Annotated in this window: 116 protein-coding genes and 2 pseudogenes (2 of these 118 only partly in view); 67 read left to right on the top strand and 51 right to left on the bottom strand. The window is 68.2% G+C overall.

The genetic code is table 11. The features are described 5' to 3' along the window. On the bottom strand, positions 1-981 hold the 5' end (the start) of the coding sequence (locus ACHAA3_RS01735; protein WP_435707206.1) for a CocE/NonD family hydrolase. The gene continues 1,053 nt to the left of window position 1, outside the view; the window shows 981 of its 2,034 coding nt (coding positions 1-981); the start codon lies at positions 979-981; its stop codon lies beyond the left edge, outside the window. Further along, entirely contained in the window at positions 974-2,254 is a 1,281-nt protein-coding gene (locus ACHAA3_RS01730; RefSeq protein ID WP_435707205.1) for an ATP-grasp domain-containing protein, read from the bottom strand. Before ACHAA3_RS01730 ends, ACHAA3_RS01735 begins: the two co-directional genes overlap by 8 nt. Positions 2,255-2,375: 121 nt before the next feature. On the opposite strand from ACHAA3_RS01730, the gene ACHAA3_RS01725 reads away from it, so the two are divergent. The 3 genes from ACHAA3_RS01725 to ACHAA3_RS01715 all read left to right on the top strand — a co-directional run bounded on the left by ACHAA3_RS01725 (position 2,376) and on the right by ACHAA3_RS01715 (position 5,645). Next, positions 2,376-4,721, top strand: a complete 2,346-nt coding sequence (locus ACHAA3_RS01725; protein ID WP_435707204.1) for an acetyl-CoA acetyltransferase — start codon at positions 2,376-2,378, stop codon at positions 4,719-4,721. A 138-nt stretch (positions 4,722-4,859) separates the two neighbouring features. Then, on the top strand, positions 4,860-5,276 hold the full coding sequence (locus tag ACHAA3_RS01720; protein ID WP_435707203.1) for a hypothetical protein: 417 nt from the start codon (positions 4,860-4,862) through the stop codon (positions 5,274-5,276). Positions 5,277-5,351: 75 nt separating this feature from the next. Continuing rightward, a complete protein-coding gene (locus ACHAA3_RS01715; RefSeq protein ID WP_435707569.1) occupies positions 5,352-5,645 on the top strand; it encodes a GNAT family N-acetyltransferase in 294 nt (97 codons plus the stop codon). Here the strand turns inward: ACHAA3_RS01715 and trmB are convergent. After that, positions 5,642-6,340 (bottom strand): tRNA (guanosine(46)-N7)-methyltransferase TrmB, encoded by a 699-nt coding sequence (gene trmB / locus ACHAA3_RS01710; protein WP_435707202.1) that lies wholly within the window; start codon positions 6,338-6,340, stop codon positions 5,642-5,644. The two genes, ACHAA3_RS01715 and trmB, sit on opposite strands and share 4 nt — an antisense overlap. A gap of 170 nt (positions 6,341-6,510) precedes the next feature. Here trmB and ACHAA3_RS01705 point away from each other — a divergent pair, with 170 nt between their 5' ends. After that, entirely contained in the window at positions 6,511-7,350 is an 840-nt protein-coding gene (locus ACHAA3_RS01705) for a Bax inhibitor-1/YccA family protein (RefSeq protein WP_435707201.1), read from the top strand. Positions 7,351-7,420: 70 nt separating this feature from the next. On the opposite strand, the gene ACHAA3_RS01700 is transcribed toward ACHAA3_RS01705, so the two are convergent. Continuing rightward, positions 7,421-8,341, bottom strand: coding sequence for an SGNH/GDSL hydrolase family protein (locus tag ACHAA3_RS01700; RefSeq protein ID WP_435707200.1), 921 nt, complete (start codon positions 8,339-8,341; stop codon positions 7,421-7,423). Positions 8,342-8,373: 32 nt separating this feature from the next. Here ACHAA3_RS01700 and ACHAA3_RS01695 point away from each other — a divergent pair, with 32 nt between their 5' ends. Continuing rightward, positions 8,374-9,084, top strand: a complete 711-nt coding sequence (locus tag ACHAA3_RS01695) for a tyrosine-protein phosphatase (protein ID WP_435707199.1) — start codon at positions 8,374-8,376, stop codon at positions 9,082-9,084. A 21-nt stretch (positions 9,085-9,105) separates the two neighbouring features. Continuing rightward, positions 9,106-9,927: an SDR family NAD(P)-dependent oxidoreductase gene (locus ACHAA3_RS01690; RefSeq protein WP_435707198.1), complete on the top strand. Its 822-nt coding sequence runs from the start codon at positions 9,106-9,108 to the stop codon at positions 9,925-9,927. 3 nt (positions 9,928-9,930) lie between these two features. Here the strand turns inward: ACHAA3_RS01690 and msrA are convergent, their stop codons facing one another. Continuing rightward, positions 9,931-10,560, bottom strand: coding sequence for a peptide-methionine (S)-S-oxide reductase MsrA (gene msrA, locus ACHAA3_RS01685; protein WP_435707197.1), 630 nt, complete (start codon positions 10,558-10,560; stop codon positions 9,931-9,933). 105 nt (positions 10,561-10,665) lie between these two features. On the opposite strand from msrA, the gene ACHAA3_RS01680 reads away from it, so the two are divergent. Both ACHAA3_RS01680 and ilvA read left to right on the top strand, forming a co-directional pair. Continuing rightward, positions 10,666-11,775 carry an AI-2E family transporter gene (locus ACHAA3_RS01680; protein WP_435707196.1) on the top strand — a complete coding sequence of 370 codons (1,110 nt, stop codon included), beginning with the start codon at positions 10,666-10,668 and terminating at the stop codon, positions 11,773-11,775. Next, positions 11,772-12,962 (top strand): threonine ammonia-lyase, encoded by a 1,191-nt coding sequence (gene ilvA / locus ACHAA3_RS01675; protein WP_435707195.1) that lies wholly within the window; start codon positions 11,772-11,774, stop codon positions 12,960-12,962. The genes ACHAA3_RS01680 and ilvA overlap by 4 nt, the downstream gene beginning before the upstream one ends. A 16-nt stretch (positions 12,963-12,978) precedes the next feature. Here ilvA and greA read toward each other — a convergent pair whose 3' ends face one another. Together greA and ACHAA3_RS01665 are read right to left on the bottom strand one after the other, a co-directional pair. After that, positions 12,979-13,482: a transcription elongation factor GreA gene (gene greA, locus ACHAA3_RS01670; protein ID WP_435707194.1), complete on the bottom strand. Its 504-nt coding sequence runs from the start codon at positions 13,480-13,482 to the stop codon at positions 12,979-12,981. A gap of 62 nt (positions 13,483-13,544) precedes the next feature. Then, the gene (locus tag ACHAA3_RS01665; RefSeq protein ID WP_435707193.1) at positions 13,545-13,931 is read right to left on the bottom strand and encodes a DUF4307 domain-containing protein; all 387 of its coding nucleotides are present in this window, start codon (positions 13,929-13,931) and stop codon (positions 13,545-13,547) included. A gap of 117 nt (positions 13,932-14,048) precedes the next feature. On the opposite strand from ACHAA3_RS01665, the gene mca reads away from it, so the two are divergent. Further along, entirely contained in the window at positions 14,049-14,900 is an 852-nt protein-coding gene (gene mca / locus ACHAA3_RS01660; RefSeq protein ID WP_435707568.1) for a mycothiol conjugate amidase Mca, read from the top strand. A gap of 36 nt (positions 14,901-14,936) precedes the next feature. Here mca and ACHAA3_RS01655 read toward each other — a convergent pair whose 3' ends face one another. Further along, positions 14,937-15,737, bottom strand: coding sequence for a DUF1206 domain-containing protein (locus tag ACHAA3_RS01655; RefSeq protein WP_435707192.1), 801 nt, complete (start codon positions 15,735-15,737; stop codon positions 14,937-14,939). A gap of 67 nt (positions 15,738-15,804) precedes the next feature. Between ACHAA3_RS01655 and ACHAA3_RS01650 the strand changes: the two genes are divergently transcribed. Then, positions 15,805-16,005, top strand: a complete 201-nt coding sequence (locus tag ACHAA3_RS01650; RefSeq protein WP_435707191.1) for a hypothetical protein — start codon at positions 15,805-15,807, stop codon at positions 16,003-16,005. Between the two features lie 8 nt (positions 16,006-16,013). On the opposite strand, the gene ACHAA3_RS01645 is transcribed toward ACHAA3_RS01650, so the two are convergent. Then, a complete protein-coding gene (locus tag ACHAA3_RS01645; protein ID WP_435707190.1) occupies positions 16,014-16,631 on the bottom strand; it encodes a TetR/AcrR family transcriptional regulator in 618 nt (205 codons plus the stop codon). Between the two features lie 162 nt (positions 16,632-16,793). Here ACHAA3_RS01645 and ACHAA3_RS01640 point away from each other — a divergent pair, with 162 nt between their 5' ends. From ACHAA3_RS01640 to ACHAA3_RS01625, 4 genes are read left to right on the top strand one after another with little or no spacing between them, the layout of a single operon-like run. Further along, positions 16,794-17,597 (top strand): SDR family NAD(P)-dependent oxidoreductase, encoded by an 804-nt coding sequence (locus tag ACHAA3_RS01640; protein WP_435707189.1) that lies wholly within the window; start codon positions 16,794-16,796, stop codon positions 17,595-17,597. 42 nt (positions 17,598-17,639) lie between these two features. Next, positions 17,640-18,764 (top strand): DUF5938 domain-containing protein, encoded by a 1,125-nt coding sequence (locus tag ACHAA3_RS01635; protein WP_435707188.1) that lies wholly within the window; start codon positions 17,640-17,642, stop codon positions 18,762-18,764. Positions 18,765-18,772: 8 nt separating this feature from the next. Next, positions 18,773-20,221, top strand: coding sequence for a class I adenylate-forming enzyme family protein (locus ACHAA3_RS01630; RefSeq protein ID WP_435707187.1), 1,449 nt, complete (start codon positions 18,773-18,775; stop codon positions 20,219-20,221). A gap of 22 nt (positions 20,222-20,243) precedes the next feature. Continuing rightward, complete coding sequence (locus ACHAA3_RS01625) at positions 20,244-21,131, top strand: enoyl-CoA hydratase-related protein (RefSeq protein WP_435707186.1); 888 nt, start codon at positions 20,244-20,246, stop codon at positions 21,129-21,131. Positions 21,132-21,161: 30 nt separating this feature from the next. Here the strand turns inward: ACHAA3_RS01625 and ACHAA3_RS01620 are convergent, their stop codons facing one another. After that, a complete protein-coding gene (locus ACHAA3_RS01620) occupies positions 21,162-22,106 on the bottom strand; it encodes a GlxA family transcriptional regulator (protein ID WP_435707185.1) in 945 nt (314 codons plus the stop codon). Between the two features lie 114 nt (positions 22,107-22,220). On the opposite strand from ACHAA3_RS01620, the gene ACHAA3_RS01615 reads away from it, so the two are divergent. The 3 genes from ACHAA3_RS01615 (at position 22,221) to ACHAA3_RS01605 (ending at position 26,121) form a co-directional block, all read left to right on the top strand. Further along, on the top strand, positions 22,221-22,853 hold the full coding sequence (locus tag ACHAA3_RS01615; protein ID WP_435707184.1) for an isochorismatase family protein: 633 nt from the start codon (positions 22,221-22,223) through the stop codon (positions 22,851-22,853). Between the two features lie 126 nt (positions 22,854-22,979). Then, on the top strand, positions 22,980-24,062 hold the full coding sequence (locus ACHAA3_RS01610; RefSeq protein WP_435707183.1) for a Fic family protein: 1,083 nt from the start codon (positions 22,980-22,982) through the stop codon (positions 24,060-24,062). 58 nt (positions 24,063-24,120) lie between these two features. Further along, positions 24,121-26,121 carry a thioredoxin domain-containing protein gene (locus ACHAA3_RS01605; RefSeq protein ID WP_435707182.1) on the top strand — a complete coding sequence of 667 codons (2,001 nt, stop codon included), beginning with the start codon at positions 24,121-24,123 and terminating at the stop codon, positions 26,119-26,121. Here the strand turns inward: ACHAA3_RS01605 and trhA are convergent. Next, positions 26,118-26,819: a PAQR family membrane homeostasis protein TrhA gene (gene trhA, locus ACHAA3_RS01600; protein WP_435707181.1), complete on the bottom strand. Its 702-nt coding sequence runs from the start codon at positions 26,817-26,819 to the stop codon at positions 26,118-26,120. The two genes, ACHAA3_RS01605 and trhA, sit on opposite strands and share 4 nt — an antisense overlap. Positions 26,820-26,836: 17 nt before the next feature. Between trhA and ACHAA3_RS01595 the strand changes: the two genes are divergently transcribed. The 7 genes from ACHAA3_RS01595 (at position 26,837) to ACHAA3_RS01565 (ending at position 34,544) form a co-directional block, all read left to right on the top strand. Further along, positions 26,837-27,601, top strand: coding sequence for an isoprenyl transferase (locus ACHAA3_RS01595; RefSeq protein WP_435707180.1), 765 nt, complete (start codon positions 26,837-26,839; stop codon positions 27,599-27,601). Between the two features lie 175 nt (positions 27,602-27,776). Continuing rightward, positions 27,777-29,078 (top strand): PhoH family protein, encoded by a 1,302-nt coding sequence (locus tag ACHAA3_RS01590; protein WP_435707179.1) that lies wholly within the window; start codon positions 27,777-27,779, stop codon positions 29,076-29,078. A 38-nt stretch (positions 29,079-29,116) separates the two neighbouring features. After that, positions 29,117-30,283 carry an extracellular solute-binding protein gene (locus tag ACHAA3_RS01585; RefSeq protein ID WP_435707178.1) on the top strand — a complete coding sequence of 389 codons (1,167 nt, stop codon included), beginning with the start codon at positions 29,117-29,119 and terminating at the stop codon, positions 30,281-30,283. Beyond that, the gene (locus ACHAA3_RS01580; RefSeq protein ID WP_435707177.1) at positions 30,280-31,101 is read left to right on the top strand and encodes a carbohydrate ABC transporter permease; all 822 of its coding nucleotides are present in this window, start codon (positions 30,280-30,282) and stop codon (positions 31,099-31,101) included. Before ACHAA3_RS01585 ends, ACHAA3_RS01580 begins: the two co-directional genes overlap by 4 nt. Next, positions 31,098-32,072 carry a hypothetical protein gene (locus ACHAA3_RS01575; protein WP_435707176.1) on the top strand — a complete coding sequence of 325 codons (975 nt, stop codon included), beginning with the start codon at positions 31,098-31,100 and terminating at the stop codon, positions 32,070-32,072. The genes ACHAA3_RS01580 and ACHAA3_RS01575 overlap by 4 nt, the downstream gene beginning before the upstream one ends. A 1-nt stretch (position 32,073) precedes the next feature. Continuing rightward, a complete protein-coding gene (locus ACHAA3_RS01570) occupies positions 32,074-33,210 on the top strand; it encodes an ABC transporter ATP-binding protein (protein ID WP_435707175.1) in 1,137 nt (378 codons plus the stop codon). Further along, positions 33,207-34,544 carry a DUF2079 domain-containing protein gene (locus ACHAA3_RS01565; RefSeq protein ID WP_435707174.1) on the top strand — a complete coding sequence of 446 codons (1,338 nt, stop codon included), beginning with the start codon at positions 33,207-33,209 and terminating at the stop codon, positions 34,542-34,544. The genes ACHAA3_RS01570 and ACHAA3_RS01565 overlap by 4 nt, the downstream gene beginning before the upstream one ends. A gap of 2 nt (positions 34,545-34,546) precedes the next feature. On the opposite strand, the gene ACHAA3_RS01560 is transcribed toward ACHAA3_RS01565, so the two are convergent. Both ACHAA3_RS01560 and ACHAA3_RS01555 read right to left on the bottom strand, forming a co-directional pair. Next, entirely contained in the window at positions 34,547-35,941 is a 1,395-nt protein-coding gene (locus tag ACHAA3_RS01560) for a class II fumarate hydratase (RefSeq protein ID WP_435707173.1), read from the bottom strand. A 28-nt stretch (positions 35,942-35,969) separates the two neighbouring features. After that, positions 35,970-36,410 carry a DUF1772 domain-containing protein gene (locus ACHAA3_RS01555; RefSeq protein WP_435707172.1) on the bottom strand — a complete coding sequence of 147 codons (441 nt, stop codon included), beginning with the start codon at positions 36,408-36,410 and terminating at the stop codon, positions 35,970-35,972. A 73-nt stretch (positions 36,411-36,483) separates the two neighbouring features. On the opposite strand from ACHAA3_RS01555, the gene ACHAA3_RS01550 reads away from it, so the two are divergent. Further along, positions 36,484-37,398 (top strand): AraC family transcriptional regulator, encoded by a 915-nt coding sequence (locus tag ACHAA3_RS01550; protein WP_435707171.1) that lies wholly within the window; start codon positions 36,484-36,486, stop codon positions 37,396-37,398. Here ACHAA3_RS01550 and ACHAA3_RS01545 read toward each other — a convergent pair. From ACHAA3_RS01545 to ACHAA3_RS01510, 8 genes are read right to left on the bottom strand one after another with little or no spacing between them, the layout of a single operon-like run. Next, positions 37,343-37,996: a hypothetical protein gene (locus ACHAA3_RS01545; protein WP_435707170.1), complete on the bottom strand. Its 654-nt coding sequence runs from the start codon at positions 37,994-37,996 to the stop codon at positions 37,343-37,345. The two genes, ACHAA3_RS01550 and ACHAA3_RS01545, sit on opposite strands and share 56 nt — an antisense overlap. Positions 37,997-38,005: 9 nt before the next feature. Next, positions 38,006-39,040 carry a sulfate/molybdate ABC transporter ATP-binding protein gene (locus ACHAA3_RS01540; RefSeq protein ID WP_435707169.1) on the bottom strand — a complete coding sequence of 345 codons (1,035 nt, stop codon included), beginning with the start codon at positions 39,038-39,040 and terminating at the stop codon, positions 38,006-38,008. Beyond that, positions 39,037-39,810, bottom strand: a complete 774-nt coding sequence (locus ACHAA3_RS01535; protein ID WP_435707168.1) for an ABC transporter permease — start codon at positions 39,808-39,810, stop codon at positions 39,037-39,039. The genes ACHAA3_RS01540 and ACHAA3_RS01535 overlap by 4 nt, the downstream gene beginning before the upstream one ends. A gap of 7 nt (positions 39,811-39,817) precedes the next feature. Further along, positions 39,818-40,585 carry a molybdate ABC transporter substrate-binding protein gene (gene modA / locus ACHAA3_RS01530; protein WP_435707167.1) on the bottom strand — a complete coding sequence of 256 codons (768 nt, stop codon included), beginning with the start codon at positions 40,583-40,585 and terminating at the stop codon, positions 39,818-39,820. Next, entirely contained in the window at positions 40,582-40,983 is a 402-nt protein-coding gene (locus ACHAA3_RS01525) for a TOBE domain-containing protein (protein WP_435707166.1), read from the bottom strand. Before ACHAA3_RS01525 ends, modA begins: the two co-directional genes overlap by 4 nt. Positions 40,984-41,025: 42 nt before the next feature. Beyond that, complete coding sequence (locus ACHAA3_RS01520; protein WP_435707165.1) at positions 41,026-42,174, bottom strand: DUF222 domain-containing protein; 1,149 nt, start codon at positions 42,172-42,174, stop codon at positions 41,026-41,028. A gap of 55 nt (positions 42,175-42,229) precedes the next feature. Next, on the bottom strand, positions 42,230-42,859 hold the full coding sequence (locus ACHAA3_RS01515; protein WP_435707164.1) for an FMN-binding negative transcriptional regulator: 630 nt from the start codon (positions 42,857-42,859) through the stop codon (positions 42,230-42,232). Then, the gene (locus tag ACHAA3_RS01510) at positions 42,856-43,767 is read right to left on the bottom strand and encodes an alpha/beta fold hydrolase (protein ID WP_435707163.1); all 912 of its coding nucleotides are present in this window, start codon (positions 43,765-43,767) and stop codon (positions 42,856-42,858) included. Before ACHAA3_RS01510 ends, ACHAA3_RS01515 begins: the two co-directional genes overlap by 4 nt. A gap of 139 nt (positions 43,768-43,906) precedes the next feature. Here ACHAA3_RS01510 and ACHAA3_RS01505 point away from each other — a divergent pair, with 139 nt between their 5' ends. Further along, positions 43,907-44,578, top strand: coding sequence for a CHRD domain-containing protein (locus tag ACHAA3_RS01505; protein ID WP_435707162.1), 672 nt, complete (start codon positions 43,907-43,909; stop codon positions 44,576-44,578). Positions 44,579-44,582: 4 nt separating this feature from the next. Next, positions 44,583-45,170, top strand: a complete 588-nt coding sequence (locus ACHAA3_RS01500) for a class F sortase (RefSeq protein WP_435707161.1) — start codon at positions 44,583-44,585, stop codon at positions 45,168-45,170. Between the two features lie 17 nt (positions 45,171-45,187). On the opposite strand, the gene glpX is transcribed toward ACHAA3_RS01500, so the two are convergent. After that, positions 45,188-46,204, bottom strand: coding sequence for a class II fructose-bisphosphatase (glpX, locus tag ACHAA3_RS01495; RefSeq protein ID WP_435707160.1), 1,017 nt, complete (start codon positions 46,202-46,204; stop codon positions 45,188-45,190). A gap of 26 nt (positions 46,205-46,230) precedes the next feature. On the opposite strand from glpX, the gene ACHAA3_RS01490 reads away from it, so the two are divergent. Further along, positions 46,231-46,761, top strand: a complete 531-nt coding sequence (locus ACHAA3_RS01490) for a DUF4245 domain-containing protein (RefSeq protein ID WP_435707159.1) — start codon at positions 46,231-46,233, stop codon at positions 46,759-46,761. Here the strand turns inward: ACHAA3_RS01490 and ACHAA3_RS01485 are convergent. Both ACHAA3_RS01485 and xseA read right to left on the bottom strand, forming a co-directional pair. Next, complete coding sequence (locus ACHAA3_RS01485; protein ID WP_435707158.1) at positions 46,737-46,958, bottom strand: exodeoxyribonuclease VII small subunit; 222 nt, start codon at positions 46,956-46,958, stop codon at positions 46,737-46,739. The two genes, ACHAA3_RS01490 and ACHAA3_RS01485, sit on opposite strands and share 25 nt — an antisense overlap. Beyond that, positions 46,951-48,174, bottom strand: a complete 1,224-nt coding sequence (gene xseA, locus ACHAA3_RS01480; protein WP_435707157.1) for an exodeoxyribonuclease VII large subunit — start codon at positions 48,172-48,174, stop codon at positions 46,951-46,953. The genes ACHAA3_RS01485 and xseA overlap by 8 nt, the downstream gene beginning before the upstream one ends. Before the next feature lie 99 nt (positions 48,175-48,273). Between xseA and ACHAA3_RS01475 the strand changes: the two genes are divergently transcribed. Continuing rightward, positions 48,274-49,263: a 4-hydroxy-3-methylbut-2-enyl diphosphate reductase gene (locus ACHAA3_RS01475; protein ID WP_435707156.1), complete on the top strand. Its 990-nt coding sequence runs from the start codon at positions 48,274-48,276 to the stop codon at positions 49,261-49,263. A gap of 12 nt (positions 49,264-49,275) precedes the next feature. Continuing rightward, the gene (locus tag ACHAA3_RS01470) at positions 49,276-51,162 is read left to right on the top strand and encodes a Na+/H+ antiporter (RefSeq protein ID WP_435707155.1); all 1,887 of its coding nucleotides are present in this window, start codon (positions 49,276-49,278) and stop codon (positions 51,160-51,162) included. On the opposite strand, the gene ACHAA3_RS01465 is transcribed toward ACHAA3_RS01470, so the two are convergent. Continuing rightward, positions 51,159-51,575, bottom strand: a complete 417-nt coding sequence (locus ACHAA3_RS01465; RefSeq protein ID WP_435707154.1) for a DUF6542 domain-containing protein — start codon at positions 51,573-51,575, stop codon at positions 51,159-51,161. The two genes, ACHAA3_RS01470 and ACHAA3_RS01465, sit on opposite strands and share 4 nt — an antisense overlap. Positions 51,576-51,604: 29 nt before the next feature. Further along, the gene (locus tag ACHAA3_RS01460; RefSeq protein WP_435707153.1) at positions 51,605-51,931 is read right to left on the bottom strand and encodes an antibiotic biosynthesis monooxygenase family protein; all 327 of its coding nucleotides are present in this window, start codon (positions 51,929-51,931) and stop codon (positions 51,605-51,607) included. Here ACHAA3_RS01460 and ACHAA3_RS01455 point away from each other — a divergent pair. The 6 genes and pseudogenes from ACHAA3_RS01455 to ACHAA3_RS01430 form a co-directional block, all read left to right on the top strand. Next, positions 51,906-52,172, top strand: a pseudogene (locus ACHAA3_RS01455) (GNAT family N-acetyltransferase); the annotation flags it as partial. The gene ACHAA3_RS01460 and the pseudogene ACHAA3_RS01455 sit on opposite strands and share 26 nt — an antisense overlap. A gap of 1 nt (position 52,173) precedes the next feature. Continuing rightward, entirely contained in the window at positions 52,174-52,503 is a 330-nt protein-coding gene (locus ACHAA3_RS01450) for a GNAT family N-acetyltransferase (RefSeq protein WP_435707152.1), read from the top strand. A 46-nt stretch (positions 52,504-52,549) separates the two neighbouring features. Further along, positions 52,550-53,071, top strand: coding sequence for a GNAT family N-acetyltransferase (locus ACHAA3_RS01445; protein WP_435707151.1), 522 nt, complete (start codon positions 52,550-52,552; stop codon positions 53,069-53,071). A gap of 29 nt (positions 53,072-53,100) precedes the next feature. Continuing rightward, complete coding sequence (locus tag ACHAA3_RS01440; RefSeq protein WP_435707150.1) at positions 53,101-53,526, top strand: glutaredoxin family protein; 426 nt, start codon at positions 53,101-53,103, stop codon at positions 53,524-53,526. A gap of 11 nt (positions 53,527-53,537) precedes the next feature. Continuing rightward, a complete protein-coding gene (gene ychF, locus ACHAA3_RS01435) occupies positions 53,538-54,626 on the top strand; it encodes a redox-regulated ATPase YchF (protein ID WP_435707149.1) in 1,089 nt (362 codons plus the stop codon). Positions 54,627-54,837: 211 nt separating this feature from the next. After that, positions 54,838-55,191, top strand: a complete 354-nt coding sequence (locus ACHAA3_RS01430; protein WP_435707148.1) for a hypothetical protein — start codon at positions 54,838-54,840, stop codon at positions 55,189-55,191. A 16-nt stretch (positions 55,192-55,207) separates the two neighbouring features. Here the strand turns inward: ACHAA3_RS01430 and ACHAA3_RS01425 are convergent, their stop codons facing one another. From ACHAA3_RS01425 to ACHAA3_RS01415, 3 genes are read right to left on the bottom strand one after another with little or no spacing between them, the layout of a single operon-like run. Further along, the gene (locus ACHAA3_RS01425; RefSeq protein WP_435707147.1) at positions 55,208-55,750 is read right to left on the bottom strand and encodes a hypothetical protein; all 543 of its coding nucleotides are present in this window, start codon (positions 55,748-55,750) and stop codon (positions 55,208-55,210) included. A 15-nt stretch (positions 55,751-55,765) separates the two neighbouring features. Continuing rightward, entirely contained in the window at positions 55,766-56,407 is a 642-nt protein-coding gene (locus ACHAA3_RS01420; protein ID WP_435707146.1) for an NAD(P)H-dependent oxidoreductase, read from the bottom strand. A 47-nt stretch (positions 56,408-56,454) separates the two neighbouring features. Beyond that, the gene (locus tag ACHAA3_RS01415) at positions 56,455-56,979 is read right to left on the bottom strand and encodes a TetR/AcrR family transcriptional regulator (protein WP_435707145.1); all 525 of its coding nucleotides are present in this window, start codon (positions 56,977-56,979) and stop codon (positions 56,455-56,457) included. Between the two features lie 140 nt (positions 56,980-57,119). Between ACHAA3_RS01415 and ACHAA3_RS01410 the strand changes: the two are divergent. Beyond that, positions 57,120-57,479: pseudogene (locus ACHAA3_RS01410) on the top strand (alpha/beta hydrolase); the annotation flags it as partial. Positions 57,480-57,722: 243 nt separating this feature from the next. Here ACHAA3_RS01410 and ACHAA3_RS01405 read toward each other — a convergent pair. Further along, complete coding sequence (locus tag ACHAA3_RS01405) at positions 57,723-58,334, bottom strand: hypothetical protein (RefSeq protein WP_435707144.1); 612 nt, start codon at positions 58,332-58,334, stop codon at positions 57,723-57,725. Continuing rightward, positions 58,331-59,692: an MFS transporter gene (locus tag ACHAA3_RS01400; RefSeq protein ID WP_435707143.1), complete on the bottom strand. Its 1,362-nt coding sequence runs from the start codon at positions 59,690-59,692 to the stop codon at positions 58,331-58,333. The genes ACHAA3_RS01405 and ACHAA3_RS01400 overlap by 4 nt, the downstream gene beginning before the upstream one ends. Before the next feature lie 31 nt (positions 59,693-59,723). Between ACHAA3_RS01400 and ACHAA3_RS01395 the strand changes: the two genes are divergently transcribed. Next, positions 59,724-62,138: an AAA family ATPase gene (locus ACHAA3_RS01395; protein ID WP_435707142.1), complete on the top strand. Its 2,415-nt coding sequence runs from the start codon at positions 59,724-59,726 to the stop codon at positions 62,136-62,138. Here ACHAA3_RS01395 and ACHAA3_RS01390 read toward each other — a convergent pair. The 6 genes from ACHAA3_RS01390 to ACHAA3_RS01365 all read right to left on the bottom strand — a co-directional run bounded on the left by ACHAA3_RS01390 (position 62,110) and on the right by ACHAA3_RS01365 (position 68,137). Continuing rightward, positions 62,110-62,730: a response regulator gene (locus ACHAA3_RS01390; RefSeq protein WP_435707141.1), complete on the bottom strand. Its 621-nt coding sequence runs from the start codon at positions 62,728-62,730 to the stop codon at positions 62,110-62,112. The genes ACHAA3_RS01395 and ACHAA3_RS01390 overlap by 29 nt on opposite strands. Then, a complete protein-coding gene (locus tag ACHAA3_RS01385) occupies positions 62,727-63,845 on the bottom strand; it encodes a sensor histidine kinase (protein ID WP_435707140.1) in 1,119 nt (372 codons plus the stop codon). The genes ACHAA3_RS01390 and ACHAA3_RS01385 overlap by 4 nt, the downstream gene beginning before the upstream one ends. A gap of 26 nt (positions 63,846-63,871) precedes the next feature. Next, positions 63,872-64,681 carry an ABC transporter permease gene (locus ACHAA3_RS01380; protein WP_435707139.1) on the bottom strand — a complete coding sequence of 270 codons (810 nt, stop codon included), beginning with the start codon at positions 64,679-64,681 and terminating at the stop codon, positions 63,872-63,874. Then, positions 64,678-65,619: an ABC transporter ATP-binding protein gene (locus tag ACHAA3_RS01375; RefSeq protein WP_435707138.1), complete on the bottom strand. Its 942-nt coding sequence runs from the start codon at positions 65,617-65,619 to the stop codon at positions 64,678-64,680. Before ACHAA3_RS01375 ends, ACHAA3_RS01380 begins: the two co-directional genes overlap by 4 nt. A gap of 176 nt (positions 65,620-65,795) precedes the next feature. Continuing rightward, entirely contained in the window at positions 65,796-67,430 is a 1,635-nt protein-coding gene (locus ACHAA3_RS01370) for an acyl-CoA dehydrogenase family protein (protein ID WP_435707137.1), read from the bottom strand. Next, positions 67,427-68,137, bottom strand: a complete 711-nt coding sequence (locus ACHAA3_RS01365; RefSeq protein WP_435707136.1) for a PaaX domain-containing protein, C- domain protein — start codon at positions 68,135-68,137, stop codon at positions 67,427-67,429. The genes ACHAA3_RS01370 and ACHAA3_RS01365 overlap by 4 nt, the downstream gene beginning before the upstream one ends. An 80-nt stretch (positions 68,138-68,217) precedes the next feature. Here ACHAA3_RS01365 and ACHAA3_RS01360 point away from each other — a divergent pair, with 80 nt between their 5' ends. Further along, complete coding sequence (locus ACHAA3_RS01360) at positions 68,218-68,610, top strand: hypothetical protein (RefSeq protein WP_435707135.1); 393 nt, start codon at positions 68,218-68,220, stop codon at positions 68,608-68,610. Between the two features lie 7 nt (positions 68,611-68,617). On the opposite strand, the gene ACHAA3_RS01355 is transcribed toward ACHAA3_RS01360, so the two are convergent. After that, positions 68,618-69,022, bottom strand: a complete 405-nt coding sequence (locus ACHAA3_RS01355; RefSeq protein WP_435707134.1) for a hypothetical protein — start codon at positions 69,020-69,022, stop codon at positions 68,618-68,620. Between the two features lie 3 nt (positions 69,023-69,025). Next, on the bottom strand, positions 69,026-70,282 hold the full coding sequence (locus tag ACHAA3_RS01350; protein WP_435707133.1) for a YibE/F family protein: 1,257 nt from the start codon (positions 70,280-70,282) through the stop codon (positions 69,026-69,028). Between the two features lie 10 nt (positions 70,283-70,292). On the opposite strand from ACHAA3_RS01350, the gene ACHAA3_RS01345 reads away from it, so the two are divergent. Next, a complete protein-coding gene (locus ACHAA3_RS01345; RefSeq protein WP_435707132.1) occupies positions 70,293-71,045 on the top strand; it encodes a phosphotransferase in 753 nt (250 codons plus the stop codon). A 7-nt stretch (positions 71,046-71,052) separates the two neighbouring features. Here the strand turns inward: ACHAA3_RS01345 and ACHAA3_RS01340 are convergent, their stop codons facing one another. The 3 genes from ACHAA3_RS01340 to ACHAA3_RS01330 form a co-directional block, all read right to left on the bottom strand. Continuing rightward, positions 71,053-71,775 (bottom strand): YqjF family protein, encoded by a 723-nt coding sequence (locus tag ACHAA3_RS01340; protein ID WP_435707131.1) that lies wholly within the window; start codon positions 71,773-71,775, stop codon positions 71,053-71,055. 51 nt (positions 71,776-71,826) lie between these two features. Continuing rightward, positions 71,827-73,386, bottom strand: a complete 1,560-nt coding sequence (locus ACHAA3_RS01335) for an ABC-F family ATP-binding cassette domain-containing protein (RefSeq protein WP_435707130.1) — start codon at positions 73,384-73,386, stop codon at positions 71,827-71,829. 107 nt (positions 73,387-73,493) lie between these two features. After that, on the bottom strand, positions 73,494-75,587 hold the full coding sequence (locus tag ACHAA3_RS01330; protein WP_435707129.1) for a prolyl oligopeptidase family serine peptidase: 2,094 nt from the start codon (positions 75,585-75,587) through the stop codon (positions 73,494-73,496). Positions 75,588-75,624: 37 nt separating this feature from the next. Here ACHAA3_RS01330 and ACHAA3_RS01325 point away from each other — a divergent pair, with 37 nt between their 5' ends. From ACHAA3_RS01325 to ACHAA3_RS01310, 4 genes are read left to right on the top strand one after another with little or no spacing between them, the layout of a single operon-like run. After that, positions 75,625-76,227 (top strand): flavodoxin family protein, encoded by a 603-nt coding sequence (locus tag ACHAA3_RS01325; protein WP_435707128.1) that lies wholly within the window; start codon positions 75,625-75,627, stop codon positions 76,225-76,227. 26 nt (positions 76,228-76,253) lie between these two features. Next, positions 76,254-77,159 carry an N-acetyl-1-D-myo-inositol-2-amino-2-deoxy-alpha-D-glucopyranoside deacetylase gene (gene mshB, locus ACHAA3_RS01320; RefSeq protein ID WP_435707127.1) on the top strand — a complete coding sequence of 302 codons (906 nt, stop codon included), beginning with the start codon at positions 76,254-76,256 and terminating at the stop codon, positions 77,157-77,159. Between the two features lie 23 nt (positions 77,160-77,182). Next, complete coding sequence (locus ACHAA3_RS01315) at positions 77,183-77,515, top strand: hypothetical protein (RefSeq protein ID WP_435707126.1); 333 nt, start codon at positions 77,183-77,185, stop codon at positions 77,513-77,515. 31 nt (positions 77,516-77,546) lie between these two features. Then, positions 77,547-79,526, top strand: a complete 1,980-nt coding sequence (locus tag ACHAA3_RS01310; RefSeq protein ID WP_435707125.1) for a VanW family protein — start codon at positions 77,547-77,549, stop codon at positions 79,524-79,526. 116 nt (positions 79,527-79,642) lie between these two features. Here the strand turns inward: ACHAA3_RS01310 and ACHAA3_RS01305 are convergent, their stop codons facing one another. Further along, positions 79,643-80,602 (bottom strand): GNAT family N-acetyltransferase, encoded by a 960-nt coding sequence (locus tag ACHAA3_RS01305; RefSeq protein ID WP_435707124.1) that lies wholly within the window; start codon positions 80,600-80,602, stop codon positions 79,643-79,645. A 93-nt stretch (positions 80,603-80,695) separates the two neighbouring features. Here ACHAA3_RS01305 and fdxA point away from each other — a divergent pair, with 93 nt between their 5' ends. The 4 genes from fdxA to ACHAA3_RS01285 all read left to right on the top strand — a co-directional run bounded on the left by fdxA (position 80,696) and on the right by ACHAA3_RS01285 (position 83,003). Beyond that, a complete protein-coding gene (fdxA, locus tag ACHAA3_RS01300; protein WP_435707123.1) occupies positions 80,696-81,025 on the top strand; it encodes a ferredoxin in 330 nt (109 codons plus the stop codon). 21 nt (positions 81,026-81,046) lie between these two features. Next, positions 81,047-82,138, top strand: coding sequence for a succinyldiaminopimelate transaminase (gene dapC, locus ACHAA3_RS01295; protein WP_435707122.1), 1,092 nt, complete (start codon positions 81,047-81,049; stop codon positions 82,136-82,138). A gap of 99 nt (positions 82,139-82,237) precedes the next feature. Beyond that, positions 82,238-82,675 (top strand): hypothetical protein, encoded by a 438-nt coding sequence (locus ACHAA3_RS01290; protein WP_435707121.1) that lies wholly within the window; start codon positions 82,238-82,240, stop codon positions 82,673-82,675. Continuing rightward, positions 82,668-83,003: a PadR family transcriptional regulator gene (locus ACHAA3_RS01285; protein ID WP_435707120.1), complete on the top strand. Its 336-nt coding sequence runs from the start codon at positions 82,668-82,670 to the stop codon at positions 83,001-83,003. The genes ACHAA3_RS01290 and ACHAA3_RS01285 overlap by 8 nt, the downstream gene beginning before the upstream one ends. A 29-nt stretch (positions 83,004-83,032) precedes the next feature. Here ACHAA3_RS01285 and ACHAA3_RS01280 read toward each other — a convergent pair whose 3' ends face one another. Genes ACHAA3_RS01280 through ACHAA3_RS01270 form a run of 3 tightly spaced genes read right to left on the bottom strand, consistent with a single transcriptional unit; the run spans position 83,033 to position 85,942 of the window. Further along, complete coding sequence (locus tag ACHAA3_RS01280; protein WP_435707119.1) at positions 83,033-83,857, bottom strand: hypothetical protein; 825 nt, start codon at positions 83,855-83,857, stop codon at positions 83,033-83,035. 2 nt (positions 83,858-83,859) lie between these two features. Further along, on the bottom strand, positions 83,860-84,801 hold the full coding sequence (gene dapD, locus ACHAA3_RS01275) for a 2,3,4,5-tetrahydropyridine-2,6-dicarboxylate N-succinyltransferase (RefSeq protein WP_435707118.1): 942 nt from the start codon (positions 84,799-84,801) through the stop codon (positions 83,860-83,862). A gap of 22 nt (positions 84,802-84,823) precedes the next feature. Beyond that, positions 84,824-85,942 (bottom strand): LCP family protein, encoded by a 1,119-nt coding sequence (locus tag ACHAA3_RS01270; protein ID WP_435707117.1) that lies wholly within the window; start codon positions 85,940-85,942, stop codon positions 84,824-84,826. Between the two features lie 138 nt (positions 85,943-86,080). On the opposite strand from ACHAA3_RS01270, the gene ACHAA3_RS01265 reads away from it, so the two are divergent. Both ACHAA3_RS01265 and ACHAA3_RS01260 read left to right on the top strand, forming a co-directional pair. Further along, the gene (locus ACHAA3_RS01265) at positions 86,081-87,496 is read left to right on the top strand and encodes an LCP family protein (RefSeq protein ID WP_435707116.1); all 1,416 of its coding nucleotides are present in this window, start codon (positions 86,081-86,083) and stop codon (positions 87,494-87,496) included. Positions 87,497-87,605: 109 nt separating this feature from the next. Continuing rightward, entirely contained in the window at positions 87,606-89,027 is a 1,422-nt protein-coding gene (locus ACHAA3_RS01260; RefSeq protein WP_435707115.1) for an LCP family protein, read from the top strand. Here the strand turns inward: ACHAA3_RS01260 and ACHAA3_RS01255 are convergent. Continuing rightward, a complete protein-coding gene (locus ACHAA3_RS01255; protein WP_435707114.1) occupies positions 89,011-89,679 on the bottom strand; it encodes a TIGR03089 family protein in 669 nt (222 codons plus the stop codon). The genes ACHAA3_RS01260 and ACHAA3_RS01255 overlap by 17 nt on opposite strands. Positions 89,680-89,774: 95 nt before the next feature. On the opposite strand from ACHAA3_RS01255, the gene ACHAA3_RS01250 reads away from it, so the two are divergent. Genes ACHAA3_RS01250 through ACHAA3_RS01240 form a run of 3 tightly spaced genes read left to right on the top strand, consistent with a single transcriptional unit; the run spans position 89,775 to position 94,316 of the window. Continuing rightward, a complete protein-coding gene (locus ACHAA3_RS01250; protein ID WP_435707113.1) occupies positions 89,775-90,029 on the top strand; it encodes a WhiB family transcriptional regulator in 255 nt (84 codons plus the stop codon). Between the two features lie 31 nt (positions 90,030-90,060). Next, positions 90,061-92,943 carry a glycosyltransferase gene (locus tag ACHAA3_RS01245; RefSeq protein WP_435707112.1) on the top strand — a complete coding sequence of 961 codons (2,883 nt, stop codon included), beginning with the start codon at positions 90,061-90,063 and terminating at the stop codon, positions 92,941-92,943. Then, positions 92,940-94,316, top strand: coding sequence for a DUF5719 family protein (locus ACHAA3_RS01240; protein ID WP_435707111.1), 1,377 nt, complete (start codon positions 92,940-92,942; stop codon positions 94,314-94,316). Before ACHAA3_RS01245 ends, ACHAA3_RS01240 begins: the two co-directional genes overlap by 4 nt. Positions 94,317-94,364: 48 nt before the next feature. On the opposite strand, the gene ACHAA3_RS01235 is transcribed toward ACHAA3_RS01240, so the two are convergent. Then, entirely contained in the window at positions 94,365-94,808 is a 444-nt protein-coding gene (locus ACHAA3_RS01235) for a metallopeptidase family protein (RefSeq protein ID WP_435707110.1), read from the bottom strand. Positions 94,809-94,856: 48 nt separating this feature from the next. Here ACHAA3_RS01235 and ACHAA3_RS01230 point away from each other — a divergent pair, with 48 nt between their 5' ends. From ACHAA3_RS01230 to secA, 12 genes are all read left to right on the top strand, one after another. Further along, entirely contained in the window at positions 94,857-95,189 is a 333-nt protein-coding gene (locus ACHAA3_RS01230) for a DUF3499 domain-containing protein (protein ID WP_435707109.1), read from the top strand. A 7-nt stretch (positions 95,190-95,196) separates the two neighbouring features. Further along, a complete protein-coding gene (locus ACHAA3_RS01225) occupies positions 95,197-96,591 on the top strand; it encodes a phosphomannomutase/phosphoglucomutase (protein WP_435707108.1) in 1,395 nt (464 codons plus the stop codon). Further along, positions 96,588-96,758 (top strand): Trm112 family protein, encoded by a 171-nt coding sequence (locus ACHAA3_RS01220; RefSeq protein WP_435707107.1) that lies wholly within the window; start codon positions 96,588-96,590, stop codon positions 96,756-96,758. Before ACHAA3_RS01225 ends, ACHAA3_RS01220 begins: the two co-directional genes overlap by 4 nt. A 67-nt stretch (positions 96,759-96,825) precedes the next feature. Next, positions 96,826-98,283, top strand: a complete 1,458-nt coding sequence (gene ahcY / locus ACHAA3_RS01215) for an adenosylhomocysteinase (RefSeq protein WP_435707106.1) — start codon at positions 96,826-96,828, stop codon at positions 98,281-98,283. 7 nt (positions 98,284-98,290) lie between these two features. Continuing rightward, positions 98,291-98,980, top strand: a complete 690-nt coding sequence (gene mtrA / locus ACHAA3_RS01210) for an MtrAB system response regulator MtrA (RefSeq protein WP_435707105.1) — start codon at positions 98,291-98,293, stop codon at positions 98,978-98,980. A 24-nt stretch (positions 98,981-99,004) separates the two neighbouring features. Further along, entirely contained in the window at positions 99,005-100,513 is a 1,509-nt protein-coding gene (mtrB, locus tag ACHAA3_RS01205) for an MtrAB system histidine kinase MtrB (protein WP_435707104.1), read from the top strand. Beyond that, positions 100,510-102,252 (top strand): LpqB family beta-propeller domain-containing protein, encoded by a 1,743-nt coding sequence (locus tag ACHAA3_RS01200; RefSeq protein WP_435707103.1) that lies wholly within the window; start codon positions 100,510-100,512, stop codon positions 102,250-102,252. Before mtrB ends, ACHAA3_RS01200 begins: the two co-directional genes overlap by 4 nt. Positions 102,253-102,312: 60 nt before the next feature. Continuing rightward, positions 102,313-103,005: a ComF family protein gene (locus ACHAA3_RS01195; protein ID WP_435707102.1), complete on the top strand. Its 693-nt coding sequence runs from the start codon at positions 102,313-102,315 to the stop codon at positions 103,003-103,005. 96 nt (positions 103,006-103,101) lie between these two features. Next, a complete protein-coding gene (gene hpf, locus ACHAA3_RS01190) occupies positions 103,102-103,740 on the top strand; it encodes a ribosome hibernation-promoting factor, HPF/YfiA family (RefSeq protein WP_435707101.1) in 639 nt (212 codons plus the stop codon). Positions 103,741-103,804: 64 nt separating this feature from the next. Beyond that, positions 103,805-104,467: a response regulator gene (locus ACHAA3_RS01185; RefSeq protein ID WP_435707100.1), complete on the top strand. Its 663-nt coding sequence runs from the start codon at positions 103,805-103,807 to the stop codon at positions 104,465-104,467. Between the two features lie 21 nt (positions 104,468-104,488). Beyond that, positions 104,489-105,697 carry a winged helix-turn-helix domain-containing protein gene (locus ACHAA3_RS01180; RefSeq protein WP_435707099.1) on the top strand — a complete coding sequence of 403 codons (1,209 nt, stop codon included), beginning with the start codon at positions 104,489-104,491 and terminating at the stop codon, positions 105,695-105,697. A 53-nt stretch (positions 105,698-105,750) separates the two neighbouring features. Next, positions 105,751-108,498, top strand: a complete 2,748-nt coding sequence (gene secA, locus ACHAA3_RS01175) for a preprotein translocase subunit SecA (RefSeq protein WP_435707567.1) — start codon at positions 105,751-105,753, stop codon at positions 108,496-108,498. A 12-nt stretch (positions 108,499-108,510) separates the two neighbouring features. Here secA and ACHAA3_RS01170 read toward each other — a convergent pair whose 3' ends face one another. Beyond that, entirely contained in the window at positions 108,511-108,999 is a 489-nt protein-coding gene (locus ACHAA3_RS01170; protein ID WP_435707098.1) for an Rv3235 family protein, read from the bottom strand. After that, entirely contained in the window at positions 108,996-109,637 is a 642-nt protein-coding gene (locus ACHAA3_RS01165) for a LysM peptidoglycan-binding domain-containing protein (RefSeq protein WP_435707097.1), read from the bottom strand. Before ACHAA3_RS01165 ends, ACHAA3_RS01170 begins: the two co-directional genes overlap by 4 nt. A 100-nt stretch (positions 109,638-109,737) precedes the next feature. Between ACHAA3_RS01165 and ACHAA3_RS01160 the strand changes: the two genes are divergently transcribed. After that, positions 109,738-110,238, top strand: coding sequence for a hypothetical protein (locus tag ACHAA3_RS01160; RefSeq protein ID WP_435707096.1), 501 nt, complete (start codon positions 109,738-109,740; stop codon positions 110,236-110,238). A 3-nt stretch (positions 110,239-110,241) separates the two neighbouring features. On the opposite strand, the gene ACHAA3_RS01155 is transcribed toward ACHAA3_RS01160, so the two are convergent. Further along, complete coding sequence (locus ACHAA3_RS01155) at positions 110,242-110,472, bottom strand: helix-turn-helix domain-containing protein (RefSeq protein ID WP_435707095.1); 231 nt, start codon at positions 110,470-110,472, stop codon at positions 110,242-110,244. Positions 110,473-110,581: 109 nt separating this feature from the next. On the opposite strand from ACHAA3_RS01155, the gene ACHAA3_RS01150 reads away from it, so the two are divergent. Then, on the top strand, positions 110,582-110,736 hold the 5' portion of the coding sequence (locus ACHAA3_RS01150) for a hypothetical protein (RefSeq protein ID WP_435707094.1). 505 nt of this gene lie beyond the right edge of the window; only the first 155 of its 660 coding nucleotides appear in the window; the start codon lies at positions 110,582-110,584; its stop codon lies off the right edge, out of view.

Below are 110,736 nucleotides of genomic sequence, written 5' to 3'. Positions count from 1 at the left end.
CGCGGTGAGTGGTGGGACGCTGTCCTGCATCCACACCCGTAGCTTGGGTGCCTGGTCGATGTCGTTGTCGATACCTTTGAGCCAACGGTCCCACCAGCGAACGGCCTCTTGGAGGAAGCCGATCGCGGGCCCGGGCTGGCCGAGGTGCGGATACTTGTGTGACCACGGCCCGATCAGTCCCTGTGATGGTGACTCCAGGTTCTCGATCATGCGGAAGACGGCGTTGGAGTAGCCGTCGGCCCAGCCGCTGACTGCGAGGACCGGGATGTTCACGTCTGCGTAGTCCTCACAGATCGACCCGTGCTCCCAGTAGGCGTCGCGCCGTTGGTGTCGCAGCCACTCGTCCAGCCACAGCCCGCTGCCGTGCAGCCGTTCCATCCACATCTCGCGCCACGTGTCGCCGACCAGCTCGGGGTCGGGCGGGCTCGACGTGTAGGCGAACATCGTCGATGCCCAGGAGAGGTTGTCGCTGAGCAGGCACCCGCCCATGTAGTGGACGTCGTCGGCGTAGCGGTCGTCGGTGGAGCACACCGTGACGATGGCGCCGAGGCCCTTCGGTCGACGCGCTGCCACCTGGAGGGCGTTGAATCCGCCCCAGGAGATGCCCATCATCCCGGTGTTGCCGTCGCACCATGGCTGGGCTGCCAGCCACGCCAGGACGTCCTCGGCATCGCGAAGCTCCTGCTCGAGGTACTCGTCGGTGAGCACCCCTTCGGAGTCGCCGCTGCCGCGCAGGTCGACGCGTACGCACGCGTAGCCGTGTCCGGCTATGTACGGGTGGTGGATCGAGTCACGCTGCGCGGTCAGGTCGCGCTTGCGGTACGGGATGAGCTCGAGGATCGCCGGCACCGCAGCAGCATCGGCGGGCCGCCAGATACGAGCGGCCAGACGGGTTCCGTCGGACACCTCGATCCATACGTGCTCGTCCTCGGTGATCTGGTGCGGAAAGTCCGTCACCGTGTGCATGGCCGAATCAGACATCGAACACCTTTCCGTCGATCTCGTAGCCAAGCATCTCCACGCACCTCCGGTAGATCCGGGTCAGCTCGTCCTCGTCATGTGCTCCCATGAAGATCTGGGCCAGCTCGAAGCTGTAGCTGTCCTGCTGGGACTGGTCGGACAGCCGATCGCCCTTGCCCACCATGGGATGCACCGTCACTCCCGGCAGCTCTTGCTCGATCCGTGCGATGTCGTCGGGGCCCGGACTCCGGGTGACGACACCGTCCCCGAAGGCACGCATGAACCACTTCGCCGCGACGTCGTGCTCGCCCGCCCCGCGCATCGTGCTCGGCTCATGGCCGGTCGCCAGCTCGACCAGCACCTCGTGGTTGGAGACGCCGTCGACGTACTCGAACATCTTGGCGTGTGACTGCGAGTGTCGCGGATTCACCTCGAGCAGCCGCAGCCGGTCGGTGTCGGGGTCCCAGAAGTATTCGATGTTGAAGGTCGTCCACGTCAACCCGATCTGTTCGATCACCTTGACGGAGCTCTCGATGAGCCGTTCGGACACGCTCGCGGGAAGCTGGGCCGGGTACTGATAGCGAAGGAAGCTCGACGTCTCGGGATACACCAGAGAGTCGATGATCCCGTAGACGTGCACGTCTCCTCTAGTGCTGTAGCCCTCCACGGTGATCTGACGACCGCCGACGGCCTCCTCGGCGAGGCAGGCCGTGGCACCGACCTCCGCGATCTCGGCGGGCAGGTCGACCCGGTCCAGGACGAACTCGAACGGCTCGCCGAACTTGCCGATGCCGCCGCGCATCTCATCGAGGGCGGTCTTCAGCTCGACGTCGTCCTCGACCCGGAACGCCAGCTCCGAGGACGCCGACTTCACCGGCTTGACCCACACCGGATAGCTCAGCTCGGGCGGGAGCCCGTCGTCCTTGTCGAGGTCGAGGATGGCAAAGCCGGGGACGTCATCGATCACCTTGCTCTGCTCGACGCGGCTCCAGTACTTGTGCTCACACGTGGCCACGGCCTCCAGGTTCGGACCGTGCAGCCCGAACTGCTGACACAGGATCGGGACCATCGAGCTGACGGGAAAGTCCCAGTACCCCACGACGGCGTCGATCGTGCCATCGAAAGCTTCCAGCGTCGCCTGAGCACGCTCGAGCAGGCCGGCAAGGTCGATCTCATCCGTGCCCACGAGCTCATCCTTCGGCAGAAGCTGGTGGATCGCGTATTCGGCAGGCAGATGGTGAAGAGTCTCGAGATTCAAGTCGTCGAGACCCAGGACGAAGACGTTGGTGGTCATGAGAAGAGAGGTACCCACCACACGCAGATCAACGCGACGCGCAATCCATCGACCAGGCTTCGTGTGCTTCCGGCAGTGTCGATTGGGGCACCGAGATCCTGACAGCGATACTGTCAGCGTCATGACTGAGCTGGACGACCGCACGCCCATCATCGTCGGGGTCGGGCAGGTGGCCGATCCGATCGACGCGCCGGACTACCACCGCTGGTCGCCGGTCGACATCGCCGCGGAGTCCGCACGCCTGGCGCTCGCCGATGCCGGAGTCGACGGCAGCAGCATCGACACGATCGCCGCGATCCGCCAGTTCGAGGTCTCGACGCCGATCTCGTTCCCGCCATTCGGCTGCTCGAGCAACGTGCCGCGCTCGATCGCCCGGCGAATCGGCGCCGACCCGGCTCGCGCAATCGTCGAGATCGTCGGTGGGCAGAGCCCGCAGGCGCTGGTCGCCGAGCTGGGCGAGGAGATGCTCGTCGGTCGTTCGGAGGTGGCGTTGATCGCCGGGGGAGAGGCGATGTCGTCGGTCCGACACCTCGCCGGCGACGGTCAGCCCGACTGGAGCGAGAACCCCGGAGGTCAGCTGGAGGATCGCGGGTTCGGGCTGCGTGGCGTGACGACGTTGACCCAGGTGCGGCACGGACTGATGGACGCGCCGAGCCAGTACGCGCTGCTCGAGCACGCACGTCGCGGGCGCCTCGGCCTGGACCGAACCGCCTGTGCCGCCTCTATGGGCGAGCTCTTCGCCCCGTTCACCCAGGTGGCTGCGGCCATCCCGTTGTCGGCCGCCCCGGTGGCGCGCACCGCCGATGATCTCTCGACTGTCACCGACGAGAATCGCATGGTCGCAGATCCGTATCCACGCGCCCTGGTGGCACGTGACCTGGTCAATCAAGGGGCAGCCGTCCTGCTCATGACAGTTGCCGCCGCCCGCCGGCTCGATGTTCCCGAGCACCGGTGGGTGTATTTGCACGGCCACGCAGACCTGGTCGAGAAGACCCTGCTGGAACGGCCCGACCTCGGCGCCTCGCCCGCCGCTTCGGCCGCGATCGGTCAGGCGCTCGAGCGCGCCGGTGTCGGCATCGAGCAGATCGATGCGATGGACCTGTACAGCTGCTTCCCGATCGCCGTCAGCGCGGTGTGCGATGCGCTCGGCCTCGCCCCCGACGACCCCCGCGGCCTGACGTTGACCGGCGGCCTCCCGTACTTCGGCGGCCCGGGCAACAACTACTCCACGCACGCGATCGCCGAGGCGGTCGAGCGGGCCCGCTCCGGCCAGACCGTGCTGGTGGGTGCAAACGGCGGCATCATGTCGAAGTACTCCGCCGGCGTGTACTCGGCTGCCCCTGCGGCGTGGCCCCACACCTCCAGCCGGCGCGCCCAGGAAGCTCTCGAGACGGTCGAGTCAGTCGCGATCGCCTCTCGCCCCGACGGCTGGGCGACCATCGAGTCATACACCGTCGCCTCGGGGCGCCGTGGGGACGCGGTGGTGATCGTGGGCCGGCTCGAGGCGGAAGGCTCGCGCTTCCTGGCCAACCCGTTCGACGATGACGAGGAGATCCTGGCTCTGTTGACCGGCGATGCCGAGCCGCTCGGCGCTCGAGTGTGGGTCCGCTCGTTCGGCTACGGGAACCGGGTCACTCTCACCCGCGATCGAGCCGAGCAGCTCGCCCCGACACCGACGCTCGGTCTGCGTGACACCTACGAGCACATCGCCGTCCGGCGCGACGGTCGGGTCCTCGAGGTGACGATCAACCGCCCGGAGGTCCGCAACGCCCTGCACATCGACGCGCACCTGGAGATGAACCAGGTCTTCGACACCTTCGAGGCTGATCCCGACCTGTGGGTCGCGATCGTCACGGGGGCGGGCGACAAGGCCTTCTGTGCTGGCAACGATCTCACCGCCACGGCCAGTGGCGGATTCCCGTGGGAACCCGATGGCGGCTTCGGCGGTCTGACGTCACGACGTCTGACCAAGCCGGTGATCGCCGCCGTCAACGGCATCGTGTATGGCGGAGGCTTCGAGATCGCACTCGCGGCCCACCTGGTCGTCGCCGACGAGGAGGCCGCCCGGTTCGCGCTGCCCGAAGTGAAGGTCGGGCTCTTCGCCGCGGCCGGCGGTGTCGTGCGTCTGCCTCGACGCATCCCGCCCGCCATCGCGAACGACCTGGTGCTCACCGGTCGCTCGATGGATGCTGCGGAGGCGTCGCGCCTGGGGCTCGTCAGCCGCCTCGCGCCGGCCGGGGGCACCATGGCGGCTGCCCGCGCACTGGCCGCCGAGATCATCGCGGTCTCGCCGACATCGGTGCGGCTGTCCCTGCAGACCATCGAGGACACGCGTGGCATCGCCGACGAGATCGACGCGGTGCGCCACGACACCGACGCGCTCGATCAGCTGCTGGTCAGCCAGGACACGATGGAGGGAATCCTGGCGTTCGCCGAGAAGCGGCCGCCGCAATGGCGTAATCTCTGATCAGAGACAGTGCGACGCGTTCGAAGGGGAATGATGAACGGACGGGCGAAACGGTGGCACGCGGCCACGAGCATCGTCGCCGTGATGGTCCTCGCAGCGTGTGGAGTGGACCAGCAGGCTCCTGCAGCGGAGGCGTCCGTGGCCCCGGTCTTGGAGCTCTCCCCGGAGTATCTCGACGCCGCCGCGACGTACTCCATGGAGTTTCCGGACGACGTCGAGCTTCCCTCGATCGCTGATCGGCTCCAGGCGATCAATGATCTCGAGGAGGGGCCGACGACGTTCGAGGAGGGCTTCGAAGAGTCCATACTTGCGGTTGTCTGGCGGTGCGGGTGGGAGCGCTCCCTCCTCGAGGCGACGCAGCGCGGTGACAACCTCGCCCGCGACCGAGCCGGGACGCAGTTGTTGGGCTCCGCTGATGAGGTGCTGATCGAGAGGTGGGTCGAGGACCCCGACCGAATCTGGGAGCAAGAGGTCCTTGACCCGGCCCTCGCGGGCGACCTGGAGCCGCTGAAGGCCGATCTGGTCAACAGCTGCGGATACCCGTTCGTACCGTGAGCGTCCGCTTACGGTACGAACGATGATCCTCACGTCTGCGGACCCCTCTGCGGACCCGTCCGTGGCACCTGGGTCATCGCGTGGGACGGCCCCGACATGCTCGGCGCCGTGGCATGGCACGACCGACCCGACCACGTCGAGATCGATCGCGTGATGGTGCACCCGTCGGCTCATCGCCGTGGCGTGGGCACCGCCCTGCTGAAACGAGTCGTGGAGGCGAACGAGGGTCGTGACCTGGTGGTCGACACCGGTCGCGACAACCCGCCTGGCCTCGCGATGTACGCCAAGCAGGGCTTCGTCGCCGAGGGCGACATCGAGGCGGCTCCCGGACTGTGGCTGACCCGTCTGCGCCGGCCAGCGGGCAACTAGATCCGGCGAGCGGCGAAGTCGTGGATCTCGCGATCCACCTTCAGTCCCTTGGTCTCGAACCGAGTGACCGGTCGCCCCTCGAAACGCTCGTAGCGGCTGCCCTCGAAGTCGGTCGATCCGGTCAGGACGCTGTCGATCTGATCGGCGTAGTCGGCCCAGTCGGTCGCCACGCGCCAGGTGCCACCGGTCGGCAGCACCCGGGCAGCCAGCTCGGCGAAGGCGGGGGTGATGAGCCGGCGCTTGTTGTGACGGGTCTTGTGCCACGGATCGGGGAACCAGATGCGCAGCTCGGACAGTGACGCCGGCGCCAGTGCGGTGCTCAGCATCTCCGGAGCGTTGGCCACGGCCAGGCGAATGTTGGTCAGACCGTCGCGTCGGATGTGCAGCAGCGTCTGGGCGACGGCCGGGATGTACACCTCGAAGGCGAGGAAGTCGGTGTCGGGGTGCTCGGCCGCCGCGTGGGCCAGTGACTCGCCGTACCCGCTGCCGATCTCGAGGATCACCGGAGCGGTCCGACCGAACAGCTGCTCGGGGTCGATGCGGTAGTCGGGGTCGACCGAGGTGCTCGGGCCGTTGCGGGGCACGTCGAGGACGTACTCGTCGGCGAGCTGATCCCACGCCTTCTGCTGGCGCTCGCCGAGACGACCACCTCGCCGGGAGAAGGACACGGGCTGGGGGCGATAGGGCGGTTCCACCGAGTCAGCGTAGTCGGAGCGAACCGGATGCCCTCAGGACAGGCCCCGGAGCAGCTCGAAAAGGTTGCACCATCCAACGAGTGAGAACGGGATCGTTTCGATGGCCTGATGCGTTGTATAGAGTGGAGGCAACGACTCCAATCTTTCGGAGCCATCCCACGGAGGGAACCATGAAGAGCAGCAACCCCGTCTTCGCCCGCAGCGCCGAGTTCAACGGCCGCGGCGGTGCGGCAGCCAAGACCGCCAGCGATCCGTCGCAGTGGCAGGTCGACCTCACTGGTGAGGGAAACCCCACCCATACCGCAGCCGGCACGGGCCGCATGACCATCGAGACGGTGGTCGAGAAGACCGCCATCACGCTCGGTGTGCTGGTCGTCGCCGCTGCCGTCACATGGTTCCTGATCGGCGACGTCGCCGCTGACCAGGCCTCGCTCAACCGGGCCATGGCTTTCGCCTTCGGCGGCGCGATGATCGGCTTCGGGCTGGCCATGGTCAACTCCTTCAAGAAGGTCATCAGCCCCGGACTGGTGCTGGCCTACGCTGCCGTCGAGGGCGTCTTCGTCGGTGCCTTCTCCAAGGTGATCTCCACCTACGTCGGTGACCCCACGATCGTCTTCCAGGCTGTGCTGGCCACGATGGTCGCCTTCGGTGGAACCCTGGCCGCGTACAAGTTCTTCAACATCCAGGTCACGGACAAGTTCCGCAAGGTCATGATGATCGCGATGTTCAGCTTCGTGGGCGTCATGCTCGTCAACATGGTGCTGAGCCTCACCGGCGTGCTGGAGTCCGGCGGACTGCGCGGCTTCAACACGCTCGGCCTGGTCGTCTCGGCCATCGCCGTCGTGCTCGCCGTCTTCATGCTGATCCTCGACTTCGACTACGTCGAGAAGGGCATCGCGGCCGGTGCGCCGGAGCGGGAGTCCTGGCGCGCGGCGTTCGGTCTGACCGTCACCTTGGTCTGGCTGTACATCGAGATCCTGCGCATCCTCGCCATCTTGCGTGGCGACTGATCAACTGTTGATCTGAGACGAGCGGCCGGCTTCCTTCGGGAGCCGGCCGCTTGCTCTGTCTGGGGGACAGTCAGCGGCGACGGCGGAGCACGGTGGCCCAGCTGCGACCCTGGCCGGTCTCCTGAACGACCTGGGTGCCAGCGTTCTGGGAGGCCTCGGAGGCTGCCTCGTCCAGCGACATGACGTCGCGCGGCGGGCCGGCGTACGCAGCAGTGCGCTCGTGCTCGCGCCACGAGGCGGCGAGGGCCGGAACCAGCACCGAGACCATGTTGGCGTAGCCGGTCTCTGACGGGTGGAAGCGATCGACGCCGAACATCACGTCCCGTTCGGCCATGAACAGGACTCCCAGCAGTCCGCCGAGCGAGACCGCCCTGCCGCCGGCTTCGACCACCGCCACGGTCTGGCGACGGGCCAGCGTGCGGCTCAGGCTCCGCGCCACGGTGCGTAGCGGCTGCATGATCGGCTGCACGGTGCCAAGATCGGGACAGGTGCCGACCACCACCTCCGTGCCGAGGTCGACGAGGCGCCCGACGGCTCGGCCCAGATGATTCGCCGACGTGCGGGGCGATACCTGGTGGGTCACGTCGTTGGTGCCGATGATGATGACGGCGAGGTCCGGCCTGAAGTCGCCGACCTGATCGATCTGGGCGTTGAGATCCGATGCCTTGGCGCCGACGACGGCGCGGCAGCGGACGTCGATTTGCGCATCGAGCACGTGGGCCAGGCCGATGCCGATCATGGCTGAGGGTGTCGCGTCGGCGCGTTCCATGCCGTATCCGACGGCGGCGCTGTCGCCGAGCACCAGGACCTGGATCGGGGATCCGGGCAGGTCGGCGCCGTAGAGGCCGTCCGGGGACGGCGGACGAGCATCGGTCATACCGATGGCGCGGCGGGCCAGCAGCGCTTCTCCCACCAGGAACCCGTAGAGGCCGGAGAGTGTCACCGTGCTTCCGACCGCTGCCGCCGCGGCGACAGTACGGGGGCGTGGCATGGGTTCATTCTAGGCCGTGGCACTGTGACGCCGTGACCCAGAGGACCCCCAACCTGCGCGACATCGGATCGACTCCCACAGCGGACGGAGGACAGATCCGCTCCGGCGCCGTGTTGCGCAGTGCCCTGCCCTTCGACCACGACGTGGTCGACCACGTCGTGTGGCCGCCAGCGGTCGTGCTCGACCTGCGATCAGAGGCGGAGATCGCCCAGCACCCCACCCTCGCCGCCCCTCCGACGGTCCACCTGCCGCTGCTGGCGTCGCTGCGGCCCGAGAGCCATCTCGACGGCACCCTCGTCACGCTCTACGCCGCCGTGCTCGAGTCGGCGGCCCCGCTGCTGGTCGAGGTGGTGCGCATCGTCGCCGATGCGCGGGGCCCGGTGCTGATCCACTGTGCTGCGGGCAAGGATCGCACCGGCATCTCGGTCGCGCTGCTGATGCGGCTGGTCGGGGTCGAGCGTGATGTCGTGATGGCCGACTACGTGCACACCAACGAGCACATCGACGCGGTCGACGCCCGCCTCCGCGCGTTGAGCGGGAACGAGCGGCGCGACGAGCTGCCGCGCGAGTACTTCCACGTGGTGCCTGCCGCGCTGGACGCCGTGATGGACATCTGGGACGCGGCGCCCGGCGGCACGGTGGGGTGGCTGGAGCGCGAGAGCCGTGACCTGGGTGGAGGAGACGAGGATCTCGTGGAGCGACTGCGGCAACGTCTGTTAATCTCAGATACCGACAGTATCTGAAATCTCTCGAGAGGCACTGACATGACCACCATCGCAGGCAAGGTCGCCGTCGTCACCGGAGCTGGATCAGGCATCGGGCGTGCACTCTCGGTGGAACTGGCTCGTCGTGGAGCACGGTTGGCGATCAGTGATGTCGACACCGTGGGCCTCTCCGAGACCGAAGCGCTCGTGCGAGCTGTCGGCGTCGAGGTCAAGGCCGATCCGCTCGACGTCTCCCAGCGTGAGCTCGTGCTGGCCTACGCCGACGAGGTCGCCGAGCACTTCGGTGTGGTCAACCTCGTGTTCAACAACGCTGGCATCGCCTTCTCCGGCGACATCGAGGCGATGTCGTTCAAGGAGATGGACCGCGTGATCGACGTCGACTACTGGGGTGTCGTCGCCGGCACCAAGGCGTTCCTGCCGCACCTGATCGCCTCGGGCGAGGGGCACGTGGTCAACATCTCCAGCATCTTCGGCCTCTTCAGCGTGCCGACGCAGAGCGCCTACAACTCCGCCAAGTTCGCGGTGCGCGGCTTCACCGAGGCGCTGCGCCAGGAGATGAAGCTGCGCCGACGCCCCGTGCAGGTGACCTGCGTGCACCCCGGCGGCATCAAGACCAACATCGTGAACAACGCCACCGCCGTCGACGGCCTGGACAACACCAGGTTGGCGCAGGACTTCAACGCCAAGCTGGCGCGCACCACGCCCGAGAAGGCTGCCGAGGTGATCCTCAAGGGCGTCGAGAAGAACAAGGCCCGCGTGCTGATCGGCGCCGATGCCATTGCCCTGGACGCGATGGTGCGCCTCATCGGGCCGCGCTACCAGCCGCTGGTCACGTTCTTCACCCGCCGCAACGGCATGTGAGCCTCACGCGTAGGTGACGCCCGTGGCGTGCAGTGGGCAGTAGCCGTACGGGTTCTTGACGAGGTACTGCTGGTGCACGGCCTCGGCGTAGTAGTACTCGTCCAGCGGCAGGATCGACGTGGTGATCTCGCCGTAACCGGCCTGGGTCATCTGCTGCTGGTACGCCTCGCGCGACGACTCGGCCTGGGCCTGCTGCTCCTCGCTCGTGGTCAGGATGACCGAGCGGTAGTTGGAGCCGCGGTCGTTGCCCTGACGCATGCCCTGGGTGGGGTTGTGGTTCTCCCAGAACACCTCGAGCAGCTGCTGGTAGGTGACCATGGACGGGTCGAAGATCAACCGCACGACCTCGGCATGGCCGGTGCGTCCGGTGCAGACCTCGTCGTAGGTGGGGTGCGGTGTGATGCCGCCGGCGTAGCCGACCGTGGTGGACCAGACGCCCGGGACCTCCCAGAACGTCTTCTCCTCACCCCAGAAGCAGCCGAGGCCGAACACGGCGATCTCGAAGCCGTCGGGGCCGTCGGTGACCAGCGGGTTGCCGGTCACCAGGTGGGTGTCGCCGACGTCGAACGGGCGCTCGGCGCGTCCGGACAGGGCGTTGTCGGACGTGGGCAGTTCGGACTTGCGACCAAACATGGTCTTCACCTCTCGTGGGACTGCATTCATCGTCTGTTCGGTTGAACGTCACGCGCCCTCCCGATGTTCCTGCCGACGTGTCATAGGCTCGTGACGGAGGTTCGAGTGAGTGACAAGCGGTACGAGGTCCCGGTGGGCGTGGAGATCGCCACGCAGTGGGCCTGGCGACTGCTGATCATCGGTGCCGCCGGATTCGGGGTCATCTGGCTGCTCGGCTACTTCAGCGAGATCACGATTCCGTTGGCCATCGCGCTGCTCGGCACGGCCCTGACCGTCGGCGCCGTCGACTGGCTGCAGGCCAAGGGTGTGCCTCGGGCGGCGGGAACGTTCGCCGTGGTGCTGACGATGCTCGCCGCGTTCTTCGGGATGCTGGCCCTGGTCGGTCAGCAGCTGTCGACCCAGGTCACCGACCTGCGCGACAACGTGGTCGAGGGAATCTCGCAGGTCCAGGACTGGGCCACCGACGGACCCCTCAACCTCAGCGACAACCAGCTGCAGGGCTACATCGACGAGGTGCGCGAGTTCGTCGCCTCCAGCGACACGGCGGTCCTGGCCCGCGTGACCGAGGTCGGCACGACCCTCACGCACGTGCTGGCAGGGTTCTTCATCGCGTTGTTCGCGGCCTTCTTCTTCCTCTACGACGGCAACCGCATCTGGTCGTGGTTCGTGGCGATCTTCCCGGGGGAGGCGCGCGAGAAGATCGACTCCTCGGGCCGGACCGCGTGGCTGACTCTGACCATGTTCGTGCGAGCCACGGTGATCGTCGCACTCGTCGACGCCGTGGGCATCGCCCTGGCGGCGTGGGCCCTGGGTGTTCCGCTGTCGTTCGCGATCGGGGTCCTGGTGTTCCTGGCAGCCTTCGTGCCCGTCATCGGTGCGTTCGTGTCAGGCCTGGTGGCGGTGCTCGTGGCGCTGGTCGCCCAGGGACCCGTCGTCGCCCTCTTCATGCTGATCGCCGTGGTGGTGGTGCAGCAGGTGGAGGCACACGTTCTGCAGCCGTTCCTGATGGGCCGGTTCGTCTCGGTGCACCCGCTCGCGATCATCCTGGCCATCGCGGCCGGTGTCGCAGTCGCCGGCGTGGTGGGCGCGCTGGTCGCCGTCCCGCTGGCCGCCTGTCTGAACGGCGTCGTGCGGCACCTGGTCGACTCGGCGCAACCTTTCCAGAGTGAACCCGAACCCGAAGTGGAGATCGAGGACGGTGTCGAGGTCGAATGAATCTGAGTGACGTGCGGGCGGCCCGCGAGCTGTTGGACGGAGTCATCGAGTACACGCCGATCGCGCACTCGCGCTGGCTCAGCGAGCGCGCGGGCACCGATGTCGTGCTGAAGGCGGAGAACCTCCAGCGCACCGGATCGTTCAAGATTCGTGGCGCCTACGTGCGGATCGCCCGGCTGACCGAGGTCGAGCGAGCCCGCGGCGTGGTCGCGGCCAGCGCAGGCAATCACGCGCAGGGGGTGGCGCTGGCGGCCTCCATGCTGGGCACCCAGGCCACCATCTTCATGCCGAACGGCGCCGCCCTGCCCAAGGTGGCCGCCACCGAGGGCTACGGCGCCGAGGTGCGGTTCCACGGCAGCGGGGTCACCGAGGCACTCGTCCCGGCGCTGGAGTTCGCCGAGTCGACGGGTGCGGTGCTGATCCACCCGTTCGACCACGAGGACATCGTGGCCGGACAGGGCACCGTCGGCCTGGAGATCCTCGAGCAGGTGCCCGACGTCCGTACGATCCTCGTGCCGCTCGGGGGCGGTGGCCTGACCGCCGGCATCGCGTTGCTCAAGACGGAGCGGCCCGACATCCGCATCGTCGGCGTGCAGGCCGAGGAGGCTGCCGCGTTCCCCGGATCCCTGGCCGGCGGCAAACCGGTCGCCGCGAAGATGCGCCCCACCATGGCCGACGGAATCGCCGTGGCCCAGCCCGGGTCGATCCCGTTCGAGATCGTGGCCGAGCACCTCGACGAGGTCATCACGGTCAGCGAGGAGGCCCTCAGCCGGGCGCTCATCGGCCTGCTCGAGCGGGCCAAGTTCCTCGTCGAGCCTGCCGGGATCGCGGCCGTGGCGGCGCTGCTGGAGCGTCCCGGCGACTTCGAGGGTCCTGTCGTGCCGGTGCTGTCCGGCGGCAATGTCGACGCGTTGCTCCTGCTCGACGTGATCCGCCACGGGCTGGTGGCCGGTGGCCGCTTCATGGCGCTGAAGGTCCGCATCTCGGACCGTCCTGGCGCACTGATGGGACTGCTCAGCGATCTCGCGTCACTGCAGGTCAATGTGCAGAACGTCAATCACGACCGGGCGTCGGACTCGTTGCTGATCAACCAGGTCGACGTCGACGTGCAGTTCGCGACCCGGGGCCCGCAGCACCGCGCCGAGGTGCAGCGCCGTCTGGTCGAGCTGGGCTACGTGCTGGTGTAGCTCAGAAGGGCCCAGCTCAGAAAGGTTTGGCGGCGACGACCTCGACGCTGATGGTGGAGCCGTTGGGGGCGTCGTAGCTGACGGTGTCGCCGACCTTCTTGCCCTGCAGGGCCGCGCCCATGGGGGAGGTGGGGGAGTAGACGTCGATCTCGACGCTGGAGTCGAGGCTCAGCAGCTCGCGCGAACCGAGCAGGAACTGTTCGGTGTCGTCGTCGCCAGCGAAACGGATCGTGACGATCATGCCGGCCTCGACGAGTCCGTCGTCGGCGGGCTTCTCGCCGACCTCAGCCTTGCGCAGCATGGCCTCGAGCTGGTCGATGCGGGCCTTGGTCTTGCCCTGCTCCTCGCGGGCGGCGTGGTAGCCGCCGTTCTCCTTGAGGTCGCCCTCCTCGCGGGCGGAGGCGATCTTGGCGGTGATGTCGTCGAGCACCACGTTCTTGAGGTGATCGAGATCAACCACCAGGCGATCGTAGGCCTCTTGGGTGACCCAGATGGTCTCAGAATCGGTGGGCTGGCTCATGTCGCCTCCTAGACGTAGCGCACCCCGGGAATCTGCCCGGGGTGAACGTCACATCCTACCAGTCAGCGCACCTGCGCACACGTCCTCAGCGTTCCGGTGACAGCGCGTCGCTCCGTCTGGATGTCGATCTCGATGCGCTCGACCTCCTGGGACGAGCTCGCGACGTCGACGGTCTTCTCACCCACGATGGAGTGGTCCAACGCCTGTGCGTAGACGGTGCACCGGACGTCGAGCGGATCGGGGCGAACGACGTCGAGGTTGACGGTGACCAGGTTGTCCGACGCGATGTCGTAGGAGTACACGCGGGCCGAGACGGGGTCCTTCTGGAATCCGACCCAGGCGGCGAAGGCCACGCCGATCGTCACGCCGATCGCAGCGACGGTCGGCCAGAACCAGCTCGGACGGGCGGTGCGGCCGTATCGCTGCTGCAGGTCGGTGGAGTTGCTCACCATTCCAGTGTCTCAGCAGGGTGTCTGAGTCGGGAACACCCGGCGCGCTGTCGCTGTTGCAGCCGAGGGAAGATGATGTGACCCCGAAGGAGAGTTTCCGTGGCCGATCTACGCCTCATGCACGTGCACGCCCACCCCGACGACGAGTCCAGCAAGGGTGCTGCGTCCACGGCCAGGTACGTCGCCGAGGGCGTCGACGTCCACGTGGCCACCTGCACGGGAGGTGAGCGCGGCGACATCTTGAACCCGCAGTTCGAGCACCCCGGCATCACGGACAATCCTGCGCTGATCACCGAGATCAGGCGCGAGGAGATGGACCGGGCCCGCGAGATCCTCGGGATCACCCAGGACTGGCTGGGCTTCGTCGACTCCGGCTGGCCCGATGGCGACCCCAAGCCGCCGCTGCCCGAGGGCTGCTTCGGGTTGATGAACATGCAGGACGCCGCCGAGCCGCTGGTGCGCCTGATCCGCTCGTTCAAGCCGCAGGTGCTGACCACCTACGACGAGAACGGCGGCTACCCGCACCCCGATCACATCAAGTGCCACGAGATCAGCGTGTGGGCGTTCGAGGCCGCAGCCGACCCCGAGGCCTACCCCGACGCCGGTGAGCCGTGGCAGGTCTCGAAGCTCTACTACCACCTGGGGTGGAGCTACAAGCGCATCGAGGCGATCTCGAAGGCCATGGACGAGCACGGACTCGAGAACCCGTACGCCGAGCGGCTCGAGAAGTGGGAGCGCAAGCCCGAGGATGAGGAGCGCCTCACCACGCAGGTCGAGTGCGCCGAGTACTTCCCGGTTCGTGATGCGGCGCTGCTCGCGCACGCGACCCAGATCGATCCCGACGGCTGGTTCTTCAAGGTCCCGCACGAGATCCAGGCGGCCGCGTGGCCCTACGAGGACTACCAGCTGGTGACCTCGCACGTCGAGACGCAGCTGCCCGAGACGGACCTGTTCGCCGGCCTGCGCTGATCTGGGTGCTCGGGCGGGCTCAGTGCTGGGGCGGACTCAGTCGAGGTGGCGCGACCAGGCGAAGCAGTACAGGCCGAAGGTGGCCAGACCTGCTGCGACGAGGCTCAGCAGGTAGGGGCCGAACGGCTGGTCTCGCAACGTCTTGAGCGCGTCATCGAGTCCGCCTGCCTTGTCAGGGTCGAAGGTGATGGCGGCCCAGGCGAAAAGTGCGCCGATGATGCCCAGGGCGATGCCCTTCGCGGCCCACCCGACCGTTCCGATGCGTTCGATGGCCCGGCCCGAGGGCCCGATCGTCGCCCCGGGCGCAAGGTCCTGGGTGAACGAGCTGGTGATGCCGCGCCACACCTGTCGGGCGGCGATCACGAGGATGACGACACTGACGACGCCCACGAGCGTGCGACCGAAGGGGACGCTCATCAGGCGTGCCGTCGCGGCCTCCTCGCTCGACCCGCTGCCTGAGCTGCCGCCCGAACCGATCGCGATGCGTCCGGAGGTGATCGTGAGGGCAAGGTAGATCACGGCCCTGCCGACGGACTGGGCCCGCTTCCGCCACAGCGTGGCCCCCTCATTCCCCCGGTGTCCCCAGATCGCCTCGGTGATCTGCCACACCGCGAGGGCGGCAAGTCCGATCACGGTGATCCACAGGACGACGGCGCCGAAAGGCTGACCGGCCAAGGTCTTCAGTGCTCCGCCGGCGCTGGCGTCCTGCCCGCTACCCGACCAGGCGACCTGCGCGGCGATGACGGCGATCAACAGGTGGACGACGCCGTAGGCCACCAGTCCCACCCGGGCGCCGGCCTGCAAGGTCACGGTGTCGTCGACGTCTGTGGCTTCCATAGGTCCGGATGCTCCCATGCGCGGAGACCACGGCACGGATCCGGCCCGTCACAGGTACGGTGGCAGCATGCTTGAGCAAGTCGTCGTGACCTCCTTCGTGGCCTTCGTGACCGCGGACGTCCCCATCACGCCCGAGAATGTGAAGCCCGGATGGATCGCGCTCGGTGTCGTCGCTGCGATGGGTCTTGGCCTGGTGGTGCTCGTCCGCTCGTTCATCAAGCACTCACGCGTGGCCAATCGGCCCTGGGAGGGCGAAGACTCCGCATGAGCGACCGGTCAGGCGACGAGGAGGCGCAGGAGCCGCTTCCCGTCCCGCGACACCTGGTCGAGCGCGGTGAGGTCACCGGACATGAACGCACCTACTGACTGCTCGAACATGCCGTCGTACGCGGCGTAGGCGAGGGACGGCTCGACCTGCACGGTGGTGTGGGACAGCGCGCCATACCGAGTGACGATCTTCCAGATCATCTCCTGCAGCAGCCCATCGATGTCGCGGATCACCTCGACGAGCTCGTGCTGGAACCTGCTCTGGTTGCGCAGGTCGTACCAGAGTCGGTGCATGGAGGCTTCGTCGCGCAAGGTCTCGGCCATGGCCGTCGAGAATCGATCAGCCAGCTCGTCTGCGGTGACGGACGTGGCGACGATGTCGTCGTAGTGGGTGGCGCAGTCCGTCTTGTACTGACGCACGCACTGTTGCAGCAGATCGTTCTTGTCGGTGAAGTAGTAGTGCAGGACGCCGTGGGAGAACTCGGAGTTGTCGGCGATGTCGCGCAGTCCGGTGTTGGCGTAGCCGCGGTCGGCGAGCGTGACCAGGGCCGCCGACGCCAGCTCTTCGCGGCGGCGCGAGAACTTGTCGACGGACGACTTCTCGGCGCGGTCGTTCGACGTCGTCACCATCAGCTCCTCCCGTCCAGCTGTTCCTGAGTCTAGTCGTCCTGCGCCTGTGCACTGGGAGATCGCATCCTACTGGACAGGCGTCAAGAATTATCTTGACGGTTGTCAAGATCAGTGGTGTGCTGTGACTCAGGTCATATCCACGACGAAGGGAACAGCGACATGGCAACGTGCGATCTGAGTGGCCGCAAGGTCCTCATCACCGGAGGAGCCCGAGGGCTGGGGCTCAAGATGGCCGAGACCGTGGCGGCCCAGGGCGCGGCCGTGGTCGTGGCAGACATCGATGCCGAGGCCGGGCAGGCCAGTGCCGACGCACTCGCCGAGCAGGGACACCAGGCGTCGTTCGTCCACCTCGACGTGACCGACGATGCGTCCTGGGCGGCCGCGGTCCCTGACGCCGTGGCTGCGCTGGGCGGTCTTGACGTGCTGGTCAACAACGCAGGGATCGAGATCACCGATCTGTTCGTCGACCTCGATCCGGCCAATGCCCGCAAGACCTTCGACGTCAACGTGGTCGGCACCATGCTGGGCATCAAGCACGCCTTCTTGACCATGCGTCCCGAGGGCGCCGCTGGAGCCGGCGGCGCGGTCATCAACATCGCGTCCGTCGCCGCGACGATCGCTTTTCCTGGAATCGCCGCCTACTCGGCGTCGAAGTCCGCCATCGATCGACTGACCCGCGTCGCTGCTGCAGAGTCCGGTCGGCTCGGATACGGCGTGCGGGTCAACGCGGTCTGCCCGGGCCTCGTGCCCAACGCGATGGGCGCCCAGCTGGCCAACGACACGGCTGAGCGAGGTCTCTTCGGCTCACCGGACGAGGCCGTCGGTGCCGTGGTCAGCCTGACCCCGTCCGGCCGCCTGGCGACCGAGCAGGACATCGCCAACGGCGTCGCCTTCCTCGCCTCCGAGGACTCGGCCTTCGTCAACGGCGTCGCCCTGTCGGTCGACGGCGGCATGGGCATGTGAACCCCGACCTCTTCCATCCCTTCCACCAGATAAGGAACCCCCATGAGTGAGAAGTCCGTCGTCGTATACGGCGCATCCGGGTACACAGGTCGACTGATCTGCGAGTACCTCCGTGAGTACAACGTCCCGTTCATCGCCGCCGGCCGCGACGAGGAGAAGCTGGTCTCGTCCATGGCCTCCCACGTCCCCGGCATCGAGACGGCCGACTTCGAGGTCGTCCAGGTCGACCACGAGGTCGGCGCGCTGACCGCGCTGTTCTCCGGCGCCTCCGTGGTGCTGAACACCGTCGGACCGTTCAGTCGGTACGGGCCCGAGGTGGTGGAGGCCTGCCTCGCGGCCGGTGTCCACTACACCGACACCACCGGTGAGCAGGACTGGGTCATCACGTGCGACGAGAAGTACGGCGCGGATTTCGCCGCAGCAGGGCTGGTCCTCTCGCCCGGACTCGCACAGATGTACACGACGGGGGAGATCGCGGCCGAGATCGCACTGGAGAAGCCGGGCCTCGACACGCTCGACATCGCGGTCTTCTGGGGAGGCAGCCCCACGGTCGCCTCCACGCAGACCATCTTGTTCAACGCGGCCCTGACCGACGCGCACTATCTCGAGCAGGACGCGTACGTGCCGTTCGATCCCGAGGCAGGTCACTTCCACCTGAATATTCCCGGGCAGCACGAGGTCGCGCTCGCCCTTCCGTGGGGTGGCACGTCGCATCCGGTCTGGTACCGGAAGGATCCACGCGTCGCGAACGTCAAGGCTCTGGGTGGCGTCTTCAACCGCGGCCTGATGCTTGCGGTCCCGCAGATCGTGGCCGGCGCCATCGAAGCGACCGAAGGCATGGGAGTCGAGGAGAAGTACGCCGCCCTGGCAGCCACCGCCTCCCAGGTCATGAGCGAGATGCCTCCGCGCGAGAACCCGCGGGTCAACAAGTCGATGGACTCCGTCCACGCATCGGGCCCGCTCGGTCGTGCTCATGTCGTCATCCACGGCAAGGAGAACTACAAGCAGACGGGTCTGTTGCAGGCCTACGCCGCCTACTCCCTGCTGCAGCAGCCGCCCAGGAGGGTCGGTTTCGCGTCGGGCTGCCAGGCCTTCGGTCATCGCGAGCTGCTCGGGCAGCTGATGGGCTTCGGCCTCGTGCAGGCGCCCGTCGTCACGATCGACTGACGCGTCTCATGCACTTCGCTTTCCTGCCCGAGGCACGCTGCACCGCCGATCCGGACGCTGCGGCGATCGCCGATGACACGACGTCGCTGACCAACGCCGACCTCGCGGACCGCGTGAGGTCGGCCGCTGGCGCCCTCGTCGATCGCGGGGTCGGTCCTGGTGACGTCGTGGCGGTCCAGTTGAAGAACCGGGTCGAGCTGATCGTGGTCCTCTTCGCCACCTGGCGGATCGGGGCCACGGTCAATCCACTCAATCCCGTGCTCACCGGGGCCGAAGCGCGTCACCAGGTCCTCGATGCCCGGTCAGTGGTCCTGATCACCGAGGACGGCACCGGTCCGGTCGCCGACCTGTCGACCCTCGCAGTGTCGAGCCTCGAGTCGTCCACGGAGCTGCCGATGGCTGAAGCGCGTCCCGGCGACCTGGCGATGCTGATCTACACCAGTGGAACCACGGGGCGGCCCAAGGGCGTGATGCTCACGCACGCCAATCTCGATGCGATGACGGGAAGCTTCATCGAGTGGTTCGACATCACCTCGGCGGACCACAGCCTGCTGGTGCTTCCGCTGTTCCATGCCAACGGCATCGTCCTGGGCACTCTCACTCCGCTACGAGCGGGCGGTCAGGTCACGATCGTGGGCACGTTCTCGCGCGACAGGTTCTTCGCCGACGTCGAGCGAGTACGGCCCACCTACTTCTCGGCGGTGCCGGCCATCTACGCGATGCTCAGCTCCCTGCCGGACGACGTCGTTCCCGACACCTCGTCCCTGCGATTCGCCGTCTGCGGTGCCGCGCCAATGCCGGCCCAGCTCATCGACCGGTTCGAGCAGCGGTTCGGTCTCACGCTGGTCGAGGGGTACGGATTGTCCGAGACGACGTGCGCGTCGACGATCAATCCGCTGCGCGGTGTTCGCAAGCCCGGAACGGTGGGCCTGCCCCTCCCCGGTCAGCAGGTCGGCGTGATCGACCCGGACGGTGAGCTGCTCGCTGCCGGCGAGGTGGGCGAGGTGGTCATCTCCGGCCCGACCGTGATGACCGGTTATCTCGGTCAGCCCGAGGAGACGGCGAGGACCATCGTCGATGGGTGGCTTCGAACCGGTGATGTCGGCCGATTCGATGCCGATGGGTATCTCGTCCTGGTCGATCGGGTGAAGGACATGATCATCCGGGGCGGCGAGAACATCTACCCCAAGGAGATCGAGTCGGTGCTGTATCAGCAGGCCGACGTCCTCGAGGCCGCCGTGGTCGGCGAACCCGACGACGTGCTCGGCGAGGTGCCGATCGCCTTCGTCGCCCGCCGCCCGGGCGGGACGGTCGACGAGGCCACCCTGCTCGAGCACTGCCGCGAACAGCTCAGCAGGTTCAAGCTGCCCACCCGGATCACGCTGCTCGATGCGCTGCCCAAGAACGCCGTCGGCAAGATCGACAAGCCAGCTCTTCGACGTCTCACGGAGTCCTGACGGTCCGCACTAGGCTGAGTCGATGAGCGAAAGTCTGCGGCTGGCCAATCTCGACTACGACGTCGAGGACCACATCGCGCTGGTCCGGTTCAACCGGCCGGACCAGCGCAACACGTTCAGCAAGCAGATGGCCGTCGACATCGACGCGGCGATGTCTGCCGCCGACGTCGACGACGCGGTACGTGTCGTTGTCTTCGCGGGCAGCGGCGGACACTTCTGTGCCGGTGCGGACCTCGAGGCCGCGATGTCGGGCCAGCTCGGCGCGGGCGACACCTTCGACGATCTCGCCGGCGACATCACCGGCGTGGAACGAGACTCCGGCGGGTTCGCGGCCTTGTCCATTGCGCAGTCGCGCAAGCCGGTCATCGGCGCCATCGAGGGATCGGCAGTCGGCATCGGGGCCACGCTGACGCTGCCCATGGACGTCCGCGTGGTGGGGGAGTCGACCCGGTACGGATTCGTGTTCAACCGTCGTGCCCTGGTGCCCGAGGCGGCCTCGTCGTGGTTTCTGCCGCGGGTCGTCTCGCCGGGCAAGGCCATGGAGTGGGTGCTCACCGGCCGTCTGATCGGCTCGGCCGAGGCGTTGTCCGCCGGGCTGGCCAATCACGTCGTCGCCGATGACGAGGTCGTCACCACGGCGCTCGGCATTGCGCGCGAAATCGCCGATCGCACCTCGCCGGTCTCGGCCTCGCTGGCTCGCCAGATGATCTGGCACGGGCTCGAGGCCTCGTCACCGTGGCAGGCCCACGCCGCGGAATCGCGGGCGCTGGCCGAACGCTTCGCCAGCGCCGACCTGGCCGAGGGCATCTCCTCGTTCTTCGACAAGCGCGATCCCGCGTTCCCGATGACGGTGCCGTCCGATCTTCCCGACGTGGTGGATCGTCCGGCCCAGCGGCCCGCGGATCTGTAGGGACTGATCCGCGGCGGCTGCGACTGGTCCTCAGTCCATCGCGAATCTGCGGCGGTAGGACGTCGGGGTGGTGCCGTAGGCGTCGGCGAACCGTTGGCGGAACGTGACGACGCTGCCGAAGCCGCTGCGGGTGGCGATGGAGTCGATCGACAGGGTCGAGCGTTCGAGCAGTCGGCGGGACTCGTCGAGGCGCCGGGTCGTCAACCACCTCGCAGGGCTCGAGCCGGTGAACTCGGTGAAGCGGCGGGTGAAGTTCCGTCTGCTCATTCGGGCGTGCGTGGCCATCGCGTCGACGGTGATGCGCTGGTCGAGGCGGCCGAGGGCCCAGTCGATCGTGTCGCCGAGCTGTCCGACGCCGTCCGGCTCGGGCACGGGACGGGAGATGTACTGCGCCTGCCCGCCCTCTCGGTGCGGCGCGACCACGAGGTGTCGGGCCAGCGTCGAAGCGGCCTCAGAACCAAGCTCGCGCCGGACGATGTGCAGGCAGGCATCGATCGCCGACGCAGTCCCGGCCGATGTCAGCACGTCGCCGTGGTCGATGTAGATCGCGTCGGCGTTGACCACCACCGCGGGATGGCTGGTCGCCATCTGCTCGGCAGCGCTCCAGTGGGTGACGACGGTTCGCCCGTCGAGCAGGCCCGAGCCAGCCAGGGGAAAGGCGCCCAGGCACAGACCTGCCAGGCCGGCACCTCGACCGGCGGCTTCATGGATCGCCGTCGACACCTCGGGGTCGGCAGGGCGCAGGTCGGAATGCCACGAGGGGAAGACCAGCAGATCGGCCTCGAGGGCGGCGTCCGGACCGCGGAGGTGGTCGAGCGTCATTCCCTCCGCCGTCGTCACCTGCGGCTGGGTGCTCCACACCGCCGTCGTCCAGGAGGTGTCGAGGCCGAGCTGGCGCACCTCGGTGAACACCGTCGTCGGGACGGACAGGTGAAACAGGCTCATCTGGTCGAAGGCGTGGATCGCGATCTTCATGGTCTGCTCCGTTCAGGCTTGGCCCGAATCCATCGGAAGTCGGCATCTGTGCCACTCACGCTACCGCGAAGACGCGACGAGACTGGAGTTCAACCCCGAATCAAGGAGCTCACCGTGACCGCCAAGCGTGCACTCATCGTCATCGACGTCCAGAACGAGTACTTCGACGGCATCCTGCAGGTCCAGTACCCGTCCCGTGAGGAGTCCCTCGCCAACATCACCCGCGCCATGGATGTCGCCGTCGAGCTCGACATGCCGGTCGTCGTGCTGCAGCACGAGCTGCCCGAAGGTGCGCCGGTGTTCGCGGTCAACTCGCCCAGCTGGACGCTGCACCCGGAGATCGAGAGCCGCCTGAAGCCGGAGTTCAAGCGGGCGTCGAAGGTCTGCGGCAGCGCCTTCACCGGCGAGGGAGTTCCCGAGTTCCTCGCGGAGCACGGGGTCGAGACCGTCTCGATCGTCGGCTACATGACGAACAACTGCGACATCGCCACGGCCGCGGACGCCGAGGTCCGCGGGTACGGCGCGGAGGTCCTGTCCGACGCGTCCGGAGCCATCCACCTGGCGAACGAGGCTGGCAGCGTGTCGGCCGAGCAGCTGCACAAGACGCTGATGGTGCTGCTGAACTCGAACTTCGCCGCCGTCGCCACCACCGATGCGTGGATCGAGGCCGCCCGCTCGGGCGCCGAGCTGCCGAAGAGCGATCTGGGCACCTCCGCGACACAGGGCCGCGCCGAGTTCGACGCCTGAGTCACCTCACGATTGGGTGCGGGCCGTGCTGGCAGACATGTCGAGGGACGTGACACATCCCGACGACGTGTTAAGTTTACTGGGAATACTTAACGCGTAGTTCGGATGAGTCGAAAGAGTTGACACATGTCCTGGAGCCCCGAGATCCCTTTCAATGAGCTACCGCCGCTGCCGCCGGCGGGTCTCGATCTTGAACCCAAGGCAGTACTCAAAGCGACAATCGAGGCGCGAACCGCCTTGGCAACACTGGCCCAAGCGGGTCAGCTCCTGCCCAATCCCAACATCTTGATTCATGCTGTCCCGCTGCTTGAAGCGCAGGCCAGTTCGGAGATCGAGAACATCGTCACGACCGCCGATGAACTGTTCAAGCACGTTGATTCAGGAGGGGGAGACCACGCCACCAAGGAGGCCCTGCGCTATCGGACCGCGCTGTTCGCCGGCGTCGATTCGGTCAGAAGTCGGCCGTTGACTGGAGCGACAGCAGCTCGAATCTGTTCCGAATTGCAGGGCCGGGACATGTCTGTCCGCGCGGTACCAGGCACTCGCATCGCGAACCCCAGCACGCGAGAGATCGTGTACGCGCCGCCCGAGGGTCCTGACCACATTCGAGAGAAACTCTCGGCGTGGGAGCGTTTCATCCATGCCGACGACGATCTCGATCCGCTGGTGCGCATGGCCGTGGCTCACTACCAGTTCGAGGCAATCCACCCATTCCATGATGGCAATGGGCGTACCGGCCGCGTCATCAACATCTTGATGCTGATCGACGCTGGTCTGCTGAACGAGCCCATCCTGTACCTCTCACGCGCGATAATTGCCCGGAAGAACGACTACTACCGACTCCTGCGTGCGGTGACGGCTGAAGGCGCATGGATCGAGTGGATTCTCTACATGCTTGATGTAGTCCGGGAGTCTGCAACGTCAACAACACGCAAGATTGCAGCGATCCGCATGTGCCAGGAGGACATTGCCGAGCGAGCGCGTGCGGCCACCACGGGTGGACGCGACGCCCAGTTCCTGGCTGTCCTCTTTGAGCAGCCCTACAGCCGAATTAGCGCTGTTTCTGATCGCTGCGGTGTTTCTCGGCAGACGGCCTCGTCGTGGCTGCATGCCTTGGTCGAAGCAGGGCTCCTCAGTGACGTCAAGGTTGGCAGAGAACTTCTCTTCGTCAATCACGAGTTCTTGGATGTGCTGACCCGACCGGAGTGAGCTTCGTGAATCATTCGTTCAAAGGTGACACACGAGTCACTCGTTAGGAGTCATGGGAATGGCCAATCGTCTCGCCCACGCCACCAGCCCGTACCTGCTGCAGCACGCCGAGAACCCTGTCGACTGGTACGAGTGGGGTCCCGAGGCGCTTGACCTGGCGACGTCGCTGGATCGCCCGATCCTGCTGAGCGTCGGTTACGCGGCCTGCCACTGGTGCCACGTGATGGCGCACGAGTCCTTCGAGGACGCCGACACCGCGGCCTACATGAACGAGCACTTCGTCAACATCAAGGTCGATCGCGAGGAGCGCCCCGACGTCGATGCGGTGTACATGCGCGCCACGCAGGCCATGACCGGTCAGGGCGGCTGGCCCATGACCTGCGTGCTGACGCCGACCGGGGAACCGTTCTTCGCCGGCACCTACTTCCCGCCCGAGCCGACGCAGGGCCGACCTGCCTTCACGCAGATCCTGCAGGCGCTCTCCGAGGCGTGGACCGACAAGCGTGAGGAGGTGCTGGAGGTCGGTCAGAACGTCCTGGGGCACCTGTCCGAATCGATCGACGTCGGGGGAGCGCCCCTGAGCGCCGAGGACCTGGACGGTGCTGCGGCCAAGCTCGCGTCGTCCTACGACGAGGACGCCGGTGGCTTCGGCACGAGCCCGAAGTTTCCGCCGTCGATGGTGCTGGAGTTCGCGCTGCGTCACGCCGATCGGACCGGCGGCTCGCTCGATCAGGTCGCCGGCACCTGCGAGGTGATGGCCCGTGGCGGCATGTACGACCAGCTGTCCGGCGGCTTCGCCCGGTACTCGGTCGACCGGTTCTGGCAGGTGCCGCACTTCGAGAAGATGCTCTACGACAACGCCCAGCTGCTGCGGGTCTACCTGCACTGGTGGCGACAGATCGGTCCGGAGGGGGACGGCTCGGCGCTGGCCGAGCGCATTGTCCGCGAGACCGCGCAGTTCCTGCTCGACGAGCTGCGCACGCCCGAGGGCGGCTTCGCGTCGGCCCTCGATGCGGACAGTGCTGACCAGGCGGGTGCAGTGCACGAGGGCACCTTCTACGTCTGGAACCCGCACCAGCTGATGCAGGTGCTCGGCACGGCCGACGCCGCCTGGGCCGTGCAGCTGCTGGGCGTCACTGGCCCCGGCACCTTCGAGCGCGGGTTCTCGACCCTGCAGCTGCGTGAGGACCCCTCCGATCCTGAGCGCTGGGCTGACGTCCGCAGCAAGCTGCTGGCGGCTCGAGCCACGCGCACCCGCCCGGCTCGCGACGACAAGGTGGTCGCCTCGTGGAACGGTCTGGCGATCTCGGCCCTGTGCGAGGCCGGAGTGCTGTTGGACGACCCCGCGTTCACTCGCGCCGCACTCGAGGCGGCCGAGCTGCTGGTGCGCGTGCACGGCACCGACAGCGCGGCCTTCGCCCGCACCTCCCGCGACGGCGCCGCTGGCAACAACCTGGCGGTGCTGGAGGACCTGGGCGCGGTCGCCGAGTCGTTCGTCGCGGTGCTGGGCGCGACGGGGGACCCAGTCTGGTTGGAGAGAGCGCGGGTGCTGCTGGATCGGGCCCTCGATCAGTTCACGGACGACGATGGTCGCTTCTTCGACACCGCGGCCGACGCCGAGCCGCTGATCGTGCGGCCACGCGATGAGTCCGACAACGCCTACCCGTCAGGCACCTCGGCCATCGTGCACGCCCTGATCGCCTTCGCCGCAGTCACCGGTGAACACCGGTACCGCGACGCCGCCGAGTCAGCCGTGGCAGCGACCGCGCTGCTGGCCACCGAGGTTCCACGCTTTGCCGGGTGGACCCTGGCAGCGGCCGAAGCGCTGCTGGCCGGCCCCCGGCAGGTCGCTGTCGTCGGATCGGCTGAGGATCGGGGCGACCTGCATCGCGCTGCGCTACGCCTGACCTCACCGGGCACGATCGTCGTGGCAGGCGATCCGGGACTGGACGTCCCACTGTTCGCCGATCGCACGCTGGTCGACGGCAGGACTGCTGCCTACGTGTGCGAGAACTTCGTGTGTCGATTGCCGGTCACCGACGTGACGCAGCTGCGCTAGGACTGCTGGTAGGCCAGCAGGCTGACGCCGATGTAGTGCACGATGAACGCCGCGATCGTGAAGCTGTGGAACACCTCGTGGAACCCGAACCAGGTGGGCGACGGGTTGGGCCACTTGAATCCGTAGACGACCGCGCCGATCGAGTACAGGACGCCGCCGACGATCAGCAGCACCAGCACGGGGGTCGAGGCGTTCTCGGCGAACTCGGGGAAGTACAGCACCGCGGCCCAGCCGAGCAGCAGGTACAGCGGCACGTAGAGCCAGCGCGGTGAGCCGATCCAGAACATCTTGAACGCGACACCGGCCAGGGCCCCTCCCCACACCAGGGACAACATGATGATCGCGTGCGACGTGCTCAGCAGCAGCACCGAGAACGGGGTGTAGGAGCCAGCGATCAGCAAGAAGATGTTGGCGTGGTCGAAGCGTTTCCAGAACGCGCGCATACGGATCGACCACGACCCGGTGTGATAGGTCGCCGACACGCCGAACAACAGCATGGCGCTGACCATGAACACGGCTACGGCGAATCGAACCACGACATCATCGGCGATCACCATCATGACCAGGAAGGCGAAGAACGCCAGGGGGAGCGTGGCGGCGTGGAGCCAACCGCGCAGGTGGGGCTTGATGTCCTCGACGGTGTCGCGCATCCGAGTCCCGACCTCGTCGACCAGGGCCTCGGTATCGGTGTCCGCCATGGGCATACATTAGCCGCATGGGTGTTACCACCGTGCTGTACAGCGCGTACGAGCGACGGCTCGCCAGGTCACTGGACCCGCAGCGGCTGCCGTGTCACGTGGGCGCCATCGTCGACGGGAATCGTCGATGGGCCAAGGATGCGCGTCGCGACCTCGAGTCGGGCTACCAGGCCGGCGCCGCGAAGGTCGATGAATTCCTCGACTGGTGCCACGAGCTCGGTGTCGGCACCGTCACCTTGTGGGTCCTGTCGACCGACAACCTGCAGCGCGATGCCGGCGAGGTGGCCAGCATCATGAACGCGGTGCAGGACATGGTCGATCGGCTCGCAGCCGATGGGCGCTGGCAGATCAATCTGCTGGGCAGCCTCGACCGGCTGCCCGTCGATGGAGCTGCGCGTCTGAAGGCCGCGGCGGACCGCTCGGTGGAGCACGGTGCTGCGATGAAGGTCAACATCTGCGTCGGCTACGGCGGACGGCAGGAGCTCACCGACGCGATGAGATCCTTGCTGCTCGAGCAGGCCGCTGCGGGCCGCACCCTCGAGGAGGTCGCCCAGACCCTGGAGGTCGACCACATCGCCGAGCACCTCTACACCAAGGGCCAGCCCGATCCGGACCTGGTGATCCGCACGTCCGGTGAGCAGCGCCTCTCCGGATTCCTGCTGTGGCAGAGCGTGCACTCGGAGTTCTACTTCTGTGATGCCCTGTGGCCGGCGTTCCGCCGCGTCGACTTCCTGCGCGCCATGCGTTCCTACGCCGCCCGCGACCGCCGCTTCGGCACGTAGCCGACCTGTTCACCTGCGCGTTGCCGCGAGGTCGGGCGTGTCTGCGGGAAGTGGCGTGCATCGAGTCGTACGTTCGACGTGTGTTGATGCTCGCCCCTGACATCGCGCGCCGGGTCCACTTCATCGAGTGACGCGACCGGCGCAGGGAGCGCGTGCGTGTCGCGAGGAGGCAGTCATGACTGCTACGAAGCGCCGCACGTACGTCCTGGACACCAGCGTTCTGCTGGCCGACCCCCACGCGATGACGAAGTTCCACGAGCACGAGATCGTGCTCCCGGTCGTGGTGATCACCGAGCTCGAGGGCAAGCGACACGATCCCGAGCTGGGGTACTTCGCACGCACCGCTCTGCGGTTCCTCGATGACCTACGGGTGCAGCACGGCACGCTCAGCGCGCCGCTTCCCATCGGCAACGAGGGCGGGACGCTGCGCGTCGAGCTCAACCACACCGACTCCTCCTCGCTCCCGTCGGGATTTCGACTCGGCGACAACGACACCCGCATCCTGTCGGTGGCCCGCAACCTCGCCGACGAGGGCTTCGAGGTGACCATCGTGTCCAAGGACCTGCCGATGCGGGTCAAGGCATCCGCCGTGGGCCTGGCAGCCGATGAGTACCGCGCCGAGCTGGTGACCGAGTCCGGCTGGACCGGCATGACCGAGCTCGAGGTCGAGAGCTTCGACCTCGACACTCTGTACGAGACCGGAACGGTCGATCTCGAGGAGGCGCGCGAGCTGCCCTGCCACACCGGACTGGTGCTGCTGTCGGACAAGGGCAGCGGACTCGGGCGGGTCACGGCCGACAAGCAGGTGCAGCTGGTGCGCGGCGATCGGGAGGCCTTCGGCATCCGGGGGCGCTCGGCCGAGCAGCGACTCGCCCTCGACCTGCTGCTCGATCCCGAGGTCGGCATCGTCTCGCTCGGCGGCCGCGCCGGCACCGGCAAGTCGGCCATGGCGCTGTGCGCCGGCCTCGAGGCCACGATGGAGCGCGGCCTGCACAAGAAGGTCGTGATCTTCCGGCCGTTGTACGCCGTGGGCGGCCAGGAGCTCGGCTATCTGCCGGGCAGCGAGTCCGAGAAGATGGGCCCGTGGGGCCAGGCGGTCTACGACACCCTCGGTTCCATGACGTCGCCGGTGGTCATCGAGGAGATCCTGGACCGCGGCATGCTCGAGGTCCTGCCGCTGACCCACATCCGCGGCCGGTCGCTGCACGACTCGTTCGTGATCGTCGACGAGGCGCAGTCGCTGGAGCGCAACGTGCTGCTGACCGTACTGTCGCGCATCGGGGCCAATTCCAAGGTCGTGCTGACCCACGACGTGGCCCAGCGCGACAACCTGCGGGTCGGCCGCCACGACGGTGTGGTGGCCGTCGTGGAGCGACTGAAGGGCCACCCGTTGTTCGCGCACATCACCCTGACCCGTTCGGAGCGCTCGCCGGTCGCAGCCTTGGTCACCGAGATGCTGGAGGACGTCAGCCTCTGAGGCGGGAAGCGTGACACCAGTTGTGGCACAGTTTCCCCGTGAGCGTTGTGGGGAGGGTCCTGGCGCGCGGCACATCGTTCTGCCTCGTGCTGGGCCTTGCCGCGTGCGGTTCCACCGAGGGTTCTGACTCCTCGGTGATCGACTGGTGGGTCGCTCCCGATCGCATCGATGCGGTCGGGCTCGCCGTCGACTGTCAGGCCGTGTCCGGCGGGCCCGACGTGCGCGTGCGCGAGCTCCCCCAGGACATCGACGATCGGCACACCGAGCTGGTGCGTCGCCTCTCTGCTGACAACGGGTCGGTCGATCTGGTCAGCCTGGACACCGAGCTGGTGCCCGAGATAACGCGGGCCGGATTTCTGGCGCCACTGTCCACCGGTCAGCAGCAGAGGTGGGGCGAGGACGTCGCGCCCGGCGTTCTCGCCACCTCGATGTACGACGGCGAGCTCGCGGCCGCGCCGTGGTGGTTCGACCCGCAGCTGTTGTGGTTCCGCGGAGTCGTGGCCGAACGCGCAGGTCTGGACACCGAGGCGCCCATCACCTGGGACGCCTTGCTCGCCGGCGCCGAGCGTCTGGGCGTCACGGTCCAGATCCAGGACGACGACGGGACGGCCACCTCCGCCTGGGTCACGGCGCTGGGCGCGGATCGGACGGCGGCGACGATCATCGAGTCCTACCGCACGAGCGGCCTCAACCCGGGACCCGCCGACGACGCCACCGACCAGTTCGCCACCTCGACCGGCGGCTTCCTGCTCGCCCCCAGCTCGGCCCTGTCCAGCCCCGCACTGCAGCTGCTCGCTCCAGAGCTCGGATACACCGCCTACCCCGTCTCGACCGAGACCGAGTCCCCCGGATCCGGCGTGTCGCTGGCGGTGACGCGCGACTCCGATGCCAAGGCCGACGCCGCGGACCTGATCTCCTGCCTGACCACTCCCGCAGCGCAGCGCGCCCTGGCGGTCGACACCGGCCACGGTGTCCCGCGTCTGAGCGTCTACGACGACGAGACCCTGATCGATGAGTCCCCGACCGCCGAGGTCGTCGCGACGGCGCTGCGGACCGTGCAGCCCGTTCCGGTCGTGCCGTCCTGGAACGCGGTGCGGCGCGCCCTCGACGACACGTGGAGTCCCCTCGCCGGTGTCGACGCAGGAGCCACCCCCGGTGAGTCCCAGCGGGCCGTCGCGGCAGCCACAGATGGAGAGCTGCCGTGAGGGGCTGGAAGTGGCTCGCGCCCGCCGTCCTGGTGCTGGTCGTGGTGACGGCGGTCCCGATCGGCCGGATCGTCTGGACCTCGCTGCACCGGTCGAACCTCACCGCGCCCGATGAGGTCGAGTTCGTCGGCATCGACAATCTGCTCTCGGTCGTGTCCAGTCGGCAGTGGTGGCTGGCCGTGGCCGTCACGCTCGTCGTCGTGACGGCGGTCGTCACGATCCAGGTCGTTCTCGGGTGCATGTTCGCAGCGGCGATCAACCGAGTCACCCGGGTCTGGCCGGTGGCACGAGTGGTCGCGTTGCTGCCGCTGGCCGTGCTCTCGGTGGTCGGCGTCGTCCTGTGGCACGATGCCGCCACGACCGGGTTCGTGTTCCAGTGGTTCGGTGAGCCGAGCCCGCTGGTGGCTGTCACGATCTCGGAGATCTGGCGCGGCACCGGCCTGGTGATCGTGGTGGTCGCCCTCGCGCTGGCTCGGGTGCCCTCGACCCTGATGGCGTCGGCCCTCGCGGACGGCGCCACCGGGCTGCAGCGCTGGCGACGGGTGATCCTCCCCTCGATCGCGCCGGCTCTGGCCGCCATCGTCACGTTCCGCGTCCTGGACACGCTGCGGGTGCTCGACGGGCCCCTGCTGGTCGACCCTCTGCTGGTCGACGATGGGGACACGACGCTGCGGACGGCGCCCGTGCTGATGTGGAACACCCAGTTCAGTGCTTTCGAGCTCGGCCTCGGCGCCGCGATGTCCGTGGTGCTGCTGGTGGTCGCCGTCGCGCTGACGGCGGCGCTCGTTCCTGCCTTCCGGGTCAGGAGGGGACTGTGAACACTCCATCGATCCGCTCGCGCCTCAGCGCCGCAGTGGTGTCCTTCCTGCTCGGTTTCGCGGTGGCCAACTACGGTGTGATCGCCGTGCCCCGCCCCGACCTGTGGCTGTGGCTGACGGTGGCCGTCGTGCTGATGGGCACCGGTGTGGTCGGGGTGCTGGTTGCCGACAGCAGCCGCAAGGTCTCACTGTGGGCCGTGCTCGGCCTCGAGCTGTTCGCAGTGTTCACCGTGGTGCCCCTGATGTGGGTCGTCAGCGTCGCCACGACGCCCGAGGGCAGCGTGCGGACCAGCGTGGTGCCCACCGAGCTCTCCGGAGCCGCATTCGGTGAGGCGAGCTCCGGCGTGATCCTCGAGGCTGCGGGAACGTCGCTCCTGGTGGCGGGCCTGGCGACGGTCATCGCACTCGTCCTGGCCGTTCCTGCTGCGGCCGGACTCGTGCACCACCGGCCGCGTGGCCGCCGCATCGCCTACGGGCTCTTCGCCGCCATGCTCGTCGCACCCACGGTGATTCTGGCGGCGCCCGCCTCGGCGCAGCTGCTGGACTGGAACCTGTCGCAGTCCCGCCTGGCGATGGTCGTGCCGACGCTCGTGCTGTCGGTGCCGCTGGCAGTCTGGCTGATGGTGCGCGTGTTCCGTGCTGCCCCGTGGTCGCTGCGCGCGGCGATGCGCGCCGACGGCGCCGATCGTCGCCAGGTGCTGCGCTGGTTCGCGTGGCCCTACCTGGCGCTGGACCTGCTGCTGGTGGCCGTCGTCGTCTTCTACTGGACCGCCGGCGATCTCGCGCTGGGCGCCGGCATGGCCGCGACCAGCGAGACCCGGCCCCTGCCAGCGACCCTGCTGCTGCTGTCGGGCCGCGGCGAGCTGTCCAGCCAGGTCGTCGCAGCGGCCGGCCTGTGGTGGATGCTGCCTGCGTTCCTTGTCATCATCGTGTTCTCGCGGCGTATCGCCGCACTTCTGGGGAGGCCCTGACATGACCTCGATCGAGCTGCGTGACATCTCGTTCACGCGCGACGGCCGTGCACTGCTGGAGCACATCAGCCTGACGGTGCCCGACGGGCAGACTCTCGCCATCGTCGGTCCCAGTGGAGGCGGCAAGTCGTTGCTGCTGAAGGTGCTGGTCGGTCTGGCCGAGCCCACCGAGGGACAGATCCTGCTCGACGGTGACGACGTGACGGCTGAGTCTCCGCGCCAGCGCGACGTGTCGATGCTGTTCGACGACTTCGCCCTGCACCCCCACCTCGACGTCTACGACAACATCGCGTTCTCCTCGACGCTGCGACGCAAGCACGACAAGGCGGAGCTGGGGGCTCGCGTCGAGGAGGCGGCGAGCTTCTTCGCGCTCGAGGACGTCATCGGGGCCCACCCGAGCCGCCTCGACGCCGCCCTGCGCCAACGCGTCGCCACCGCGCGCGCGGTCGTGCGTGAGGCGCGTGCCTACCTGCTCGACGAACCGTTCTCGGTGCAGTCCGACCGCATGCGTTCTCACGTGCGTTCGGTGGTGCTGCAGTGGCAAACCGAACGTCTGCGCACCACGGTGTTCACCACGTCGAACGTCGACGAAGCGCTGTCGGCCGCCGATCGGGTCGCCGTCCTGCACCAGGGGTTCATCCACCAGGTCGGAACCCCGCGCGAGCTGTACGAGAAGCCGGCCGACATGTTCGTGGCGGGCTACCTCGGCGCACCCCCGATGAATCTGATCCCCGGCTTCCCCGGCGAGAACGGCATCGAGACCCCCGTGGGCACCTACGCGATCGACGCTGATCTGCAGGCGCGCATCGCGGGGCTCGACGTCGTGATGGTCGGGGTCCGGCCCGAGCACCTGGTCAGCGGCTCGGTCGGCGATGGTTTCGCCATCACCGCCGCGGTCGACGACGTCGAGTGGCGCGGACGCAGCCAGTTCGCGTACCTCGGCTACGAGATCGATCCGGCGGTCCTCGAGGTGCTCGACGAGGTGGAGGACCTCATCGAGTTCGACCTCTTCCAGACCTTCGTGGTGGCCGAACTGCCCTCGGACCAGACCCTGGCCCCGGGCAGCGCCCTGACGATCGGGGCGGCCCGCGAGCATGTTCTCGTGTTCGACCCGGTCTCGGGGGAGAACCTCACGTGAGGAGACTGCAACCCCGCACGGGCCTGACCGTGCTGATCAGCGTGCTGGCCGCGGCGATCTATTCCACGGTCACGCTGGTGCGGTTCTCCACGTTCGTGCCGGTCTCGTTCGACAATGCGATCTTCGAGCAGGCGATCAAGAGCTACGCGCGCCCCGGAGCCCCGATCGTCGACGTCAAGGGCCCCGGTTTCAACATCCTGGGTGACCACTTCTCGCCCATCTACACGGTGATCGCACCCGTCTACCGGTTGTTCCCGTCGGCGCAGACGGTCCTGCTAGCTCAGGTGCTGCTGATCGCGATCTCGGTCGCCGTGATCGCGCATCTGGCCATGCGGGTGCTCGGCACACGGGTGGGGGTCGTCGTGGCCGTGCTCTATGCGCTGTCGTTCGGCCTGCAGTCCGCAGTGGCTGCGGACTTCCACGAGGTGGCGTTCGCCGCGCCCCTGCTGGCTCTGGCCGGCGCCGCCTATGTCGACCGGCGTTGGCGCGCGGTCGTCGCATGGTCGGTGCCGTTGGTCCTCGTCAAGGAGGATCTTGGCCTGACGGTCGCTGTCGTGGGCGTGGTGCTGTACCTCTCGGGGCAGAAGCGGCTCGGGCAGTGGGTCGCCATCGGCGGGCTGGTGGCCACCGCGGTCACCGTGCTGGTGATCATCCCGGCCTTCGCCACGGACGGCTACGCCTACGCCTCGTCGCTCGGCGGCGAGCGGGGTCTGGTCGCGACCCTCACCGACGAACCCGCACGCAAGATCGCCACGGCAGCGGTCACGGTCGCGGTCACGGGATTCGCAGCGCTGTTCTCTCCGTGGGCACTGCTGGCCCTGCCGACCTTCGCGTGGCGGTTCGCCGGCGACAACTCCAGCTACTGGGGCCTGGACTTCCACTACTCACTGGTGCTGATGCCGATCGTGTTCGTGGCCGCCATCGACGCGATGCAGCGCCACGACAACCTGCGCAAGCTGGTGCCGGTGGGAGTCGTGGCGACAGCGATCAGCCTGATCGGATCACCCGTCGCCATGCTGTTCGACCCCGACTTCTACCGCGCCCCGGACCGCGCCGACACTGCTCAGGCCATCGTCGAGGAGATCCCCGCCGGAGCCTCCGTCGAGACCGACATCGGCCTGATGACCCACCTGGTCACCGACCACACCGTCTACTGGGTCGGCTCGATCGATGCCCAGGTCGCACCGGACTACATCGCCTTCGACCTGGCTGGTGGCTTCGGGTCACCATCCAATCCCGAGGCCTACGCCTTCGACACCTACGGCGAGATCTACGAGGTCGTCATCGACCGCGACGGCTACGTGCTGCTGGAGGGGCCGCCAGCAGCCCCCTGATCTCAGGGGTGCGTCATGCTCATGACGTCGAGCGCGCTGTCGAGGTCGGCCTCGGAGATGTCGCCTCGCTCGACGTAGCCCTCGGCGATGACGACCTCGCGGATCGTCTTCTTCTCCTTGATAGAGATCTTGGCGACCTTGGCGGCGTTCTCGTAGCCGATGTGGCGGTTCAGCGGGGTGACGACCGACGGGCTGGACTCGGCCAGCTCGAGGCAGCGCTCCTCGTTGGCCGTGATGCCGTCGATGCAGCGGTCGGCGAGCACGGTGGAGGAGTTGGTGAGCAGACGCATGGACTCGAGGATGTTGCGTCCCATGACGGGCAGCATCACGTTGAGCTCGAACACGCCGGAGGCGCCGGCCGTGGTGATCGTGGCGTCATTGCCGATGACCTGGGCGGCGACCATCAAGGTCGCCTCCGGCAGGACCGGGTTGACCTTGCCCGGCATGATGCTCGAACCCGGCTGCAGGTCGGGCAGGTTGATCTCGCCCAGACCGGTGCGCGGGCCTGAACCCATCCAGCGCAGGTCGTTGCAGATCTTGGTGAGGCTGACGGCGATGGTGCGCAGCTGGCCACTCATCTCGACCAGTCCGTCGCGGGCGCTCTGCGCCTCGAAGTGGTCGACGGCCTCGGTGATCGGCAGGCCGGTGCCCTCGGCGAGCAGCTCGATGACGCGCTGCGGGAAACCGATCGGCGTGTTGATCCCGGTGCCGACGGCGGTGCCGCCGAGGGGCACCTCGGCGGTGCGGGGGAGTGAGGCCTCGATGCGCTCGATGCCACGGCGGACCTGGGTCGCGTAGCCGCCGAACTCCTGGCCGAGGGTCACCGGGGTGGCGTCCATCAGGTGGGTGCGACCGGACTTGACGACCGTCGCGAACTCGGTCGACTTGGCCTCGAGCGACGTGGCGAGGTGGTTCAGCGCGGGAATCAGCTCGTTGCTGGCCGATGCGGTGGCGGCCACGTGGATCGAGGTGGGGAACACGTCGTTCGACGACTGGCTCGCGTTGACGTGGTCGTTGGGGTGCACTTCCTTGCCCAGGGTCTTGGAGGCGATCGTGGCGATGACCTCGTTGGTGTTCATGTTGCTCGAGGTGCCCGAGCCGGTCTGGAAGACGTCGATCGGGAACTGGGCGTCGTGATCGCCGTTGGCCACTTCGGCGGCTGCGGCGACGATGGAGTCGGCGATGTCCTGGTCGAGGATCCCGAGCTCGGCGTTCGCCGTGGCGCAGGCTGACTTGATCTGGGCGAGAGCGCGGATCTGTGCAGGCTCGATCGGGGTGCCGGAGATCGGGAAGTTCTCGACGGCACGCTGTGTCTGGGCCCGCCACAGGGCGTTGGCGGGCACCTTGATCTCGCCCATGGTGTCGTGCTCGATGCGAAATTCGGTGGTGTCAGTCATGTCCTGACTGTATCGGCGCCTCCTGCCCTCACCCGGCGGAGGTCAGCAGCAGGGTGGCACCGAAGGCCACGATGCAGGCCACGGTGCGCATCGCATGCCAGGCCACCCAGCGGGCCTCGAACGGAGATCGGAGGCCGTCGGCAGCGAGGGCATCGTTGAGCGGCACGTTGACCGCCACCGTGATGACGAACGCCGCGACTCCCGCAACGGCGGAGACCACGCCGAGCGGTCCGTGGTGCCAGCGCAGCAGCACGACCGCGAGGAGCGGCGCGCCGAGGAACAGCAGCATGAAGGCCGGGTTGACGATGACCTCGTTGATCCGCCTCATGGTGGCGACGAAGACGTCGTCGGGCAGACGGTGCAGGGCGGGCATCACCGCGACGGCGAAGGCCACGTACAGCCCGGCAAGCAGACCGCTGAGGGCCCGGGCGAGCACGAGTGCGATGTCCTGCGCAGCGATGTCGATCATGTGCTCAGCATCGCGGTCCAATGAGATGATGAGAATGGCTGAAAGGCTCGGCACCATGTGCAAGAGTCTCAGCATGGACGCCATCTCTGCCCTGCTCGACGGCCCCCGTGCCCAAGGCGCCTTCCTGCTGAAGGCGCTGCTCGGCGGCGACTGGTCCTTGAGCGTGGAGGACCATGCTGCCTTGAGCGTCATCGCCGTGGTCCGAGGGCAAGCGATCGTCCGCGGCGCCGACGGTGTTCACGTCGCGTCGACCGGCGATGTCGTGCTGGTGCGTGGACCTGAGCCCTACATCGTGGCAAGCGGGCCTGGCGTCGACGAAGACATCCGCATCCTGCCGGGCCAGGTGTGCGTCGATCCGCAGGGCAGGCTGCTGGCCGAGTCGATGGGTCTTGGTGTCCGTACGTGGGGCAACACGCGCGATCCCGAGGCGACCGTGCTGCTCATCGGGGCCTACGAGCGCGAGACCTCGGTCGGCACGCTGATGCTGGCCGCGCTGCCCCACGTGCTGGTGGTCTCGGGGAGCGACAGTCTGGTGCCGCTTCTGCTCGCCGATGAGCTGGCTCGTGATCTTCCGGGGCAGGAGGCGGTCCTGGATCGACTGCTCGATCTTCTGGTCGTCACGGTCCTGCGGACTCGGCAACCTGCGGCACTGGGCGGGGAGAGACCCGATCGGGTGGTCGAACGAGCGCTCGCGCTGTTGCAGGAGCGCCCAGCAGAGCCGTGGACCGTGGAGTTGCTGTCCCACGCGGTGGGCCTGTCTCGCGCGGCGCTCGCCCGACGCTTCGCGGCGCGGGTCGGGGTCCCGCCGCTGAGGTACTTGACCCGCTGGCGACTCGCGCTGACCGCCGATCTGTTGGTCGGCTCGGACCTGACCCTTGCCGCGATCGCAGCGAGAGTGGGCTACGCCAACGCATTCGCCCTGAGCGCGGCCTTCAAGCGGGAGCACGGACTCTCGCCACGCGACCACCGAGCGGCCCTGACCCGGTGAGAACCCAGTAGTGCTCGTCGCGGCCCTGCAGATCCACCGGGACGGCCGTCACGGTCACCCGCTCGAACGATGCGTCCAGCACGGCCCGCAGCTCGACCGAGTCGGCCATCGACCAGATCGCCAGGTGACCACCTGCGCGCAGGCGAGCGGCGCAGGTCTCGACGAAGGTTGACCGGTAGACGGCCGCGTTGTCCTGGTGGACCAGGAAGCCGGGCCCGTTGTCGACGTCGAGACAGATCGCGTCGAGGCTCGCGAGTGGCTGGGACGCCACCACGTCACGGACATCTCCCACCACGACGTGGGCGCGCGGATCGGCGAGCAGGTCTGCGCCGGGGAGCGTGCCGTCGCGCATCCACTGCACGATCTCGGGGTGCAGCTCGGCCACCCTCACCCGGTCGATGTCAGGCGAGCCGAGCAGCTCGCGCAGCGTGAAGCCCAGCCCGAGTCCGCCGACGAGCACGTCGCGGGATCCGAGGTCGATCACGTGCCGGGCCAGCAGCCGTTCGGAGCTGGTCTCGAGATCGTCCATGACGAACACGCCGTTGACCCGCAGCTCGAGGGCGCCGTCGGATCGACGACGCAGGTGGACCTCGGACACGCATCGAGCCTACGCAGGGTGGATCGAGACCTCGCTGGCCTTGACGACGAGCACGATGTCGCGATCAGGCGCCAGGTCGAGCTCGGCCACTGCTGCCGCCGTCACGTCGGCGCTCAGGCCCCCGGACCGGATCCGCATCTGTGAGCCCAGCGGTTCGATCTGCTCGATCCGGCGCTCGATCACGTTGCGTGGGCTCCCGCCCGGTCGGTGCAGGTGCACGGCCACAGCAGCCGGCGTGAAGACGGCAACCGCATCCTCGCCCTCGGCCATCTCCCCTCGTACGGTGCCTTCAACGACCAGGTCCTCAGAGACGACTGTGCTGCCGCGCAGGGTGCCGCGGACCAGGTTGAGGCCAGCCAGCTCCGCACCGAACGAGCTGCGCGGATGGGTGAAGACATCCTGGGTCGGCCCGACCTCGGCGACCCGACCGCCCTCGATCACCACGACCCGATCGGCCAGCAGCAGGGCGTCGAGCACGTCGTGGGTCACGATGATGGCGGTGCGGTCGACCAGCACTCGACGCAACACCTGGCGCATGGCCGGCACGACGGTGACGTCGAGTGCGGCCATGGGTTCGTCGAGCATCAACAGGCGGGGTTCGGCGGCGAGGGCGCGCGCCACGGCCACGCGTTGCGCCTGCCCACCGGACAGATTGGCCGGGCGTCGATCCGCGAGGCCCTCGGCGCCGACCTGTGCCAACCAGGCGTGCGCGATCTCGTGAGCGGCGCGTCGCGGCGCCCCCGTGCTGCGGGGACCGAAGGCCACGTTCTCGAGCACGCTCAGGTGGGGGAACAGCAGTGGCTCCTGGGCGAGCAGCGCAGTGCGGCGACGGTGTGCCGGGACCCAGGTCGTTGCGTCGTACAGGACGTCGTCGTCCAGGCGCGCCGAACCGGCGTCGGGTCGTGACGTGCCGGCAAGGGCGCTCAGCAGGGAGGACTTGCCTGCGCCGTTGGGGCCGACGATGGCGATGGTCTCGCCGTCGGCGACCTCCACCGAGATGTCGACCTCGCGATCGTCGAAGCGGGCGGACGCGGTCAGGCTCATGCCGCCGCACCCTTGGGGCGCCGAACCAGGCCGATCACGAGGACAGCCACGACCACCAGCACCAGGGAGAGGGCGACGGCGGCATCGGGATCGGACTCGCGCTGCAGGTAGATCTCCAGGGGCAGGGTGCGGGTGGTGCCCTCCAGGCTGCCCGCGAAGGTGATGGTGGCGCCGAACTCGCCCAGTGCACGGGCAAAGGAGAGGATCGCTCCGGACGCGAGGCCTGGCAGCACGAGTGGGAGTGTCACGCGGCGCAGGACCGTGGTGGGTCGGGCGCCCAGCGTGGCGGCCACGACCTCGTAGCGTCGCCCGGCGGTGCGCAACGAGCCCTCCAGGCTGACGACCAGGAAGGGAAGTGCCACGAAGGTCTGCGCGAGCACCACCGCGGCCGTGGAGAAGGCGATGTCGATACCGATGATCTCGAGTCGCTCGCCGAGCAGGCCGCGTCGCCCGAAGGTGTAGAGCAGGGCGATGCCGCCGACGACCGGCGGAAGCACCAAGGGCAACAGAACCAACGAGCGCAGGAGGTTCTGGCCACGAAAGCTGGTGCGAGCCAGCACCATCGCCATCGGCACGCCGAACACCACGCACAGTGCCGTCGACGTGGCGGAGGTGCGCAGGCTCAGCATCAGGGCGGCGCGGGACGAGTCCGACGTGATGAGGTCGAAGAAGTCGGTCCAGTTGACCCGGCTGGCCATCGCCACCAGCGGGAGCACGATCAGGATCGCTCCGATCGCCGCTGGGACGTAGATCCAGCGGGGCAGCGTCACGGCGTGCTCACGGTGCGCCGAAACCAGCGGACTGCAGGATCGCCTGCGACTCGCTGGCCACCACGAAGTCGGTGAATGCCTGGGCCACGTCGGGGTTCTCGCTATTGGTCAGGGGCGCGATCGGGTAGTCGTTGACCACGGAGTCCGACTCGGGAAAAGTGATGCCCCGGACGTCGGCGCCGGCGCCGGTCACGTCGGTGACGTAGACCAGTCCAGCGTCTGCCTCGCCGGTGATGACCTTGTTGAGCACGTCGGTGACCGACTGCTCCTCACTGACCGGGCTGATGTCGATGCCGGCGTTCTCCTCCACCTGGGTGGTGGCGTCACCGCAGGGAACCTCCGGAGCGCACAGCACGACCTTGGTGTCTGCGTCGGCCAGGTCGGCCAGGCTCTCGACGCCAGCGGGGTTGTCCGGCGGGGTGACGATCTGCAGGGTGTTCGTGGCGAAGGTGACTGGCTCCGCGTCGGTGAGGTCGTCGTCGGTCGCCTTGGTCATGTTCTCCGGATTGGCCGAGGCGAAGACGTCGGCCGGAGCACCTTGCCGGATCTGGGCGACCAGGTTGGACGATCCATCGAAGCTGAAGCGCACTGAGACGCCGGGATTCTCGGCCTCGAAGTTCCTGCCGATCTCGGTGAAGCTGTCGGTCAGGGATGCAGCGGCGAACACGGTCAGCGTGACGTCCTGGGGGGCATCGGACCCGGTGTCGTCGCTGCCGCAGGCAGCAGTGACGGCGAGCAGCACTCCGACGGCGCTGGTCGCGATCAGCTTGTTCACGGGTGTGCCTCCAGGGACTCGATGACGACGTTGGTGGACTTGATGACGGCGGCGGCCACGGAGCCGGGTTCCAGGCCGAGCTCGCGGACGGCCTCGCTGCTCATCAGTGACACGACCCGAAAGGGCCCGCACTGCATCTCGACCTGCGCCATCACGGTGTCGGCCGTGACGGCGGTGACGAGGCCGACGAAGCGGTTGCGGGCTGAGGAGTGAGTGCCGGGCATCTCGGGGTCGCCTGCCTGGGCCTTCGCGAACTCGGCCAAGGTGCGGCCCTCGATGGCCATGCGACCTGAGACGTCGGTGGTCGACGTGAGGGTGCCGGCGCTCACCCACCGACGGACGGTGTCGTCGCTGACGCCGAGAAAACGAGCAGCATCAGAGATCCGTACATGCGCCATGAAATCCACTATAGCGGAGCAGATGCGTCTCGCTGAATGATTTCAGGCCGCTTTGATGTACTCGAGGGTGATGTCGGGTGAGGGGAGTTGGACCAGGTGGACCTCGGGTGGGGAGTAGGCGTCGGGTGGCAGGAGGCCATGGCCCTTGATGCCGTGGTGTCTTCGGCATAGGGACCTGAGGTTCGCGCCTGAGGTGGGGCCGCCGGTGTCGAAGGGGGTGTGGTGGTCGAGGTCGCAGCTGGTGGCGGGGGAGCTGCAGCCTTGGATGCGGCAGGTCATGTCGCGCCACTGCGCGGCTTCGCGGAGGGCTGCTGGTGGTTGGTAGCCGAGGTGGGTGACGTCCAGGACGTGGCCGGCGGGGTCGGTGATCAGGCGGGTCCAGATGGTGGTGTCGGGGTTGAGTCCGAAGATCCATGCCGGTGGGATGGGGGCGTCGCCGGTCGTGGTGTGGGCGGGGGTGTCGGTGACTCCGGCGAGGGCTGCGGCTTCGATGATGATGGCGACCTCTGCGTGGATGTCACAGTCGGTGCCGTCGGCGTTGGTGAGCCACGAGGCGACCAGGTCGGCCTTCTTCTGCTCCAGGGTGCGTCCGTCGTCAGGGAGCTCGGCTGCGGCCTTGCCCAGCCGGGTCATGACGGCCTGGCCTGCCAGGGAGGACAGATAGACGCCGAGGTAGCTCATGCCGTGGTGGCCGGTGTCGATGCGGACGTGGCGCTTGGCGCGTTCTGCTTCGGCGGCGTCGATGGTGAGGGGTTCGAGGCGGTCGATGAGCTTGTCGGTCCAGCGCCGCAGCTCCGACGGGGTGTGGGTGGTGGCGTAGTCCACAACCACGGCGTCGAGACGCGCCTTGTTGATGGGGTCGTCCAGCCGGTCGACGGCCACGGCCAGGACCGAGGCCTTCTGGGCGTCGATGACCCCGTCACCGAATGCGGCCCACACGGTGGGCAGGTGCTCGCGCAGCCGGTTGCCCTGTTCGATGATCCGCCAGACCTGCTGCTCACTGATCCGCAGCGTCTGCGCGATCTTCAACGCGACCGCGTTGACGCCCATCCGCCGGTACATCGAGCTGTGATCGCCGCGATCCAGGGCAGCGATCTGCTCATCGCGGAAGGCCAGTACGCCCTGCCACTTCGCGAACTCGGCCTGCGCGCACAACGTCGCCAGAGACGACAGTTCGGGGCGGGTGGTCATGCATCAAGTATATCGAACAGGTGTTCGAACAGCAAGGGTCTGGATCGTCCTTTCTTCAGGGGCGTCCGACCCCTTCGTCGCGGGCACGCTCCATGTCGGCGGCCAGCGCGTCATGCCGGTACGGGCCGTCGGCCCGGAGCCGATCGATCACCTGATGCAGGGAGACGTCGTCCTTGTCCTGGCTCATCTTGACCTTGAGCGTGAAGCGGTCGATCGGGATGCGCAGGCCCACCGTGCCGCGCGCCAGCGGTGCTCCCAGCTGCGGGTCGAGCCAGAGTGGATTGTCGACGTGGCTCTCGAAGTGCGCCACCAGATCGGTCAGGACGTGCAGGTTCTCGTCTGCCTCGAGCACCTGTGGGACGCCGTGCAGGTGTGCAGCAGTGAAGTTCCATGTGGGGGCGGGGCTGGTGCCGGGGACGTACCAGCTGGGCGAGATGTAGCCGTGATGTCCCTGCAGCACCACGAGGACCTCGTGGTCGTGCCCGAATTGGTGTTGGACCTCGTCGGGCCTGCCGACGTGGGTGAGCAGGGCCAGATCACTCGCGTGAGGATCGAGCATGACCGGATAGTGCGATGCGACCATCTGACCCCCCGGCGCGCTGACGATGGTGGCCCACGGGTGCTCGAGCACCAGGCGACGCACGAGGCCCTCGTCTTCGCTGGCGTGCCTCGGGTTGTGCCTCATCGCCGTGAGACCGCGCGGTCGACCGTCTCGACGATCGCCTGGATGAAGGTCGGGTACAACTGTACGGGTAGGTCGTGGCCCATGCCCGCGATCTCCACCAGCTCGGCGTCGGGGATCGCGGCAGCGGTGGCCCGTCCGCCGGACTTGTTGACGAGCGGATCGGCGAGCCCGTGGATCACGGTGGTCGGAAGGTCGAGCTGCTGGAGCTGTTCGGTGCGGTCGTCCTGCGTCAGCACCGCGAGCATGTGGCGGCCGACGCCGCTGGCGATCCAGCCTCGGTCGTAGGTCTCGACGGCGCGGGCGGTGGCCCGGTCGAGATCGGTGGGGAACGACGACGAACCGATGACCGCCTGAGTGCGCAGGGTGCGCGCCACGTACGCATCGCGAGTGCGGCCGGCCGATCCCAGCATCGCGGGGATGGCCTTGGGGTTCTGCCATCCCACGGAGCGCTTGCCGGTGCTCGACATGATCGACGTCAGGGACAGCACGCGGCTGGGGTTGGTGATGGCCATCGTCTGGGCGATCATGCCGCCCTTCGAGACGCCTGCGACGTGGGCAACGGGGATGTCGAGGTGGTCGAGCAGCCCGAAGGCGTCATCGGCCAGATCGGCGAGGCTGTACGGAGCCTCGGCGCCGAGCCCGGCGAACGCCCGGACGATCTCGACCTTGCCGATCCGGTGCTGGCGCAGTTTGGTCGAGCGACCGGTGTCTCGCTGGTCGAAGCGGATCACGAACAGCCCGCGTTCCGCGAGCAGCTCGCAGAAGTCGTCGGGCCACCAGCCCATCGGGCCGCCGAGTCCCATGATCAGCAGGATCGGCGGGTCGCCGGCGTCGCCGAAGGTCTCGTGGCAGATGTCGATGCCGGACGGGAGCGACGCGAACTGTTCGCCGGAGCGGGTGATGGGCATGGCGAGGAGCCTAGCGACTGCACGGCGATCGCGACCTCTCAGCAAAGTCCGGAGCACGATGAGTGAACGCTGGTCGAGGGTGCGGCGTAGACCCTCTTACACGCGCGTCGCGACGACGCCCACCGACGAAGGAGAACCTATGACCTCGCCCCTGATTCGCCGCACCGCCCTCGCCGCCGGAATCGGTCTGGCCGTCCCCATGGCGCTCGCGCTCCCTGCCTCGGCCGAGACCGAGGTCGACCGACCGGACAGCTTCACCAGCGCCTTCACCGTCAATGCGACTGGCGACAACATCATCAACCCCGACGGCGAGTCCGTGCCCGGCAGCGATGGAACCGGCACCTTCAACTACATGATCAACTCCGATGAGGAGATCATCTGCTACGACCTGACCACGACCGGCGTCGAGCCGCCCTACGAGAGCCCGGCCAAGACCGCCACCCACATCCACGAGGCGGTCGCCGGTCAGTCAGGCCCCCCGCGCCTCGCGTTCCCCAACCCCGAGGGCGATGGCGAGGTCCGGACCAGCAGCGGCTGCCTGCAGGGCCCGTTCACCACGGGAGTCGAGGGTGAGGACGGCTCCGACACCGGTGAGGGATTCACACTGTCGATGATCGAGACCAACCCGGCCAACTTCTTCGGCGACACCCACACCGAGGAGTTCGTGCCCGGCGCCGTGCGCGGCCAGCTGACCCCGATGCCGGTCGGCGGCGTCGAGACCGGTCAGGGCGGACTCGCCACGGACGGCAACAGCTCGGCGGCGCTCGGCGCTGGCGTGGCCCTCGCGGCTGCGGCAGCTCTCAGCAGCTGACCGAGTGACTCGACCGATGGCCGTCGCGGCGATCGTCAGCTTGGTGCTGACGGTCGCCGCGTGCGGCGCGGACTCCACATCGCCGCCGGCCGCGCCGGCCCCGACGAGCAGCTCGGCACCGTCACCTGAGTCGAGCGTCGATTCACCTGAACCGTCTGAGCCGACCTCGGTGCAGATCCCGAGCATCGACATCGACGAGCCCATCGAGGGGTTCGGACTCGATGAGAGCTCCCGGCTTCTCGTGCCCGACGATGCCGAGCAGGTCGCCTGGTTCGAAGGCGGAGGCCGCCCCGGAGGTACCGGACCCACGGTCATCTACGGGCACGTCGACTCACGTACGGGACCCGCCGTGTTCTCTCGTCTCGGCGAGCTCACGGTCGGCGACACGATCGACGTCACGGCTGGGGACGGCGTCATCACCTATGAGGTGACCGAGATCGAGACGGTGCCGCAAGATCAGGGAGCGTTCCCGACCGAGAAGATCTTCGGCTCGACGCCCACCGACACGCTGCGCCTCATCACCTGCACGGGCCTGTACGACGATGACGAGGGATACCTCGACAACCTGATCGTGTCGGCCGTTCCTGCCTGAGCCGGCCGCGTGTGTCTCTAGTGCTCGTAGTCCACGGTCGAGTACGCCTGCAGCTTGGCGATCTGGTGCTCGCTGGTGATCTTGCGGATCGTGCCGCTGCGTGAACGCATGACGATCGACTCGGTGATCGCCTGGCCGCCGCGGTAGCGGACTCCCTGCATGAGCTCGCCGTCGGTGATGCCGGTGGCGACGAAGAAGCAGTCGTCAGCGGTCACGAGATCGTCGGTGCCCAGGACGCGGTCCAGGTCGTGGCCGGCGTCGATGGCGCGCTGCTTCTCGTCGTCGTCGACAGGCCACAGGCGCCCTTGGATGACGCCACCGATCGCCTTGATGGCGCACGCGGTGATGATGCCCTCGGGGGTGCCCCCGACGCCGACCAGCAGGTCGACACCGGTGTCGGGGCGGGCCGCTGTGATGCCGCCGGCGACGTCGCCGTCGATGATGAACTTAATGCGGGCTCCGGCTGCGCGGATCTCGTCGACCATCTGCTGGTGGCGGGGTCGATCGAGCACGCAGACGGTGATGTCGCTGTTCTTGCGACCCTTGGCCTTGGCGACGCGGGCGATGTTCTCGGCGATCGGGAGGCGGATGTCGACGGCCTCGGCGGCCTCGGGGCCAGCAATCAGCTTCTCCATGTAGAACACCGCTGAGGGGTCGTACATCGAGCCGCGGGGTGCCACGGCCATCACCGACACGGCGTTGGGCAGGCTCTTGGCCGTCAGGGTGGTGCCGTCGATGGGGTCGACCGCGACATCGCACTCCGGTCCGGTTCCGTCGCCGACCAGCTCTCCGTTGAACAGCATGGGCGCCTCGTCCTTCTCGCCCTCGCCGATGACCACCACGCCGTTCATCTGCACCGTGTTGATCAGGGTGCGCATCGCGTTGACCGCCACCCCGTCGGCGCCGATCTTGTCGCCGCGACCCACCCAGCGGCCAGCGGCCATGGCGCCCGCCTCGGTGACACGCACCAGGTCGAGGGCGAGATTGCGGTCGGGGGCCTGGGCTGCGGGCTGAAGTGGATCCACAGGCCTCATGGTACCGACGACGTACGCTGGAGCACGTGGCATCCTCGCGTGGCAACCCCGACATCGGTGACATCCTGCGCTCGGTCGCAGTGATCGGGGTGATCGTGTTGGGCCTGTTCGGCATCGGCAAGTTCTTCACCGTGACTCCCGAGGATCCGGTCTCCGCAGTCGACTACGAGACGACGCTGCAGCAGGTCCGCACCACGACCGACATCGACGTGCTGGCGCCGGCGACCCTGCCCGACGGGTGGCGAGCCACCTCAGCGCGTTTCGAGCCCGGCTCGGGCGACCGTGACGGCAGCTGGCACCTCGGGGTGATCACCGCCGACGATGAGTACCTCGGACTCGAGCAGAGCTCGCTGTCGGTTCAACGGGCGGCCGAGCGCTGGGCCGAGGACAGCGAGGAGGCCGGGTCCGCGCAGGTGGCCGGTCAGGTCTGGTCCGTGCGCGCAGGGCCCCGAGACCGCACCACCTACGTGGCTAGCGAGGGGGACCGCACCACGCTGGTGACCGGAACCGTGCCGCCCGAAGAGATCGAGACCTACATCTCGTCCCTGTCTGAGTGAGTGCTGTCTGAGCGGTCCAGTCGCGCACGGACGCCGTCGAGCCGCCGCTGGCACATCGCGGCCAGCTCCTCGCCGCGCTCCCACAGGGTGAGCGACTGCTCCAGCGTGGTGCCACCGGTCTCCAGCTTCTGCACCACCGAGATCAGCTCGTCGCGGGCCTGCTCGTAGGGAAGATCGGTCGAGTCGGATTCAGTCATGGGGCGTCTCCTGGACAGACAGGGTGCGGGCGGTGAGGGTGCCGTCGACGACGCGGACAGTGATGTCGGTGTCGGCCGGCACCTGGTCGATGCGGGTCACGACCGACCCGTCGGGCAGCTGAGCCACGGCGTACCCGCGTTCCAGCGTCGCCAGCGGTGACAGGCCGCGCACCCGGGCCAGATGGTGGCCGATCTCGTCGCCGGCCCGATCGATCCGGTGCAGCACCGAACGTCGGGCGCGGGCGCGCTGGTCGTCGACGACGCGCACAGCCTCGTCGACCATGGACGACGGGCGCGCCAGGACAGGACGCGAGCGCAGGGAGTCGAGCTGGCGTTGCTCGCGATCGATGTGGGCGTGGGTGGCCTGCCGCAGCCGGTCGCGGGCCGCGTCGACCCCGGCGAGCTCCTCGGCGACGTCGGGCACCACGTGCTTGGCGGCGTCGGTCGGGGTGGAGGCTCGGTGGTCGGCCACCAGGTCGAGGATGGGGGAGTCCGGCTCGTGACCGATGGCGCTGACCACGGGAGTCCTCGAGGCGAAGACGGCCCGCACCAGTCCTTCGTCGGAGAATGGCAGCAGATCCTGCACCGAGCCACCGCCGCGGGCGACGATGATGACGTCGACCGAGGGGTCGGCGTCGAGCGCAGACAGCGCGTCGATCACGCCGCGAGCCGCCCCCTCGCCCTGCATGAGGGAGTGCCGCACCACGAAGCGCACATCGGGCCAGCGACGGCGGGCGTTCTCCAGCACGTCGCGCTCGGCGGCCGAGTCCTTGCCGGTGATCAGGCCGACCCCGGTGGGCAGGAAGGGCAGGCGCGCCTTGTGGTGGACGGCGAACAGCCCCTCGGCCGCGAGCAGCTGGCGGGTTCGCTCGAGGCGGGCCAGCAGCTCGCCCTCGCCCTGCAAGCGGATCTCGCGCACCTCGAGTGCCAGCGACCCGCGCGGTGCGTAGAAGGAGGGGCGGGCCTGCACGACGACGCGTGCGCCCACCATGATGGGCGCCGGCGAGGCGTCGAGGACTCCCACGTGGCAGGTCGCGTCGATGGAGATGGTGGCGCGCAGGTCGCGCAGCGTGAGGAAGCAGATGCCCGGCCGACGTGTCAGCTGGGCGATCTCCGCCTCGATCCACACTGGGCTCAGTCGATCGATCCAGCTGCCGATGAGTGTGGAGATCTGTCGCAGCGGGGCGGGGGAGTCCGCCGACGTCTGCAGAGCCATGGGGACACCCTAGGCGTGACCGGGGACGGTCAGGAGGGTGCGCGTCATGATCACGGCGCACGGGTCGGTCACCCATCCACCCTCCCGTACGATGGAGGCATGAGTTCTGAGGTGTCGTTGGGCATGCCCCCCGTGGGCGGAACCGTGCTGTTGGCCGATCCCCGGGGCTACTGCGCTGGCGTTGATCGGGCCGTCATCACCGTGGAGAAGGCGCTCGACCTGTACGGCGCACCGGTCTACGTGCGCAAGCAGATCGTGCACAACAAGCACGTGGTCAACAATCTGGCAGCCCGTGGCGCGATCTTCGTCGAGGAGCTCGACGAGGTGCCCCACGGTGCCACCGTCGTGTTCAGTGCCCACGGGGTCTCGCCGATGGTGCACGAGGAAGCCTCCGAGCGTGACCTCAAGACGATCGACGCCACCTGTCCGCTGGTCACCAAGGTGCACCACGAGGCCAAGCGTTTCGCCCGCGAGGGCAAGCACATCTTGCTGATCGGCCACGCCGGTCACGAGGAGGTCGAGGGCACGGCGGGCGAGGCGCCTGAGTCCATCACCCTGGTCGAGCACCCCAATGACGTCGACGCCCTCGAGTTCGCCCCCGATGCCGAGCTGTCGTGGTTGTCGCAGACCACGCTGAGCGTCGACGAGACCATGGAAACGGTGCGGCGTCTGCGCGAGAAGTTCCCGCAGCTGCAGGATCCGCCCAGCGACGACATCTGCTACGCCACACAGAACCGTCAGGTCGCGGTCAAGGAGATCGCCAGGAACGCCGACCTGGTCATCGTGGTCGGTTCGGCCAACTCCTCGAACTCCGTGCGCCTCGTCGAGGTCGCGCTGGAGGCCGGCGCCAAGGCTTCGTACCGCATCGACGACATCACCGAGATCGACGAGGCCTGGCTCGATGGTGTCGAGACCGTGGGCGTCACGTCCGGTGCGTCGGTGCCCGACGATCTCGTGCAAGACGTGCTGGGCTACCTGGCCGAGCACGGCCACCCCGACGCCGACGCCGTGCGTACCGCCGACGAGAGCCTCATCTTTGCTCTCCCGCCCGAGCTGCGTCGTGACATGAAGGCCGCTGGAGTCTCCTGACAAGATGGGCAGGTGAATATTGCCCTGACCATCGTCACGATCGTGGCGATTGCCGTGACGTTCAGTGCATTGTCGGCGCGCTATGCGTTGTCAGCGCCCCTGGTGCTGATCGGTGTCGGGATCTGCGTGTCCTATCTGCCGCTTCTGCCGGACGTGGAGCTGACACCTGAGCTGGTGCTGGTCGGGCTCCTGCCGCCGCTGCTGTACGCCGCGGCGATCCGTACCTCGCTGATCGACTTCCGCACGAACAAGCGGCCGATCGCGCTGCTGAGCATCGGGTTGGTGCTGTTCACCACCGTCGGTGTGGGCCTGCTGGTGTGGGCCATGCTCGACGTGCCGTTGGCGGTCGGATTTGCGCTGGGTGCCGTGGTGGCCCCGCCCGACGCCGTCGCGGCCACCACGATCGCTCGGCGCATCGGCCTGCCGCGCCGGATCGTGACGATCCTCGAGGGCGAGAGTCTCGTCAACGACGCCACCGCCATCGTCACGCTGCGCACCGCGATCGCCGCCATCGCGGGAACCGTGTCGATCTGGGAGATCGGCTCCTCGTTCCTGCTGTCGTCGCTCGGCGGGGTGGCGGTGGGACTGGCGGTCGCCTTCGTGGTGGGTCGGGTGCGCCGCCTGATCACCGACGACATCACCGACGTGGCCGTCTCGCTGCTCACCCCGTGGCTGGCGTATCTGCCCGCCGAGCAGATCCACCTGCCGGGCGTCGAGGGCGAGCCGTCCGGTGTGCTCGCCGTCGTGGTGGCCGGGCTGATCCTGGGCCACAAGTCCCCGCTGATCCAGTCGGGCACGTCGCGACTGTTCGAGAGCACCAACTGGTCGACCATCTCGTTCGTGCTCGAGAACGCGGTGTTCCTGCTCATCGGCATGCAGATCAGCTCGATCGTCGGCGATCTCAGTGACAGCGAGCTCTCGCCCGTGCTCATCGCGTCGACCTGCGCGGCCGTGCTGGTTGCCGTGATCGCGCTGCGCATGATCTGGCTGGTACCGGCCGTCTACCTTCCCCGCCTGGCCCAGTCCGTGCGAGAAAGGGACCCGGTGCCGCCGTGGCAGTCCACCGTCATCATCGGCTGGGCCGGCATGCGTGGCGTGGTGACGCTGGCGGCCGTGTTCCTGCTCCCGCTCGAGACGCCGGAGCGCGAGGTGCTGGTGCTGATCGCCTTCGTCGTGACCGTGGGCACCCTGGTGCTGCAGGGGCTCACGCTGCCGTGGTTGGTGCGCCGGCTCGGTGTGCCCGGGCCCGACCGCCACGAGGACCACCTGCAGGAGGCCGAGGTCTTCCAGTCGGTCACCGATGCGGGCGTGGCCTATCTCGACGATCACGAGGACGTGCAGATCGCCGACAGCGTGCGCCGCCGGCTGCGTGAACGCGCCCACGACCGCAGCAACGCCGTCTGGGAACGTCTCGGTGGCCGCGAGACACCGACCGCCCAGTACTCGCGCACCCGGGCGGCGATGCTCGACCGCGAGCGGGCCGAGCTCGTGCGGATCCGCGATGCCGGTCTGGTCGACCAGTCGGTTCTGGCGCGGATCATGAATGCCCTCGACATCGAGGAGACGATCCTCGATCGAGCAGCCGAGGACGAGACCACGGCCGAGCGCGAGACCGACCTGCGACCCGGCGCCAGCCGCACGGCCGGCTGCGACCACCTGCGCGAGGCGGTGACGATGCCGGACCCGATCACCCCCGAGGGGTGCGAGGAGTGCCTCGCGGCCGAGGATGACTGGCTGCACCTGCGGTTGTGCATGCAGTGCGGTCACGTCGGCTGCTGCGACTCATCGCCGGGCATGCACGCCGGCGCGCACTACCGCGAGACCGGCCACCCGGTCATGCGGTCCTTCGAGCCCGGCGAGGCGTGGCGCTGGTGCTTCGTCGACGAGCTGACCGGTTAGACCTCGGAGCTGAAGCGCCACACGATCACGGCGATCGCCAGGGCGTGCCCGACGGCCAGGTTGAGACCGTGATCGACGACCGAGGCGATGTAGCGGGCGATCAGGCTGGCGTCGTCGGCCATCCCGTCGACGGCGATGGACTCAGGTCGCACGATGCAGATGGCCAACAGACTGACGAGCAGCAGCACCGGCGGGAGGACGACGGCCGGCAGCAGGTCGCGACGATTGATCGCCAGCGGCAGCGTGATGACGATCAGGACGAAGCCGAGCGAGAACGGGAAGCCGATGCGCCCGTCGATCAGATCGAGCACGATGACCGCGGCCATCGCCGCAACGGCGGCGGTGACCGTCCCACGTGCCGTGAGGTCGTGGGACGCCAGTCGTCGTGCCGGCCGGACGGCCGCGCTGTCCATGTCTCGAACCTAGCGCGCCCGAAGGACGATCAGCCGTTCGAACCGCCGGCGATCTCGTAGTTCCAGACCTCGCTGTGGGTCGAGACGGGCTTGGGGGCGTCGCCGCCGGCGCGCTCCACGGCCGAGCGATGGCCCTCGGCGAACGAGGGCGAGTCGACCCAGGTCTGGAACGATTCCTCATCGGCCCAGCGGGTCAGGACGAGCCACTGGGTGCGGTCGTCGACCGGCTTGAGCAGCTCGAAGCCCTCGAAGCCCGGGGCGCCGTCGACGGCGCCAGCGCGGGCAGCGAAGCGGTGGGCGAGCTCGTCGCCGGAACCGGCGGGAACGGTGATGGCGTTGATCTTGATGACAGTCATGGATCGATTCTGTCAGGCTCACCTCATGCGGATCGAGACAGAGCGGCTGGTCCTGCGGTCGTACGAGGCCGACGATGCGCCGCGCGTGCTCGAGATCCTGAGCCACCCCGACGTCTACCCGTGGCTCGATGATCCGCCGCACCGACCGATGGCCGACCTCGCGGCAGCTGAGAGCTGGGTCGAGCGGTCCATCGCACGCGAGGCCGCCGGTGGGTTCGATCTGTTCCTTGCCATTGAGGTGCGTGAGTCCGGACGGGTCGCCGGCACCGTGCTGGTCACCCCCCGCGATTCGCAAGGACGGCACCGATCACGGAGAGCACGAGCTCGGCTGGCACCTGCATCCGGACTCCTGGGGACACGGGTACGCCACCGAAGCTGCACGAGCGATGCTCGACCACGTGTTCGCCGCCGAGCTGCCCGACGTGTGGGTCGGGATGTTCGTCGAGAACACGGCCTCGCGAGCCGTCGCCGAGCGACTGGGGTTGCCGTTCAAGGGGATCCAGCCCGATCCTTGGTACGAGGGCGATAGTCCCCTGTTCCACGTCACGGCGAAGGAGTGGTTGGCGCGATGACCCCGGGTTTCGGCTTCTGGCGGCGACCGTGGGTGCGGGTCGTCGGGTGAGCATCTCGACCAACCGTCTGATGCTGCGCCCGTTCACCGCCGATGACGCTGACGACCTCTTCGCTCTCTTCGGTCGTCCCGAGGTGGCCCGGTGGAGCGGCGCGGGTGTGCCGATGGCGCACCGCGACGAGGCCATCACCCGGATCGAGCGCATGTCCGATCGTGCCGGTGCTCATTCGGCCGCAGGCGTGCTCGCCGTCGTGCCGCAGGGCGAGGAACGCGTCGTCGGCATGGCCATGCTGGTGCCGCTGCCCTCGAGCGCGGGTGTGGATCGACAGGTGCACGAGATCGGCTGGCACCTGCATCCTGACGCCTGGGGACGCGGCTACGCGACCGAGGCGGCCCGAGCGCTGATCGATCGCGCCTGGTCGGCGGACCTCACCGAGCTGCACGCCGTGACCCATCCTGACAACGTCGCGTCACAGGCCGTCTGCCGCCGGCTCGGCATGACCGATCTCGGCGTGACGTCGGACGCCTACGACCTGGAGCTGCGGGCCTTTCGCCTCGATCGGGGCTGACCTCTGGGGCCCCTCGCTACCGTGAAGTCATGCGACGCACCCTTCCCGCCGTGGCCCTCCTGCTCGTGGCGATTGCGGTCGTCGGGTCGTCCCTCGCTTCGGGTGACTACGCGACCGGGGCCGTCGTCGGGACGATCCTGATCGCCGTGGGTCTGTTGGCCTCGCCGCTGCCGTACCCATCCTCGGCCGGGACCGAGGAATGGCGACGCGCGGAGCAGTCCGGCGACCTCGTCGTGATGCACCGGCCGGGGTGTCCGTTCTGCCTGCGCCTGCGGTTCAGCCTGGGTGGTCTGGCCGACCGCGTCACGTGGGTGGACATCTGGGCCGACGATGAAGCGGCGGCTCGCGTACGTGAAGCGACGGGTGGCGATGAGACGGTGCCGACCGTGCTGGTCGGCGGCGAGGCCCACGTCAATCCCGAGCCGGAGTGGGTGCGCGCCCGCCTCGCGTCGTAGGCTGTTCTGCTGTGGCTCTCAGCATCGGAATCGTCGGACTCCCCAACGCGGGCAAGTCGACCCTCTTCAACGCCCTGACCAAGAACAACGTGCTCGCGGCGAACTACCCGTTCGCGACCATCGAGCCGAACGTGGGCGTGGTCGGCGTGCCCGACTCGCGCCTGGCCAAGCTGGCCGAGATCTTCGCTTCGGAGAAGATCCTGCCTGCCACGGTGCAGTTCGTGGACATCGCGGGCATCGTGCGCGGGGCGTCCGAGGGTGAGGGCATGGGCAACAAGTTCCTGTCCCACATCCGTGAGTCCGACGCGATCTGCCAGGTCACCCGTGTGTTCCGCGACGAGGACGTCACGCACGTCGACGGTGACGTGAACCCGGCCAACGACATCGAGACGATCTCCATCGAGATGGCGCTCGCGGACCTGCAGACCATCGACAACGCGATGCCGCGCCTCGACAAGGACTCGCGCAAGGACAAGTCGCTGGTGCCGCTGTTCGAGGAGGCCAAGGAGGCCAAGAACGCGCTCGAGTCCGGTGTCGGCGTGCTGAAGGCCGGGCTCGACCTGGACCTGCTGCGCGAGCTGCACCTGATGACGTCCAAGCGGTTCATCTACGTGTTCAACTGCGACGCCGACGAGTTGAACGACGACGCGCTCAAGCAGCAGATGCGCGATCTCGTCGCCCCGTCTGAGGCGATCTTCCTCGATGCCAAGGGCGAGGCCGAGCTGGTCGAGCTGGGCGACGACGAGGAGGCCGAGGTCATGCGTGCCGAGATGCTCGCCGACATGGGTGTTGACGAGCCCGGCCTCGATGCGCTGGCCCGTGTTGGCTTCGACACCCTCGGCCTGCAGACCTACCTGACCGCCGGGCCCAAGGAGTCGCGCGCCTGGACGATCGACAAGGGCGCCACCGCACCGCAGGCCGCTGGCGTCATCCACACCGACTTCGAGCGCGGCTTCATCAAGGCCGAGATCGTCTCCTTCGACGACCTCGTCGAAGCCGGCTCGATGGCCACGGCCAAGTCCGCCGGCAAGGTGCGCATGGAGGGCAAGGACTACGTCATGGCCGACGGCGACGTGGTGGAGTTCCGCTTCAACGTGTGATGAAGTCTGAGAAAGCAGCGCCGTGATCCGCTGCCCATCAGGTATTCTGGGAGCGGTGGTTCCCACCACTGACAGCACTTCCACGTGAAGACCACGTGAATCATTGCGGAGAGACCCGAGTAGTTCAGGACATGTCCGGATGGGGTGCGGCGCACCGGTGCGCCGACTTCATATCGCCGATGCCAGGCATCGGCTGACGAAAGGACATGACATGTTGCCCAAGGACGAGAAGAGTCTCCAACAGGTGATCGACAAGATCGCGAAGATGGACGAATCGCGGCGGTCGGTCATGGGGCGTGTGCACGACATCGTCCTGACCGCGGCTCCCACCCTGAAGCCCCGGATCTGGTACGGCATGCCCGCCTACGCTGAGTCGGCGAGCACGCCGGCGCTGTTGACGCTGCGCAACGACGAACGCTTGAATCTCGCGATCACCGAGAAGGCTGACTTCCGGGCCGTAGGTGGCGTGGACGGCTCGCTGATGCCTGCTGCGTGGTATTTCGAGGCCGTGGACGAGGATACCGAGAAGCGCATCGCCGAGATCGTTCGTTCGGTGGTCTCGTAAGCGTCATCTGACTCGACTATCCCCGACGACGACCGATCGCGGGCTCGTTGTCGGGGATGGTCGGGGCGCAGTTTGCTCCGCGGTCTCCGAGTGTGTGTCGCGCGTAGCGCTCTGCAAGGGTGCGAATCTGTGATCCACGTTGGTTCGTGCCGAAACGCAGTGGAGTTCGCTTCGACGTCGAGCGAGGTCTACGCGCCTCACGACTTTCTTCGCGAAGCCCCATGGCAATCCCCGCGTCGACGACGAACAGTGCACACATCGCAGCCGCGTGGTCGCGGCGACCGGTTCGCAGGTACGTGCGTGCGAACACGAGGTGGAGAAGGCTTCGGGCTGAGACGGCACACCACCGCCGACGCGACGACCGAGCGGCGATGATCGTGATGCCGAGGCCGAGGTCTGCTGTTCCGAGCGCTCGCCTCTCGGCCACGCTGGTGTCGGCCAGGCCGAGCCATCGCCCGCCTGCCTGTGGTGCGACTGCCAGCAGACCACCGAGCACGGTGGAGGCGGCCCCCACACCATCGGCGGCGGTGGTGAGGGCGGCATCTCCGGTCACACGCATCACCGGACACTACCGTCAGGTTGCCCTCGCCTCACGAGGGATGCGGTCGGGGGAGATGAACTCGGCGCCGATCTCTCTGGCTCGACGGAGTCCCGCGTCGCGCAGGGGAGCGTTGTGGTCTCCCTCGATGTCGTAGATGAGGTGAGTCTCGACGTCATTGATGCCGCAGTAGGCGAAGATGCCGACGTCGATCTGGACGTGCATCGCCTCGTCGTACGCGTACTTGTCGTAGGTGCGCTTCTTCGAGCCACCGATGCCGATCAACGTCGTGGGAATGGTCGGCAGCAGACCGTGCAGGGGCTGCTTGCCCCGATCGTCGACACCCGTGCCGTACTGGTAGGCCCACCCGCCGGTGAAGACGCGCTCGATCCAGCCCTTCATCAGGGCGGGCATCCCCCACCAGTAGACCGGGAAGACGAACGCGAGCCGGTCCGCAGCTTCGACCCGGCGGTGCATCGGTGCGATTCCGGGCGGGATCGGACCGCCCCAGAAGTGTGAGTGGTCTGCTTCGGTGAAGCGTGGATCGAAGCCTTCCTGGTGCAGGTCCAGCACGTCGATCGAATGTCCGGACTGCTGAAAGGGGAGGTGCAGGGACTCCATGACGGCGGCCGGGTACTTGTCGGTGAATGGGTGCGCGAAGACGGTCAGCAGATGCACGTGCGGTTACTCCAATGGTCGTTGCGGTCACGGAAAGCGGGAGGGAGCTACTGGGCCTGGTTCACCAGCGCGCTGGCCGCAGCCTTCGCCGCGTGAATCGCGGCCGTTCCGCGATAGGACGCGGCCGACGTGGCCCCCTCGAACAGGACGAGGACCTGCTCCGCGAGGACGTCGTCATCGTGTCCGGTCTCGTGTGTCACGACTCGGCGGACAAGGTCGTGGAGCTGCTCTCGATACGCGGTGACCGTGGATGAGACTCCGAGAGTCCCCTCGCCGTCCTCGCTCTGAGCGCGCAGGAACAAGCACCCGCGTGCCCCCTCGGTCTGGGTCCAGGCCTCGAGAGTGTCGAAGAGCTCATCGACGGTGTCGACGTCGAACCTGTCGACGAATCGTGCGCGTCGCTCGTCCAGGACGGCGACGACGAGCCCTGACTTGCTGCCGAGATGCTTGTACAGGGTTCGCGTCGACACGCCCGCCGACTCTGTCAGTCGATCGATTCCCGTCCCGGCGAAACCGTGACGATCGAAGACGTGGCCGGCCGCCGAGATGATGCGCGATCTCGTGGTGGTCATGGATTCACGGTACAACGAACGTTGTACCTTGCGCAAATGGCTCTATCCAGACGTCGTACGTCGCCCTGGGGCTGAAACAGCATCGGGCGAACTCAGCCGCGGACGGTCGGTTGCCAGCGATCGCTTCTGCTCTCACGCGGATGCTCGTCTCGTGGACACCGAGCGGCCGCACTGACTGCCCTGATCTCGATCTCGAGTTCTATCCCGCTGCTCCTAGCGTCGTGGGCCCGCGTCCAGCCGTCCTCGTGCTTCCCGGCGGAGGCTTTGGAGAGCACACGAGGCACGACGGCGAGGGATACGCGCGCTGGCTGAGTGGACTCGGCCTCCACGCTGCTGTGCTCAGGTACGCCCTGCGTCCAGACCCTTTCCCTTCGGCCCTGCAGCAGGCGCGCGCCGCCCTCGACCGACTCCGCGCCGACGCAGACGGGCTCGGAATCGACGACACTAGGGTCGGCGTCATCGGCTCCAGCGCGGGCGGTCTGCTGGCCGGACTCCTGGCTACCGGAGCAACCCTGCCGATTGAGCCACAGCTCGAGAACGTCCTGACGCGGACACTGCGCCCACGTTCGTCTGGGCCACCGCTGGAGACCCACCCGGGCTCCCGAATGCGTTGGAGTGGACCCGGGCCCTCGCCGACGGCGTCCCCTATGGCCGCCACGGTCACGAGAACCTTCCCCACACCGCGCAGTGGACCAACGCGTGCGAGGCCTGGCTTCGCGACCTCGGCATCCTCGACGGGTCGTTCAGAACAGGGTCCGCAGGCGTGCGATGAGCGAGTCCTGGACGGCCTGGGTGGCAGCGACCTCCACCTGCTCGTTGATGTCGCTGGTGTTGTCGAGGTTGGCGAGAACGGCACGGACGTCCAGGTCGTCGAGGACGCGGGTGAGAACATCGTCGGTCTTCAGGGCCGCGTCGACGACCGAGTCCGGGATGAGGCGGATGCCCGCCTCGAGCAGCCCGTTGAGGTTCGCTGAGTCGAGTGCCTCGTCGACCAGGTCTGAGGCGCGAGGCAACGACCCGTCCGCATTCATCTGGGCCACGGCCGACAACAGTCCGTCGCGCACAGCGTCGACCTGGGAGTCGGTGACTTCATCAGATTGCGCGATGTCCAGGGTCAGCGCTTCGCGACTGACGCCGAGGGTGCAGGCGGCGTCGTTGATCCCGATGAGGACAAGACGTTCGGTGAGTCCGTCGATGCCGTCGGCCTGCGAGGTGACGGCCCGCTCGGCGCACGGGTCGGCCGGCCGGAGTGGTTCGTACGTCCCTCCGCCGTTCGAGAGCTGCACGCCGATCACCGCACCGACCAGCAGCACGGCTGCCACCGGCATGCCGATCCAGCGGGGGACGGAGCTCATGCCGTCCTCCGGCCACGAGGACGGACCGCCGCAAGCATCGCCAGGAGGGCGAGTCCTGCGCCGATCAGGAACGAGTCGCGGAAGGCGCGGGTGGCTGCACGCTCGAGCTGCTCGTCCAGGTCCCGTTCAAGCTGGTCAGTGGCAGCCTGCTCACCCGGATCGGTGTCGAGCCGCGCGAAAGCCGCACTGAGATCGGGAACCTGACCCTGCTGATCGGCCAGAGCGTCGCCCAGCGCTTGAGCGACGGCGATCTTGCTCTCGGGCAGCAAGGGGGCGTCCAGAACCAGCGAGGTGATCGCCTGCTCGGCGGGCTCCTGCGCCTCCTGCAGGTCGGCGGTGAACACCGGAGTGAGGATCGCGAGACCGACGACGACCCCCACGTGTCGCGCACTGATGGTCCAGGCCGCGTGCCGCACGCGGGGCAGACGCATCTTGATGGCCCGGGCCGTGAGTCGGTCGACCGTCAGGCCCAGCCCCAGACCCACCAGCGCTTGCGGGGCGATGCTCCAGGCCAGATTCGACGACGGCAGAATCGCGAGCCCCACCAGACCTCCCGCGACGAGGAAGCAGCCCACTGCGATCTCCTGGTCGGGCGACGGCCTGAAGAACCGCGCCAGCGGGCGAGCGGCGAAGGCCGCGACCGGAACGACCGACACGGTCATGGCAGCAGCGGCCGGGGACCGGCCCCATCCCTCGACCAGCAGCAGGACCAGCAGGAAGAGCGCAGCGGTGAGCGCCGCCGACACCAGGGCAAGGGTGAGGTTGGCCCGGACGGCTGGTCGGTGCCGATCTGGCTCGCGGGGCGCGGTGACGGTCCGCAGGACGAGCGCAGCGGGCACGGCGAGCAGTGCGAACGGCACCTGCACCACGAAGATGGCCTGCCACGCGATCGCCTGCGTGAGCAGCCCACCGAGCACCGGCCCGCTGGCCGTGCCGACCACTCCGGCCGTGACCCACGCCGTGACTCCTCGACGTTCGCCGTACGCGGCGACCAGCTGCTCCAGGCATCCGACCAGGGCGAGCGCACCGCCGACCGCTTGGAGGCAACGGGCGACGATCAGCACCTCGATCGAGCCCGCGAAGGCGCACCACGCCGAGGCGCCTGCGAACACAGCGATCCCGACAGCACTCAGCACGTGCGTGCTGAACAGGTCGGCGCGGGCACGCGAGAGCATCATCGCCGCGGGGACGGCGCCGAGCCCCAGCACGAGGTTGTAGGCGATCAACACCCACGCGACCTGGGCGATCGAGGCGTCGAAGGTGCCCAGGATGTCGGGCAGCGCGAGCGTGACGATCGCCGAGTCGGCTAGCACCAGGGCCACGGTCACCAGGAGCAGGGGACCCGCAGCGCGACGCATGAGGCCATCTTCTCTCGATAGGCTCAATCGCGTGTCGTCCAGCATCGTCGTGACCGAGGAGTTCGAGCAGGCGCTCGACATCCTCCGCTCCGGCGGCAACCTCTTCCTCACCGGCAAGGCCGGCACCGGCAAGTCGACGCTGATTCGACACTTCATGGACGAGGCGCACGATCGTCGCGTGCTGGTGGCGGCGCCGACCGGGATCGCGGCACTCAACGTCGGCGGGTACACGATCCACCGTCTGTTCAGCCTGCTGCCGACGACCAGCCTCGAGGATGTGCGATCGGGCGCCTACCGCCCGCAGCGATTCTTCAAGACCCTGAAGTCACTGGAGACGCTGATCATCGATGAGGCGTCGATGGTGCGAGCCGATCTCTTCGACAAGATCTCGGCTGGCCTGGAGCGGTTCGGGCCACGCCCAGGCACTCCGTTCGGTGGAGTCCAGATCGTCCTCGTGGGTGACCTGCTGCAGCTGCCACCGGTGGTTCCGACCGGCGAGGCCGAGCACGTCGCGGCACGGTATGGCACTCCGTACTTCTTCTCCGCGGACACCTTCGACCGCGACGACTTCCCGACGGTGGCGCTGACGACGGTGTTCCGCCAGCTCGGCGACCAGCGCCTCACCTCGATCCTCAACGCCGTGCGTGAAGGAGTCCTCCTCGATCACGCCCAGTCAGAGCTCAACGCCTGCACCGATCCCGACTTCGTGCCACCCGACGACGAGTTCTGGCTGACCCTCGCCCCGACCAACACGATCGTCACCTCACGCAACCGCAAGCGCCTCGAGCTCCTGTCGGGTGAGGAGTTCGTGTACCACGCCGAACGGAGGGGTGATCTCGGGCTCTTCGACCCACCCACCGACGAGACGCTGACCTTCAAGGTCGGCGCGCAGATCATGATGCTCAGCAACGACACGATCGACCGCTGGGTCAACGGAACCCTGGGCCGCATCGTCGACATCGCCCGCGCCGACGGCGAGCTGGTCATCACGGTCGAGTTCCGGGACGGCACGACGTCCCAGGTGTGGCCCCACACCTGGGACGCCACGCGGCCCGTGGTCGAGGGCGGCTCACTGCGGCACGAGATCGTCGGGTCCTACACGCAGCTGCCGTTCAAGCTGGCCTGGGCCATCACGATCCACAAGAGCCAGGGCCAGACACTCGATCGCCTGGTCGTCGACCTGAGCGGTGGAGTCTTCGACTTCGGGCAGGTCTACGTGGCGCTCAGCCGGTGCACCTCGATGGACGGACTGGTGCTGACCCGTCCGGTCCTGCCCAAGGACCTGCGCACGGATCGACGCATCGTCCGCTTCCTGCGCGAGTCGACGAGCGAGGGCGACGCCCGACGCTACTGCGCCGTGGGAATCGTGACCGTCGGCGACGAGGGGCGCATGTCGCGACCCAGGCCCGTGGAGATCGCCGCCGCCTTCGACGACGGCACGTCCATCAGCACCGTCGTCAATCCCCAGCGCGACCTCGCCGATGCCCGCGAGGCCTACGGCATCTCGGTCCACGACGTTCTGCTCGCGCCGACCTTGGCCGAGGCGTGGAACATCTTCGGCCCGATCCTCGAGGGGGCGACGCCCGTGGGTGCAGCCACCGATCACACCCTCAGCCTCATCGATTTTGAGCTCAAGCGCCTCGGCCAGGTGCGGGCGCTGCCGCTGGGCATCGACCTCCCCGCAGGCGACCTCCTGCCCGCAGAGCGCGCGGGGTTGGCCGCCGGAACAGCGCTCGAGCGGGCTCGAACGGCGCTGGTCGCGCACGCCCGTCTGGGTGTCGCGGACCGGGGTTCCACGGCGTTCGCCCTGCACGAGGACACCGATGCGGACTCCACCTACCTGCTCACCCGGGATCCCGCAGTGCCAGCCCCCAGCTCGGTCCATCTGCCCGTGCTGTCCGCCTTGCTCGACATCAGCCGCGAGGTCAGTGCGGCCCTGCTCACCGGGTTGAGCGCCGTCGAGGTGCGCGGTCGGATCGTTCCGGTTGCAGAGACGGGAGATCTCGTGAGGGTTCGCGCCGTGACGGCGAACCGGCTGGCGGCGATCGCAGCACGCTCCTCGGGTGTTCCCGCGGAACTGGTGACCCGACTCGGTCAGGTGGGTCTGCTGCTGGGCCTGGACACCGACGGTCTGGTCTCCGCGTTCGCCGGTGCCAGCGTGGGCATCGGCGAGGTGCTGGTGCCCGGCGCCCGGGTGTGCTTCACCGGTACCGCGCGATCCCCGTCGGGCCGGATGGTGGACCGGCCCGAGATGGATGCGATCGCTGCTGAACACGGGCTCGTCCCGGTCAAGAACGTGACCAAGACAAAGTGCGAGGCACTGTTCGTGGCCGAGGTGGGCACCCAGTCGGGCAAGGCGCGCAAGGCCTCCGAGCTGGGCAAGCCCGTGTTCTCGGTCGACGACTTCTTCGCGTGGGTCAGATCCAGCCGTGCTCCCGGGCCTTGAGAGCCGCCTCGTACCGGTTGGACACACCGAGCTTGGCCATCGCCGAGGACAGGTAGTTGCGAGTCGTGCCGACCGACAGGTGGGCCCGCTTGGCGATCTCGTCGACCGATGACCCGTCGGCCGCGAACTCCAGCACGTCGGCCTCGCGCGGCGTGAGCAGAGAGTCACCGGCGCTGATCGCGTCCGCGGCCAGCTCGGGATCGACGTAGCGCCCGCCGGCATGGACCGTGCGGATGACCTCGGCCAGCGTGGCGGCCGACGTCGTCTTGGGCAGGAACCCGCGGACGCCGGCCGTGAGCGCCTTCTTGAGGTACCCGGGACGCCCATGGCTGGTGACGATCAGGGTGCCCGCGCCCGGCGTGAGGGCCAGCAGCTCGGTGGCGGTCTCGATGCCGTCGATGCCGGGCATCTGCAGGTCGATGACGGCCACGGCCTCGGGTTCGCCGGCCTCCGCGCGCTGGCGCCAGAGCGCAAGGAGCTCCTCGCCGGAGTCGACGTGCGCCACGACCTCGAGGTCGGCCTCGAGACCGAGCATCGTGGCCATGGCCGAACGGATCAGTGTCTCGTCGTCAGCCATCAGGACCGCGATCATGTGTTCTCCCAGTGGATCTCGAGGACGAAGCTGCCGTCGGAGGCCGTCGTCTGCAACCGGGCACCACTGGTTGCGAGACGTTCGGCCAGGCCCAGCAGACCGGACCGTTCCCTGACGGGCCCCACGACTCCGTCGTTGCGCAGCGACATCCCGGCCGGTCCGAGAGCGAGCGTGGCAGAGGTGGCCGTCGAGTGCTTGACGATATTGGTGGTTCCCTCGCGCACGACCCACGCCGCGAGCTCGTGGACCTCGAGAGGGACCCGGTCCGGATCCCCCTCGACGATGAGGTCGCACCCCATCGCCGACAACAGCGATCGGGCGCCGGCGACCTCGCTGTCGAGGTCGATGTCGCGGTAGCCGCGGACGAGCTGCCGCATCTCGGCCATCGAGTCGACGGCGAGCTTCTTGACGTCGTCCATCTCCGCCGATGCGCGGTCGCCCGCTCCGGCCCGGGAGAGCGCAGCAGCCAGCTCGCTCTTGACCGCGATCGCCGAGAAGTTGCGGCCCACCACGTCGTGCAGGTCGCGGGCGAAGCGCAGCCGCTCCTCGGCGAGCTGCAGCTCGGCACCGAGATCCTTGGCCTGCTCGAGCTCATCGACGATCCGCACCCCCCACACCGTGAGGAGCGTCGTGGCGACGACGAAAGCACTCAGCACCAGGGCCGTGGCGAAGACCCTCAGCTCGGTGCCTGCCGGGGCTCCGAACGACACGGCGGTGGCTGCGCTGACGGCGACCACGATCCACCAGGTGAAGCGGCTGAACGCGATGAGACTGAGCGTGCCCAGCAGTGCTGCGGCGAGGCCGACCACGCGGGCCTCGTCGACGTCGGACTCGCTGGACGCGATGTTGGCGACGACCGCCGACACGGCCCACAGCGCGGTCAGCACGACGGTGCAGGTCGGGATGGCCCAGTGCCGGAAGCGCAGGTTCGTCCAGGCGGCGAGCTCGGGCTGCGCCTCCAGCGCGACGATCGTGGCGATGCCCGCGATGACGATTCCCACCACCGCCCAGGCGCCGAGGCCGTCGCCCGTGGCCGAGATGGCAGCCACGGCAACGGCGACGGCACCCTGCATGGTCAGCTTGGTGTAGTGGCGGAACTTGGTGGGTCCAGGCATGTCCCGCCACCACGAGGACAGGTGCATCAGCCGCGGTCGTCCCAGCGGAAGTTGCGACGAGTCAGCTCGAGGGCCAGTGCTGTCCACACGACCAGTATCGCGACCGGCTGGCCGATCTCGGCGAACGTCGCCCCGAAGTCGAGCGCTGTCGAGCCGGATGCGGTGGCCAGCTGGCCCGACGTGCCCAGCGACATCAGGTCGGACAGGGCGGCGAAGGGGGTCAGGTCGGCCACCTGCTGGAACCGGTCGGGCAGGATGCCACGGATCGTGGACAGTCCGACGAAGGCGATCGCCATGACCGGCAGCGAGGTGATCTGGGCCGCCTCGGCGTTCTTGGTCAGTGCACTGGTCGCCAGGGCGAGCAGCGAGAAGATCGCGATGCCGGCGATGAGGGCCAGCCCCATCAGGATCGGGTTGACCGGCGCCGGGGAGCCGGCGGCGTAGACGACGGCCGACACGACGATGGTTCCGGTCAGGGTCAGCACCGCTCCGGGGACCATGGGTGCGGCCTGTATCTGCACGTCACTGGCTTCGCCGGTCCTCAGCCGTTTGAGCACGCCCTCGGATCGCCGGGCCGTGATCATCGACAGCACCGAGTAGTACTGCACGAACAGCAGCGCCATCAGCAGGAACATCTCGAATGTCGTGGCCGCGAGGGTGGCCGAGGCGCCCTCGTTCTGCCGGATGACGAAGAACGACAGCAGCGGGATGACGACCGGGAATCCGACCCCCATGACGAGCAGCGTCGTGTTGCGGCGGAACTGCAGGTACTCGGCCTTGGCGAGTGCGGCCAGCGGGCGGTGGCGGCGGGTGGGTGTGGTGGTTGCGGTGCTCATGCGGTGGCTCCGATCGGTGCGGGGGTGGATGCCGGCGGGGCGTCGGTGCTCTCGGCGATGTTGAGGAACACCGACTCCAGGGAGGCAGTGCGGGCGTCGAGGCCGGTCAGCTCGATGGAGTGCGATCGCGCCCAGCCCAACAGCTGGCACAGGTGGTCGGCCAGGTCGTCGGTGCTGACCGTGACGCGCGACCTCGCCTCGACACGCGCACCCTCGAGCACCGGCAGGGTGAGCCCGGGATGATCGAAGGTGATCGTTGCGGGATGGGCGCCGACGATGTCGTGCAGCGTGCCGCTGACGGACACCTCGCCCTGGTGCATGATCGCGATGTGGTCGGCCAGGGCCTCTGCCTCGTCGAGGTAGTGGGTCGTGAGGACCATCGTCACGCCGGATGCCTTGAGGTCGGCGAGCAGCTGCCACGTGGACCGTCGGCTCTCCGGGTCCAGTCCGGTGGTGGGTTCGTCCAGGAACAGCAACCGGGGCTGTCCGAGCAGGGCGGCGGCCAGGTCGACCCGGCGCTTTTCGCCGCCCGACATCGCGCCGACGCGCACGTCCTTTCGATCGGTGAGGTCAACCTGCTCCAGGACGGCCTCCACGGTCGTCGGGTTGCTGCAGGTGCCGCGCCACATCTCGAGCGTCTCGGTGACGGTCAGCTCGGCAGGCAGTCCACCGGACTGCAGCATGATGCCGATCTGTGGGCGGACCAGCTTCCGTTCGGCGTGCGGGTCCAGGCCGAAGACCTCGACGGTGCCGTCGGTGGGAGCCGAGAGGCCCTCGAGGAGGTCGAGCGTCGAGGTCTTGCCGGCGCCGTTGGTGCCCAGGAGACCGAAGACCTCTCCCTCCTCGACGTCGAGATCGATGCCCTTGACGGCCTCGAAGGCCGATGATCCGTGGCCGTAGACGCGGCGGAGTCCGCGGGTGGTGATGACGGTGCTCATCGCGCACCCCACGTGAGGTCATCGATGCCGGCGTCACGGAAGCCGGGTTCGGTTGGGACGGAATGGGTGCGTGGTGTGCTGTTCATGAGTTCAATGCTCCGCGCCGAGGAGCGTCGAGCGTAGTGAGCGCAGTCATGACTTCTGGCGGCGATCTCACCGTCGAACGATGACGAAAGTCATGCGAGCCTTGGAGTGCATCGCGCAATGATCGGTGCGGTGTCCAGACCCGTGGGCAGGGTCCCGAACACGGTGCCCCAGTCGCGGTCGAGGCGAGTCGCTGCGAAGGCGTCGGCCACCGCGGGATGCCCGAAGCGGACCAGCAAGGAGCCCTGCAGGGCGATCGCCAGGTCCCCGACGACCCGACGGGCCCGATGTTCCAGACCGTCGCCGTCGGTGAACTGCGTCTTCAGCCGGTCGACGAAGTGGTCCAGTCGAGCGTCTGCTCCGCCTGCGGCGTCGAGCTCGTCGAAGAACACGGTGAGGGTCTCGGGCTGCTTGGCGATCGCGCGCAGCGTGTCCAGTGCGGCGACGTTGCCCGATCCTTCCCAGATCGACATCAGGGGCGCCTCGCGGTAGAGGCGAGGCATGCGGGACTCATCGACGTACCCGTTGCCACCGAGGCACTCCAGGGCTTCCGCGGCGTGGGCAGGCGCCCGCTTGCAGACGTAGTACTTGGAGGCCGCGAGGCTGATACGGCGCAGCGTCGCGGCGTGCTCGTCACCGGCGACGGCCTGATCGGTGAGGTCGGCCAGCCACAGGGCGACCGTCGTGGAGGCCTCGGCCTCGACGGCGAGATCGGCCAGCACGTTGCGCATGAGTGGCTGGTCGGCAAGCGTCGCGCCGAACGCAGAGCGGTGGTGGGCATGATGTGCTGCCGCCTGGGTGGCGACCCGCATGCCCGATGCCGATCCGATCGTGCAGTCGAGTCGGGTCATGTTGACCATCTCCACGATGGTGCGCACGCCGCGCCCCTCGTCGCCGAGGCGCCATCCGGTCGCCTGGTCGTACTCGATCTCGGCGCTCGCGTTGGACTGGTTGCCGAGCTTGTTCTTGAGTCGCTGCAGGCTGATGGCGTTGGGTGTGCCGTCGGGCAGCACGCGCGGCAGGACGAAGCAGGTCAGTCCCTCGGGAGTCTGGGCGAGGGTCAGCAGGATGTCGGACATGGGGGCCGAGGTGAACCACTTGTGCCCGGTGATCCGGTAGGTGCCATCGGGCTGCGGTGTCGCGCTCGTGGTGTTGGCGCGCACGTCCGAGCCGCCCTGCTTCTCGGTCATCGACATGCCGGCGATCAGTCCGCGCTTGGTGGCGGGTGCGCTGAACGACGGATCGTAGATGCGGTTGGTCAGCAGCGGTTCGAACTGGGCCGCGACCTCCGGGTCGGTGCGCAGCGCAGGGATGGCGGCATAGGTCATCGAGATCGGGCACGCATGACCGGCGTCCGTCTGCATCCACACGCTCATCCGCGTCGCGCGAACCAGGTGGGCGTGCGGGTCGTCGGACGCCCAGGCGCTGCCGTGCAGCCCGAGGTCGACCGCCGAGGTCATGAGCTCGTGGTAGCTGGGGTCGTAGACGACCTGATCGATGCGATGGCCGTACCGGTCGTGGGTGTGCAGCACGGGCTTGTGGGCCTCGGCGCGATCCCCCAGGTCCTGCGCGTGGGCCGATCCGGCCAGCTCGCCGACCTGGCGCAGTCCATCGAGCGCGTCGCTGGCTCCCACGCGCGTCAGGACCTCGGTGTACGGGGCGTAGTCGGAGGCGTCGTGATCGACCAGGGGTGGAACCTGGTTGGTGACGTCGTGGGTCGCGGTCATCGTGTCTCCTGGGGGGATCGCAGGGTCATCAGCTCGGTGCGGAAGGTCTCATAGGCCTGTCGAAGGTCGGCGGCGGGCCAGGACGTGGGTTGCAGGGCCGGGGGAAGGTAGGGGTCGGCGCGCAGATGACGGACGATCGCGGTCATCGTCAGGAAGCGGTCACGCAGCGTCGAGGTGGTCCGGGCGACCTCGAGCAGGTGGTCGGCGGTGCGCGACCAGGTCGCGCAGTCCCACAGACGTTCGGCGAGCGCGAGGTCGTCGGCGGGTCGGACGGTGAAGTGCTCGACACCGGGCGGAGGCGCATCGACCCCGACCAGATTGGCTGGTCGCATCCAGACTCCTTCGCGCAGCTCGGCCAGTCGCAGCGCAGTCAGTCGGGATCGGACGTCGGCCCGCGTGGTCGCATCACGTCCTGACGCCGTCACGACGAACTGGTCCCAGCTCCCGTCGTAAGGACGCAGCACGGGATCGAGGTCTGCGTCCTGGGCGGCCTGACGCACCAGGTGCCGGTCGGGCAGTGAGTAGATCGCATCGTTCCGGCTGAGATCGCCGGACGCGACCATCCGGGACAGCGCCACCCGCAGGGTCGGCGGGGAGATGTCGAACTCCTGGCCCAGACGGACCAGGTCGTGGACCGGCAGGCTGGCCGGTCGAGTGCCCAGCAGGAGGCTCAGGATCACCGAGCGTGCGGTGAGCGTCGTCTCCATGGGCCACCTCGGTTCTCTAACAATTCTGCGACAACTGTGTCAGCAGTGTAATGAGCGAGTCAACCTCTAGGGTGTGGGCCATGCTCGGACGCAAGAACTATCCCCGTGAGTACATCGAGCGCTGTCAGCGCGACATCGAGGCGCAGATCGCGGAGTTCAACGATCTGCCACCGGTGACAGCCTCCTTCGCGAGCCGGCTCGCCGGTCATCTCATCATCGTGATGGACGCGTGCTTCGTGACTCGGTTGCGCGCCACCGAGGGCAAGGACGGTAACGCGCTCAACGAGGTGCGGTTGCTCGCCCAGTCGTTGATGTACGGCGATTCGGTGGTCGACGACTCGACGGTCACGTGGAACCAGGAGGACATGGTGCTCGGCCTGACCAAGGGCGACGACCTCGAGCTGAGCATCAGTGACGTCGACAAGCTCCAACGGGCGTTCTTCGTCGCGATGCTCGACAGATACGCCGAGTAGTCGGCCCTCAGATCAGGCAGGCCGCTGCGAGTGCCACCACGGCTGCGACCGTTCGGACCCGGTCGGCGATCAGCAGCGTCGAGATCAGCTGCGTGCTGTGCTGCCGACCGAGGCGGCCATGGGCCGGCGCTGCGAGCCCGGCGGTGACGACGACGGCCAGCAGGTTGCCGGCGACGGCCACGATCGACGCACCCGTCACGGGTCCGGCAACCAGCGCCCACAGGCACACCGCGACGACGACCGGATAGAGCACGGCGACCACGCGCACGATCCGATGGCTGTGTCGGTCGTGTGCCGTGGCCCATCGGTCGACCGGGACGTCAGCGAGCGCCGGATAGACCACGCCTGACACCACGACCTGGAATCCGGCGTGGAAGGCCGACACGACGAGCAGCGCGGTCACCGCGTCCATGGATCAGCCGTGGTCGGGGGCAGCGACCCGGCGACCCGCGTAGCCGGGCCCCGCATCGTTGGACTCAGCTTCCTCGGGAATGCCGTCCGGAACCATCCACACCGCGATGAGCGTGGTGACCGGCACGGCCAGCACCAGGCCGATCGCGCCCACGAGCGTGCGCACGACCTCCTGGCCGATCTCCTCGGTGGTCGCCACCATGGCCAGGTTCTGCTGGTACGCCGAGACCAGCAGCAGCACCGTCATCGCCGATCCGGCGTAGGCGAACACGAGCGTGTAGACGCTGGAGGCGATGTGATCGCGGCCGATCCGCATCGCGGAGGCGAACACGGTGCGCCGACTGGCCGTGGGCTGGAAGCCACGCATCTCCCACACGGCGCTCGCCTGGGTGACCGTCACGTCGTTGAGCACGCCGAGGCCCGCGATCACCATGGTCGCCGCCGCCACCTGGGACAGGTCGAGCGCCGGCACGGTGCCCAGCAGCAGACGATCGTCCTCGGACCCGACACCGGTGATGTTGGACAGATCGGTCCCCAGCACACCGATCGAGGCGGTGATCGCGACGCCGAACAGGGTGCCGAACAGGGCGGACGTGGTGCGCACCGAGACGCCGTGGGCGAGGTAGAGCACGGCGATCATGATCACGGTCGAGCCGACGATCGCGACCAGCAGTGGTGACTCACCCGCGAGGATCGCGGGGAGGACGAACTGGGTCAGCGCCAGCAGGGTCACCCCGATGCCGAGGATGGCGAACAGGCCGCGCCACCGCGCGATGAGCACCACGGAGATCGCGAAGATGGCCGTCAGAGCGGCGAGCGGTGCGCCACGCTGGAAGTCCAGGAACTCGAACGACTCGGTCTGGCCCTCGGGCTGGATGCGCAGCACCGTGATCGAGTCACCCGCGTCGATGCCCGCGCTGAAGCGTGCGGGGTCGAGGGTCATCTCGGCCGTCTCGCCATCTGCGGTCGTCGCGGTGATCTGCCCGCAGGCGCCGTCGAGGGTGGGCGTGTTGTCGGGGCCGACCGATCCGCCACCGCACTCGACGGCGTCGACCGCGGTGACCTCGGCGTCGACCCGGGTGACGCCCTCGGCGCTGTACGGGTCGAGGCCGCGTGGCACGTCGTCGGCCGCGGGCCACAGCAGTGCCATCGCGGCCACGGCGGCGGCAGCGATGACGAGCACGGCCACGGTCAGGGAGATGATCATGGGTCGGCCGGAGTCCTCGACACGGAGGTCGGCGACGGAGTGCGAATGTGCCACGATCAATAGCGTGCCACGTGATGAGGAATATTTGCCCGGAGCAGTCGGTGGAGTCACCCGTGTCGGCCGGACCGTGCGCCGCCCCACCGGCCCCTGGACCCCTGCGGTCCATGAGCTGCTGGCCCACCTGCGCCTCCACGAGCTGCCGGGGGTTCCGGACGTGCAGGGTCTGGACGAGGCGGGGCGCGAGGTGCTGTCGTACGTCGAGGGCCGAGGAGTGCCGATCGATGACGAGGTCGTCCTCGACTCGGTCCTGGTCGAGGCCGGCGCCTGGTTGCGCCAGTTCCACGACACGGTGCACGACTTCCGCCCGGTCGGTCCGCGTCATTGGCGCACTGCCGGTGAGGTCGAGCTGACCGACGACCAGGTCATCTGCCACAACGACCCCGGTGCCTACAACTGGATCATCCAGAGCGGCCACTTCGTCGCGATGATCGACTGGGACATGGCCGGTCCGGGCCAACCGATCGACGACCTGGCCTTCCTCGCCTGGACCGGGATTCCGTTGTATCGCGAGATCCCGGCCGAGGACGTGGCGCGCCGCGTCGGTCTGCTGGCCGAGGCCTATGGCGAGTGGGGGCCGTTCACGATCCTGAATGCTGCCGTGGATCGCATGACTGCTGCCTCGGATCGGATCGAGGCCGGCATGGCGCGGGGTGACGCCGGCATCGCGAACCTGCAGAAGGTCGGCGAGCCGCAGCGCACCCGCGACCGGGTGGCGGCCTTCCGCGCACGGATTCCTGCGATCGACGCGGCGCTCTGACCGCGGGTCAGACCTGCTGGGGGAGCCCGAACCGCGTGCGCACACCGGCCGAGTGCAGGACCGACGCAGGCTCGGTGTCCACGACGCCGGGCAGCCCCGCGGCGGCCACGAGAGTGTCGTCCAGCCGTTCGATCGTGGCTCGGTGCAGGGGCCACGGCTCGTGGTGGTTGGGGATCCACAGCGTGCGGCCCATCCACCGGGTGTGCAGCCCGAACCGGGCCGTCACGAACTCATCGACCGGCGACGGTTCGATCACCTCGCCGACCCGTGTCCGCAGGGTGCCGCCGGCGCCACGTGGCCCTGGCCACCGCCTGCTCGTGCGGTACGTGACCTGGTCACCGTCAACCGCGACCCGCATGCGCGCCCACGTGTAGGGGGTCGCGAACGCCATCCTGGCGCCGAGTGACACGACCAGCCGCGAGGCCTCCAACGACCGGAACACCACACCGTGGTGGCCGACGTCATCGACCGAGTACAGACGGACGTTGGTCTCGGCGAACGACCCGAGATAGGGCACGGCCCGGCCACGGCCGAACCCGGCGCGATTCATCTGAAAGGGGATCAGTCCCACGTAGGTGACGCCGTCGAGGACGTCGGGGCGGGTGCGCCTCGGCAGCAGTGGCGCGACGAGATCTGGATCGACCGCCCAGTGCACGAAGGTGATGCGATCCCAGTTCTGAGCCATGATGCTCGGGCCCCGCAGCTGCGGGGCGACTGGATCGAATGCCACGGCTCCAGTGTGGTCGTCCGTGGGAACCTCCGCAGGGCTGGACGGCGAGGCCTACATCTCGATGCTCCGCGTCAGCTCGAGGTCGTCGAGGAAGGCGCGGTCGTGGCTGACCACCAGCAGCGCGCCACGATAGGACCGCAGCGCCTCGACGAGGTGAGTGATGCTGGCCAGGTCGAGGTTGTTGGTGGGCTCGTCCAGCACCAGCAGCTGCGGAGCGGGCTCGGCCAGCAGCACCGTCGCCAGCGTGGCGCGCAGCAGCTCGCCGCCGGACAGCGTCGACACCACCTGATCGGCCCGACGGGCGCGGAACAGGAACCGCGCCAGCTGGCCGCGGATCTCGGTCTCGTCCGCCGTCGGCGCAGTCCGGCGCACATTCGTGACGATGGTCAGCGTGGTGTCGAGGACATCCATCCGCTGCGGCAGGTGCCGTGCAGGTACTCGAAGTCGCACCTCGCCGGCCTCGGGCTCGAGCTCACCGAGCGCGGTGCGCAGCAAGGTGGTCTTGCCCGACCCGTTGGGGCCGACCAAGGCAATACGTTCGGGCCCGTCGATGCGTAGGTCGATCGTGCGGCCGGTGTGCGCCAGCTGGACGTCGGTCATGGTCAGCACCACCCGCGTGGACGGCACCGCGGTCGCGGGCAGGTCCACGTGGATCTCGCGGTCGTCACGCACCTGCGACTCAGCCTCGGTGAGCTGGTCGCGGGCCCGCTCGACGTCCTGCTGCTGATCACCGCGCAGCTTGCCGGCCGACACCTGGGCGGCGCGCTTGCGGTTGCCCATGACGATCTTGGGCTCGCGCTTCTGCTCGCTCATCTTCTTGCCATACCTCTCTCGACGAGCGAGCTTGACCTGGGTGTCGGCCAGCTCACGGCGCTGGGACCGCAGCTCACCCTCGGCGTCCCGCACGGCACGTTCGGCGCTCTCCTGCTCGGCCGCGACGATCTCGGCGTAGGTGTCGTACGGGCCGCCGAACCACCGCACGGCGCCGGCGCGGACCTCGATGATGTCGTCGACCACCGCCAACAGCTCACGGTCATGGCTGGCGACGACCAGCACACCGGGGAACGTGCGCACCACGTCCAGCAACCGGGTTCGCGCGCCTCGATCGAGATTGTTGGTCGGCTCGTCCAGCAGCAGGACATCGGGCTCAGTCAGCAGGCGTCCGGCGAGAGCGAGCAGCACGTGCTCGCCGCCGGAGAGCGTGGCCATGTCGCGATCGAGCGCGAGGTGGCCCAGCCCCAACCGCCCCAGCATCGCCCCGGTCATACCGACCACATCCCAGTCGTCGCCGACGGTCTCGAAGTCGGCGACCTCGACACTGCCGGCCTCGATTCGTCGCAGGGCGTCCACGGTGGCCTCGACGCCGAGCGTCGCGGCGACGGTCAGGCCGACCTCTGGCTGCTGTGGCAGGTAGGCCAGCCGACCGTCGATCCGAGCGGTCCCGCAGGTGGGCGTGACCAAGCCGGCCAGCGCCCGGATCAGGGTCGACTTGCCGGCGCCGTTGGCGCCGACCACGCCGTGACGTCCGGGGCCGAACTCGGCCGAGACGGCGGACAGGACAGTGGCACCGTCGGGCCGCGTGAGGGTCAGGTCGAACAGGGATGCGCGCATCGAGAAGCTCCATGAGGTCGTGAGGAGGCCGGGTACCGGCCGGGTCAGAACCTCAGAGCTTCAACGGAGTGAGTACCTCGTCGTCGGGGATGCGAACAACGGTCAGACTAGCCGAGGAGGACTCGGTGCAGGAAGTCCACCTGCAACAGCTTGAGATTCTCCGCGACGGTCTCCTGCGGGGTCATGTGAGTGACGCCCGACAGCGGGAGCACGGTGTGCGGCTTCCCCGCGGCCAGCAAGGCTGATGACAGCCGCAACGTGTGCGCCGCGACGACGTTGTCGTCGGCGAGCCCGTGAATCAGCATCAGGGGACGCTCGAGCTGCGGGGCCAGCGGGATCAGCGAGTTGGCGTCGTAGACCCCGGGATGGGTTCTCGGGTCGCCGAGGTATCGCTCGGTGTAGCAGGTGTCGTAGAGGCGCCACTCGGTCACCGGAGCACCTGCGACGGCGACGTGGAAGACATCGGGGCGCTTCAGCACGGCCAACGCCGACAGGTAGCCGCCGTACGACCAACCGGTCATGCCGACCCGGGTCAGGTCGACATCCTTGGGGTAGGCCGCCGCCACCGCGCGGAGCGCCTCGACCTGGTCGTCGAGCGTCACGTCGGCGAAGTCGTGGTGCAGAGCCTTCTCCCAGTCCGAACCCCGGCCCGGAGTGCCACGGCCGTCCGCGACGATGACGCAGAATCCCTGGTCGGCCAACCACTGTGCCTCCAGGAACATGCGCGCCGAGGCCAGCACGCGCTGGGCTCCCGGACCGCCGTAGGGATCCATCAACACCGGCAGCGCAGTGCCTCGGCGGTGCTGGCGCGGGAACAGCACGGCGATGCTCAGGTCGTGCTCGCCGCCACGCATCATCTCGACCTGGGGCTGGAAGGGTGCCGACTCTGCGACGACCTCGAGCAGTCGCGGCTCGGTGCCATCGCGGTGCACCGTCACCGTGGTGCCCACGGAGTCGAGCCCCGATCGGCTGATGACGGTGGTGGGACCGTTGATCGCGCACCCGTGCACGGCCGGGCCGCCGGTGACCTCGACGATGGATCCGTCGAAGCCGAACCGCACCACCTGGACCTCGGTGGGCTCGGACGAGGCCGTTGCCACGACACAGTCGCCGAACACCTCCACGATCGAGCGCACCTGCCACGGATCGGTCGAGATCGGCGCGCCGTCGAGCAGCACGCGACGGCGCCCCTCGATGTCCTCCACGCTGACGAGTCGGCCGTCGGCGGTCAGTCGGGGAGCAGCGGACAGCTCGACCCAGGCCGGATCGGTCAACTCGCGCAGCACGCGGGTGGCCCCGGTGGTCGGGTCGACGGTGAGGATCTGCGAGGCCTGCTGATCACGGCTGATCACCTGGATGACCGGGTCGCCGCCCCCTTCCTCGTCGGTTCCGGTCCAACTGACCCGGGCCAGGTACTCGAACGCCGAGCGGTCCCACTCGACCTCGAGGCGACGGCCGTCGAGGCCCACCAGCCACAACGAGACCGCCGGATTGGGGGTGCCGGCGGCCGGGTACCGCTGCACGGCCGGGGTGCGCTCAGGGTGCTCGGGGTCGGCGATGTGCCACGTGTGCACGGGTGCCTCGTCGGTGCGCTGCACCAGGAGCGACTCACCGTCCGGTGACCACCAGAAGCCGCGGTGACGGTCCATCTCCTCAGCGGCGAGGAAGTCGGCCTGACCCCAGGTGACGGTGTCCGCGTGTTCGGCCGGGACCAGGGCACGATCGTCGGCCCCGTCGACACTCACCACGCGCAACGCGCGGTCCGCCGCATAGGCGACGCGCCGGCCGGTGGGATCGAGGTGAGGATCAATGACCCCCTCGGTGCTCGACAGAGCGTGCACGGCGCGGGTGTCGAGGTGAAGGGCCCAGAGTCGTCCGGACAGGGCGAAGGTCGCCCAGGTGCCGGTGGCGTCGACGTCGTAGGACACCACGCCTGCGGCCGACTCGCGGGATCGCTCGCGACGCGACTGCTCGGCTGCCGACAGCGTCTCTTCGCCGTCGAGCAGTGCGGCCGGATCGACCAGGAGGTTCTCGGTGCCGGTCTCGACGTCGAGATCCCAGAGCTGGCCGGTACGCGTGACGCCGTCCGGAGTGCGGATGAATCGGACGTGCCGTCCGTCGGGCGAGACCGTGATGCCTCGGGGCACCCCGAGGGTGAATCGGAGGGTTCGAGCGGCCAGACGGGGGTACGAGATGGTCATGTCCCGATCAAATCATCTGGACCGACAAGGAGCACACATGTCCGTCAAGCTTGCGATCATCTACTACTCGTCCACCGGCACCCTGCAGGCGATGGCCGAGCGATTGAACTCAGCGGCCGAGGCCGCGGGAGCGGAGGTTCGTCTGCGCCACGTCGACGAGCTCGCTCCCGACGCCGCGATCGACAGCCAGCCGGCCTGGCGCGCCCACTGGGATGCGGTGAAGGACGAGCCGCGGGCCACCGCGGACGACATCGTGTGGGCGGACGCCGTGCTGTTCGGCACCCCGACGCGGTTCGGCAACGTCTCGAGCCAGCTCAAGCAGTACATCGACAGCCTGGGCGGCGAGTGGGGTCAAGGCCTGCTGGCCGACAAGGTCTACGCAGGCTTCACGGCCTCGCAGACGGCGCACGGCGGCCAGGAGGCCACGCTGTTGAGCCTCTACACCACGGTCTTCCACTGGGGCGGCATCGTGGTGGCCCCGGGATACACCGAGGGCCTCAAGTTCGTCGACGGCAATCCGTACGGCGTCTCGCACGTCACGGGGGCCAACAACGACGCCCCGCTAGACGATGCCGCCACGAACGCCTTGGACCACATGGCCCAGCGAGTCGTGCAGGTGGCAGGCCGCTTGCAGGCCTGACCAGAATCGCTCAGTACGCTGGCGTCATGATCTCTGCTGATCGCCGCATCCTCTTCGTGCACGCCCATCCTGACGACGAGACGATCGGCAATGGCGCCACGATGGCCAAGTACGTCGCCGAGGGCGCCCACGTCACCCTCGTCACCTGCACGGCAGGTGAGGAGGGTGAGGTGCTGGTCCCCGACCTCGCCCACCTGGCCGTCGACCGCGACGACGCGCTCGGTCCGCACCGGGTCAACGAGCTGATCACGGCGATGGCCGTGCTCGGAGTCACCGACTTCCGCTTTCTGGGAGGCGCGGGGCACTTTCGCGACTCTGGTATGAAGTGGGCGGCAGACGGCACCGCGACCGCGGCCGACGAGACCCGTGAGGACACCTTCTGGCACGCCGACCTCACCGTCGCCTCGGACCTGCTGGTCGAGATCATCCGGGAGGTCCGCCCCCAGGTCGTCGTCACCTACGACCAGTTCGGCAACTACGGCCACCCCGACCACGTCCAGGCGCACCGGGTCGCCGTCTACGCCACCCACCTCGCCGGTGTTGGCTCCTACCGGCGCGATCTCGGCGAGCCCTGGCAGGCGTCGAAGTTCTACTGGACCGCGATGGCCAAGTCTCAGATGGCCGAGGGCATCCGGCACCTGCGAGCTGCCGGAGACACCACGACCTTCGAGGGATGGGACCCCGACAACATCCCGTGGGGCAGCGACGACGAGGATCTTGACGCCGTCATCCAGGGCGGCGACTACGTCGACGCCAAGATGGACGCCATGCGGGCGCATTCCACGCAGATCTCCCTCGACGGACCGTTCTTCGCCTTGTCGAACAACCTCGGCAACCAGGTGTGGGGTGCCGAGCACTACCGCTTGGCGCAGGGCCAGCGCGGCCCGGTGGGCCCTGACGGTCTCGAGACCGACCTGTTCGCTGGCCTCTGACGTCCGCGATCCGAGGGACAGTCATGGGGCGGGTGATCGCCGTCGTGCTCGGCCTGTGGGTCGGTGCGGTCGGTCTGGTCATGCATCAACAAGTCTGGGTCGCCGGCGTCACGTGGCCCTGGGGCCTTGTGCTGGTGCTGCTGACGACCATGGTGGTGCTGCGCGGACTCGCCACGGGTCCGCGTCTGGCGTCGGCGTGGTTTCTGCTCGGCTGGGCCAGCGTGCTCCTGGTCCCCGTGCTGCTGGCCGGCGACGACTTCCTCATCGGCTCCGGCCCGGTCACCTGGACCTGGATGCTCGCCTCGGCGGGTCTCATCGTGATTGATGTGGTCCGGGCTTCTAGGGTGGACCCATGATCCCTCCTGTCGTCGACCTCGGAGATCACGTATGAACACCTCTCGACCTGGCGGCTCGACTCCCGACGGCGAGGACGACGAGCTCTTCGCTGCGGTGTCAGCAGCCATCTCGCGTCCGCCCCGCCGCGACAGCGAGTCGTTCGAGACCGAGCAGCAGCCGGAGATCGACCTGGACTCGGAACCGGATCAGGCGACGTCGGAGACCACGGCCTACGACGACCTCTTCGGGCCTGCGCCCGTGGGCCGGGGCAGCGATGCTGGCGACGGAAGTGACTTCACGTCCGGTGAGGACAAGCCGAAGAAGCGACGCTGGCCCGCCTACACCTTGTTGGGTGCAGCTGCCGTGCTGGGTGCGGCCTATGTCGGCGGGTACTTCCTGACCGGAGACCGCATGCCCGACGAGACCACGATCTCCGGCATCGACGTGTCCGGTCAGTCGCCTGAGGAGGCGCGTGCGACGCTCGTCAGCGACCTGACTCCGCGCACCGAGCAGCCGATCATGCTGACCTTCGAGGACACCGACTTCGAGATCAAGCCTGCCGATGCCGGTCTGGAGTTCGATCCCGACGCCTCGGTCGACGAGGCCGGTGGCGCGCGCAGCTGGGACCCGCGCGACATGTTCGCCCTGCTGGTGGGCGACAACCCCCACGACGCCGTGGTGTCGGCTGATTCTTCGAAGTTCAACAGCGTCCTTGGCACCCTCGGCGAGGCGGTCGACGTCGAGGTCGTCGAGGCGCAGATCTCCTTTCCCGACGCCAAGCCCAAGGCACGAGCGCCCGAAGACGGGCGAGCCGTCGACCGACCTGCCACCACTGAGGTGATCGAGGATGCCTTCGTCGCCGACGACGGCGAGGGCGAGGTCGTCACCAAGGTCCTGCAGCCCACGGTCGATCAGGCCGGGCTCGACGAAGCCATGGACGGCATCGCGGCGACGGCTGTCAGTGGCCCGGTGAAGCTGGAGGTCGGTGACGACACGGTCGACCTGCCCGTCACCGCGTTCGCGCCAGCACTCGTCATCCGGGTCGAGGACGGTGAGCTCGTCCCCTTCATCGATCCGGAGAAGCTGGCCGAGCCGCTGACCGACTCCACCACGGGCATTGGGAGCGAGGCGGTCGACGCCACCGTCAGGATCGAGAACGGCCAACCGGTCGTTGTTCCAGGGGAGTCCGGGGTCGGTCTGCAGCCCGAGGAGATGTCGACCAAGCTCCTGCCCGCCGTGCAGGCCACCGGCGACGACCGCACAGTAAGTGTCGAGGCCACGAAGGTCGATCCGTCCTTCACCACCGACGACGCCGAGGCGCTGAAGATCACCGAGAAGATCAGCGAGTTCGAGACCACCTTCCCGTTCGCGGAGTACCGCAACGTCAACCAGGGCCGTGCCGCCGAGATCCTCGACGGCACGATCGTGAAGCCGGGCGAGACCTTCAGCTTCAACGACACGGTCGGTGAGCGGACCGAGGCCAACGGCTTCACCACCGGCACCGTGATCAACGGTGGAGTGTTCCGCGAAGAGCTGGGCGGAGGCGTCTCCCAGACCGTCACGACCACCTACAACGCGGCGTTCTTCGGCGGCATGGATGACACCGAGCACCACCCCCATGCGTTCTACATCGATCGCTACCCGGTCGGGCGTGAGGCCACCGTGTACTTCGGCAACCTCGACCTGCGGTTCAAGAACCCCACCGACTACGGAGTCCTGATCCGCTCCTACATCGTGCCCAGCACACCGGGCAACAGCGGCGTGATGCACGTCGAGATGTGGAGCACCAAGATCTGGGACGAGGTCCGGGCCGGAGCGTCGGAGCGCCGCAACTTCCGCACCCCGGGCATCCAGTACGACGACTCCGACCGCTGCGTTCCCCAGTCGCCGATCCAGGGCTTCGACATCGACATCATCCGTACCTTCGTCAAGGACGGGCGCGACGTGAAGTCCGAGACCGACACTGCCGTCTACCAGGCTGCGGACCGGGTCGTGTGTGGTCCCAAGCCGTCGGAGGACGACGACGACTGAGCCCGGCGCTCCGCGTCAGACGGCGCTGTCCCTCGTGAAGAGCGGTGGGACAGCGTCCCATCCCGACCCTCGACAGGACGCAAAGTCACCGCCACCCGTGGCGATAGGACGCTAAGTCACCGCCCACCAGGCGGCTGCAGGTAGCGGTACTCGTGGTGGTCGATGAAGCCGAAGGGTTCGTACAGGGCGAGCGCGGCGGTGTTGTCGCGCATCGTCTGCAGGTAGGCCTTGTCGGCGCCGTGCTGCACGGCCCACGCCAGTGTCGTGGACACCAGGCGGGTGGCGACGCCCTCGCGACGCCGGTGAGGCAGCACCTCGACGGCGGACAGCCCTGCCCACTCGCCGGTCACCACGACCCGGGCGATCGCCTCGACCGGATGGCCCAGCTGAGCGAAGCCAGCCGTAGGTGGCCCGCCGATCACCGCGCGAGCAGCATCGGGTGCCTCGTCGATGCGCCCGTAGAGGGCCAGCCAGTCCTCGCTCAGGTCCGTGCTCACGGTGATCTCCGGATCCACGGTGTACGCGGGATCGAGGTCGGCCACCTGCACCACGGCGCCGGGGCGAGAGGCGTTGCCCGGTGTCCATCCAGCTGCGCCGAACGCCTGCTCGGCCGGGGACCCGACGACGACCTGGGCCAGGACCGGGGCGTCCCGGGCCGTGTACCAGGCCTGCACCCTCTCCATGGCGTCGTCGAGATCGACGCCGGGTGATCCGGTCGTGGCCACGGAGTTGGCGCGGCCGGTGAATCCGCCGGCCCAGCGCAGCTCCCACTCGCCCAGCGCCTCGGACTCGACCGGCGGCCACCCGCGGGACGTGATCTGGGTGAGGTGGTCGGCATCGACGTCGAGTGCTCGTCGCCGGCGCAGGGGACGATCCGGCACGGACTTCAGGGTCACGATCGAGGCCCGGTCCACTCGTTCCACCCGGCCGTCGCGACGCTCGACGACCAGGGCCGTCTCGTCGGCCTCCAGCAGCCGGCCGACGACATCGGTCATCTCGGCTCCACCACTGGGACCGGTGCGGCCGGTGCGGGATCGCACCACGATCCGGCTGCCGACCGCAGGATGAGGAGTCACCCGCACAGGCTCCCATGCCCACGATGCGGACCTGAGCGTCACCCGCGTGGTGGCGGGCGCGATACTGGTGGTGAGCAACGAAGGAGCCCCCCTGTGACGTATGTGATCGCCCAGCCGTGTGTCGACCTCAAGGACCTCGCGTGTGTCGACGAGTGCCCGGTTGACTGCATCTACGAGGGCAAACGCATGCTCTATATCCACCCCGATGAGTGTGTCGACTGCGGCGCCTGCGAGCCGGTGTGCCCGGTCGAGGCGATCTTCTACGAGGACGACACCCCGGGGGAGTGGAAGGAGTACTACGACGCGAACGTGCACTTCTTCGACGAGATGGGCTCACCCGGTGGAGCGGCCAAGCTCGGTCTGATCGATTCCGATCACCCGATCATCGCGGCGCTGCCTCCCCAGAACCAGGACCAGCACTAGCACCATGATCAGCACCAGATCATGAAGAGTGCGGGACGGTTTCCCGACTTTCCCTGGGACACGATCGCCGAGGCGAAGTCCCGCGCCCAGGCGCACCCTGACGGCATCGTCGACCTGTCGATCGGGTCCCCGGTCGACGACTCGCCCCAGCTGGCTCAGACAGCACTGGCAGCCGCGGCCAATGCCCCGGGCTATCCGACCGTCCTCGGCCCCGAGTCGTTGCGCCAGGCCGCTGCGGACTACCTCGCCCGCCGGTTCGGCGTGCAGGGACTGGACGCGTCCTCGGTGCTGCCGACGATCGGGTCCAAGGAGCTGATCGCCAACCTCCCGGCCCAGCTGGGCCTCGGCCCCGACGACCTCGTGGTCTTTCCCGAGCTCGCCTACCCCACCTACGAGGTGGGAGCGCGCTACGCCGGGTGCCAGGTGCTTGCCGCCGACTCCACCGTGGCCATCGGCCCGCGGACGCCCGCTCTGTTCTACCTGAACTCGCCGGCCAACCCGCACGGACAGGTGCTCGGGGTCGAGCACCTGCGCAAGGTGGTGCAGTGGGCCCGTGATCGCGGCACCCTCGTGGTCTCCGACGAGTGCTACCTCGAGTTCGCCTGGACCGCTGATCCGATCTCGATCCTCCACCCCGACGTGTGCGGCGACTCCCACGACGGCATCATCGCGCTGCACTCGGCCTCCAAGCGGTCCAGCCTGGCCGGATATCGCGACGCCTTCGTGGTGGGCGACCGGGCCGTCGTGCGCGAGCTGCTCGAGGTGCGCAAGCACCTGGGCTTCATGCAGCCGGCCCCGGTGGCCGCCGCCATGGAGGCCGTCCTGGGCGACGACACGCACGTCGACGCCCAGCGCGAGATCTACCGCACCCGCCGAGCCGCCCTCCTTTCCGCGCTGGAGAACGCCGGGTTCACGATCGAGCACTCCGAGGGTTCGCTGTATCTGTGGGCGACACGAGGCGAGAACGGGCGAGCCACCGTCGACTGGCTCGCCGACCGCGGCATCCTGGTCGCTCCCGGCGACTTCTACGGCGCCCGCGGGCGCGACTTCGTGCGGATCGCCTTCATGGCCACCGACGAACGCGTCGCCGCGGCCGCCTCACGCCTCGCCTGATCCAGAAGTACCGATGGTCGGAGAGAATTAGCGCTCTCGACCAGTAAGAAATCGTCTGGTAGTGTACCTGTGGTACACAACCAGACGGGAATCTTGGCCATGTCCGATACGCAGCTCAACAGCCGTCGGGTGATCCTGCCCTTCCTCGCCATCATGGTGGCGCTGAACATCGTCCTCCAGGTCGCGATCGCCTTCGCCGGTAGCGAGATCGGCGTCACCGCCTACCTGCTGACGGCCGCTGTTGCCGTGGTCTACGCGGTCTATCACTGGACCCACCGAGTGACGCTGTCGCAGATCCGCTTCGGACGCCTCGTGGCCCATCTGTGTGGGTTCCTCGCCGTCAACCTCGGCTTCCACCTCCACGCCGCGGTGCTGGTCTCCAGCAACGATGAAGCGATCCGCGGTGATGCGAGCTTCCCGATCGACGACCAGTGGTTCGGTGTCCTGTTCGGCATGTTTGTCATCTGGGGGGCGGGTCTGCTCATCCACCTGGCCGCGAGCATCGCCTCCCGCGGGTTTGAGGATCTTCATGCCTGACAGCGAGGAGGACGAGCTCGTCGACGAGCTCGTCCGTGCCTGGGTGGAGGTGCACAAGAAGAGCGCCACGACCGTGGTGCTGCTGCGATCTATCGCCGACGCCGCCCCGGTCGCCACCTCGGCCATCGCCGAGGCGCTCGCTGATCGGACCGGGTGGGAGATCACTGAACGAGGGCTCTACCGGACCCTGCGGCGCCTGCGGGGACTCGGACTGGTCACCGTCCGCGAGGAGCCAGGACACCGCACCGGTGCGCCCCGACACGTGTACGAGCTCACCGGCAGGGGCGACGACTATCTGCACCGCATCGAGGAAGCCCAGATCACCTGAGCATCCCGCCCGGAGCCTCGGGCGAGTCCCTAGTTGGTCGCGAATCGGACCACGGTCGAATCCGCCTCGGGGTCGGGCTGCCAGCCGTCAGGCGAGTCCTCGTCGGTCCAGAGACGACCGTCGAAGGAGATGCGGCTGATGCCGAGCTGCTGGGCGTTGCCCACCAGATAGTGCGCGATGCCCCAGCCCCGGGCCTCGACGTCGTCGGCGGCACCGTCGAGCTGGTAGGACCCCAGGTCGCCGTCGGCCTCGACGTCGATGTCGCCGAACGCGATCTGCAGCTGCTCGATGACGCGCTGGGTGCTGCCGACGCCGCCAGGATTGAACTGGCAGGTGAACGCCGCCGGACTGAAGCCTCGCAGTGACGAGGCCAGGGCGCGGGCATTGTCCTCGTGATCGGCGTAGGCCAGCGGGAACGCCGAGCGCTGCACCTGCTGGGCGGCGTCGGTGATCTCCAGCTCCTCGTAACCGTCGATCATCTGCAGCCCGTCGTAGAACGCCCCGATCGAGTAGACCGGGTCGAGGATCTCCTCCGGAGTTCCCCAGCCCTGCGAGGGTCGCTGCTGGAACAGACCCAGGGAGTCGCGGTCGCCGTAGTCGATGTTGCGGATCTTCGACTCCTGGAACGCCGTGGCGATCGCAATGGTCGTGGCACGCGGCGGAAGTCCCCGCTGCTGGGCCATGGCCGCCATCAGCGAGGACCACTGGCCCTGCTCGAGGTCGATCCTGGAGCTGACCTCGCCGACCTCGGCCGCGCAGTACTCGCCGCGCAGCGGCGTGCGATCACGCACCACGACGCCGAGCAGCAGGGTGGCGGTCACCAGACCGGCCAGCACGACCCACCGCAGCTTCATCGTCAGTTGGCGTGCAGAGACGCGTTGAGGTCGATACCGGTGCGCCCCTCGCGCGGCCGGGCCACGATGGCGCCGGACTCGCTGTCGGTGAGGAACAAGATGCCGTCCTGGCCGGACAACGTGGACGCCTTGACGACCGATCCGTCGGGCAGCGTGACCTTGGTGCCTGCTGTGACGTAGGTGCCGGCGGCCACGACGCAGTCGTCGCCCAAGGAGATGCCGATGCCGGCGTTGGCGCCGATCAGGCAGCGCTCGCCGACGCTGATCACGGCCGTGCCGCCGCCGGACAGGGTGCCCATGATCGAGGCGCCACCACCCACGTCGGAGCCGTCGCCGACGACGACGCCGGCCGAGATGCGTCCCTCGACCATCGCATGGCCCAGCGTGCCGGCGTTGAAGTTCACGAAGCCCTCGTGCATCACGGTGGTGCCCTCGGCCAGGTGGGCGCCGAGACGGACGCGGTCGGCGTCGCCGATGCGCACGCCGGTGGGGATCACGTAGTCGGTCATGCGGGGGAACTTGTCGATGCTGGTCACCTGCACGTGCAGGCCTGCAGCGCGCGCCCGCGCCCGAGTGAGCTCGAAGCCGGCCACGGAGCATGGGCCGATCGACGTCCAGACCACGTTGGTCAGCAACCCGAACACGCCGTCGAGGTTCAACCCGTGGGGCTGGACCAGACGGTGCGACAACAGGTGCAGACGCAGCCACGCGTCGGCAGCGTCGACCGGAGGAGCGTCGAGGTCGGCGATCTCCGTGTGGACCACCGTGCGGTGCACGGCGCGGATCTCGTCGGTCCCGGCCAGGGCCTCGAGGTCTCTGGTCTCCGGAGCGCCCGGCGCTGGCGAACCGAGACGGGGCTCGGGGTACCAGACGTCGAGCACGGATCCGTCCGAGGCGACCGTCGCGATGCCGGTTGCGTGTGCAGAAGTGTGTGTCGAACTCATGGGACCAACCTATCGACGCCGGTCACGAAGCCGGCAGACCATCGGCGGTGCACAGCTCACCGATGTCGGCGGTGCGGTCCTCCTTGATCAGGTCGAACATGGCCGGGGCGCGCTCAGCGTCCCAGTTGACCTCGAAGTCCTGCACCGGGACCGTGCAGTTCAGACCATTGCCGCCCATGGCGCCGGACAGCGCGAGGGCGAACCTGCCCAGCGAGATCGGCCCGACGTCCTCACCGATGGTCAGCGACTCGGCCGCACTCGAACCGACTCTCATGTAGCGCAACGGGTTGAGCACGGTCCACGGCGACTTCGCGGCCGAGCCGATGGAGCCGATCACCTCGCGCTGGTTCTGCACCCGCTGGATGTCGCCGGTTCCGAACGACTTGCGGTTGCGGGCGAAGGCCAGGGCCGTCGGCCCGTCGGCCTCCTGGCATCCGGCCTTGACGTTCAGACCCGAGTCCTGGTCGTCGACATCGTCCTGCGGGCAGATCTCGATGCCACCCAGGGCGTCGACGACGTCGACCAGCCCTCCGAACCCCACCTCCACGTAGTCGTCGACACGGATTCCGGTGTTCTGCTCGATCGTCTGCACCAGCAGCTTGGGGCCACCGAAGGCGTACGCCGCATTGATCTTGGTGCGGCCGTTGCCGGGGACGTCCACCAGCGAGTCGCGGGGGATGGACATCAGCAGCGTCGGACCGGATCCGGTGTGCAGCAGCATCATCGTGTCGGTGCGTCCGCCACCGGCGTCGCCCGTGGTGAGTCTCTCGCGCTCCTCCTCGCTGAGGTCCTCGCGACTGTCCGACCCGACCAGCAGGTACGTGGTGCCCGGTTGCTCGCCGGGTCGATCACCGCCCGGGTCGGCGTCGACCTTGTCGATGCGACTCCAGGCGTACAGCGGCACGGCGGCGAGGAAGACCAACCAGACCAGGACGATGATCCCCAGGACTCGCGGCAGCGAACGCTTGCGACGCGGTGGTCGACCGGCTCCGTCGCTCGAACGCCTGCCGGGAGGAGGCAGCTTCGGCGGGGGCAGGTCGTTGCCGCCGCGCGAGGACCGCGGCGGGGCCGATGCGCCAGCCGCCTGCTGCGGCTTCCCGTAGAGCCAGTCGTACTCATCGGGGGAGCGAGGATCGGACATGAGGTCGAAGGTACCGGAGACCATCTGACATCTGAGGCCACCTCTCGGCGCGCCCTCGACCTCAACTCGAGGGTTTGTGTGGATACTGAATCTGCCTCCGGGCATCCCCACTGATTTCTTCCCCACCGTGAGGACACCATGTCTGACGTTGCCGACGCCACGGCGCGCATCCAGTTCCGCCGAGGACTGACCCTGACCCTCATGACGCTCGTCATGCCCGGATCGGCCCAGCTGGTCACCGGGAACAAGAAGGTCGGTCGCATCGCCGTGCGGATCTGGCTCGGAGTGCTGGCGCTCGGCGCCGTGCTCCTGCTCGTCTCGATGGTGTCCCGTCGGGGCCTGTTCGTCCTCGCCACCAACTCCACCCTCCTGCACCTGGGCACGTGGTTGCTCATTGCCGGCGCGATCGCGTGGGTCGTGCTCATGCTCGACGCGTGGCGCCTCGCGCAGCCTCTGCGCATGGAGCGTTCGCACCGGCTCTGGATGACGGGTCTCAACTCGGTGCTCTGCTTCGTCACCGCCGGCACGATGTTGTTCGCGGCCCACCTGGTCAGCACCGGCAACTCGATGATCGGCACCGTCTTCGCCTCGGAGTCGTCCGAGGGCCCAGCGGACGGCCGCTACAACGTGCTGCTCCTCGGTGGAGACTCCGGCCCGGACCGCAACGGCGCGCGTCCGGACTCCCTGACGGTGGCCAGCGTCGACGCAGACACCGGCCGCACGGTGCTGGTGGGTCTGCCGCGCAACCTCCAGGACATCCCGTTCCCGAAGGGGACCGTGATGCACGAGCAGTTCCCCGACGGCTTCGACAGCTGCGAGGGCGACTGCTACCTCAACAGCGTCAACACCTGGGCCAACGATCACGCCGATCTGTTCCCGGCCAGCTATGGCGAGCGCCCGGGGCTCCTGGCCACCATGGACGCGGTGGAGGCGATCACCGGACTCGATCTCGCGTACTACGCGATGGTCGACATGAGCGGATTCAGCCAGCTGGTCGACGCTGTGGGCGGCGTGACGGTCGACGTCAAGGAGCGCACCGCGATCGACGGCATCGGCCGGCCGGTCAGCGGCTACATCGAGGCAGGGACGCAGAAGCTCACCGGCGACCAGGCGCTGTGGTACTCCCGGAGCCGGGTCGACAACGACGACTTCTCGCGGATGGGCCGCCAGAAGTGCGTCATGAATGCCATGCTGCAGCAGCTCAACCCCAAGGACGTGCTGCTCAACATCCAGAAGATCGCCGACTCCAGCAAGTCGTTGCTCGACACCAACATTCCCGGCGGCACCCTCGGCGAGTTCATGGATCTGGCGTTGAAGGCCAAGAGCCAGAAGGTCTCGACCGTCTCGCTGGTGCCGCCCGCGGTCTACACCGGCAATCCGGACTACGACAAAGTGCACTCGATGATCTCCTCGGCCGTCGACAAGGCCGAGGGCAAGAAGGCGCCGCCCCAGGCCGGGCTGCGTGCCGCCGAGCTGAAGGTTCCCGACGTGGGGGGCGAGGCCAAGGACCCCCGCAAGGACAACCAGAGCTCCGACCTGAGCGGTACCTGCTGAACGCGGTACCTGCTGAACCCATGTGCTCGGAAGCGTCGTTGGAGGCGCGGCCCTAGGAAGCCTCCGAGATACTGACGTGACCCCCTCCGCCGACTGATCCAGGAAGTCGATGTCCCCACAGATCGCCCGCAGTCTGGGGTTTCGGCGCGCCCTCACGCTCACGGCCCTGACCGCGGTGGCTCCCGGATCCGCTCAGGTCCTGACCGGGCGGCGCCGAGTCGGGTACTCGGCCCTGGCGATCTGGGTCCTCACGGTGGTGGGGCTGATGGTCGTGGTGTGGCGGGCGCGCAGCGATCTCGCCGGAACGATCGCCGCGGTGGCCGATGCGGACACGCTGCTCGTGGCCCGCTTCGCGATCCTCGTGCTCGCGGTCGGTTGGGTCTCGATGTTCCTCGACGCCTGGCGGAGCGCCTCGTCGGCACCCCTGGACCGGCCTCGCACCGTGGTGGTCGCAGTGCTCAACGTCGCCCTGCTCGCAGGTGTGGCCGGATCCGCGGCATACGTGTCGCAGGTGCTCGGGGTGTCCCGGGAGGTCGTCACCCAGGTCTTCGACGACACCGAGACCTCAGAGGCACTGGAGGGGCGCTTCAACATCTTGCTGATCGGTTCGGACTCCGGCGACGGCCGTTTCGGCATTCGGCCCGATTCGCTCACCGTGGCCAGCATCGACGCGGACACCGGGCGCACCGTGCTCGTGTCGCTGCCGCGCAACCTGGAGAACGTGCCGTTCCGGGACGACTCGCCGATGCAGGACCTGTATCCCGACGGTTTCAACTGTGGCGACGAGTGTCTGCTCAACGCGGTGCACACCGTGGTCGAGGAACGCACCGACCTGTACCCGGGAAGCGAGGATCCGGGCCTCGATGCGACGATCGACGCCGTCGAAGGCGTCACCGACCTGACCATCAACTACCACGTGATGGTCAATCTTGGCGGCTTCAGCTCGCTGGTGGACGCGGTCGGCGGGATCGACATGGACATCAAGGCGCCGATCGCGATGTTCGGCCAGGACGACGCCTACAAGCAGGAGTACATCAAGCCCGGCGTCCAGACGCTCGACGGAAACCAGGCGCTCTGGTACGCCCGCAGCCGGGTGCAGTCCAACGACTTCACGCGCATGGGCCGCCAGAAGTGCCTGATGTCGGCCATGCTGGAACAACTCAGTCCGCAGACCGTGCTGCTCAATGCGTCGCGGATCGCCGACTCCAGCAAGAACCTCGTCAGCACCGACATCCCGGCCACCGAGCTCGGGCAGTTCGCAGACCTGACCCTGAAGGCGCGCGGCAAGCAGATCAGCTCAGTCTCACTGGTGCCGCCGGTCGTGAACACCTCGTTCCCGGACTTCGACGTCATCCACCAGCTGATCGCCGACGCCATCGACGGTCCCGTCGCGCCGACCGCCACCCCTGATTCGACTCCCACTCAGGAGGACCCGGGCACTCCCAGCCCCAGCCCTGAGGCGGGCGAGCCCACCGACGACGACCTGGGTGACGCGGCGAACAACGCCGACGACCTCAGGTCGATCTGCTGACCGCGTCCTCCTGAGCGGCGATGCCGTCGCCGGCGCCAGCCTCGCCCGTCGCGTCGATGACCAGCGAACCCCGACCGGCGCACGCCGACACGATCAGCGCCGCGTCTCGGGCGATGCTGCCCGGTTCGACCAGCAGACGCCGTGAGTCCGGCCGTGCGGAGGCCAGCAGCTCGGCATGGGTCGCGACGGCGTCGGAGGTGTCGAGGGCGGGCCAGGTCGCGGCGGGCGGGTCGAGCGCGAGGAAGTGGTCGCCCTGACCGGGCACCTCGACGGCGAGATCGGCGAAGCCCTGGGGAGGATCGATGAACGGACCACCCAGCGGCCGCAGGGCCGTGGCCAGACGCACCGGTTCGTCCGCGTCCAGGTCGGGGCCGGTCACAGCGATCGAGGCGTCGTGGTCGACGACGACGGCCCCGACGTTCCACACCGACAGCAGCCACACGAAGCGCTGCCAGTGTGTCGGCAGTGCGAGTCGAATCCGGGTGCCCGGTTCCACCTCGAGCTCGTCGATGAGCAGGTTCGAGGTCTTCGCCACCCAGTTGGCCGTCGTGGTTCCACTGAGCTCGACACGCTCGCCACCTGGGCCGTAGTAGGTGATCAGTGGGGCTGCGGGATCGACGATCGCGGGCAGCAGCCGGTCCAAGGTGTCCATCAGGCCATGCTAGATCCCGGTGCAACACGCCGAGCGAGTGACCAATGTCAAGGTTCGGCTTGACTTGTGCGTACGGGAGGCGTGTAATTCCATTCATGTCATTCGATCTGGGTCTGCCGCTGGAATCCGATGAGGAACTCATGTGGCAAGAGCGCGCGCTGTGCGCTCAGACAGATCCCGAGGCGTTCTTCCCCGAGAAGGGCGGTTCCACGCGCGAGGCCAAGCGTGTGTGCCTGACCTGCGACGTTCGCGGTGAGTGCCTCGAGTACGCCCTGGCGCATGATGAGCGGTTCGGCATCTGGGGCGGTCTGTCCGAGCGCGAACGGCGCAAGCTCAAGAAGCGCGCCTGACCTCACCTGTCGTCCTCTGTAGGCTCGCCGGGTGATTGACCCTGCCCAGACCGACGATGCGCGAAACGACGATGCCGTAGCCGATGATGCGCAGGCCGATCATGCGCAGAGCTGGACGCACGACCCGCCCTCGGTGGCCGTGGTCGTCGTCAGTCACAACGGCGCGGTCTGGTTGCCGAAGGTCCTCACGTCCCTGACCGGCATGGTGCACGCTCCAGACGTGTGGCGTGCCGTCGACGTCGCCTCCACCGACGGCAGTGGTGAGCTGCTGGCCAGCTCGTTGGGCAGTGAACGTCTGCTGCGTGCACCCAAGGGCACGGGGTTTGGTGGGGCCGTGCAGCTGGCGGTCGACGCGATGCCGCGCACCGAGTGGTTGTGGCTGTTGCACGACGACAACGCGGTGCTCCCCACCACCTTGGCAGCCCTGCTCGACGTGGCCACCTCGGCCGACGACATTGCGGTGGTCGGGCCCAAGATTCGTGAATGGCCCTCCTTGCGCCGCCTGCTCGAGGTCGGTCTGACGATCACCGGCACCGGAAACCGGGAGACCGGTCTGGAGACCGGCGAGCCCGACGCGGGTCAGCACGATCGCTCTCGCGACGTGTTGGCGGTCAGCTCCGCCGGCATGTTGGTGCGGCGCGAGGTGTGGGACGAGCTGAGCGGTTTCGACGCCGACCTGCCGCTGTACTTCGACGACATCGACTTCGGGTGGCGGGTCGCCCGCGCGGGGCATCGCACGGTGACCGCGCCACAGGGCGTGCTGTTCCACGTCGAGGCCTCGACCCGACGAGTGCGCCGTCGTGCCGCCGGTGATCAGCCGGTCTGGGAACGCCGTCGCGCCGGCATGTTCACGTTGCTGGCCAACGCCGGTCCTGTGCTCGTGTGGTGGCAGCTCGTGCGACTGCTGTTCGGATCGGTGCTGCGTGTCGTGGGCCTGCTCGTGGCCAAGGATCCCGAGGCTGCCGGCGACGAGCTGCTCGCCGTGCGGTCGACCTACGCGCATCCCCTGAAGCTGGTGCGCGCACGCCGACGTCGCGCCCTCACCGCTCGTCGGTCCAATCGGACGATTCGGGGCCTGTTCGCCTCGCGCTGGCTGCCGTACCAGCACGGGTTCGACGCCATGCGTGAGGCAACCGCGGCGATCGTGCGACCCGAGACGGTCGAGACCGTGGGTCGTCGATCGAGCCTCGAGAACACGCCGGCCGAGGTCGACGATCTCGACGACGGCCCTCCGTTGCTGCAGCGGCGGCCCTGGTTCGTCACGGTGGTCGCGCTCGGTCTCCTCTCGTTGATCGCGTCGCGCACGCTCCTCGATGGGATCTTCAGCGGGGGCCTGTCCGGAGGTGCTCTGCTGCGGGCGCCCGACACCGCAGGCGGGTGGTGGTCATTGATGGTGGGCGGTGAGCGCAGCCTCGGATTGACAGCCGACGCCGAGTCCCCGATCTTCTCCCTGCTCCTCGCCGTGGTCGCGACGCCGGTCTGGTTCGCCCCCGACCTGGTGGTCTCGACGTTGATGCTGTTCGCGGTGCCCCTGGCCGGACTCGCAGCGCACCGGTTGGGACGTCAGATCACCTCCGACCGCTCAGCACGCATCGTGTGGGCGGTGACCTATGGCGCGGCCGTGGCTGCCGTCGGCGCGGTGCCGGCCGGGCGCCTCGGCACGGTCGTGGCCCTCGTGGTCGTCCCCATCATCGTCAACGTGGGCTGGCAGGTCGTCGCGGATCCGACGTGGCAAAGAGCCCTGAGACTCGGCATCTGGATCGCGGTCGGGGCAGCCTTCGCGCCGGTCGTGCTGGTGCTGTCGGTGCTGGGCCTGGCGGTGCTCTGGTTCCGTGAGGGTGCCCGCATCGGTCGTCATCTCGCCCTGTCCCTGGGCGCTGCGTTGCTGCTCCTCGGTCCTTGGCTGTGGGCTCGTGCCCTGGTGCCGTGGCGCTGGTGGTGGGAGGCCGGCCGTCCGGTTCCCGGCGCGGAGAGCGTGCTCGACATCGTGGCTGGTCGCGCAGGCGATCTCCAGGCTCCGTGGTGGTTGAGCGTCCCGTTGATCCTGCTCGCCGTGGCAGCACTCCTGCCGCAGCGGACCCGCCCCCACGTGATGACGGCGTGGGCCCTGGGGCTGATCGCTCTGGCGGTGGCCCTGCTGGGGCATGTGATGTCCTTCGAGGCCGCGGTCGGTCGCACCGACCTGGCGCCCTGGGTGGGCGTGCCGAGCGTGCTGTGGCTCGCTGCGCTGGCCACGGCCGTGCTGCTGGCCATGCCTGAGCTCGGAGGCATGCGGCGCCCGCTGTCCACAGTGCTCGCCGTGGCCGCGCTGGTCCTTCCGGTCGGCGTCGGTGTCTGGTGGCTCCTCGACGGAGTCGACGGACCACTCGACGCCGCGGCCGCACCCTCGGTGCCGGCCTTCCTCGCCGATCGCCCCGGTTCCACCGTGGTGGTGGTCGGGTCAGCCGACGAGGGTGTCACCTATCGCACCGTCACCGGTGGCGGTGCGTACCTGGGTCAAGAAGCCTTCGCGCCGTCGGCCGACGAATCGACGCCCGTGACCACGGCGCTGCAGAACCTGGTGGCGCGCGCCACCGACGACGACATCGAGGTACTGGCTGCGGCCGGCGTCGATGCCATCTACCTGCCTGACGCCGATCCGGAGCTGGCTGGCCGCATCGACGCAGCTCCGCTGCTCGAGCAGTCCGGCACCGACGAGGCCGGGTCGCGGGTCTGGACCCTGGCCGTCGATCCCGACCTGACGCCGACCGACGTGCCGTGGTGGCGTCAATTGACGTCAGTGCTGCACGTCTTCGTCTGGCTGGCGGCGGTCGTGCTGGTCACCCCCGTGCGACGTCGTGCTGAGTACGGTGAACAGGTGGACGACGACGAGCAGGCTCCCTCAGACCTGACGCTGCAGGCGGATCGCTCATGACGCGATCGCTCCTGACCCGGGCCTGGCCCGCGCTGCTGCCCGGTGCGGCAGCCGTGATGGTCCTGGTTGCTTCGCTGGTGCCCGGTCGCTCCGACGATCCGGCACCTGCGCAGTCGGTGGATGTCGTGGAGACGTCCTACGCCTGCCCGGCCGGACGTGGCACCACGGTCGGTGCCGGCCAGGTTCGCGCCGGGGACGACCGGTCGGTCCGGGTGTTCCCCGAGGACGCCGATGCAGAGGCCGCGACAGCGATGTCCGACCCGGGCGCCTGGACCACGTCGGAGTTCGACGCCGAAGGCGTCGTCGTCACCGAGACGGGGCAGGGGGCCGCGGCGAGCGGGCACTTCGGCCGCGTCGCGCCGGATGATCAGGGCGGTGGGCTCGCCGTGGGACGTTGTCCCGGAGTGGCCGACGATGCGTGGTTCCTCGGAGCGGGCTCGGGTGGACGCCACTTCTCGACGCTGGTGCTGAGCAACCTGTCCTCGGCTCCAGCCGTGGCCGACGTCGAGCTGTGGGGCACGGAGGGTCCGATCGACGCGGTCGAGGCTTCGGGCATCACCCTTGACGCCTACGAGGTTCGTCGTCTGCCCCTGCAAGATCTCGCCGCCGGCGAATCGGTCCTCGGGCTCGAGGTCCAGCGCACACGAGGAGCACTCTCGGCGACCGTGCTGGACCGCTTCACGGCGGCGCCTGCGGGTAGCGAGACGATCGGATCGGCCCAGGCGCCCCGCCGGGATCAGATCATCGGCGGCGTCGATGGCGGTGCAGAGGACAAAGAGCTGATGCTGCTCAACCCCGGCGACCAGACGGCGCGGGTGGACATCGAGTCGCTCGGCGCCGACGGCACCTTCCCCGTCGAGGACCTGCAGGACCTGGTCGTCGAACCCGGGGCGTACGTCGAGGTCGATGTGCCGGACTCGGTCGGGTCTGGTCCGCAGGCCTTTCGGGTCGTAGGCGATCAGCCGGTCGCGGCCGGTCTGCGGGTGCGTGCGAACGACACCGACTATGCGGTGTCCGAGACGACGCCGGCCCTGGACGGCTCGGCCGTCGTCCCGGTCGACCTGGGCTCGGGGGTCACGGCTCCCCAGCTGCTGCTGACGGCGCCGGACCGCGCTGCGTCGGTGGACGTCGAGGTGTTCGATGCGCAGATGACCTCGTTGGGCTCGAGCAGCGTCGACGTCGACGCCGGCACGACCCAGAGCGTCCGAGCGGTGCCGGAGGGAACCTCTGATGCCGCCTACGTCGTGGTGCGGGGAACGGGCGATGTCGTGGCCGCAGCCAGCTACAGCGGCGGTGACCGGATCAGCTCGCTCGCCGTGGTGCCGACGCCGGTGTCGGTGGCCGCTCCCGCCGTTCGCCCAGCCGACGGCTGACATCAGGTTCTGCCGACGGCTGAGGTCAGGTTCTGCCGACGGCTGACATCAGCGGGGGTCGAGGTCCTCGGGCCGTACCTGCCAGACGGCCGCCAGCTGCTCGATCAGCACCGACCACGTCATGGCGTGCAGCTCGGTCTCGGTGGCGCAGCGCCCGCTGATCGGTAGACGGAACACGACCACCCGGGTGGTGTCGCCGTGGCGACTGACGACGCTCGCGGGCACCTCGTCGGTCCACTCGGGCGGCAGGTGCGGACCTTCTTCGACGACCACCTCGATCGCATCGGACTCGGCCCGGAAGGCGGGGCCGAGCGCTGTGACGATCTCGCCGACCAGCAGGTCGAACTGCTCGCGCGCGCTGGTCTGCACCGGTACGCCGGTCGGTGACAGCGGCCCCGGCAGTGCCAGGGGACCGCGGCGGCCGCGTCCACGACGATCGCGCATCCGCCCGGGGCGCGGGCCGGTGATGAGACCCTGCCAGTCCGCGCGCATGCGGTGAGCCTACTGCGCAGACGTGGACACCTGGTCTAGCCTCGCCACGTGGGTGAGGCGAGACGGTGCACGCGATCGGCGTGCTCGGCGAAGGCAGTGGCGACGCTGACCTACGTCTATGCAGACCAGACCGCGGTGCTCGGGCCGCTCGCGACGTACGCCGAGCCGCACACCTACGACCTGTGCGCAGATCACGCGAGTCGGATGTCCGCCCCGCAGGGCTGGAACGTCCTGCGTCTGGCCCCGGACCCCGCAGACGCCGAGCCCAGCCACGACGACCTCTTGGCGCTGGCAGATGCGGTCCGCGAGGCGGGACGACGTCCGCCGGTGGAGCCCACTGGCCCGCCGACCTTGCGGATCGTGCGCGAAGACCCCCGATGAGTGACACATGATCGACGCCCGACCGATCGACCCCCGACTGGCCGACATCGTCAAGGCCTACGACGTGCGCGGTCTGTCACCCCAACAGCTCGATCCCGCCATCGCTCGAGCGCTGGGCGAGGCGTTCGCCGACGAGGTCGGGATCGCCGGCGTGGGTCAGGTCGTCATCGGACACGACATGCGGGAGACGTCCCCGGGCCTCGCGGCGGCGTTCGGTGACGGCGTGCGGGCGCGTGGCGCCGACGTCGTCGAGATCGGGCTCGCCTCGACCGATCTGCTGTACTTCATGTCTGGCGACCTGGATCTTCCCGGTGTGATGATCACCGCCAGCCACAACCCGGCCGCGTACAACGGCATCAAGCTGTGCCGATCAGGCGCACGTCCCATCGGCCTCGACACCGGCCTGTCAGCGATGGCCGTGGCTGCCTCGCCGCTGCTTGATCGCGAGGAGCTCCCGCCCGTGCTGGGTGCCGTGGAGTCCCGCGACGGCCTGGCGCGCTATGCCGAGTACCTGCACCGACTCGTGCCGGTGCCCACGGGGCGGCGACTCAGGGTCGTGGTCGACGCGGGCAACGGCATGGGTGGCCACACCGTGCCCACCGTGTTCGCCGATCTCGACGTCGACCTGGACCCGCTGTACTTCGAGCTCGACGGCACGTTCCCGAACCACGAGGCGAACCCACTCGATCACAGCACCTTGGTCGATCTGCAGGACCGTGTGCGGTCCACGGGCGCCGACCTGGGGCTGGCCTTCGACGGCGATGCTGATCGCTGCTTCGTGGTCGACGAGCAAGGAGAGGTGGTCTCACCCTCGGCGATCACGGCACTGATCGCCGCTCGCGCCCTGGTCCAGCATCCCGGCGCCACGATCCTGCACAACGTGATCTGCTCGAGGGCCGTGACCGAGATCGTGGCCGAGCACGGCGGCACCGCAGTGCGCACGCCGGTCGGTCACTCGTTGATCAAGGCCGAGATGGCCCGCACCGGAGCGGTCTTCGGGGGCGAGCACTCCGGTCACTTCTACTTCAAGGACTTCTTCGGTGCCGACTCCGGGATGATCGCCGCCCTCCACGTGATGGCCGCCCTGGCCGAGACGAGGCACAGCATCAGCGACCTGATGCAGCAGTACGAGCGGTACCCCTCCTCGGGCGAGATCAACAGCACCGTGCGCGACACAGAGGGAGCGATGGCCCAGATCGCCGAGCACTACCGGGATCTGTCGCACGACCGCCTCGACGGGCTCACGGTCACCGCTGACACGTGGTGGTTCAACGTGCGGGCGTCCAACACCGAGCCGTTGCTGCGGCTCAACGTCGAGGGCGATGACGAGCCCACCATGGCACGTGTCCGCGACGAGGTGCTCGACCTCATTAGGCTCGATCTCACTACGATGGACTCATGAACCTCGACCCCGCGCTCCTGGAGATCCTCGTCTGCCCACAGTGCCGCGCCACCCTCGCGGTCGATGACGATGCGTCCGAGCTGGTCTGCAGCGCGTGCGCCCTGGCCTACCCGGTGCGCGACGACATCCCGGTCATGCTGGTCGACGAGGCGCGGCCGGTCGCCTGAGGCGGTTCAGGGGATCTCACACGTCGTCAGGTCGCCTTGGTGGAGGGAGCCCCGGTAGGGTGGGAGCATGGATTTTGACGTCAAGGACCTGACCCTCGCCGATTACGGCCGCAAGGAAATCGAGCTTGCCGAGCACGAGATGCCGGGCCTGATGGCCATGCGCGAGCAGTACGGCGAGGCCAAGCCGCTCTCCGGCGCCCGGATCGCCGGCTCGCTGCACATGACCATCCAGACGGCTGTGCTCATCGAGACGCTCGTCGATCTCGGTGCCGACGTGCGCTGGGCGACCTGCAACATCTTCTCGACCCAGGATCACGCGGCCGCTGCCGTCGTCGTCGGTCGTGACGGTACTCCCGATGCGCTCACGGGCACCCCGGTCTTCGCGTGGAAGGGCGAGACGCTCGCCGAGTACTGGGACGAGGCCGAGAAGGTCTTCGACTTCACCGACGAGCACGGAGCCGCATGCGGCCCCAACGTGCTGCTCGACGACGGCGGCGACATCACGATGCTGCTGCACCTGGGCGTGGAGTACGAGAAGACCGGCAAGGTCCCCGCGCAGGACAGCACCGACAACGAGGAGTTCAAGGAGGTGCTGCGAGTCCTGGCCCGTTCGGTCGCCGACAAGCCGCAGCACTGGACCACCATCTCCAAGGACATCAAGGGCGTCTCCGAGGAGACCACCACCGGTGTCCTGCGCCTGTACGACCGCTTCCGCGAGGGCACGCTGCTGTTCCCGGCCATCAACGTCAACGATTCGGTGACCAAGAGCAAGTTCGACAACAAGTACGGCTGCCGTCACTCCCTGATCGACGGACTCAACCGCGCCACCGACGTCATGATCGGCGGCAAGGTCGCCGTCGTGTGTGGCTACGGCGACGTCGGCAAGGGATCCGCGGAGTCGCTGCGCGGCCAGGGTGCTCGCGTCATCGTCACCGAGATCGATCCGATCTGCGCCCTGCAGGCCGCCATGGACGGGTTCGAGGTCCGCCGCCTGGAGTCGGTCATCGAGACCGCCGACATCTTCATCACGACGACCGGCAACTTCGACATCATCACGGTCGAGCACTTCCAGAAGATGAAGCACCAGGCGATCGTCGGCAACATCGGCCACTTCGACAACGAGATCAACATCGCCGGCCTGGCCAAGATCCCGAACATCATCAAGGACGAGATCAAGCCCCAGGTCCACCAGTGGATCTTCCCCGAGGAAGGCGGCAAGCCCGGCAAGAAGATCATCGTGCTGTCGGAGGGTCGACTGCTCAACCTGGGCAACGCGACGGGTCACCCGTCGTTCGTCATGTCCAACTCCTTCACCAATCAGGTCCTGGCGCAGGTCGAGCTCTACACGAAGGCCGACGACTACGAGCTCGGCGTTCACGTGCTTCCCAAGCACCTCGACGAGGAGGTCGCCCGCCTGCACCTCGATGCCCTCGGCGTCGAGCTCACCGAGCTGACCAAGGAGCAGGCCGCCTACCTCGGCGTCGACATCGCCGGACCGTACAAGTCGGATCTGTACCGCTACTGAGAACCGCATGAGCTATCGCAGCAAGCGCGACCGCGTCCTCGTCGTCGATGACGACGCCTCACTCGCCGAGATGGTCACCATCGTCTTGGCGAGTGAGGGGCTCACCACGTCGGTGTGCCGGAGCGGCGACCGCGTCATGGCCGAGTTCGCAGCCTTTCGGCCCGACGTCGTCCTGCTGGATCTGATGTTGCCCGGTCTCGACGGCATGAGTGTGTGCCGCCAGATCCGGGCGACGTCGGCGGTGCCGATCATCATGCTGACCGCCAAGGCCGACACGCCCGACGTGGTCGCGGGACTCGAGGCCGGGGCCGACGACTACCTCACCAAGCCGTTCAAGAACAGCGAGCTCGTCGCTCGGATCCGCGCTCGGCTGCGCCGCGCCGACACCGTCCAGGGCACGGTCGAGTTCGGCGACATCGTCATCGACCCGGCAGCTCACACCGTGACCCGCAAGGGCGAGTCGCTGGAGCTGACACCGCTGGAGTTCGACCTGCTGGCGTGCCTCATCAGCGACCCCAGCCAGGTGTTCACCCGCGAGGTCCTCCTGCAGAAGGTCTGGGGCTACCACCACCCCGGCGACACCAAGCTCGTGAACGTGCACATGACGCGGCTGCGATCCAAGATCGAGGACGACGCCGACGATCCGCAGGTCATTCGCACCGTACGAGGAGTGGGCTACCAGGCGATAGCCCCGTGAAGGTCGACCCGTGAGAGCCGACCGGTGAGACGCCTGTGGCGTCGGTCGCTGTCGACGCGCGTCGTGGTGAGCACCCTGGTGCTCAGCGCCCTCGTGATCGGTTTCACCGGGTGGGCGCTGTTGCGTGACGTGGCCGACGGCCTGGCCGACAGTCGCCGCGAGGTGGCGGTCGCCGAGGCGCGCTCCGGCTTCGCCTACGCCCAGGGGCAGCTCGACTCGGCCGTCGACACCGAGGCCGCGCCACAGTCGGAGTCGCTGACCCAGATGGTCGACTCACTGACGGTGGCGCGTGGCACCACCCGCACCTATGAGCTCGTGCTGCAGGGGCCGTTGTCCGGCGAGCGGTCGCCGGGCCCCGTGCGGTCCTCATCGGGCGTCTCCATCGCCTCCCTCCCACCGGGGCTCGTCGAGACCGTGTCCTCCGGCGACGGCACCTACTGGCAGTTCTCGGACCTCTCCCTGAGCGACGCCAACGATCGCGAGGCGGCGGTGGTGGTCGGTCGGCAGCTGCGGGCTCCGGGCACGGGCGACACCTATGCGCTGTACTACCTGTTCTCCATGCAGGACCAGCAGGCCAACCTCACCCTGATGCGCAACGCCCTGCTGCTGGGCGGACTGGCCATGGTGCTGATGGTCGGCGGAGTGGCCGGGCTGGTCTCGCGCCAGGTGCTCGATCCGGTGCGGATGGCCCGACGGATCGCCGAGCGGTTCGCCGGCGGCAACCTCGAGCAGCGCATGCATGTCAGCGGCGAGGACGACATCGCGCGGCTGAGCACCTCGTTCAACCAGATGGCGGCGAGCCTGCAGCAGCAGATCCGCCGGCTCGAGGACCTCTCGCGCCTGCAGCAGCGGTTCGTCTCTGACGTCTCCCACGAGCTGCGCACACCGCTGACCACGGTGCGGATGGCCAGCGAGCTGCTGTACGACTCCCGAGGCGACTTCGACCCGCAGACGGCCCGTTCGGCCGAGCTGCTCAAGGTCGAGATCGACCGCTTCGAGTCCTTGCTGTCCGATCTGCTGGACCTCAGTCGATTCGATGCTGGTGCTGCGCAGCTGGAGCTCGAACCTCTCGACCTCGCCGAGGTCGCCCGACGATGTGTGGACCACCCGCTGCTGGAGCGCGCGGGCATCGCGGTGCAGCTGCAGGGCGTCGACGCGCGTGTCCCGGTCATGGCTGATCCCCGTCGCATCGATCGCATCGTGCGCAACCTGCTGGCCAATGCGGCCAAGTACAGCCAGTCGTCGTCGATCCTCATCACGGTCGCTCAGAACGAGGACACGACCTCGTTGTCGGTGCGCGACTACGGCGTGGGCCTCGACGAGGACGAGCACCTCCGGGTCTTCGACCGCTTCTGGCGGGCTGACCCGGCGCGGGTGCAAGGCGGCACCGGCCTGGGGCTGTCCATCGCTCGCGAGGATGCTCTGCTGCACGGCGGCACCCTGAGCGTGTGGGGTCGTCCCGGTGAGGGCGCCGAGTTCACCCTGACCCTTCCCCAGCAGGTCGCCGCCGAGATCGTGGAGGTGCCTCGATGACGGCGGCTCGACGCACGCGGCCGCATCCGATGGTGATGGTGCTGCTCGCAGTCGTGATGACCGCCGGCGGATGTGCGGCGATCCCCACGTCCGGACCGGTCTCAGAGGTCCCGGACGACCGCGGCATGGGGCAGAGCACCGTGCGCTACTCGCCGGCGCCACCGGTCGACGGCGCGTCGCCGGGTGAGGTCGTCCGCGGTTATCTCGACGCCATGCTGGCCTATCCGCCGTCGACGCGCACGGCAGCAGCCTTCCTGACTCCCGACGCGGCCGAGTCGTGGGAGCGGCAGAGTGGGGTCACCGTGTATCGCGATGCGAAGGTGGCCTCCCAGCCCGAGGGAGTAGCGGCCGAGCAGAGGATGCGGGTCGGGGTCGATGCCATGGAGACCGGGCGCCTCGACCTCGAGGGTCGCTACGACGAGGGTCGCGGGGTCCGCAGCACCGGGTACACCCTGGAGCGGTCCGACGGGCAGTGGCGCATCTCCGATCCCCAACCCGGGCTGATGGTCACGGCCAAGTTCTTCGCCGACTACTACCGACCCTTCAACCTGTACTACTTCGATCGGCCGGCCCGTCGGCTCGTGCCGCAGCTGGTGCATCTGCTGGTCGACGACCGACTCGCCGCAGCCCTCGTCACGGCTCTCGCACGTGGTGGCGACGACGAGCTCGAGCAGACACGCACCTTCGTCCCCCAGATCGACGACCTGCGGGCCACGGTGCCGGTCGACGATGGCGTGGCCGACATCGGCTTCACCTCCGAGGTGGCCGACGAGGCCGACGCGGGACGGCTGTCGGCTCAGATCATCTGGACGCTGCGCCAGGTTCCCGGTGTGGAGGCGGCGCGGATCTCTGCAGGGATAGGACCGATCCAGCCCAGTGGATCAGCGCGGCAGCCCATCTCGTCGTGGCAGGAGTTCGGAGCGTCCGAGGCCAGCGGAACCGTGTACGCCCTGCAGGGTGATCGCGTCGTGGAGATCGATCAGGCTGATGTCACGGCGATCGACGGCCCGTGGGGCGAGGGGACCGACGGGGCGGTGGGTGCGGCCGTCAGCGAGGACCGCGTGGCTCTGGTCGACTCGTCGCGCTCGACCGTGCGCATCGCGCAGCGCACGGGAGACGTCGAGCTCACGATCGACGGTGAGGACCTGATCGATCCCATCGTCGATGCGGACGGCGACTTCTGGCTGGTGGACCGTCCGGGTGGGGTCACCCGGGTTCGCTCCGTGACGCCGGGGCCGTTCTCGCGGGTCCGTGAGGTCGAAGCACCTGAGCTGGCAGATCTGCAGGTACGGTCCTTCGAGGTCTCCGCAGACGCCTCGAGGTACGTGGTGACGGCGGGGGTCGGGGAGTCGACCACAGTTCGGGTGGGGCGGATTGAGCGAGGTGAGGACGATGCGGTGACGAGGCTGTCGGCTCCGAGCCGCCTCGACGCGGCGGTCCGATCAAAGCAGTCTGCCGTGTGGTCGGACGCCTCCCGGGTGTCCTATCTGGCGAGCGGAGGGTCGGGGGTGCAGGTCAAGACCGTGCTGATCGATGGCTCCTCGGCGTCGGCGAACCTCCCGGGCGGCCGGGCCATGCTGTCCGACGTGGGGGCCAACCGATTGGTGGTCTCCTCCGGGCCGGACCAGTCCAGCTACATCACCGACCGGAGTGGACAGCTGTGGTACCTGACAGGGTCGGGTTCGTGGAACCAGGTGGACGACGAGTTCTCGTACCGCAGCCTGAACCTCGCCCGGTGAGCGTCCACAGGCCGTCGGCGGGCCGCTGACACCAAGCTCGAGCGGCGACATGATGAAGCGGTGCGTCCACTCGTCGCAGCAGCTGATCTGTTGATCGGTGCGGCCTGCCCGGCCTGCGGTGCGCCCGCTCTGGCGGTGTGTGCTGAATGTCTGGACCAGATGAGACCCGCACCCGTCCTCGTCGAGGACGTGCAGCACGCGCACGACGTGACGGTGGTGGCGGCGGGGTGGTACCGGGCCGGGCTGAGGCACGTCGTGGTCGACTGGAAGGAGCACGGACGATTTCCCCTGACGGCGGTGCTCTCGCACCACCTGGCGCTGTCAGTCGCGGCGCTCGTGGGGGAGTCCAGCCAGGTCGCGCTGGTGCCGGTGCCCACGTCCTGGCCGGCGCGCTGGCGTCGCGGCGACGACCTCGTGAGATCCCTGACGCACGCTGCGGCGCAGCGGTTGCAGACCACGGGGTGCCACGCCGCAGTGCGCACCGTGGTGGGTCGCACGCGTCGTACGGCCGATCAGGCGGGGCTCGGAGCGCAGGACCGAGCCGGCAACCTCGCAGGTGCCTTCCTGCTGCGTGGCTGCCCTGCTCCACCTGCCCAGGGGGTGCCCGTCGTCGTGGTGGACGACGTCGTGACCACCGGGGCGACGATCGCCGAAGCGATCCGGGCTCTGCGTGCCGGAGGGTGGCAGGTGGTTGGTGCTGCGACGGTGGCCGCGACACCCCCGCCGGGTCGTCGTGCATCCGTGCTGGAGTGACGGTCAAGTTCGTCCTCGGGCACCCGCGACCTATGGTGCATTGCTCATCGGAGGACTAACGTCTTGTCATTACCTGACGTCCCCCGAGGAGTTCCGATGGAAATTGTCGTCAACGGTCGCAACAGCGAGATCTCTGAACGTTTCCGCGAGCACGTCGAGGACAAGCTCCACCGGCTGGACAAGTTCGACGCCCGGCAGCGCATCCAACGCGTCGAGGTCGAGGTCACCCACGAGTCCAACCCTCGGGTGCACGAGAAGGCTGCCCGCGTCGAGATGACACTGCGTTCGGCCGGGCCCGCCGTGCGGGCCGAGGCTGCCTCCACCGATCAGCACTCCGCGCTCGATGCCGCGATCGACAAGCTGGAGTCGCGCCTGCGTCGTACCAACGACCGGCGCCGCATCAGTCATGGCAAGCACACTCCGCAGTCCGTCGCCGAGGCCACCGCAGATCTGCCGGTCGCCTTCCTCGAGGACGACGACGCCCCGGCGGTCGCCGACGAACCGACCTCGCCGATCGAGTCGGAGGGCGACTGCCCGATCGTGGTGCGCGAGAAGACGCACGAGGCGGCACCGATGACCCTGGACCAGGCCCTGTACGAGATGGAGCTGGTGGGTCACGACTTCTTCCTGTTCATGGAGAAGGACTCGATGCGCCCGAGCGTGGTCTACCTGCGCAAGGGCTACGACTACGGCGTCATCCATCTCGACGTGGCCCAGCTCGACGTGGCCCAGTGAGACGAAGCGTCTCAGGACTCGGTTGGTCCGCTGTGTTGACCGTCGGCTCTGGCATGATCTGACCGTGGCCTCAGCTCCCGGCAGCATCCGAGTCCTCCTGGTCGACGACCAAGAGCTGTTCCGCCGAGGTGTCAAGATGGTGCTCGGCGCCGATGACGATCTCGAGCTGGAGGAGTGCGACGACGGCGACGCGGCTCTCGAGCTGGTGGCCGACAATCCCTTCGACATCGTCCTGCTCGATGTGCGCATGCCAGGTCGCAGCGGGGTCGACACCTGCGCGGCGATCAAGGAGATCGCGCCGACCACTGGGATCATCATGCTCACGGCCAGCGACGAGGAGTCGGACCTCTACGAGTCCATCCGCAACGGTGCGTCCGGCTACCTGCTCAAGGATGGCTCCACCTACGACCAGGTCGCTGAAGCCGTGCGACTGGTGGCCTCGGGGCAGTCGCTCATCAGCCCCAGCATGGCCACCAAGCTGCTCGAGGAATTTGTCACGATGTCCAAGAGTCCGGCGCCGGCAACCAACCTCACGCCGCGTGAGCTCGGCGTGCTGCGGCTCGTGGCGCGCGGGATGAGCAACCGCGAGATCGCCGAAGAGCTGTTCATCAGCGAGAACACGGTCAAGAACCACATCCGCAACATCTTGGAGAAGCTGCAGATGAAGTCGCGCATGGAGGCGGCCATGTTCGCGGTGCGCAGCAAGCTCGTCGACGATGTGCCGTAGGCGTCAGGACGCACGGTAGGCGTGGCGTCTCGGGACCTCACTCGCTCGCAGGCCGCTCGCATCGCGCTCGCCGCACAGGGATTCACGCAGGCCCGACCGGCCGGACCGGTTACCCGCGCGCACCTGCGGCGCACCGTGCGTCGTCTGGGCTTCTTCCAGATCGATTCGGTCAACGTCCTGCAGCGGGCTCACTACCTGCCGCTGTACTCGCGGATGGGGCCGTATGACGTGGACCTCCTGCATCGGGCGTCCGGGCGAGCGCCGCGCGCCGTGTTCGAGTACTGGGCGCACGTGGCCACCTTCGTCGACATCGACCTGTGGCCGGCCATGCAGCACCGCATGCGCAGCGATCGCGGATTGTGGGGCGGTCCTGCGCAGATCGCCAGCGAGCGCCCCGACCTGGTGCAGCACGTGCTCGAGCAGGTCCGCGAACGCGGCCCGATCACGGCGAGGCAGATCGACGCCGAGCCCGATCGTGTGCGGCAGAACTGGGGCTGGAACTGGTCGCAGACCAAGCAGGCGCTGGAGTTCTTGTTCCACGCGGGCCAGGTGACCTCGGCGCGTCGCAACGCACAGTTCGAGCGCGAGTACGACCTGCCCGAACGTGTTCTCCCTGCCGAGGTGTTGAGGCGTCCGGCGCTGGGTGACGACGAGGCCCACCGGGTGCTGATCGAGCACGCCGCCCGGGCTCACGGCGTCGGTACCGAGCCGTGCCTGCGCGACTACTTCCGCACGGCTCCGCAACCCACGCAGCGTGCCGTCGCCGAGCTGGTCGAGGCGGGCACGCTGGTGCCGGTGCGCATCGAGGGATGGCCACGTCCCGCCTACCGCCATCGGGATGCGGCAATGCCCCGACAGGTCGATGCGCAGGCGCTGCTGAGCCCCTTCGATCCTCTGGTGTTCGAGCGGGCCCGCACCCAGCAGCTGTTCGACTTTCGCTACCGCATCGAGATCTACGTGCCGGCGCAGCGCCGAGAGTTCGGGTACTACGTGCTGCCGTTCCTCCTGGGGGAGCGGCTCGTGGCGCGCGTCGACCTCAAGGCGGACCGCCGCAACCGTCGACTGGTGGTGCACGGAGCCTGGGCCGAGGGGCACGCACCTGATCACACCGCGGAGGCTCTGGCCGACGAGCTCCACCTGATGGCGCACTGGCTCGATCTGGACACGGTGACACCACCTGTGGTCGGCGACCTGGCCGTGCCGCTGACCACGATTCTTCGCCGTCGCTAGACTGGGCGGGCTCCACCCCACATCTTCAGGAAGTCATCGACGTGCCCAAAGTCATCGACAAGATCCTCCGCATGGGCGAAGGCAAGATCCTTCGACAGCTCGAGGCGGTTGCGAAGCAGGTCAACTCCCTCGAGGAGGACTACGCGGCGATGTCCGACGACGAGCTGCGCGGCATGACCGACGAGTTCCGCGATCGTCTCGCGGCCGGCGAGACGGTCGACGACCTGATGCCCGAGGCCTTCGCCACGGTGCGTGAAGCGGCGTCCCGGGTCCTGGGCCAGCGGCACTTCGACGTGCAGATCATGGGCGGAGCCGCCCTGCACCTGGGCAACATCGCCGAGATGAAGACCGGCGAGGGCAAGACCTTGGTCTCGACTCTCCCGGCCTACCTCAACGCGCTGCCCGGCAAGGGCGTGCACGTGGTCACGGTCAACGACTACCTCGCCAAGTATCACGCTGAGTGGATGGGACGGGTGCACCAGTTCTTGGGCCTCACCGTCTCCATGATCATGCCGTCGATGCGACCGGCCGAGCGGCGGGAGGCCTATCTGGCCGACATCACGTACGCCACCAACAACGAGCTCGGTTTCGACTACCTGCGCGACAACATGGCCGACGACATCGCCAACTGCGTGCAGCGTGGTCACCACTACGCCGTGGTCGACGAGGTCGACTCGATCCTCATCGACGAGGCGCGCACGCCCCTGATCATCTCCGGGCCCACCGACGAAGAGGTCAAGTGGTACGGGGAGTTCGCCCGGATCATCGGTCGCATGGAGGCCGGGACGCACTTCGAGGTCGATGAGAAGAAGCGCACCATCGCGGTCACGGAGGACGGCATCTCGGTCGTCGAGGACCAGCTCGGCATCGAGAACCTCTACGACTCGGTCAACACGCCCCTGATCAGCTTCCTGAACAACGCCATCAAGGCGCAGGAGCTGTTCAAGAAGGACAAGGAGTACGTCGTCGTCGACGACTCGGTCCTGATCGTCGACGAGCACACGGGGCGCATCCTGGACGGACGTCGCTACAACGAGGGACTGCACCAGGCCATCGAGGCCAAGGAAGGCGTCCGGATCCGCGAGGAGTACCAGACGCTGGCGACCATCACGCTGCAGAACTACTTCCGGCTCTACGACAAGCTCGGCGGCATGACGGGCACGGCGCTGACCGAGGCCTCGGAGTTCGACAAGATCTACAAGCTGGGCGTCGTCCCGGTCCCCACCAACCGTCCCGTGGTCCGCGTCGACCAGCCCGATCTGGTGTATCGCACCGAAGAGGCCAAGTTTAACGCCGTCGCCGATGACATCGCCGAGCGCAATGCGAACGGTCAGCCGATCCTGGTCGGCACGACCAGCGTCGCGAAGTCCGAGCGGTTGTCCAAGCTGCTGCGCAACCGGGGCATCGTGCACGAGGTGCTCAACGCCAAGCAGCACGATCGTGAGGCCTCCATCGTGGCCATGGCCGGCCACCGGGGCGCCGTCACCGTCGCCACCAACATGGCCGGCCGCGGCACCGACATCATGCTCGGCGGCAGTGTCGAGTTCCTCGCCGACGCGACCCTGCGCAAGCAGGGCCTCGACCCGCTGGAGGACTCCGAGGCCTACGAGGCGGCGTGGTCCGACACGCTCAAGGCCATGGAGAGCCAGGTCAAGGCCGAGAAGGACCAGGTCACCGCCGCAGGCGGCCTTGCCGTGATCGGCACTGAGCGCCACGAGTCCCGTCGTATCGACAACCAGCTGCGTGGCCGCTCGGGCCGCCAGGGCGATCCGGGTGAGTCCCGGTTCTACCTGTCGCTCGAGGACGACCTGATGCGGCTGTTCAAGTCCGACTGGGTCGACTGGGTCCTGCAGACCATGAAGATCCCCGATGACGTCCCGATCGAGAACAAGCGCGTCACCGGTGCGATCGCCTCGGCGCAGTCTCAGGTCGAGGCGCAGAACTTCGACACGCGCAAGAACATCCTCAAGTACGACGACGTCATGAGCCGCCAGCGCGAGGTCATCTACACCGAGCGTCGGCAGGTGCTCGAAGGGCGCGACCTGCGCGAGTGGGTCACCGAGATGCTCGGCGAGGTCGTCGGTGCCTACGTCGGCGGTGCGACACAGGGCTTCCCCGAGGAGTGGGACCTCGAGCAGCTCTGGACCGCGCTGAAGACCCTGTACCCGGTCGGGCTGGAGATCGCGGACGTCGAGGCCGAGGCTGGTGGGCGTGAAGGCCTGAGCCGCGACACCCTCACCGTGACCCTGGTGGCCGATGCGGCCGCGCAGTACGCGGACCGCGAGGAGGCCTTGACCGCACCGGTCATGCGTGAGCTGGAACGCAAGGTCGTGCTCAGCGTGCTGGATCGCAAGTGGCGTGAGCACCTGTACGAGATGGACTATCTGCGTGAGGGCATCGGCCTGCGCGCCTACAGCCAGCGCGATCCGCTGATCGAGTATCAGCGGGAAGGCTTCGAGCTGTTCAACGCCATGATGGAGGGCATCGCCGAGGAATCGGTCGGCTTCTTGTTCAACCTCGACGTGCAGGTGCAGACTCCTGCCGAGGACGCCGGCCCCATCCAGGGGGTGGGTGAGAACCCGCAGGTGCTGGCCAAGGGTCTCGGGGGCGAGAAGAAGCAGCAGAAGCTGACCTACTCCGCGCCCAGCGAGGACGGCGACGGCGAGGTCCGCAGCACCACGGGCACGGCTGAGGCCGAGGATCTCTCGCCCGAGGACGAAGCCCGCCGTCAGGCCAATGCGAAGAGCAAGTCCCGGCAGAAGACCAAGCAGCAGAAGAAGTCCCGCAAGAACAACCGCTGAGGCTCAGCGGGATCAGGCCCACTCCAGGGCGGTGCAGCGCCAGACCATCTCACCGCGGGAGGTGGGCTGGGGCTCGAGGCGCACGGCGATGGCTCGGGATCGTCCGTGCTGCACCATGCGTGCCGCCACCTCGGCGATCTGCTCGTCGACCATCGACACGTGGACGGACACCAGGCGCGCCGTGGAACGCGGCAGGGGCCGCCCTGGGACCAAGCGGCCGCCGATCGCGAGGCGGCGCTGCAGCTCGGCATGAACGTCAGGGCTCATCCACGTGGCCATCTGGCGAGCCGGTCGTTCGCCGGACAGCACCTCGACCAGGGCCTGCATGAATCGGGCACACCGGTGGCGCAGCGGCCCGATGTCGTCACGTTCGACCGGGACCGGCAGGACCGGGGCGACGCCGGGGAAGGGCAGCGGAATCTGGGCAGGGGCACCCAGCAGCTCCTCCTCGCCCCACACGGGTGCGCGAGGGACGGTGGCCAGTGCGGTGGCGGTCTTCATGAGGCGTCCTGTTCTGTGGGGCCTGTGTCGGGAGTGGTGAGCACCTGACCCGGTCGGATCAGGTGCGGATCGGTGCCGACGACGTCACGGTTCGCGTCGTACCAGGCGTGCCACGCCTGGGTGACCTGCGTGGTCGAGGCGTGGCCGGGCAGGCCCTCGGCCGCGATCGACCACAAGGTGTCGCCCGGCTGGACCGTGATGGTGCTGACCGCGGGGGTGCTGACCGAGGGTGGCCGGACTGAGTCGGCCTGAGCCTGGGGCGACCTGGTCGCGTCGAGCGCAGCGGTGGCGACGGGCCGGTCGGGTAGAGGGAGCCCTGCGAGGTCGTGGCGTTGATCGGCCTGGGCTGGGCCGGCGACTGCCACGACCGAGAGGACACCGACCGTGGCAGGCACGATGAGTGCCGACCGCAGCGTGCGGGGCACACCGGGCAGCTGGATGTGGGCCAGGGCGCCGAGGAGCACCAGGAGGATCCAGCCGGCCACTCCCAGCAGGGCCAGCTGAGCCAGCCCGACCAGTGCGGCTGGGAAGTCCGGGCCGACCACCTGACCGAGTGCCTGGGGAGCCGACGGCGCGACGACGCCGACCACGCCAGCTGCACTCAGTCCGGTCAGCCGGCCGCATCGGGTCAGCATCATGTCGAACCTTTCCGTAACGTTTGATGACGTTTGAGACATTTGCATGACGCTGCAGCCCTGTCAATGGCCTGGAGGACGGCCTGTGGGGTACCGTGCCGTCATGCGCTGGGACAGGTTGTTCGCTGACCTCGAAGCCGTGAGCGTCGAGATCGCGAAGTCAGAGGCGGAGGGACTGGCCGGCGACCTGCGGGACGAGATCTGGGCCGAGACGTCGTGGCGTGACCTGATCGGGGGTCAGGTGGTGCTCGAGGTCAGCGGTGCGGGTCAGGTGACCGGCGAGGTGGCGGCCATCAACGAGCGCCTGATCCGACTGCGTGCAGGCATGGGCGGGCATCTCGTGGCGTGTTCAGCGGTCTCTGGAGTGCTGGCCGCTGAACGACGGGCAGACCCGCCGAGCCGCATCGACGCGGCGATGGGGTGGGGGCAGGCGCTGCGACGGCTGCGCGATGACGCGGGCTCGGTGCGGCTCGTGCTCGGCGACGGGCGCACGTTCGACGGTTCGATCGAGGTGGTCGGGCACGACTTCGTCCGCCTGACCGCAGGGAGCGCGACGCGAACCGTGGTGCTCGACGCCATCGCCGTGGTCACCTCGGCGGGCTGATTCTCAGGACGAGGAGAGGTCCTCGGACTCCTCGGTCAGGCTGGCGTCGGTGCGGGCGTACTGCCGGGCGATGTAGTCCTCGAGCTCGCTGTTCTCGATCCGCCACTGGCCGCGACCGCCGATCTGGATGCCACGGAGATCGCCGGCCCGCACGAGGGCGTAGACCTGTCGGACGGTCACGTTGAGCACCTCGGCCACGTCGGGCAACGTGAGGAAACGCGGACTTGGTGCCATGTCCTCAGTGTTCCACGGGCTGGTGTCAGCCTTCTGCAGCACCGGGTGCGCCTGTGGAGAAGTGGATCACGGGGTAGACGTGAACGGGTGTCCCCGGTAGAAAGTGGTCATGACGAACTGGCGGGGGGCCAGGGAACCCGCCTCGCGGGCCGAGCGCCTCACACTCAAACCATGGACCGATCCACGCCTGCTGCTGGGGGTGCTGCTCGTGCTCGCCGCCACCGTGGGCGGAGCGCGACTCGTGGCCCTGGGCGATGAGTCGGT

The organism is Aeromicrobium sp. CF3.5 (genome assembly GCF_051262695.1).
Classification (GTDB): Bacteria; Actinomycetota; Actinomycetes; order Propionibacteriales; family Nocardioidaceae; genus Aeromicrobium.
This window is presented reverse-complemented; position numbering and strand designations above follow the sequence as displayed.

Excerpts from the sequence above, each read along its gene's own strand:
- msrA (WP_435707197.1), bottom strand. The coding sequence starts at position 10,560 with ATGTTTGGTCGCAAGTCCGAACTGCCCACGTCCGACAACGCCCTGTCC.
- ACHAA3_RS01690 (WP_435707198.1), top strand. The coding sequence starts at position 9,106 with ATGACCACCATCGCAGGCAAGGTCGCCGTCGTCACCGGAGCTGGATCA.
- ACHAA3_RS01400 (WP_435707143.1), bottom strand. The coding sequence starts at position 59,692 with ATGCGTCGCGCTGCGGGTCCCCTGCTCCTGGTGACCGTGGCCCTGGTG.
- ACHAA3_RS01365 (WP_435707136.1), bottom strand. The coding sequence starts at position 68,137 with ATGGAGACGACGCTCACCGCACGCTCGGTGATCCTGAGCCTCCTGCTG.
- ACHAA3_RS01460 (WP_435707153.1), bottom strand. The coding sequence starts at position 51,931 with ATGACTGTCATCAAGATCAACGCCATCACCGTTCCCGCCGGTTCCGGC.
- ACHAA3_RS01285 (WP_435707120.1), top strand. The coding sequence starts at position 82,668 with ATGCCTGACAGCGAGGAGGACGAGCTCGTCGACGAGCTCGTCCGTGCC.
- ACHAA3_RS01540 (WP_435707169.1), bottom strand. The coding sequence starts at position 39,040 with ATGAGCCTGACCGCGTCCGCCCGCTTCGACGATCGCGAGGTCGACATC.
- ACHAA3_RS01525 (WP_435707166.1), bottom strand. The coding sequence starts at position 40,983 with ATGGCGCATGTACGGATCTCTGATGCTGCTCGTTTTCTCGGCGTCAGC.
- mtrA (WP_435707105.1), top strand. The coding sequence starts at position 98,291 with ATGAGCTATCGCAGCAAGCGCGACCGCGTCCTCGTCGTCGATGACGAC.
- xseA (WP_435707157.1), bottom strand. The coding sequence starts at position 48,174 with ATGGCTCTGCAGACGTCGGCGGACTCCCCCGCCCCGCTGCGACAGATC.
- ACHAA3_RS01225 (WP_435707108.1), top strand. The coding sequence starts at position 95,197 with ATGATCGACGCCCGACCGATCGACCCCCGACTGGCCGACATCGTCAAG.
- ACHAA3_RS01220 (WP_435707107.1), top strand. The coding sequence starts at position 96,588 with ATGAACCTCGACCCCGCGCTCCTGGAGATCCTCGTCTGCCCACAGTGC.
- ACHAA3_RS01270 (WP_435707117.1), bottom strand. The coding sequence starts at position 85,942 with ATGTCCGATCCTCGCTCCCCCGATGAGTACGACTGGCTCTACGGGAAG.
- ACHAA3_RS01590 (WP_435707179.1), top strand. The coding sequence starts at position 27,777 with ATGACTGCTACGAAGCGCCGCACGTACGTCCTGGACACCAGCGTTCTG.
- ACHAA3_RS01730 (WP_435707205.1), bottom strand. The coding sequence starts at position 2,254 with ATGACCACCAACGTCTTCGTCCTGGGTCTCGACGACTTGAATCTCGAG.
- ACHAA3_RS01255 (WP_435707114.1), bottom strand. The coding sequence starts at position 89,679 with ATGGACACCTTGGACCGGCTGCTGCCCGCGATCGTCGATCCCGCAGCC.
- ilvA (WP_435707195.1), top strand. The coding sequence starts at position 11,772 with ATGAATCTGAGTGACGTGCGGGCGGCCCGCGAGCTGTTGGACGGAGTC.
- ACHAA3_RS01430 (WP_435707148.1), top strand. The coding sequence starts at position 54,838 with ATGTTGCCCAAGGACGAGAAGAGTCTCCAACAGGTGATCGACAAGATC.
- ACHAA3_RS01605 (WP_435707182.1), top strand. The coding sequence starts at position 24,121 with ATGGCCAATCGTCTCGCCCACGCCACCAGCCCGTACCTGCTGCAGCAC.
- ACHAA3_RS01335 (WP_435707130.1), bottom strand. The coding sequence starts at position 73,386 with ATGCGCGCATCCCTGTTCGACCTGACCCTCACGCGGCCCGACGGTGCC.
- ACHAA3_RS01705 (WP_435707201.1), top strand. The coding sequence starts at position 6,511 with ATGAAGAGCAGCAACCCCGTCTTCGCCCGCAGCGCCGAGTTCAACGGC.
- ACHAA3_RS01280 (WP_435707119.1), bottom strand. The coding sequence starts at position 83,857 with ATGAAGCTGCGGTGGGTCGTGCTGGCCGGTCTGGTGACCGCCACCCTG.
- ACHAA3_RS01610 (WP_435707183.1), top strand. The coding sequence starts at position 22,980 with ATGTCCTGGAGCCCCGAGATCCCTTTCAATGAGCTACCGCCGCTGCCG.
- glpX (WP_435707160.1), bottom strand. The coding sequence starts at position 46,204 with ATGAGGCCTGTGGATCCACTTCAGCCCGCAGCCCAGGCCCCCGACCGC.
- ACHAA3_RS01700 (WP_435707200.1), bottom strand. The coding sequence starts at position 8,341 with ATGCCACGCCCCCGTACTGTCGCCGCGGCGGCAGCGGTCGGAAGCACG.
- ACHAA3_RS01560 (WP_435707173.1), bottom strand. The coding sequence starts at position 35,941 with ATGACTGACACCACCGAATTTCGCATCGAGCACGACACCATGGGCGAG.
- greA (WP_435707194.1), bottom strand. The coding sequence starts at position 13,482 with ATGAGCCAGCCCACCGATTCTGAGACCATCTGGGTCACCCAAGAGGCC.
- ACHAA3_RS01310 (WP_435707125.1), top strand. The coding sequence starts at position 77,547 with ATGAACACCTCTCGACCTGGCGGCTCGACTCCCGACGGCGAGGACGAC.
- ACHAA3_RS01725 (WP_435707204.1), top strand. The coding sequence starts at position 2,376 with ATGACTGAGCTGGACGACCGCACGCCCATCATCGTCGGGGTCGGGCAG.
- ACHAA3_RS01170 (WP_435707098.1), bottom strand. The coding sequence starts at position 108,999 with ATGAAGACCGCCACCGCACTGGCCACCGTCCCTCGCGCACCCGTGTGG.
- ACHAA3_RS01640 (WP_435707189.1), top strand. The coding sequence starts at position 16,794 with ATGGCAACGTGCGATCTGAGTGGCCGCAAGGTCCTCATCACCGGAGGA.
- ACHAA3_RS01650 (WP_435707191.1), top strand. The coding sequence starts at position 15,805 with ATGCTTGAGCAAGTCGTCGTGACCTCCTTCGTGGCCTTCGTGACCGCG.
- ACHAA3_RS01155 (WP_435707095.1), bottom strand. The coding sequence starts at position 110,472 with ATGGCACCAAGTCCGCGTTTCCTCACGTTGCCCGACGTGGCCGAGGTG.
- ACHAA3_RS01330 (WP_435707129.1), bottom strand. The coding sequence starts at position 75,587 with ATGACCATCTCGTACCCCCGTCTGGCCGCTCGAACCCTCCGATTCACC.
- dapD (WP_435707118.1), bottom strand. The coding sequence starts at position 84,801 with ATGAGTTCGACACACACTTCTGCACACGCAACCGGCATCGCGACGGTC.
- ACHAA3_RS01595 (WP_435707180.1), top strand. The coding sequence starts at position 26,837 with ATGGGTGTTACCACCGTGCTGTACAGCGCGTACGAGCGACGGCTCGCC.
- ACHAA3_RS01625 (WP_435707186.1), top strand. The coding sequence starts at position 20,244 with ATGAGCGAAAGTCTGCGGCTGGCCAATCTCGACTACGACGTCGAGGAC.
- ACHAA3_RS01165 (WP_435707097.1), bottom strand. The coding sequence starts at position 109,637 with ATGATGCTGACCCGATGCGGCCGGCTGACCGGACTGAGTGCAGCTGGC.
- ACHAA3_RS01405 (WP_435707144.1), bottom strand. The coding sequence starts at position 58,334 with ATGAGCTCCGTCCCCCGCTGGATCGGCATGCCGGTGGCAGCCGTGCTG.
- mshB (WP_435707127.1), top strand. The coding sequence starts at position 76,254 with ATGATCTCTGCTGATCGCCGCATCCTCTTCGTGCACGCCCATCCTGAC.
- ACHAA3_RS01620 (WP_435707185.1), bottom strand. The coding sequence starts at position 22,106 with ATGAAGATCGCGATCCACGCCTTCGACCAGATGAGCCTGTTTCACCTG.
- mca (WP_435707568.1), top strand. The coding sequence starts at position 14,049 with ATGCACGTGCACGCCCACCCCGACGACGAGTCCAGCAAGGGTGCTGCG.
- ACHAA3_RS01655 (WP_435707192.1), bottom strand. The coding sequence starts at position 15,737 with ATGGAAGCCACAGACGTCGACGACACCGTGACCTTGCAGGCCGGCGCC.
- ACHAA3_RS01570 (WP_435707175.1), top strand. The coding sequence starts at position 32,074 with ATGACCTCGATCGAGCTGCGTGACATCTCGTTCACGCGCGACGGCCGT.
- ACHAA3_RS01250 (WP_435707113.1), top strand. The coding sequence starts at position 89,775 with ATGTCATTCGATCTGGGTCTGCCGCTGGAATCCGATGAGGAACTCATG.
- ACHAA3_RS01240 (WP_435707111.1), top strand. The coding sequence starts at position 92,940 with ATGACGCGATCGCTCCTGACCCGGGCCTGGCCCGCGCTGCTGCCCGGT.
- ACHAA3_RS01200 (WP_435707103.1), top strand. The coding sequence starts at position 100,510 with ATGACGGCGGCTCGACGCACGCGGCCGCATCCGATGGTGATGGTGCTG.
- dapC (WP_435707122.1), top strand. The coding sequence starts at position 81,047 with ATGAAGAGTGCGGGACGGTTTCCCGACTTTCCCTGGGACACGATCGCC.
- ACHAA3_RS01520 (WP_435707165.1), bottom strand. The coding sequence starts at position 42,174 with ATGACCACCCGCCCCGAACTGTCGTCTCTGGCGACGTTGTGCGCGCAG.
- ACHAA3_RS01235 (WP_435707110.1), bottom strand. The coding sequence starts at position 94,808 with ATGCGCGCGGACTGGCAGGGTCTCATCACCGGCCCGCGCCCCGGGCGG.
- ACHAA3_RS01260 (WP_435707115.1), top strand. The coding sequence starts at position 87,606 with ATGTCCCCACAGATCGCCCGCAGTCTGGGGTTTCGGCGCGCCCTCACG.
- ACHAA3_RS01510 (WP_435707163.1), bottom strand. The coding sequence starts at position 43,767 with ATGCCCATCACCCGCTCCGGCGAACAGTTCGCGTCGCTCCCGTCCGGC.
- ACHAA3_RS01380 (WP_435707139.1), bottom strand. The coding sequence starts at position 64,681 with ATGAGCACCGCAACCACCACACCCACCCGCCGCCACCGCCCGCTGGCC.
- ACHAA3_RS01550 (WP_435707171.1), top strand. The coding sequence starts at position 36,484 with ATGGACGCCATCTCTGCCCTGCTCGACGGCCCCCGTGCCCAAGGCGCC.
- ACHAA3_RS01630 (WP_435707187.1), top strand. The coding sequence starts at position 18,773 with ATGCACTTCGCTTTCCTGCCCGAGGCACGCTGCACCGCCGATCCGGAC.
- ACHAA3_RS01425 (WP_435707147.1), bottom strand. The coding sequence starts at position 55,750 with ATGCGTGTGACCGGAGATGCCGCCCTCACCACCGCCGCCGATGGTGTG.
- ACHAA3_RS01635 (WP_435707188.1), top strand. The coding sequence starts at position 17,640 with ATGAGTGAGAAGTCCGTCGTCGTATACGGCGCATCCGGGTACACAGGT.
- ACHAA3_RS01555 (WP_435707172.1), bottom strand. The coding sequence starts at position 36,410 with ATGATCGACATCGCTGCGCAGGACATCGCACTCGTGCTCGCCCGGGCC.
- ACHAA3_RS01355 (WP_435707134.1), bottom strand. The coding sequence starts at position 69,022 with ATGGACGCGGTGACCGCGCTGCTCGTCGTGTCGGCCTTCCACGCCGGA.
- ACHAA3_RS01160 (WP_435707096.1), top strand. The coding sequence starts at position 109,738 with ATGCGCTGGGACAGGTTGTTCGCTGACCTCGAAGCCGTGAGCGTCGAG.
- ACHAA3_RS01485 (WP_435707158.1), bottom strand. The coding sequence starts at position 46,958 with ATGACTGAATCCGACTCGACCGATCTTCCCTACGAGCAGGCCCGCGAC.
- ACHAA3_RS01465 (WP_435707154.1), bottom strand. The coding sequence starts at position 51,575 with ATGGACAGCGCGGCCGTCCGGCCGGCACGACGACTGGCGTCCCACGAC.
- ahcY (WP_435707106.1), top strand. The coding sequence starts at position 96,826 with ATGGATTTTGACGTCAAGGACCTGACCCTCGCCGATTACGGCCGCAAG.
- ACHAA3_RS01325 (WP_435707128.1), top strand. The coding sequence starts at position 75,625 with ATGTCCGTCAAGCTTGCGATCATCTACTACTCGTCCACCGGCACCCTG.
- ACHAA3_RS01415 (WP_435707145.1), bottom strand. The coding sequence starts at position 56,979 with ATGACCACCACGAGATCGCGCATCATCTCGGCGGCCGGCCACGTCTTC.
- ACHAA3_RS01390 (WP_435707141.1), bottom strand. The coding sequence starts at position 62,730 with ATGATCGCGGTCCTGATGGCTGACGACGAGACACTGATCCGTTCGGCC.
- ACHAA3_RS01360 (WP_435707135.1), top strand. The coding sequence starts at position 68,218 with ATGCTCGGACGCAAGAACTATCCCCGTGAGTACATCGAGCGCTGTCAG.
- ACHAA3_RS01290 (WP_435707121.1), top strand. The coding sequence starts at position 82,238 with ATGTCCGATACGCAGCTCAACAGCCGTCGGGTGATCCTGCCCTTCCTC.
- ACHAA3_RS01265 (WP_435707116.1), top strand. The coding sequence starts at position 86,081 with ATGTCTGACGTTGCCGACGCCACGGCGCGCATCCAGTTCCGCCGAGGA.
- ACHAA3_RS01315 (WP_435707126.1), top strand. The coding sequence starts at position 77,183 with ATGGGGCGGGTGATCGCCGTCGTGCTCGGCCTGTGGGTCGGTGCGGTC.
- ACHAA3_RS01440 (WP_435707150.1), top strand. The coding sequence starts at position 53,101 with ATGCGACGCACCCTTCCCGCCGTGGCCCTCCTGCTCGTGGCGATTGCG.
- ACHAA3_RS01475 (WP_435707156.1), top strand. The coding sequence starts at position 48,274 with ATGAGTTCTGAGGTGTCGTTGGGCATGCCCCCCGTGGGCGGAACCGTG.
- ACHAA3_RS01375 (WP_435707138.1), bottom strand. The coding sequence starts at position 65,619 with ATGAGCACCGTCATCACCACCCGCGGACTCCGCCGCGTCTACGGCCAC.
- ACHAA3_RS01385 (WP_435707140.1), bottom strand. The coding sequence starts at position 63,845 with ATGCCTGGACCCACCAAGTTCCGCCACTACACCAAGCTGACCATGCAG.
- trhA (WP_435707181.1), bottom strand. The coding sequence starts at position 26,819 with ATGGCGGACACCGATACCGAGGCCCTGGTCGACGAGGTCGGGACTCGG.
- ACHAA3_RS01505 (WP_435707162.1), top strand. The coding sequence starts at position 43,907 with ATGACCTCGCCCCTGATTCGCCGCACCGCCCTCGCCGCCGGAATCGGT.
- ACHAA3_RS01370 (WP_435707137.1), bottom strand. The coding sequence starts at position 67,430 with ATGACCGCGACCCACGACGTCACCAACCAGGTTCCACCCCTGGTCGAT.
- ACHAA3_RS01515 (WP_435707164.1), bottom strand. The coding sequence starts at position 42,859 with ATGAGGCACAACCCGAGGCACGCCAGCGAAGACGAGGGCCTCGTGCGT.
- hpf (WP_435707101.1), top strand. The coding sequence starts at position 103,102 with ATGGAAATTGTCGTCAACGGTCGCAACAGCGAGATCTCTGAACGTTTC.